The 112521-nt window shown below is 68.1% G+C and carries 108 protein-coding genes (2 of these 108 running past the window's edge); 62 read left to right on the forward strand and 46 right to left on the reverse strand.

Going from position 1 to position 112521, the window contains the following annotated elements; all coding sequences use genetic code 11:
* A protein-coding gene (glnE, locus tag M5C98_RS00845) for a bifunctional [glutamate--ammonia ligase]-adenylyl-L-tyrosine phosphorylase/[glutamate--ammonia-ligase] adenylyltransferase (protein WP_272550412.1) crosses the window boundary here: on the reverse strand, window positions 1-110 show its 5' end (the start). The gene continues 2713 nt to the left of window position 1, outside the view; only the first 110 of its 2823 coding nucleotides appear in the window; its start codon is at window positions 108-110; the stop codon falls past the left edge of the window.
* A 102-nt stretch (window positions 111-212) separates the two neighbouring features.
* Here glnE and M5C98_RS00850 point away from each other — a divergent pair, with 102 nt between their 5' ends.
* The 4 genes from M5C98_RS00850 to M5C98_RS00865 are packed head-to-tail and all read left to right on the forward strand — an operon-like array spanning window position 213 to window position 7916.
* Entirely contained in the window at window positions 213-4433 is a 4221-nt protein-coding gene (locus M5C98_RS00850) for a YhdP family protein (RefSeq protein ID WP_272550413.1), read from the forward strand.
* Window positions 4433-5248 carry a carbon-nitrogen hydrolase family protein gene (locus M5C98_RS00855; protein ID WP_272553405.1) on the forward strand — a complete coding sequence of 272 codons (816 nt, stop codon included), beginning with the start codon at window positions 4433-4435 and terminating at the stop codon, window positions 5246-5248. Before M5C98_RS00850 ends, M5C98_RS00855 begins: the two co-directional genes overlap by 1 nt.
* A complete protein-coding gene (locus tag M5C98_RS00860) occupies window positions 5245-7287 on the forward strand; it encodes a two-component system sensor histidine kinase NtrB (RefSeq protein ID WP_272550415.1) in 2043 nt (680 codons plus the stop codon). The genes M5C98_RS00855 and M5C98_RS00860 overlap by 4 nt, the downstream gene beginning before the upstream one ends.
* Entirely contained in the window at window positions 7287-7916 is a 630-nt protein-coding gene (locus tag M5C98_RS00865; RefSeq protein WP_272550416.1) for a response regulator transcription factor, read from the forward strand. The genes M5C98_RS00860 and M5C98_RS00865 overlap by 1 nt, the downstream gene beginning before the upstream one ends.
* Before the next feature lie 81 nt (window positions 7917-7997).
* Here M5C98_RS00865 and M5C98_RS00870 read toward each other — a convergent pair whose 3' ends face one another.
* From M5C98_RS00870 to M5C98_RS00885, 4 genes are all read right to left on the reverse strand, one after another.
* A complete protein-coding gene (locus tag M5C98_RS00870; RefSeq protein WP_272550418.1) occupies window positions 7998-8645 on the reverse strand; it encodes an OmpA family protein in 648 nt (215 codons plus the stop codon).
* Between the two features lie 132 nt (window positions 8646-8777).
* Complete coding sequence (locus M5C98_RS00875; protein ID WP_272550419.1) at window positions 8778-9323, reverse strand: hypothetical protein; 546 nt, start codon at window positions 9321-9323, stop codon at window positions 8778-8780.
* A 9-nt stretch (window positions 9324-9332) separates the two neighbouring features.
* Entirely contained in the window at window positions 9333-10277 is a 945-nt protein-coding gene (locus M5C98_RS00880) for a glycoside hydrolase family 19 protein (RefSeq protein ID WP_272550421.1), read from the reverse strand.
* A gap of 126 nt (window positions 10278-10403) precedes the next feature.
* On the reverse strand, window positions 10404-10556 hold the full coding sequence (locus M5C98_RS00885) for a hypothetical protein (RefSeq protein WP_272550423.1): 153 nt from the start codon (window positions 10554-10556) through the stop codon (window positions 10404-10406).
* Here M5C98_RS00885 and mltA point away from each other — a divergent pair.
* The 3 genes from mltA to M5C98_RS00900 all read left to right on the forward strand — a co-directional run bounded on the left by mltA (window position 10555) and on the right by M5C98_RS00900 (window position 14422).
* Entirely contained in the window at window positions 10555-11715 is a 1161-nt protein-coding gene (mltA, locus tag M5C98_RS00890; RefSeq protein WP_442867216.1) for a murein transglycosylase A, read from the forward strand. The two genes, M5C98_RS00885 and mltA, sit on opposite strands and share 2 nt — an antisense overlap.
* A gap of 144 nt (window positions 11716-11859) precedes the next feature.
* Window positions 11860-13062: a hypothetical protein gene (locus M5C98_RS00895; RefSeq protein ID WP_272550424.1), complete on the forward strand. Its 1203-nt coding sequence runs from the start codon at window positions 11860-11862 to the stop codon at window positions 13060-13062.
* Window positions 13063-13189: 127 nt separating this feature from the next.
* On the forward strand, window positions 13190-14422 hold the full coding sequence (locus M5C98_RS00900) for a hypothetical protein (protein WP_272550425.1): 1233 nt from the start codon (window positions 13190-13192) through the stop codon (window positions 14420-14422).
* A 30-nt stretch (window positions 14423-14452) separates the two neighbouring features.
* Here M5C98_RS00900 and M5C98_RS00905 read toward each other — a convergent pair whose 3' ends face one another.
* Both M5C98_RS00905 and M5C98_RS00910 read right to left on the reverse strand, forming a co-directional pair.
* Complete coding sequence (locus M5C98_RS00905; protein WP_272550426.1) at window positions 14453-16174, reverse strand: MFS transporter; 1722 nt, start codon at window positions 16172-16174, stop codon at window positions 14453-14455.
* 152 nt (window positions 16175-16326) lie between these two features.
* Complete coding sequence (locus M5C98_RS00910) at window positions 16327-16830, reverse strand: Lrp/AsnC family transcriptional regulator (protein WP_272550427.1); 504 nt, start codon at window positions 16828-16830, stop codon at window positions 16327-16329.
* A gap of 182 nt (window positions 16831-17012) precedes the next feature.
* Here M5C98_RS00910 and M5C98_RS00915 point away from each other — a divergent pair, with 182 nt between their 5' ends.
* From M5C98_RS00915 to M5C98_RS00955, 9 genes are all read left to right on the forward strand, one after another.
* Window positions 17013-17171 (forward strand): hypothetical protein, encoded by a 159-nt coding sequence (locus M5C98_RS00915; protein WP_272550429.1) that lies wholly within the window; start codon window positions 17013-17015, stop codon window positions 17169-17171.
* Complete coding sequence (locus M5C98_RS00920; protein ID WP_272550431.1) at window positions 17168-20740, forward strand: indolepyruvate ferredoxin oxidoreductase family protein; 3573 nt, start codon at window positions 17168-17170, stop codon at window positions 20738-20740. The genes M5C98_RS00915 and M5C98_RS00920 overlap by 4 nt, the downstream gene beginning before the upstream one ends.
* A gap of 329 nt (window positions 20741-21069) precedes the next feature.
* Complete coding sequence (locus M5C98_RS00925) at window positions 21070-21663, forward strand: hypothetical protein (RefSeq protein WP_272550432.1); 594 nt, start codon at window positions 21070-21072, stop codon at window positions 21661-21663.
* Window positions 21664-21786: 123 nt separating this feature from the next.
* Window positions 21787-22368: a hypothetical protein gene (locus tag M5C98_RS00930; protein ID WP_272550433.1), complete on the forward strand. Its 582-nt coding sequence runs from the start codon at window positions 21787-21789 to the stop codon at window positions 22366-22368.
* 41 nt (window positions 22369-22409) lie between these two features.
* Entirely contained in the window at window positions 22410-23261 is an 852-nt protein-coding gene (locus tag M5C98_RS00935) for a hypothetical protein (protein ID WP_272550435.1), read from the forward strand.
* Between the two features lie 245 nt (window positions 23262-23506).
* A complete protein-coding gene (gene yajC / locus M5C98_RS00940) occupies window positions 23507-23842 on the forward strand; it encodes a preprotein translocase subunit YajC (RefSeq protein ID WP_272550436.1) in 336 nt (111 codons plus the stop codon).
* Between the two features lie 83 nt (window positions 23843-23925).
* The gene (gene secD, locus M5C98_RS00945; protein WP_272550437.1) at window positions 23926-25818 is read left to right on the forward strand and encodes a protein translocase subunit SecD; all 1893 of its coding nucleotides are present in this window, start codon (window positions 23926-23928) and stop codon (window positions 25816-25818) included.
* A gap of 12 nt (window positions 25819-25830) precedes the next feature.
* On the forward strand, window positions 25831-26784 hold the full coding sequence (gene secF, locus M5C98_RS00950) for a protein translocase subunit SecF (protein WP_272550438.1): 954 nt from the start codon (window positions 25831-25833) through the stop codon (window positions 26782-26784).
* A 36-nt stretch (window positions 26785-26820) separates the two neighbouring features.
* Window positions 26821-29133 carry a DUF1631 family protein gene (locus M5C98_RS00955; protein ID WP_272550439.1) on the forward strand — a complete coding sequence of 771 codons (2313 nt, stop codon included), beginning with the start codon at window positions 26821-26823 and terminating at the stop codon, window positions 29131-29133.
* Window positions 29134-29158: 25 nt separating this feature from the next.
* On the opposite strand, the gene recX is transcribed toward M5C98_RS00955, so the two are convergent.
* Both recX and recA read right to left on the reverse strand, forming a co-directional pair.
* Window positions 29159-29626, reverse strand: a complete 468-nt coding sequence (recX, locus tag M5C98_RS00960) for a recombination regulator RecX (RefSeq protein ID WP_272550440.1) — start codon at window positions 29624-29626, stop codon at window positions 29159-29161.
* 78 nt (window positions 29627-29704) lie between these two features.
* The gene (gene recA, locus M5C98_RS00965) at window positions 29705-30814 is read right to left on the reverse strand and encodes a recombinase RecA (protein WP_272550441.1); all 1110 of its coding nucleotides are present in this window, start codon (window positions 30812-30814) and stop codon (window positions 29705-29707) included.
* Between the two features lie 141 nt (window positions 30815-30955).
* Here recA and M5C98_RS00970 point away from each other — a divergent pair, with 141 nt between their 5' ends.
* From M5C98_RS00970 to M5C98_RS00985, 4 genes are all read left to right on the forward strand, one after another.
* Entirely contained in the window at window positions 30956-31459 is a 504-nt protein-coding gene (locus M5C98_RS00970) for a MarR family winged helix-turn-helix transcriptional regulator (protein ID WP_272550442.1), read from the forward strand.
* A 122-nt stretch (window positions 31460-31581) separates the two neighbouring features.
* Window positions 31582-33228 (forward strand): methyl-accepting chemotaxis protein, encoded by a 1647-nt coding sequence (locus M5C98_RS00975; protein WP_272550443.1) that lies wholly within the window; start codon window positions 31582-31584, stop codon window positions 33226-33228.
* Between the two features lie 180 nt (window positions 33229-33408).
* Window positions 33409-34083: a response regulator gene (locus tag M5C98_RS00980; protein ID WP_272550445.1), complete on the forward strand. Its 675-nt coding sequence runs from the start codon at window positions 33409-33411 to the stop codon at window positions 34081-34083.
* Between the two features lie 82 nt (window positions 34084-34165).
* On the forward strand, window positions 34166-35623 hold the full coding sequence (locus M5C98_RS00985) for a sensor histidine kinase (protein ID WP_272550446.1): 1458 nt from the start codon (window positions 34166-34168) through the stop codon (window positions 35621-35623).
* Between the two features lie 40 nt (window positions 35624-35663).
* Here the strand turns inward: M5C98_RS00985 and M5C98_RS00990 are convergent, their stop codons facing one another.
* From M5C98_RS00990 to M5C98_RS01005, 4 genes are all read right to left on the reverse strand, one after another.
* Entirely contained in the window at window positions 35664-36020 is a 357-nt protein-coding gene (locus M5C98_RS00990; RefSeq protein ID WP_272550448.1) for a DUF4148 domain-containing protein, read from the reverse strand.
* A 225-nt stretch (window positions 36021-36245) separates the two neighbouring features.
* Complete coding sequence (locus M5C98_RS00995; protein ID WP_272550449.1) at window positions 36246-36584, reverse strand: DUF4148 domain-containing protein; 339 nt, start codon at window positions 36582-36584, stop codon at window positions 36246-36248.
* 809 nt (window positions 36585-37393) lie between these two features.
* On the reverse strand, window positions 37394-38569 hold the full coding sequence (locus M5C98_RS01000) for an IS5 family transposase (RefSeq protein WP_272548362.1): 1176 nt from the start codon (window positions 38567-38569) through the stop codon (window positions 37394-37396).
* Between the two features lie 231 nt (window positions 38570-38800).
* Window positions 38801-40465, reverse strand: coding sequence for an adenylate/guanylate cyclase domain-containing protein (locus M5C98_RS01005; protein ID WP_272550450.1), 1665 nt, complete (start codon window positions 40463-40465; stop codon window positions 38801-38803).
* 163 nt (window positions 40466-40628) lie between these two features.
* Here M5C98_RS01005 and M5C98_RS01010 point away from each other — a divergent pair, with 163 nt between their 5' ends.
* On the forward strand, window positions 40629-41336 hold the full coding sequence (locus tag M5C98_RS01010; protein WP_272550451.1) for a Crp/Fnr family transcriptional regulator: 708 nt from the start codon (window positions 40629-40631) through the stop codon (window positions 41334-41336).
* Window positions 41337-41375: 39 nt separating this feature from the next.
* Here M5C98_RS01010 and M5C98_RS01015 read toward each other — a convergent pair whose 3' ends face one another.
* From M5C98_RS01015 to M5C98_RS01035, 5 genes are all read right to left on the reverse strand, one after another.
* Window positions 41376-42728 (reverse strand): ATP-grasp domain-containing protein, encoded by a 1353-nt coding sequence (locus tag M5C98_RS01015; RefSeq protein ID WP_272550452.1) that lies wholly within the window; start codon window positions 42726-42728, stop codon window positions 41376-41378.
* On the reverse strand, window positions 42725-43939 hold the full coding sequence (locus M5C98_RS01020) for an MFS transporter (RefSeq protein ID WP_272550453.1): 1215 nt from the start codon (window positions 43937-43939) through the stop codon (window positions 42725-42727). Before M5C98_RS01020 ends, M5C98_RS01015 begins: the two co-directional genes overlap by 4 nt.
* A gap of 16 nt (window positions 43940-43955) precedes the next feature.
* Window positions 43956-44660 (reverse strand): 2OG-Fe dioxygenase family protein, encoded by a 705-nt coding sequence (locus M5C98_RS01025; protein WP_272550454.1) that lies wholly within the window; start codon window positions 44658-44660, stop codon window positions 43956-43958.
* A 42-nt stretch (window positions 44661-44702) separates the two neighbouring features.
* Window positions 44703-46070, reverse strand: coding sequence for a diaminobutyrate--2-oxoglutarate transaminase family protein (locus M5C98_RS01030; RefSeq protein WP_272550455.1), 1368 nt, complete (start codon window positions 46068-46070; stop codon window positions 44703-44705).
* A gap of 215 nt (window positions 46071-46285) precedes the next feature.
* Window positions 46286-47206 carry a LysR substrate-binding domain-containing protein gene (locus M5C98_RS01035; RefSeq protein WP_272550456.1) on the reverse strand — a complete coding sequence of 307 codons (921 nt, stop codon included), beginning with the start codon at window positions 47204-47206 and terminating at the stop codon, window positions 46286-46288.
* Window positions 47207-47317: 111 nt separating this feature from the next.
* Between M5C98_RS01035 and M5C98_RS01040 the strand changes: the two genes are divergently transcribed.
* The 4 genes from M5C98_RS01040 to xopAC (M5C98_RS01055) all read left to right on the forward strand — a co-directional run bounded on the left by M5C98_RS01040 (window position 47318) and on the right by xopAC (M5C98_RS01055) (window position 52886).
* Entirely contained in the window at window positions 47318-48280 is a 963-nt protein-coding gene (locus M5C98_RS01040) for a tripartite tricarboxylate transporter substrate binding protein BugE (RefSeq protein WP_272550457.1), read from the forward strand.
* Window positions 48281-48298: 18 nt separating this feature from the next.
* Window positions 48299-49243: an N-formylglutamate amidohydrolase gene (locus M5C98_RS01045; RefSeq protein ID WP_272550459.1), complete on the forward strand. Its 945-nt coding sequence runs from the start codon at window positions 48299-48301 to the stop codon at window positions 49241-49243.
* A gap of 223 nt (window positions 49244-49466) precedes the next feature.
* Window positions 49467-51095 (forward strand): XopAC/AvrAC family type III secretion system effector, encoded by a 1629-nt coding sequence (gene xopAC, locus M5C98_RS01050; RefSeq protein WP_272550460.1) that lies wholly within the window; start codon window positions 49467-49469, stop codon window positions 51093-51095.
* A gap of 144 nt (window positions 51096-51239) precedes the next feature.
* Window positions 51240-52886 (forward strand): XopAC/AvrAC family type III secretion system effector, encoded by a 1647-nt coding sequence (gene xopAC, locus M5C98_RS01055; RefSeq protein ID WP_272550461.1) that lies wholly within the window; start codon window positions 51240-51242, stop codon window positions 52884-52886.
* 27 nt (window positions 52887-52913) lie between these two features.
* Here xopAC (M5C98_RS01055) and M5C98_RS01060 read toward each other — a convergent pair whose 3' ends face one another.
* Genes M5C98_RS01060 through M5C98_RS01070 form a run of 3 tightly spaced genes read right to left on the reverse strand, consistent with a single transcriptional unit; the run spans window position 52914 to window position 55193 of the window.
* A complete protein-coding gene (locus M5C98_RS01060) occupies window positions 52914-53684 on the reverse strand; it encodes an SPOR domain-containing protein (RefSeq protein ID WP_272550462.1) in 771 nt (256 codons plus the stop codon).
* 16 nt (window positions 53685-53700) lie between these two features.
* Window positions 53701-54549 carry a biotin--[acetyl-CoA-carboxylase] ligase gene (locus M5C98_RS01065; RefSeq protein WP_272550463.1) on the reverse strand — a complete coding sequence of 283 codons (849 nt, stop codon included), beginning with the start codon at window positions 54547-54549 and terminating at the stop codon, window positions 53701-53703.
* Window positions 54546-55193, reverse strand: coding sequence for an SET domain-containing protein (locus tag M5C98_RS01070; RefSeq protein ID WP_272550465.1), 648 nt, complete (start codon window positions 55191-55193; stop codon window positions 54546-54548). Before M5C98_RS01070 ends, M5C98_RS01065 begins: the two co-directional genes overlap by 4 nt.
* Before the next feature lie 100 nt (window positions 55194-55293).
* On the opposite strand from M5C98_RS01070, the gene M5C98_RS01075 reads away from it, so the two are divergent.
* The 8 genes from M5C98_RS01075 to M5C98_RS01110 all read left to right on the forward strand — a co-directional run bounded on the left by M5C98_RS01075 (window position 55294) and on the right by M5C98_RS01110 (window position 67042).
* Window positions 55294-58257: a DNA topoisomerase III gene (locus M5C98_RS01075; protein ID WP_272550467.1), complete on the forward strand. Its 2964-nt coding sequence runs from the start codon at window positions 55294-55296 to the stop codon at window positions 58255-58257.
* Window positions 58254-58430, forward strand: a complete 177-nt coding sequence (locus M5C98_RS01080) for a hypothetical protein (protein ID WP_272550469.1) — start codon at window positions 58254-58256, stop codon at window positions 58428-58430. The genes M5C98_RS01075 and M5C98_RS01080 overlap by 4 nt, the downstream gene beginning before the upstream one ends.
* 48 nt (window positions 58431-58478) lie before the next feature.
* Window positions 58479-60461: a UvrD-helicase domain-containing protein gene (locus tag M5C98_RS01085; protein ID WP_272550470.1), complete on the forward strand. Its 1983-nt coding sequence runs from the start codon at window positions 58479-58481 to the stop codon at window positions 60459-60461.
* 49 nt (window positions 60462-60510) lie between these two features.
* Window positions 60511-61272: a 3-oxoacyl-ACP reductase gene (locus tag M5C98_RS01090; RefSeq protein WP_272550471.1), complete on the forward strand. Its 762-nt coding sequence runs from the start codon at window positions 60511-60513 to the stop codon at window positions 61270-61272.
* Between the two features lie 126 nt (window positions 61273-61398).
* Window positions 61399-62139: a glutathione S-transferase N-terminal domain-containing protein gene (locus tag M5C98_RS01095; protein WP_272550473.1), complete on the forward strand. Its 741-nt coding sequence runs from the start codon at window positions 61399-61401 to the stop codon at window positions 62137-62139.
* A gap of 167 nt (window positions 62140-62306) precedes the next feature.
* A complete protein-coding gene (locus M5C98_RS01100) occupies window positions 62307-63290 on the forward strand; it encodes a glycerophosphodiester phosphodiesterase family protein (protein WP_272550474.1) in 984 nt (327 codons plus the stop codon).
* Between the two features lie 430 nt (window positions 63291-63720).
* The gene (locus M5C98_RS01105) at window positions 63721-65568 is read left to right on the forward strand and encodes a DEAD/DEAH box helicase (protein WP_442867217.1); all 1848 of its coding nucleotides are present in this window, start codon (window positions 63721-63723) and stop codon (window positions 65566-65568) included.
* Window positions 65558-67042, forward strand: coding sequence for a hypothetical protein (locus M5C98_RS01110; protein WP_272550475.1), 1485 nt, complete (start codon window positions 65558-65560; stop codon window positions 67040-67042). Before M5C98_RS01105 ends, M5C98_RS01110 begins: the two co-directional genes overlap by 11 nt.
* A 21-nt stretch (window positions 67043-67063) precedes the next feature.
* Here the strand turns inward: M5C98_RS01110 and M5C98_RS01115 are convergent, their stop codons facing one another.
* Window positions 67064-67639 carry a flavin reductase family protein gene (locus tag M5C98_RS01115; protein ID WP_272550476.1) on the reverse strand — a complete coding sequence of 192 codons (576 nt, stop codon included), beginning with the start codon at window positions 67637-67639 and terminating at the stop codon, window positions 67064-67066.
* A gap of 330 nt (window positions 67640-67969) precedes the next feature.
* Between M5C98_RS01115 and M5C98_RS01120 the strand changes: the two genes are divergently transcribed.
* Window positions 67970-68353, forward strand: coding sequence for a VOC family protein (locus M5C98_RS01120; RefSeq protein ID WP_272550477.1), 384 nt, complete (start codon window positions 67970-67972; stop codon window positions 68351-68353).
* A gap of 70 nt (window positions 68354-68423) precedes the next feature.
* Here M5C98_RS01120 and M5C98_RS01125 read toward each other — a convergent pair whose 3' ends face one another.
* On the reverse strand, window positions 68424-69350 hold the full coding sequence (locus M5C98_RS01125; RefSeq protein WP_272550478.1) for an alpha/beta fold hydrolase: 927 nt from the start codon (window positions 69348-69350) through the stop codon (window positions 68424-68426).
* A 190-nt stretch (window positions 69351-69540) separates the two neighbouring features.
* Between M5C98_RS01125 and M5C98_RS01130 the strand changes: the two genes are divergently transcribed.
* From M5C98_RS01130 to M5C98_RS01150, 5 genes are all read left to right on the forward strand, one after another.
* Window positions 69541-70146 carry a class I SAM-dependent methyltransferase gene (locus tag M5C98_RS01130; RefSeq protein ID WP_272550479.1) on the forward strand — a complete coding sequence of 202 codons (606 nt, stop codon included), beginning with the start codon at window positions 69541-69543 and terminating at the stop codon, window positions 70144-70146.
* Window positions 70147-70230: 84 nt separating this feature from the next.
* Window positions 70231-71085 (forward strand): DUF6216 family protein, encoded by an 855-nt coding sequence (locus tag M5C98_RS01135; RefSeq protein WP_272550480.1) that lies wholly within the window; start codon window positions 70231-70233, stop codon window positions 71083-71085.
* Between the two features lie 123 nt (window positions 71086-71208).
* On the forward strand, window positions 71209-71520 hold the full coding sequence (locus M5C98_RS01140; RefSeq protein ID WP_272550481.1) for a nucleotidyltransferase family protein: 312 nt from the start codon (window positions 71209-71211) through the stop codon (window positions 71518-71520).
* The gene (locus tag M5C98_RS01145) at window positions 71507-71854 is read left to right on the forward strand and encodes a HepT-like ribonuclease domain-containing protein (protein WP_272550483.1); all 348 of its coding nucleotides are present in this window, start codon (window positions 71507-71509) and stop codon (window positions 71852-71854) included. Before M5C98_RS01140 ends, M5C98_RS01145 begins: the two co-directional genes overlap by 14 nt.
* Window positions 71851-72690: a tRNA-uridine aminocarboxypropyltransferase gene (locus tag M5C98_RS01150; RefSeq protein WP_272550485.1), complete on the forward strand. Its 840-nt coding sequence runs from the start codon at window positions 71851-71853 to the stop codon at window positions 72688-72690. The genes M5C98_RS01145 and M5C98_RS01150 overlap by 4 nt, the downstream gene beginning before the upstream one ends.
* Before the next feature lie 71 nt (window positions 72691-72761).
* On the opposite strand, the gene M5C98_RS01155 is transcribed toward M5C98_RS01150, so the two are convergent.
* Window positions 72762-73301 (reverse strand): hypothetical protein, encoded by a 540-nt coding sequence (locus M5C98_RS01155; RefSeq protein WP_272550486.1) that lies wholly within the window; start codon window positions 73299-73301, stop codon window positions 72762-72764.
* Between the two features lie 90 nt (window positions 73302-73391).
* Window positions 73392-74003, reverse strand: coding sequence for a DNA-3-methyladenine glycosylase (locus tag M5C98_RS01160; RefSeq protein WP_272550488.1), 612 nt, complete (start codon window positions 74001-74003; stop codon window positions 73392-73394).
* A gap of 241 nt (window positions 74004-74244) precedes the next feature.
* Here M5C98_RS01160 and M5C98_RS01165 point away from each other — a divergent pair, with 241 nt between their 5' ends.
* Window positions 74245-74817 (forward strand): hypothetical protein, encoded by a 573-nt coding sequence (locus M5C98_RS01165; protein WP_272550490.1) that lies wholly within the window; start codon window positions 74245-74247, stop codon window positions 74815-74817.
* Window positions 74818-74862: 45 nt separating this feature from the next.
* Here the strand turns inward: M5C98_RS01165 and M5C98_RS01170 are convergent, their stop codons facing one another.
* Window positions 74863-75303: a hypothetical protein gene (locus M5C98_RS01170; RefSeq protein WP_272550491.1), complete on the reverse strand. Its 441-nt coding sequence runs from the start codon at window positions 75301-75303 to the stop codon at window positions 74863-74865.
* 155 nt (window positions 75304-75458) lie between these two features.
* Between M5C98_RS01170 and M5C98_RS01175 the strand changes: the two genes are divergently transcribed.
* The 7 genes from M5C98_RS01175 (at window position 75459) to M5C98_RS01205 (ending at window position 80533) form a co-directional block, all read left to right on the forward strand.
* On the forward strand, window positions 75459-76334 hold the full coding sequence (locus M5C98_RS01175; RefSeq protein ID WP_272550492.1) for a PA4780 family RIO1-like protein kinase: 876 nt from the start codon (window positions 75459-75461) through the stop codon (window positions 76332-76334).
* Window positions 76335-76627: 293 nt separating this feature from the next.
* On the forward strand, window positions 76628-76957 hold the full coding sequence (locus M5C98_RS01180) for a hypothetical protein (protein ID WP_272550494.1): 330 nt from the start codon (window positions 76628-76630) through the stop codon (window positions 76955-76957).
* A gap of 252 nt (window positions 76958-77209) precedes the next feature.
* Window positions 77210-77713 carry a DUF1439 domain-containing protein gene (locus tag M5C98_RS01185; RefSeq protein ID WP_272550495.1) on the forward strand — a complete coding sequence of 168 codons (504 nt, stop codon included), beginning with the start codon at window positions 77210-77212 and terminating at the stop codon, window positions 77711-77713.
* Between the two features lie 268 nt (window positions 77714-77981).
* Window positions 77982-78233: a hypothetical protein gene (locus M5C98_RS01190; RefSeq protein ID WP_272550496.1), complete on the forward strand. Its 252-nt coding sequence runs from the start codon at window positions 77982-77984 to the stop codon at window positions 78231-78233.
* A gap of 278 nt (window positions 78234-78511) precedes the next feature.
* A complete protein-coding gene (locus tag M5C98_RS01195; protein ID WP_272550498.1) occupies window positions 78512-79561 on the forward strand; it encodes an SDR family oxidoreductase in 1050 nt (349 codons plus the stop codon).
* Window positions 79562-79674: 113 nt separating this feature from the next.
* Window positions 79675-80046, forward strand: a complete 372-nt coding sequence (locus M5C98_RS01200) for a hypothetical protein (protein WP_272550499.1) — start codon at window positions 79675-79677, stop codon at window positions 80044-80046.
* Window positions 80047-80344: 298 nt separating this feature from the next.
* Window positions 80345-80533, forward strand: coding sequence for a hypothetical protein (locus M5C98_RS01205; RefSeq protein ID WP_272550500.1), 189 nt, complete (start codon window positions 80345-80347; stop codon window positions 80531-80533).
* A 49-nt stretch (window positions 80534-80582) separates the two neighbouring features.
* Here M5C98_RS01205 and M5C98_RS01210 read toward each other — a convergent pair whose 3' ends face one another.
* Window positions 80583-80873 carry a hypothetical protein gene (locus tag M5C98_RS01210; protein WP_272550501.1) on the reverse strand — a complete coding sequence of 97 codons (291 nt, stop codon included), beginning with the start codon at window positions 80871-80873 and terminating at the stop codon, window positions 80583-80585.
* Between M5C98_RS01210 and M5C98_RS01215 the strand changes: the two genes are divergently transcribed.
* The gene (locus M5C98_RS01215) at window positions 80872-81939 is read left to right on the forward strand and encodes a pirin family protein (protein ID WP_272550503.1); all 1068 of its coding nucleotides are present in this window, start codon (window positions 80872-80874) and stop codon (window positions 81937-81939) included. The genes M5C98_RS01210 and M5C98_RS01215 overlap by 2 nt on opposite strands.
* A 92-nt stretch (window positions 81940-82031) precedes the next feature.
* Window positions 82032-82496 (forward strand): hypothetical protein, encoded by a 465-nt coding sequence (locus M5C98_RS01220; RefSeq protein ID WP_272550504.1) that lies wholly within the window; start codon window positions 82032-82034, stop codon window positions 82494-82496.
* Window positions 82497-82572: 76 nt separating this feature from the next.
* Here M5C98_RS01220 and M5C98_RS01225 read toward each other — a convergent pair whose 3' ends face one another.
* Window positions 82573-82815 carry a hypothetical protein gene (locus M5C98_RS01225; protein WP_272550506.1) on the reverse strand — a complete coding sequence of 81 codons (243 nt, stop codon included), beginning with the start codon at window positions 82813-82815 and terminating at the stop codon, window positions 82573-82575.
* Here M5C98_RS01225 and M5C98_RS01230 point away from each other — a divergent pair.
* Window positions 82814-83284: an FKBP-type peptidyl-prolyl cis-trans isomerase gene (locus M5C98_RS01230; RefSeq protein ID WP_272550507.1), complete on the forward strand. Its 471-nt coding sequence runs from the start codon at window positions 82814-82816 to the stop codon at window positions 83282-83284. The genes M5C98_RS01225 and M5C98_RS01230 overlap by 2 nt on opposite strands.
* Window positions 83285-83387: 103 nt before the next feature.
* On the opposite strand, the gene M5C98_RS01235 is transcribed toward M5C98_RS01230, so the two are convergent.
* From M5C98_RS01235 to M5C98_RS01260, 6 genes are all read right to left on the reverse strand, one after another.
* Entirely contained in the window at window positions 83388-84392 is a 1005-nt protein-coding gene (locus M5C98_RS01235) for a Csu type fimbrial protein (RefSeq protein WP_272550508.1), read from the reverse strand.
* Entirely contained in the window at window positions 84389-86767 is a 2379-nt protein-coding gene (locus tag M5C98_RS01240) for a fimbria/pilus outer membrane usher protein (protein WP_272550509.1), read from the reverse strand. The genes M5C98_RS01235 and M5C98_RS01240 overlap by 4 nt, the downstream gene beginning before the upstream one ends.
* Window positions 86754-87620, reverse strand: a complete 867-nt coding sequence (locus M5C98_RS01245) for a fimbrial biogenesis chaperone (RefSeq protein WP_272550510.1) — start codon at window positions 87618-87620, stop codon at window positions 86754-86756. Before M5C98_RS01245 ends, M5C98_RS01240 begins: the two co-directional genes overlap by 14 nt.
* Window positions 87614-88237 (reverse strand): spore coat protein U domain-containing protein, encoded by a 624-nt coding sequence (locus M5C98_RS01250; RefSeq protein ID WP_272550511.1) that lies wholly within the window; start codon window positions 88235-88237, stop codon window positions 87614-87616. The genes M5C98_RS01245 and M5C98_RS01250 overlap by 7 nt, the downstream gene beginning before the upstream one ends.
* 51 nt (window positions 88238-88288) lie before the next feature.
* A complete protein-coding gene (locus M5C98_RS01255) occupies window positions 88289-88930 on the reverse strand; it encodes a Csu type fimbrial protein (RefSeq protein ID WP_272550512.1) in 642 nt (213 codons plus the stop codon).
* 259 nt (window positions 88931-89189) lie between these two features.
* The gene (locus M5C98_RS01260) at window positions 89190-90065 is read right to left on the reverse strand and encodes a gamma-glutamyl-gamma-aminobutyrate hydrolase family protein (protein ID WP_272550513.1); all 876 of its coding nucleotides are present in this window, start codon (window positions 90063-90065) and stop codon (window positions 89190-89192) included.
* A 290-nt stretch (window positions 90066-90355) separates the two neighbouring features.
* On the opposite strand from M5C98_RS01260, the gene M5C98_RS01265 reads away from it, so the two are divergent.
* Window positions 90356-90703 (forward strand): HPF/RaiA family ribosome-associated protein, encoded by a 348-nt coding sequence (locus M5C98_RS01265; protein ID WP_272550514.1) that lies wholly within the window; start codon window positions 90356-90358, stop codon window positions 90701-90703.
* Between the two features lie 92 nt (window positions 90704-90795).
* Here M5C98_RS01265 and M5C98_RS01270 read toward each other — a convergent pair whose 3' ends face one another.
* Together M5C98_RS01270 and M5C98_RS01275 are read right to left on the reverse strand one after the other, a co-directional pair.
* The gene (locus M5C98_RS01270) at window positions 90796-91842 is read right to left on the reverse strand and encodes a TIGR03915 family putative DNA repair protein (RefSeq protein WP_272550515.1); all 1047 of its coding nucleotides are present in this window, start codon (window positions 91840-91842) and stop codon (window positions 90796-90798) included.
* A gap of 6 nt (window positions 91843-91848) precedes the next feature.
* Window positions 91849-93171: a putative DNA modification/repair radical SAM protein gene (locus tag M5C98_RS01275; protein WP_272550516.1), complete on the reverse strand. Its 1323-nt coding sequence runs from the start codon at window positions 93169-93171 to the stop codon at window positions 91849-91851.
* 350 nt (window positions 93172-93521) lie between these two features.
* On the opposite strand from M5C98_RS01275, the gene M5C98_RS01280 reads away from it, so the two are divergent.
* Entirely contained in the window at window positions 93522-93935 is a 414-nt protein-coding gene (locus M5C98_RS01280) for a VOC family protein (RefSeq protein WP_272550517.1), read from the forward strand.
* An 18-nt stretch (window positions 93936-93953) separates the two neighbouring features.
* Here the strand turns inward: M5C98_RS01280 and M5C98_RS01285 are convergent, their stop codons facing one another.
* From M5C98_RS01285 to tkt, 7 genes are all read right to left on the reverse strand, one after another.
* The gene (locus M5C98_RS01285) at window positions 93954-94511 is read right to left on the reverse strand and encodes a DUF924 family protein (protein WP_272550518.1); all 558 of its coding nucleotides are present in this window, start codon (window positions 94509-94511) and stop codon (window positions 93954-93956) included.
* Window positions 94512-94645: 134 nt separating this feature from the next.
* Window positions 94646-95548 (reverse strand): OmpA family protein, encoded by a 903-nt coding sequence (locus M5C98_RS01290; protein ID WP_272550519.1) that lies wholly within the window; start codon window positions 95546-95548, stop codon window positions 94646-94648.
* A 105-nt stretch (window positions 95549-95653) separates the two neighbouring features.
* Window positions 95654-96118, reverse strand: coding sequence for a DUF4398 domain-containing protein (locus tag M5C98_RS01295; RefSeq protein ID WP_272550520.1), 465 nt, complete (start codon window positions 96116-96118; stop codon window positions 95654-95656).
* A gap of 318 nt (window positions 96119-96436) precedes the next feature.
* Window positions 96437-97438 carry a type I glyceraldehyde-3-phosphate dehydrogenase gene (gene gap / locus M5C98_RS01300; RefSeq protein ID WP_272550521.1) on the reverse strand — a complete coding sequence of 334 codons (1002 nt, stop codon included), beginning with the start codon at window positions 97436-97438 and terminating at the stop codon, window positions 96437-96439.
* Window positions 97439-97489: 51 nt separating this feature from the next.
* A complete protein-coding gene (locus M5C98_RS01305; protein WP_272550522.1) occupies window positions 97490-98185 on the reverse strand; it encodes a hypothetical protein in 696 nt (231 codons plus the stop codon).
* A 113-nt stretch (window positions 98186-98298) separates the two neighbouring features.
* Window positions 98299-98763: a hypothetical protein gene (locus M5C98_RS01310; protein ID WP_272550523.1), complete on the reverse strand. Its 465-nt coding sequence runs from the start codon at window positions 98761-98763 to the stop codon at window positions 98299-98301.
* A gap of 97 nt (window positions 98764-98860) precedes the next feature.
* Window positions 98861-100915, reverse strand: a complete 2055-nt coding sequence (gene tkt, locus M5C98_RS01315; RefSeq protein ID WP_272550524.1) for a transketolase — start codon at window positions 100913-100915, stop codon at window positions 98861-98863.
* Between the two features lie 103 nt (window positions 100916-101018).
* Between tkt and speD the strand changes: the two genes are divergently transcribed.
* Entirely contained in the window at window positions 101019-101411 is a 393-nt protein-coding gene (speD, locus tag M5C98_RS01320; protein WP_272550526.1) for an adenosylmethionine decarboxylase, read from the forward strand.
* Window positions 101408-102193, forward strand: coding sequence for a nucleotidyltransferase family protein (locus tag M5C98_RS01325; RefSeq protein WP_272550528.1), 786 nt, complete (start codon window positions 101408-101410; stop codon window positions 102191-102193). Before speD ends, M5C98_RS01325 begins: the two co-directional genes overlap by 4 nt.
* Window positions 102194-102229: 36 nt before the next feature.
* On the opposite strand, the gene M5C98_RS01330 is transcribed toward M5C98_RS01325, so the two are convergent.
* Window positions 102230-102979 (reverse strand): hypothetical protein, encoded by a 750-nt coding sequence (locus tag M5C98_RS01330; protein ID WP_272550529.1) that lies wholly within the window; start codon window positions 102977-102979, stop codon window positions 102230-102232.
* Between the two features lie 142 nt (window positions 102980-103121).
* On the opposite strand from M5C98_RS01330, the gene M5C98_RS01335 reads away from it, so the two are divergent.
* From M5C98_RS01335 to pyk, 6 genes are all read left to right on the forward strand, one after another.
* Entirely contained in the window at window positions 103122-104513 is a 1392-nt protein-coding gene (locus tag M5C98_RS01335) for an aminopeptidase P N-terminal domain-containing protein (protein ID WP_272550530.1), read from the forward strand.
* A gap of 67 nt (window positions 104514-104580) precedes the next feature.
* Window positions 104581-104829: a hypothetical protein gene (locus tag M5C98_RS01340; protein ID WP_272550532.1), complete on the forward strand. Its 249-nt coding sequence runs from the start codon at window positions 104581-104583 to the stop codon at window positions 104827-104829.
* 387 nt (window positions 104830-105216) lie between these two features.
* Window positions 105217-105606, forward strand: a complete 390-nt coding sequence (locus M5C98_RS01345; protein ID WP_272550533.1) for a hypothetical protein — start codon at window positions 105217-105219, stop codon at window positions 105604-105606.
* The gene (locus M5C98_RS01350; protein WP_272550534.1) at window positions 105603-106094 is read left to right on the forward strand and encodes a hypothetical protein; all 492 of its coding nucleotides are present in this window, start codon (window positions 105603-105605) and stop codon (window positions 106092-106094) included. Before M5C98_RS01345 ends, M5C98_RS01350 begins: the two co-directional genes overlap by 4 nt.
* Window positions 106084-107850 (forward strand): hypothetical protein, encoded by a 1767-nt coding sequence (locus M5C98_RS01355; protein WP_272550536.1) that lies wholly within the window; start codon window positions 106084-106086, stop codon window positions 107848-107850. Before M5C98_RS01350 ends, M5C98_RS01355 begins: the two co-directional genes overlap by 11 nt.
* A 209-nt stretch (window positions 107851-108059) precedes the next feature.
* A complete protein-coding gene (gene pyk, locus M5C98_RS01360) occupies window positions 108060-109496 on the forward strand; it encodes a pyruvate kinase (protein WP_272550537.1) in 1437 nt (478 codons plus the stop codon).
* Here pyk and M5C98_RS01365 read toward each other — a convergent pair.
* Both M5C98_RS01365 and M5C98_RS01370 read right to left on the reverse strand, forming a co-directional pair.
* On the reverse strand, window positions 109429-110016 hold the full coding sequence (locus M5C98_RS01365) for a phosphatase PAP2 family protein (RefSeq protein WP_272550539.1): 588 nt from the start codon (window positions 110014-110016) through the stop codon (window positions 109429-109431). The two genes, pyk and M5C98_RS01365, sit on opposite strands and share 68 nt — an antisense overlap.
* Window positions 110003-110764: a phosphatase PAP2 family protein gene (locus M5C98_RS01370; RefSeq protein ID WP_272550540.1), complete on the reverse strand. Its 762-nt coding sequence runs from the start codon at window positions 110762-110764 to the stop codon at window positions 110003-110005. The genes M5C98_RS01365 and M5C98_RS01370 overlap by 14 nt, the downstream gene beginning before the upstream one ends.
* Before the next feature lie 117 nt (window positions 110765-110881).
* On the opposite strand from M5C98_RS01370, the gene M5C98_RS01375 reads away from it, so the two are divergent.
* Window positions 110882-111583, forward strand: a complete 702-nt coding sequence (locus tag M5C98_RS01375; RefSeq protein WP_272550541.1) for a response regulator — start codon at window positions 110882-110884, stop codon at window positions 111581-111583.
* Between the two features lie 89 nt (window positions 111584-111672).
* Window positions 111673-112521, forward strand: partial view of a histidine kinase dimerization/phospho-acceptor domain-containing protein gene (locus M5C98_RS01380; RefSeq protein ID WP_272553409.1) — the 5' portion only. It continues 480 nt past the right edge of the window; 849 of the gene's 1329 nt are visible here — the first part of the coding sequence; the start codon lies at window positions 111673-111675; the stop codon falls past the right edge of the window.

A 112521-nucleotide genomic window follows, 5' to 3' on the forward strand; every position in this document is an offset into this window, starting at 1 on the left:
TCGGCATAGCGCCGCTGCAGCCGCTGGTGGAAGCGGGAGTGGGATGCCAGCGGGCCGTCGCCGATGGCGTCGGGGGGAATCTCTGGAACGTCAGTGCAAGACAGCGGCATAGCAAGGGCCCAGGGCCTGAAAACCGTACATAACGACACCGTTTGATGCTGAACCCGCACAGCGGGCGCGGGTCATAATTCCCTTCGCATCCCAACCCACCAATGATTGAACAGCCACCGAACCCCTCACGCCTGCTCCGATGCCTGGCAGGTCTTGCGCGGTGGTCCCTGGGCTTGCTCATCGCCTTCTGGCTGCTGGTAGCGGCCGCCTGGGGGGTGCTTCACGGCTGGATTGTGCCGCGTATCGGCGATTTTCGTCCGCAGCTGGAGGCCCATGCCACACGCGCGCTGGGGGTACCGGTGCGCATCGGCTCGCTGTCGGCCCGCTCCGAGGGGCTGGTGCCCACCATCGAGCTGAACGACGTCGCCCTGCTCGACCCCCAGGGCCGCGAGGCCCTGAAGCTGCCGCGCGTGGTGGGATCGCTGTCGCCGCGCTCGGTGCTGCGCATGGGGTTCGAGCAGCTGTACATCGAACGGCCCGAGCTCGATGTGCGCCGCATGGCGGACGGGCGCATCTTCATCGCGGGGCTGGCCTTCCGCCAGAGCGCGGGGGGCGACAGCGCCGGGGCCGACTGGCTGTTCTCGCAAGCCGAAGTGGTGCTGCGCGGCGGCACCGTGCGGCTGACCGACGAAACGGGCCAGGCGCCTGCATTGGCGCTGGGGCAGGTGGACCTGCTGCTGCGCAACCGGGGCTGGCGCCACGGCATGCGGATCGAGGCCACGCCGCCGCCGGAGTGGGGCGACCGGTTCAAGCTCACCGGGCAGTTCCGCCAGCCGTTCCTCACGACGCACGGGGGCTCGTGGCAGCAATGGACTGGGCAGCTGTTCGCCGATTTTTCGCGCGTGGACGTGGCCCGGCTGCGCCACCATGTCCACATCGATGGCGTGCAGGTGGCCGAGGGCCGTGGTGCGCTGCGCGCGTGGATCGACTTCCAGCGCGGGCAGTTCGTCGGCGGCACCGCCGACCTCGCCCTGGCCGGGGTGAACGCCCGCCTGGGCGAGGGCCTGGAGCCGCTGGCGCTGCAGTCCGTCGCGGGCCGGGTGGGCGGTCGGCGCCTGTCCGACGGGTTCGAGTTTTCCACCGAGGGCCTGCAGTTCACCACGCAGGATGCGTTGCGCTGGCCGGGCGGCAATCTCATGGTGCGGCACACCGGCATGCAAAGCGGCCGCGAGCAGGGCGAGCTGCGTGCCGACCGCCTCGACCTGGCCGCGCTGGCGCAGATCGCCAGCCGCCTGCCGCTGGATGCCGCCGTGCATTCCGCCCTGGCCGACTACACGCCGCGCGGGCTGGTGGAGGAGGTCAAGGCCACCTGGCGCGGCCCGCTGCGCCAACTGCAGCAGTACCAGGCGCGCGGCAAGGTGACCGGGCTGGCGGTGGCCGACCAGCCGCGGCCGGAGGGTCTGCCCTCCCATTCGCCGGGTCTGCGCGGTGCGAGTGTGGAGTTCGACGTGTCGCAGTCCGGCGGCAAGGCCACGCTGGCCATGGTGGATGGCGCTTTGGTGCTGCCCAAGGTGTTCGAGGAGGGCACGGTGCCGGTGGACCGCCTGTCCGGCAATGTGCGCTGGCAGATCGATGGCGAGCGCATCGCGGTGCAGGCCAGCGAACTGCAATTTGCCAACACCGATGCACAGGGCGAGGCCCGGCTGAACTGGCATACCGGCGATGCCGAGCGTGCCGGTGCGCGGCCGCGGTTCCCGGGCGTGCTGGACCTGTCCGGCACCCTGAGCCGCGCGGACGGCACGCGCGTGCATCGCTACCTGCCGCTGTCCATTCCGCAGGAAACACGCCATTACGTGCGCGACGCGGTCACCACCGGCACGGCCAGCAACGTGCAGTTCCGCGTGAAGGGCGACCTGCACGACATTCCTTTCAACACCTCTGGGCAGGGCGACTTCCACATCGCCGCGCGCGTGAAGGACGTGACCTATGCCTATGTGCCGCCGCGCCTGCAGCACGCCAACGAGGCGCCCTGGCCCGCGCTCACCGAACTCACCGGCGACTTGATCTTCGACCGCTCCACCATGGCCGTGAAGGGCGCCAGCGGCAGTTTCGCCGGCACGCCGAAGCTGCGCGTGAACAAGGTGGAGGCGCGCATTCCGGACCTGGCGCACACGGTGGTCGCGGTGAACGCCGATGCGCGCGGCCCGCTGGCGGACATGCTGTCGTTCGTCACCACCTCGCCGCTGGCCCGAATCACCGGCAATGCGCTGGACAAGACCACCGCCAACGGCACCGCCGACCTGCAACTGGCGCTGTCGCTGCCCATCAGCCACATCGACCAGTCCAAGGTGCAAGGCAGCGTGACGTTGGCGGGCAACGACGTGCGCATCGCACCCGACGCGCCGGCCATCACCCGCGCCCGCGGGGCCGTGCAGTTCACCGACACGGGCTTTACCTTGGCGGGCATGCAAGGCCGCGCGCTGGGCGGCGACATGCGCCTGGAGGGCGGCATGCGCGCGCTGCCCGCCGGGGCGTTGCCGGTGGAGTCCGCCGTGCAGGTGCGGGCGCAGGGCGTGGCCACGGCCGACGGGCTGCGCCAGGCCTCGCAATGGCCGGGCCTGGCGCAACTGGCACAGCGTGCGAGCGGCAGCACGCCCTACACCCTGGCGCTGGGCGTGCGCCGCGGCACGCCGGAGGTGCAGGTCACCACCACCTTGCAGGGCCTGGCGCTGGACCTGCCGGCCCCCTTGGGCAAGACCGCCGAGGCCTTGATGCCCGTGCGGTTCGAGACGCAACTCACGCGCGAGTCGCTGGCGGCTGCGGCGGGCAACGGCAGCGCCAATGGCCCCGGCACGCCGCCCTTGCATGAGCACATGGCGCTGGACCTGGGCGCGCTGGGTTCGGTGACCTATGTGCGCGATATTTCCTCGGCCACCCAGCCGCGGGTGCTGCGCGGCGCCATCGCGCTGGGCCTGGCGCCCGGCGAGGCCGCGCCCCTGCCCGAACGCGGCGTGGTGGCCAATGTGCAGATCGCCGATCTCGACGCCGATGCCTGGCACGCGGTGCTGCATGGCAGCGGCCCTGTGCCGCCTTCCGCTCTCGTGGCGCCGCCCGCCTCGGCACCGGCTTCGGCGGCACCATCCGGCAGCGCGGCGGGCAATGGGGCCGTCGCGGCCCCTTCTGCCATGCAGGACTACCTGCCAACGCAACTGGCCCTGCGCGCCCGCCAGGTGGACTTCCAGGGCCGCACGCTGCACGGCGTGGTGATGGGCGGCTCGCGCGATGGCAACAACTGGCGCGCCAATGTGGACGCGCAAGAGCTGAACGGCTACGTGGAGTTTCGCCAGGGCGCCGGCAGCGGGGCCGATGCCGCTGCGGGCCGGCTGTTCGCGCGCCTGTCCCGCCTGGCGGTTCCGCAGAGCGACCCCAAGGAAGTGGACGAACTGCTGGCCGAGGAACCAGCGGCCGGCGCCGGCACGCTGCCGTCGCTGGACATCGTGGTGGACGATTTCGAGCTGCGCGGGCGGCGCCTGGGCCGCATCGAGATCGAGGCGCAGAACCGCGGTGGCGATGGCGCGCCGCGCGAGTGGCGGCTGTCCAAGTTCAACATCGTCACGCCCGAAGCCACGCTCACGGCCAACGGCAACTGGGCGCTTTTGGGCGGCGAGGCCGCGGCCGATGCGCGCCGGCGCACGGTGATGAACTTCAAGCTCGACATCCGCGACTCGGGCGATCTGCTCACGCGCTTCGGCATGGCCGACGTGGTGCGCCGCGGCAAGGGCCGCATGGAGGGGCAGGTCGCCTGGATGGGTCCGCCGCTCACCCCGGACTACCGCACCATGTCGGGCCAGATGAACGTCAACGTCGAATCGGGCCAGTTCCTCAAGGCCGACCCGGGCCTTGCCAAGCTGCTGGGCGTGCTCAGCCTGCAGTCGCTGCCGCGCCGGCTCACGCTCGATTTCCGCGATGTGTTCAGCGAGGGCTTCGCGTTCGACTTCGTGCGCGGCGACGTGCGCATGGAGCAGGGCGTGGCCACCACCAACAACCTGCAGATGAAGGGCGTGAACGCTGCCGTGCTGATGGAGGGCAGCGCCGACCTGGACCGCGAAACGCAGGACCTGCACGTGGTCGTGGTGCCCGAGATCAACGCCATGACGGCCTCCCTCGTGGCCACGGCCATCAACCCGGTGGTCGGCCTGGGCAGCTTCCTCGCGCAGGTCTTTCTGCGCGGGCCGCTCATCCAGGCGGCGACGCAGGAGTTCCGCATCGACGGCACCTGGACCGATCCGCGCATCGAGCGCGTGCCCCGGCGCAAGCTGGGCAGCGCCGACCCCGCCGTCCGGCCGCCCACGGCCGAGTCCCCCACCGGAGACAAATCATGATGAAAGCCGCCGCATTGCAAATGGTGTCGGGCCTGCACGTGCCCGGCAATCTCGAACAGGCCCGCCACCTGCTGGAGCAGGCCGCCGCCGAGGGGGCCGAGCTGGCCGTGCTGCCCGAATATTTTTGCGCCATGGGCGCGCGCGACACCGACAAGCTCGCACTGCGCGAGCCCTACGGCGAAGGCCCCATCCAGCGCTTTCTGGCCCAGGCGGCCCGGGAGCTGGGCCTGTGGGTGGTGGGCGGCACGCTGCCGCTGCAGTGCGAGAGCGCACACCACGTGCGCAACACCTCGCTGGTGTTCTCGCCCCAGGGGGAATGCGTGGCCCGCTACGACAAGATCCACCTGTTTCGCTTCGACAACGGGCGCGAGCGCTTCGACGAAGCGGCGGTGATCGAGGCGGGCAACACGCCCGTGCGCTTTGACCTGACCGCGCGCGACGGCACCCGCTGGCGCGTGGGCCTGTCGGTCTGCTACGACCTGCGCTTTCCCGAGCTGTACCGCCAGCATGCGCGGGCCGGGGCCGACCTGCTGCTGGTGCCCAGCGCCTTCACGCACACCACGGGCGAGGCCCATTGGGAACTGCTGCTGCGCGCCCGTGCGGTGGAGAACCTCGCCTATGTGCTGGCCCCGGCGCAGGGCGGCCTGCACGAGAACGGCCGCCGCACCTGGGGCCACAGCATGGTGGTCGATCCGTGGGGCGGGGTGCAGGCGCAGGTGGTCGAAGGCCCGGGTATCGCCCTGGGCGTGCTCGACGCGGCGCGGCTGCAGCAGGTGCGCCAGCAATTGCCCGCGCTGGACCACTGCGTTTTGTGACCGACGGCGCGCCGTTCCTGTGGCCGTGGCACCGCTGGCGCAGCGCGTGGAAGCGCTGGTCGCTGTGGGCCCTGCTCGTGCTGCTGGTGGCCGGCATGCTGGTCACCCAGGTGTGGCTGGCCGGCCGCTACGAGGCCAGCGAGGTGCAGAACCGCCTGGACCGCGATGCCGCCGACGCCGTGGCCGACATCCGCCAGGGCTTCGCCCACAACCTGCAGAACCTGCAGGCGCTGCACGGTGGCACGCCGGACCTGGCGAGCTGGGAGTCGCGCGCGGCCGCCTTGCTGAGCGTGCGCCGCGAACTCGTGCGGCTGGAATGGCGCAGCCCCGCGCTGGAGGTGCGGGCCCACGTCGAGACCCCCTACCGCCCCGTGCAGTGGGACGCCGAGATGCGCAGCGGCATGCATTCCAACATCGCGCTGGCATGCGCCAACGCGCGCCGCGTGTCGGGGCCGTCGTACTCCGGCAGCTATTTCCAGCCCCAGGGCGACGGCCGTGGCTCCGAGATGATGGAGCTGTGCCTGCCCCTCATGCAGGATGGCCGCAACGAAGGCTTCGTGGTGGCCACCTACTCGCTGCACAACGTGCTGATCGACCTGGTGGTGCCCAGCCTCAAGCGCGGGCAGGAGGTGTCGTTCACCGAGGCCGATGGCACCCGCCTGGCCATGGTGGGCGCCAGCCGGCGCGGCACGCGCCTGTTCAGCTCGCAGCAGCTGTTCGACCTGCCGGGCGCCACGCTCGTCCTGCGCATGGACAGCTGGCACAGCGCGCCCAGCGTGTTCCCCAATGTGCTCACCGCGCTGGTGACGGCCATGTCGATCGCCCTGGTCACCGTGCTGGTGGTGCTGGTGCGCGACAACCGGCGCCGGCTGCGCGCCGAGCGCGACCTGGGCGACGCACTGGCGTTCCGCAAGGCCATGGAGGACTCCCTGGTGACCGGGCTGCGCGCGCGCGACCTGCAGGGTCGCATCACCTATGTGAACCCGGCCTTCTGCGAGATGGTGGGTTTCACCGCGCAGGAGCTGCTCGGCCAGAGCGCCCCGGTGCCCTACTGGCCGCCCGAGTTCGCCGACGAGTACCGCCAGCGCCAGGCGATCCGCCTGTCCAGCCTGCACCCGCCGCCGCGCGAAGGCTACGAATCCACCTTCATGCGCAAGGACGGCGTGCGGTTTCCGGTGCTCATCTTCGAGGCGCCGCTCATCAACGCGCAGGGCCTGCACACCGGCTGGATGAGCGCGTTCCTGGACGTGAGCGAGCAGCGCCGCGTCGAGGAAATGTCGCGCGCCTCGCAGGAGCGCCTGCAGGCCACCGCGCGGCTGGCCACCGTGGGCGAGATGGCATCGCTGCTGAGCCATGAGCTGAACCAGCCGCTGGCCGCCATCTCCAGCTATGCCTCGGGCTCGCTCAACCTGCTGCCGCCGGGCGGCGGGCCGCCGCAGGAGCCGCTGCACGACGTGCACGTGGCGCTGCAGCGCATCGCGCAGCAGGCCGAGCGCGCGGGCCGCGTGATCCGCAGCGTGCACGACTTCGTGCGGCGGCGCGACCAGTCGCGCGAGGTGGTCTCGGTGCACGACCTGCTGGAGGCCGTGATGCCGCTGATCCGCCTGCAGGCGCGCAAGCTCGAAGTCTTCGTGAAGATATCGGTGGACGCCGACCTGCCCCCGGTGCTGTGCGACCGCACCATGGTCGAGCAGGTGCTGCTGAACCTGGCGCGCAACTCCATGCAGGCCATGGACGACCCCGCCACGCCCCAGCGCATCCTGGAGCTGCGCGTGCGCCGCGCCGCGTCGAATGCGCGCAATGCCTGGCTGGAATTCATGGTCATCGACCGGGGCTGCGGCATCGCGCAGGACGTGGGCGAGAAACTCTTCACCCCCTTCTTCACCACGCGGCCCGAGGGCATGGGCCTCGGCCTGAGCCTGTGCCGCACCGTGGTCGAGCAGCACGGCGGTTTCCTGGGCCACGCGCCCAACGAGCCGCGTGGTACGGTATTCACTTTCACCCTGCCTGCTGCCAGCGCGGACAGCAGCCACCCCTGATGGAACCCGTCTCCAACGCCACCGTTTACATCGTCGATGACGACTCGGGCGTGCGCGAAGCGCTCGCCTGGCTGCTGCGATCGCGCCGCCTGCCCAGCGAGTCCTTCGACAGCGCCGAAGCCTTCGAAGCCATGCTCGACGAGCGGCCGCCTGCGCGCCAGCCCTGCTGCCTGCTGCTGGACGTGCGCATGCCGGGCATGAGCGGCCTGGCGCTGTTCGACCGGCTGGCCGAGCGCCGCCTGATCGACGCGATGCCGGTGATCTTCCTCACCGGCCATGCCGACGTGCCCACCGCCGTGGCCACCGTCAAGCGCGGGGCCTTCGACTTCTGCGAAAAGCCGTTCTCCGATAACCTGCTGGTGGACCGCATCGAGCAGGCCCTGGCCCAGTCCGCACAGCACATGGAACAGGTGCGCCAGCACAGCGACCTGCAGGTGCGGCTGTTGGAGTTGACGGAGCGCGAGCGCGACGTGATGCGCCTCGTGGTTGAGGGACTGCCCAACAAGCTGATCGCCGACCAGCTGGACATCAGCGTGCGCACGGTGGAGGTGCACCGCGCGCGCGTGTTCGACAAGATGCAGGTCAAGTCGGCCGTGGAGCTGGCCAACCTGCTGCGCGCCGCGATCTGATCTGAAAGCCCAAGGGCGCCGAAGCGCCCTTGGATGGGAAGTGTCGATCCTGTTCGCAGAATCGACGGTAAAAAGCGCGGATCAACCCGGCTGGCGCTCGCCCACGAAGATTTCCACCCGGCGATTGCGCGCGCGGCCGTCGTTCGTGTCGTTGGTGGCGATCGGCTGGTGCGAGCCGCGGCCCTCGACCTGGATGCGCCCGCCGTTCACGCCCCGCGTCGTCAGGAAGTTGCGGGCGCTGGCCGCACGGTCCATCGACAGCGGGTTGTTGATGGCATCGGTGCCGGTGGAGTCCGTGTGGCCCACGATGCGCACTTCGGTATTGGGGTTGTTGCGCAATCCTTCGGCAAAGCGCTCCAGCACGGGGGCGAAGTTGGGCTGGATGTCCGAGCGGTTCGTGGCGAACGAGATGTCGCTCGGAATATCGAGCTTGAGCTGGTTGTCGGCGGTCTGCGTCACCACCACGCCCGTGCCCTGGGTGACCTGCTGCATCTCGCGCTTTTGCCGCTCCATGTGCTGCGACCAGATGTAGGTGCCCAGGGCCCCCACACCCGCCCCGACGACGGCCCCGGTGCCCGCCCGGCCGCCGGTGGCGGAGCCGATGACCGCCCCAGCCACCGCGCCCACGCCGGCGCCTGTCGCGGTGCGCCGCTGGGTATCGTCCATGTTGGCACAGCCGCTCACGAGCAGGACGGCGGCGGTGGCGCCGATGAGAATCTTGTTGCGCATGGGATTTTCCTTTTCCAGGTAATGGACTGCCAGCCAGCCTTGCTTGAAGGGGAGACCCCTTGGGCTCAGGCACCGGCCGGCGGCTCCGAACGAAATTGAGAGGCCCTCATTCTTGGCACGGATGGCGCAGGATCAGGGTAGGACCACTTCGTCAGGGTCTTCGCCCAGGCCTGCCCGGCTTTGAAACGCAGGCCCCATCTGGGAGAAAGGCGCTCCGGTGCAGGGGTGCTGGCCGACCATCTCGCCGTTCTTCCACACCATGACCCCGGCTTTTTCCCCCCAGCGCGCGCCAAAGGCGCGGTACACCACATAGGAAAAAGGCGGTTGATTGAACCGCAGGTAATTGCCACCGCCTGCAGAGTACCAAAGCCTTTTGGCCACGACGGTCTGCCGCCATGCGGGATCGTCCTTGGCGCGTGGTAGCGTCATTTCCACTTTTCCTGGCTTGCCGAAGCGGTATTGCAGATGGCCCTGGCTGGCATCCAGCGATGGGGAGGCGCAGGCGGAAACCACGCGCCTGGACTGAAGCCTGCAGGCGAAGATGACGTCTTCCTCCGGCAGGCACAGGCCCCGGTCTTTGGGCGGTGCCGGTACGGGCACCTGGGACATCGAGCTGGTGCACAGCAGCAGGCCCAGCAGGGGCAGCCACCGTGGAGTCCCTGAAGGAAACGATTGCATGGGGATTCCTTAAGGCTTGGCTTTGGCGGCCGTTTTGGCCTTCTTTGGAATGGCCATTCCCAAATATTGACGGCCAGCGGCGAACGCGTCCGTGAATTCCTTGAGACCGTGGCTGCCACCGTTCACCAGCTTGCGGGCATGGACCAGGTTGTTGGTCTTCAGCGCTGCCCGAATGCCGCCTTCCTTGTTCTTGATGAATTGGGCCAGGATGGCTGCTGCTGCGGGGCCTTCGTTGGCCTGGTCAGGGTTGTCCAGCAGGTTCAATCCCAATTGCTTGCCCATCTGCTCGTAGTTGGCGCGGCCGGTCAGTTGGACAAATCCACGGCCCTTGTACAGCGCACCATCGCCCAACTGGTTGTTTCCCAGGCTGTCCGGCCGGAAATCGTATTGATCGAAAGGGTGCCGGCCCTTGGTTCCCACGGGGCTGGTGTTGTATCGGGATATCCCTTCGTCGACCGGCTGAAAGCTCGCGCTCTCCGCACGGATGGTGGCCAGTGCCATCATCAGCATTTCCGTGTCGTTCAGCGAACGCTTCGTCATGGCGCCGAGAATCTCGGGCAGGTAGTTCCGGATGTTCCCGATGATTTTTGTTTCCTGGATGGTCTTTTTGACGACGGGCTTGCCGTTGACCATTTCCCGGGTCTTGAGGGTGGTGCGCTTGATCCGATCGACCCCTCCCGGCACCATGGTGGACGCCAGCACGTATACCTCGTTCGACAGCGACGCTGCCAGTTTCTTTTCTTCCAACTGGGCCTGAACCAGGAACTGGAACAGGGTATCTGCATTGTTCAGTTGGTTATCCGGGTCCGCTTCGCCGTAGAAGAAGGTGTTTTCGATGCTCTGCAAGGCGGTGGCGAAAGGCTGGTCCCATCCGCCTTCTTCCGGCAATTCGGTCTTCTGGGGCAGATACCCCTTCCGGATGAACGCATTCAGATGCCGGCGCAGCAGACGCATGTCTTGCGGGTGGTTTTGCTGGCCAGGTCCCACGGTGGATCGAAGAACCGCTGGTTCACTCATTTTCTGACTCCCTTTTGAATATTCTTGTTTTGCGTTCCTGCCGCGCACTGAGACGGGCGGATGCTATTTTTTGGTGTCCGCGTCCTCTGGTTCCGAGGCCGGCGGTAGCGGCGCGGGCGGCGGCTCCCCGCCCTTGCGCCCCGAGAACATCGTCCACCACACAATGGCGACGAGAACGATCAGCGCCAGCAATGCTTCAAGCAAAATCAGCCCCATGAAATTCCGTCTCCTGCGCCTTGTGACAACGGCGCTGATTGTAGGAACCCTGGTGGCCTGCTCCACCACGCCCCTGCCGCCTTCCACGCCTTTGCCACCCGGTGCCTCGCTGCCGGGTGTGCCGGGCGCCCCGCTGCCGCCCGAGCCGTCAGGGCCCTTGCCTTCGCCCATGTCGCAGCCCAAAAGCCGCTGGATACCGGTGCATTGGGCGGAATTGCCCGGTTTTACCGAAGATTCCCTGCACGAAGCCTGGAACGCGTGGATCAAGAACTGCGAGCGCCCCGCGCCCTCGTTCGCGCCTCTGTGTGGCGAGGTGCGCCGACTGTCCATCGCCAGCCCCGAGGAGCAGCGTGCGTGGATGGTGGCGCGGCTGCAGCCCTATCGCATCGAGGCGTTCGATGGCTCGGTGGACGGCATGCTCACCGGCTACTACGAGCCTTATCTGGACGCGGCGCGACAGCCCGGCAATGGCTTCAACGTGCCGCTCTACCGGCTGCCTGCGGGCTATGGCGCGCGCAAGCCCTGGTACACGCGCCAGCAGATCGACACGCTGCCCGAGGCGCAGGCGGCGCTGGCCGGCCGGGTCATCGCCTGGGTGCGCGATCCGGTCGAGGCGCTGGTGGTGCACATCCAGGGGTCGGGACGGCTGCGGGTGCAGGAGGCCGATGGCTCGGTGACGCTGCTGCGCGTGGCGTTCGCCGGCACCAACGACCAGCCCTACCAGAGCGTGGGCCGGTGGCTGCTGGACCAGGGCCTGGTGCGCGACGCCACCTGGCCCGGCATCCGCGCCTGGACACTGCAGAACCCGCAACGCGTGCAGGAGATGCTGTGGGCCAATCCGCGCTATGTGTTCTTCCGCGAGGAGCCGCTCAATGCCATGGATGCCGGCTTCGGGCCCAAGGGCGCGCAGGGCGTGGCCCTCACCCCGGGCCGCTCGATCGCGGTGGACCGCCAGAGCATTCCCTACGGCACGCCGGTGTGGCTGACCTCCACCGGGCCGCAGGTGCAGTTGCAGCGCCTGGTGATGGCGCAGGACACGGGCTCGGCCATCGTGGGCGCGGTGCGGGCCGATTACTTCGCGGGCTGGGGCCCGGAGGCGGGCGAGCTGGCAGGGCGGCTCAAGCAGGGCCTGCGGCTTTGGGCGCTCTGGCCGCGTTGAGCGGGCTTGGCGCCGACGCGGGTTTTTGGGCCCTGCCGCCAGAACGTTCACGACGTTTCAGCACGTTTCAGCCAGCGGTTGGCAGCCGTCCAGGAACGGCCGCCACAATGGCTTTTCCCGAGCACCAACCCAAAGGAGAACCGCATGACGACTTCTGACCGATGGCATCCTGCCAGCGCGCGTGGCACCCTTCCTTTGCTGGCCGCCTTGCTGGGCGCCTGCGTTCCTCTGGGCGCGGCGCACGCCCAGGCGCCCGCGGGTCCGGATCTGCGCGCCGACACCGCGGCCCGCTTCCTGGCCTTCGCCCCGGCAAAGAACCCGGAGCCCCCGATGACCGACGCCCCCGCGCTGGCCTTCGGCGTGCGGGCGCCCGGCACGTCCGCCGCGGCGCCGTTCACCATGACGATGGACACCGGCTCGACCGGCGTCGTCGTCTCGGCCACCGATCTGCCCGGTTTCTCCGCACAGGAGGCCGAGGCGGGCGTGAAGGGCTGGGAGTTCCTGTCCAGCAGCAAGCGGCTGTGGATCGGCCGCTGGGTGCCGCGCGAACTGGTCTTTCGCGATCCCGCCGGGGGCGAGGTGGTGGCGCGCGTGCCCGTGCTGGCGGTCCAGGAAGAGATCATCTGCCCCGGCTGGAGCGAAAAGGCCAACGTGCCCACCTGCGAAAAGCCCGAGAAGACCACCGCCCAGCCACGCGGCATCGCGTACATGGGCGTGGGCTTCGGGCGCGAGCACGACGGCCAGCCGCAAGGCACGCCGGACAAGAACCCGCTGCTGAACATCGTCTCCATCGACGGCCAGCCCGTGGCCGCCGGCAGCATGCGCAGCGGTTTCATTGTGACGGCCAAGGGCGTGCACGTGGGCCTCACGCGCGCCAACACCGCGGGCTTTTCGTACGTGAAGCTCCAGGGCCGCAGCCTGAACGCCGCGGGCCAGCCGGCCTCCAGCGACCCGCGCGACTGGCCCCAGGCGACCATGGCCGTGTCGGTGAACGGCGCGGCCTCGCAGACGGGCCCGGTGCTGGTCGATACCGGCATCGCGCAGATGTACCTCACCGTGTCCAACCCGTCGGCGCTGCCGACCACGGCCATTCCCAATCCGAGCCGCAAGGGCGCGACCGCCACGGGGCTGGTGAACAGCACGGAGGTGAAGGTGTCATTCCCCGACGATGCGGCGCCGGTGGCGCAATACCGCTTCCAGGTGGGAACGCCCCAGGTACCCACGGCGGTGATCGTCACCCGTCCCTCGGCGCAGGCGTTCGTCAACACCGGCCGGCACCTGCTGCGCCAGCATGACGTGCTGTTCGATGCCGATGGCGGCTGGTTCGGGCTGCGGGTGGTCCGTTAACGGCGGCGGCGTTCCTGGCGGTGGAGGTCCAAGCAGGCGCGCACGGCGCTCACGCCGGGTGCGGCACGGCCCGGAGGATCGTGTAGCCTGCTCTTCCCATCAAACACTCGCCAGGCAAGGAGATCCCATGCCCATTCCGCTTCGCGCAGCGATCGCCTGCGCTGCCGCGCTGCTCGCCTGCGGTGCCGTACCCGCGCAGGCGCCATTGCCCGCCGCCGCAGCGGCCACCGCTGGCCCTTTGCTGCGCCCAGGCACCGACTCGCGCTTCATCCGCCTCCATTCCCCGCCGGGAGAGGGCTGGTCTTCGCCCATGACGGATGCGCCGCGGCTGCGGTTCGAAGTCCGCATGCCGCCGGACACCGGCGTGCTCGCGCCCCCCCGGCCCTTCATCGTCACCCTGGACACGGGCTCCACCGGCGTCGTGATTTCCGCGGTCGATCTGCCCGGTTATTCGCGCAACGAGGAAGCTCGCCAGGCCAACGAAGGCTGGGAATACCGCTCCAGCAGCCGGCAGCTGTTGATCGGCCACTGGGTGGTGCGCGATGTGGTGCTCAACAGCGGCTGGAACGAAGTGATTTCCCGGGTGCCCGTGCTCGCGGTCGAAAAGGAAATCATCTGCCCGCGCTGGGACGAGAAGGCCAACCGGCCCGACTGCGAAAATCCCACGTACACCACGGAAAGCCCGGGCGGCATCGCCTACATGGGCGTGGGCTTCGGGCGCGAGCACGATGGCCAGCCGCAGGGCACGCCCGACAAGAATCCGCTGCTCAACATCGCCGAGATCGACGGGGGCCCCGTCGCCCGGGGCGCGGTGCACGGGGGCTACATCGTGACCAGGCACGCGATTTACGTAGGCCTCACGCCCGACCAGGCCAAGGGCTTTCGGTTCGTGAAGCTGCAGCCCGGCAGCCTGCTTGCGAATGGCCAGCCGGCCTCCAGCGATCCCCGTGACTGGCAGCAGGCCACCGTGGCCGTGTCGGTGGACGGCGGCGCGCCCGAAACCGGTCCCGTGCTGGTGGACACCGGCATCGCGCAGATGTACCTCACGGCCGCCGATCCGTCGGCCCTGCCCACGGCGCAGATCGCCGATCCCACCCGCCGGGGCCGGCCGGTGACGGGCTTGAAGGACGGCACGCGGGTGCAGGTGATGTTCCCCGGCGCGCAGGCGCCCGTGGCGCAGTACGACTTCCGCGTGGGGGATGCGGACGCGCCCCAGTCCGTGCTCGTGAGCGCGCCGGGCCGCTTCACCTTCGTGGGCCGTCCCGCCTTCATGAACACCGGGCGCTACCTGTTGAAGCAGTTCGACCTGCTCTACGACGCCGAGGGCGGATGGTTCGGCCTGCGGCCTTCGCGGCGGTGAGCGCCTTGAGGGGGCGCGAACCGATGCGCTTCAGCGCTCCAGCTCGACCAGATAGCGCGACACCACTGGCGGCGCCTCGCTCACATGAAAGGCCAGCTTGCGGTCGCGCAGCGCCACGTCGGAGGCGGTGACGCGGTCGAAGCGGCGCAGGTGTTCGGTCCACGATTCGTCCACGATACGCTCCACGTAGCGCGAGGGATCGGCGATGTCGTGCTGCAGTTGCCAGTCGAGCGCGCCCTGGCGCAGGCGGCTGCGGCGGCTTTCCTGCATCAGGGCACGGAATTCGGCGGCGCGCGTGGGGTCGATGTGGTATTCGATCGTGACCACCACGTGGCCGCGCTCGGGCGTGGTGGGCGCCACCGGCAGCTTGAACGCGGTGGAGGGGCTCAGGTCTTCTTCCATGGTGCGGTCCACCACCCAGCGCTGCACCAGGGCCATGGCGACGGTGCCGGTGAGCGCGGCCAGCGCCAGGCTCATGTGCACGGTGGTGAGCGAGGCGACCTGGCCCCACAGGGCTGCGCCGGCCGCCGTGGCGCCCATGATGGCCATCTGGTAGATCGACATGCCGCGGGCGCGCACCCAGTTGGGCAGTGCGAGCTGGGCCGACACGCTGAGCGAGTTGGCCGTGGTGATCCACGCCATGCCGCCCAGCACCATCGCGGGCACGGCCACGTACACGTTGGGCGAGACGGCGATCACGGCCGTGGAGGCGGCCTGCAGCAGCGCCCCGCGCGAGACCAGCGTGTCGCGCGACATGGCCTGGCGCAGGCGCGGCAAAAACAGGGCCGCGGCGATGGCGCCGGCGCCCATCGAAGCCAGCAGCAGCGTGAAGGTGCCCGCACCGCCGCCCTCCAGGTCACGGGCCACCAAAGGCAGCAGCGCCAGCAGCGCCGTGGCGTGCAGGAAGAAGACCGAGATGCGCCACAGCACGGCGCGCATGCGCGGCGATTCGCGAACGAACTGCACACCGACGCGCATGGCGCTGGTGAGCCGCTCGCGCCCCAGCGGGCTGGGCACGTGCGTGCGGCGCCAGCGCATGATGGTGAAGCCCGCCACCACCGACAGCAGTGCGTTCAGCACGAACACCCAGGCGCTGCCCACGCTCGCGATGATGGCACCGGCCAGTAGCGGCCCGATGATGCGCGAGGCGTTCATGGCCACGCCGTTGAGCGCCAGGGCCGCCGGCAGCTGCTGGCGGCTGACCAGCTCCGGCACGATGGCCGCGAACACCGGCCAGCGCATGGCCAGGCCGATGCCGTTGGCGAAGGTCAGGGCGAGCAGCAGCGGCGCCGTCATGCCGCCCATCAGGATGGCCACGCACAGCACCAGCGCCACCACGGCCACCCAGAACTGCGTGGCGATGAAGTAGCGCCGCCGGTCCAGGATGTCGGCCAGCGCGCCGCTGGGCAGGCCCAGCAGGAACACGGGCAGGGTGGAGGCCGTCTGCACCAGCGCCACCAGCACGGGCGAGGTGGTAAGCGTGGTCATGAGCCACGCGGCCGCCACGTCGTTCATCCACATGCAGGTATTGGCGGCCAGCCAGGTGAGCCAGAGCATGCGGAACACGGGCACCTGCAGCGGCGCGAACGGCGAGAGGCTGGCGCGCCGGGCGGCGTCCTGGTCCAGCTGCGCGGCGGCAGCGGCCTCGGCGGTTTGCGCTTGGCCTGCGGCGTCGGTGGCCGGAGGGCTGTCGTCCAGGGGCGGCTGCGGGGTGGGGCGGGGCGGTCTCTCGTGGGGCGGCAAAGGGGGCATAGATGGTCTCGATTGTGCGCAGTGCGGGCGTTGTGTGCCCGGCGAGGCGCCGACGTCCCGGATGGCGGCGCGGAAAAGCGAGCAGACGGGCTTGAAGCCAAAAAGGCCTCCAGCGCAATAACCACTAAGGTATGTTGCTATTAAATTTGTAGCTACTTGCTGTTCTTGCCCAGGGGCCCCAGGGGCCCCAGGTGCGCCAGCGGCAGGGCGCCGCTGGCCTTGACCTCGCCCAGCGAGAAGCTGGTGTGCATGTCCTTCACGTTCGGCAGGTTCAGCAGCACGTTGCGGGCGAAGTGCGAGAAGCTGTCCAGGTCGCGCGCCACCACCTGCAGCTCGAACGTGCCGGTGCCGCTGATGTAGTGGCAGGCCACCACCTCCGGAATCTGGGCGATGGCGGCTTCCATCTCGCGGGTGAGGCCCCCGGTGCTGCGGTCGGCATCCAGCCGCACGAAGGCCAGCACGCCCAGCCCGATCTTGTGGCGGTCGATCTCGGCGTGGTAGCCCTTGATGAAGCCCGACTCCTCCAGCGCGCGCACGCGGCGCCAGCACGGCGCGGCCGACAGGCCCACCCGCTGGGCCAGCTCGGCATTGGTCAGCCGGGCGTCGGCCTGCAGCTCGCCGAGGATCGCCAGGTCGAATTTGTCCAAAGTATTCATTGCATGATTATTTTGCGAAAGATCCTTTCTAAAACGAGGGTAAACACGGCATGAAAACGAAAGGACATATCCGGCCGTCCTGCCTACACTGCCCTGACAAGGCGGTGCGTCCCAGCCCAGGGCACCCCGCTGAAACCGCGCTCACGAGGCGACGGCCAACGACCCCACTGGAGATTCCCCCGATGAACGCCCCCCTGCCTGAGCCCATTCGCCGCGCGATTGAAACGGTCACGCTTGATGACAACCCGCACTGCTGGTTGCGCCACAGAGGCGCCACGGGCGGCGCAGCCGAACGTTGCGTATTTGGCGTCGAGCGTGCTGGCAAAGGAGACGTGCTGTGAACGCCCCCCTGCCCGAGCACATCCGCCGCGCCATTGAAACGGTCACGCTCGAAGACAAATACGCCCTCGACCACGGACGTGCCTTCATGAGCGGCGTGCAGGCCCTGGTGCGCCTGCCCATGCTCCAGCGCCAGCGCGATGCGATCGCGGGCCTGAACACCGCCGGCTTCATCAGCGGCTACCGCGGCAGCCCGCTGGGCACCTACGACCAGGCGCTGTGGGCGGCCAAGAAGCATCTGGCCAAGAACCACATCGTGTTCCAGCCCGGCGTGAACGAAGAGCTGGGCGCCACGGCCGTGTGGGGCACGCAGCAGCTCGACCTGTACCCCACGACGAAGAAATACGACGGCGTGTTCGGCATCTGGTACGGCAAGGGCCCGGGCGTGGACCGCTGCTCCGACGTGTTCAAGCACGCCAACATGGCCGGCACATCGAAGCACGGCGGCGTGATCGCCATCGCAGGCGACGACCACATCAGCAAGAGCAGCACCGCACCCCACCAGAGCGACCACATCTTCAAGGCCTGCGGCCTGCCGGTGTTCTTCCCCAGCAGCGTGCAGGACATCCTGGACATGGGCCTGCATGCCTTCGCCATGAGCCGCTTCTCGGGCGTGTGGTCGGGCATGAAGACCATCCAGGAGGTGGTGGAGTCCTCCAGCAGCATCTCGGTGGACCCGGACCGGGTGAAGATCGTCATGCCCGAGGACTTCGCCATGCCGCCCGGCGGCCTGCACATCCGCTGGCCCGACGCGCCGCTGGAGCAGGAGGCGCGCCTCATGGACTACAAGTGGTATGCGGCGCTGGCGTACATCCGCGCCAACAAGCTCAATTACAACGTGATCCAGGGCCCGCAGGACCGCTTCGGCATCATCGCGAGCGGCAAGGCGTACAACGACACGCGCCAGGCGCTCATCGACCTGGGGCTGGAGGACGACGTCTGCCGCCAGCTGGGCATCCGCCTGCACAAGGTGAACGTGGTGTGGCCGCTGGAGGCCACCATCACCCGCGACTTCGCGCAAGGCCTGCAGGAGATCCTGGTGGTGGAGGAAAAGCGCCAGGTCATCGAATACCAGATCAAGGAAGAGCTCTACAACTGGCGCGCCGACGTGCGCCCCAACGTGCTGGGCAAGTTCGACGAGGTGGAGGGCGACAACTCCGGCGGCGAGTGGAGCATGCCCAACCCGAGCCAGAACTGGCTGCTGCGCCCGAAGGCCGACCTGACGCCCGCCATCATCGCGCGCGCCATCGCCAAGCGCCTCAAAAAGCTGGGCGTGCCGGCCGACATCGTGGCCCGCATGGACGCGCGCCTGTCGGTGATCGATGCGCGCGAGCGCGGCCTGGCCGAATCCAAGGTGGACACGGGCGACCGCACGCCGTGGTTCTGCAGCGGCTGCCCGCACAACACCAGCACCCGCGTGCCCGAGGGATCGCGCGCGGTGGCCGGCATCGGCTGCCACTACATGGTCAACTGGATGCCCGACCGCAACACGTCCACCTTCACGCAGATGGGCGGCGAGGGCGTGACCTGGGTGGGCCAGCAGCCCTTCACCACGGAAAAGCACGTGTTCGCCAATCTGGGCGACGGCACCTACTTCCACAGCGGGCTGCTGGCCATCCGCCAGAGCATCGCGGCAGGCACCAACATCACCTACAAGGTGCTCTACAACGACGCCGTCGCCATGACCGGCGGCCAGCAGGTGGGCGAGCGGCCCGAGGGGCACTCGGTGCTGCAGATCATGGCCAGCCTGAAGGCCGAGGGCATCGCCAAGCTGGTGATCGTGACCGACGAGCCGGCAAAGTACGACGGCGTGGCGCTGGCCGACGGCGTGACGGTGCACCACCGCGACGAACTGGACAAGATCCAGCGCGAGTTCCGCGAGATCGCCGGCTGCACGGCCATCATCTACGACCAGACCTGCGCGACCGAAAAGCGCCGCCGCAGAAAGCGCGGCACGATGGCCGCGCCCACGAAAACCGTGGTCATCAACGAGCTGGTGTGCGAGGGCTGCGGCGACTGCTCGGTGCAGTCCAACTGCCTGTCGGTGGAGCCGCTGGAGACCGAGTTCGGCCGCAAGCGCCGCATCAACCAGAGCACCTGCAACAAGGACTACTCGTGCGTGAAGGGCTTTTGCCCGAGCTTCGTCACCGTCGAGGGCGGCACGCTGAAAAAACCCAAGAAGGAAAAGAAGGGCGACCTCTCCGCGCTGCCCCCCATTCCCGAGCCGGTGCTGCCCGTGGCCGAGAGCGCCTGGGGCATCGTCGTGGCCGGCGTGGGCGGCACGGGCGTGATCACCATCGGCTCGCTGCTGGGCATGGCCGCGCACCTGGAAGGCAAGGGCGTCATCACGCAGGACGCGGCGGGGCTGGCGCAAAAGGGCGGCGCCACCTGGAGCCACATCCAGATCGCCAACCGGCCGGACGCCATCTACACCACGAAGGTGGACACGGCCAAGGCCGACCTCATCATCGGCTGCGATTCCATCGTCGCCTCGCACAAGACCACCATGGCCGCGATGCAGCCGGGCCGCACCTTCGTGGCGCTCAACACCCACGGCTCGCCCACCGCGTCGTTCGTGCACAACCCGGACTGGCAGTTTCCGGGCACCGATTGCGACACGGCCATCGCCTCCGCCGTGGGCGAGGACCTGCTGGCCAGCTTCGATGCCGAGGAAGTCGCCATGCAGATGCTGGGCGACAGCATCTACACCAACCCGCTGATGCTGGGCTACACCTGGCAAAAGGGCCGCGTGCCGCTGTCGCATGCCGCGCTCATGCGCGCCATGGAGCTGAACGGCGTGCAGGTGGACAACAACAAGGCCGCCTTCGAATGGGGCCGCCGCTGCGCGCATGACCTGGCCGCCGTGCAGGCCCTGTTCAAGGCCGCGCAGGTGATCCAGTTCGTCAAGAAGCCGGGCCTGGCGGAACTGGTCGCCAAGCGCGAGCAGTTCCTCACGGGCTACCAGAACGCGGCCTACGCGGCCGAGTACAAGGCCTTCGTGGAGAAGGTGCAGGCCGCCGAGGCGCGCACGGGCGGCAAGGGCACCCGCCTGTCCGAGGCCGTGGCCCGCTACCTGTTCAAGCTGATGGCGTACAAGGACGAGTACGAAGTCGCGCGCCTGCACACCGACGCGGCGTTCACCGCCAAGATCGAGGGCATGTTCGAAGGCGACTACAAGCTGGTGCACCACCTGGCGCCCCCGCTGACCGCGCGCAAGAACGACAAGGGCGAGTTGCTCAAGCAGCCGTTCGGCCCCTGGATGCGCAAGGCCTTCGGCGTGCTCGCCAAGCTGAAAGGCCTGCGCGGCACCGCGCTCGATCCGTTCGGCCGCACCGAGGAGCGCCGCACCGAGCGCGCCCTGATCGCCGAGTACCGCGCCTGCATCGACGAACTGCTGGCCGGCCTGACCGCCGACAACCTGCCGCTGGCCGCCGACATTGCCCGCATCCCCGAGGACATCCGCGGCTACGGCCACGTGAAGGAGCGCCACCTGAAGGCCGCCCGTGCCAAGTGGACGGTGCTGATGAACCAGTGGCGCCATCCGCAGGAGGCGCTGCGCCAGACGGCCTGAGGGGAACAAGACGACCTTTCCATCGCCCGGGGTGATGGAAAGGTTTGCTGCTAAATATGTAGCTATGTGCCCTAGTATTTATTGCGCTGGGCGGCTTTTTTATACCCCATCCAAGGCGGGACCATGTGGCAGCCTCGCCGCGCCAAGACCCCCGCGGGCGCGGGTTTGGCATGGGCGTGGCAACGCACGCTCGATCCCGTGATCGAACCTGCGTCCTCCCGGCCCGATGCCCGGAGGTGACGATGCGCTGGGATGGATGTGGTGGTTGAGGGGCGGCTCCCTTTGCGGTCTGCCTTATAGTGCCGTCCCCATCAAAGAAGCGTCGGACCATGCCCACCATTGCACGCCGCATCCCTGCCAGCCTTGCGCTGGCATTCGCCTTGACTGCTGCATTGCCTACGACTGCGGCCGTGCCCCCTGCGCAAGGGGTATCTGCTCCGCAGCGCGTGCCCTATCCCGCGATCGACCCTGCGTTCTCCCGGCCCGATGGCCGGCGGATGCCCAGCCGGGCCACGCTGCGGGCGTTTCTGGTCGAGTTGGAGCAAACCAAGCAGGTGAATGCTTTCTGCTTCGTTCAACAGTCAGTCAAGCAGCGTCCTGATGAAAAAGGTGAGAGCGTGGTATGGATGATCTGGCATGAATGGGCGACCATCCAGGATGTCAATACCGTGCGACACGGGCAACGCTATGAACCAGACCCTGCTCTGGATGACGCTACGAGAGGGCGTTCGATGGCGTCTGCCAGCGGCATCGTGAACATCAAGACCGATGTCGTCCCGACCGAAGAAGACATACGCGGCAGCACTTCTCTTGTCAGCCGTCCCTGGGCTGATCGCTTGCTCATGCAGTGCAAGCGCGTAGGCACCCAGGTGCGGATTGCGGCGTTCAAGCCGCCTGTGCCTCGCCATAGCGGAAGCTCCTGAAACATAGCAAGCTCCCCAAAGAAATCCACGGCATGCCAGCCAAAAGGCTGGGAAGGCCAATGCCCCATGGCTCCCTTTGCGGTCTGTCTTATAGTGCCGTTCCCATCAAGAAGCGTCGGACCAATGCCCACCATTGAACGCATCATCCCTGCCAGCCTTGCGCTGGCATTCGCCCTGGCTGCCGCATTGCCTGCGACTGCGGCCGCGCCCCCTGTTCAAACGGTATCCGCTCCGCAACGCGCGCCCTATCCCGCGATCGACCCTGCGTTCTCCCGACCCGATGCCCGGAGGATGCCAAGCCGGGCCACGCTGCGGGCGTTCCTGACCGAAATGAAGAGCTATCGGCAGGCGAACACATTCTGTTTTGTGCAGCGGAAGCTGGATCGGCCCGATACCGCAGAGCCAGGTACGAGCGTGCTGTCCATGATCTGGTACGAAGGCGAGTCCATCCATCGAATCAATCGTTTGAGGGTTGGGCAAAGCTATGTGCTTGGCACTATGGATCCGGAGACTGAAGGGCGGATGCTGGCCCACGCCACCGGCACCGTGGATATCAAGACCGATGTCGTTCCGACCGATGCGGATATCGGTACCAGCACCTTTCTCGTAAGCCGACCCTGGGTTGATCACATGTTCGCGCAATGCAAGCGCGTAGGCGCCCAAGTGCGGATTCCTGTGTTCAAGCCGCCCGCGCCATCGCAATAGTTCCTAAAACACACAACCTGTCTCCAAGGGGGAGGACTGACATGGCAAACGCCATCCTGAAATACACCCACGGCAATCCCGTGCCCGCGATGGTTGCCCTCGTAGAGGGCAACGTATTACGTGTCAAACTCGAAGCCATCGACAAGCGCTACACGCTGGTTGCTGTGAGTGATTACCCGAATGTGCTGGAAGTCACCAGTAACACGCACAACAGCCGGGCGGACTCCTGGGCTTTCGCTGTCACGGCGCGCAGCGCGGGCAATGCCAAGCTGATGCTGAGATCGGAGCGTGGCGCGGGCATGTCGGCGCTGACGGTAACGCCTGCATTGGTGAGCATCACGGTCCGGAAGCCAGTGAGCCTGCCTGATCCGGAATCCGATGCGGGGCTGCTGGTGAGGCTTTTTCTCGTGGAGATGCCTGCGCCGCAAGAATGGGCGGGTGCTGGAATCAGTGGTCCTGATGCCGCCATAGAGGGCATGCGCATGATGCGCCGCGTTATTGCCAATCGGCTTGATTCTGGTAGTGCAAAAGAGTTCATGGCGGCGGGCGCGCGGAACATCCGGGGTATCGTGACCGCGAGCGACCGGGGCAACGTGCAGTTTGCCGGTTTCGCAAATTACCCCCGCATTGCCAATAAGAAGCAGGATTTAATTGAAGCCCGGATGGCCATCGTCAACGATGCTACCAATACATGGCATGCGAAATATCTGGCGTTCTACGAAGCTGCACTCACTGCTGCCACCGAACCGCTACCGTCCGATCCCAGTCCTACTGGACTTTTTGCATGGCGGACCGATGATTCCGGAGCACCGTCTCCCGAATTCGTGGAGTTCAAAACCCTGGGCGGTAACACCTTTTATACCCACAAGCGCCTGCGCCTTCCTGGCCGCTGAGGCAACCCTGCCGCGTGCTGGCGAAGGCCATCCCTCCGGCCACTGTCCGTACAACGCGAATACCGACATTGAAGCGTTCTCCTTGTGGAGCCCGCTCCCAGGCCAAGACCTGAGCCCACACGGGTCTTGGCCTGGAGGCGCAGAAAGGCGCCGCATACAATCGCCCGTTGCCCTCCCGGCTGGCGCCGCGTCGCGCCGTGGGCGGGTGTCTGAAACGACCATCCATTTGAATGGAGCCTGTTGCCGTGTTTATTTCTTCCGCTTTCGCCCAGACCGCCCCTGCCGCCGCTACCGGTGGCACGGACATCATGTCCTCCCTGACGGGCATGCTCCCGCTGGTGCTGATGTTCGTGGTCCTGTACTTCGTCATGATCCGCCCCCAGATGAAGCGCCAGAAAGAGCATCGCAGCATGATCGAAGCCATCGCCAAGGGCGATGAGGTGGCCACCGCCGGCGGCATCGTCGGCAAGGTCACGCGCCTGTCCGAAGGGTTCCTGCACATCGAGATCGCCTCCGGCGTGGAAGTGCAGATCCAGCGCAGCGCCGTGGCGCAGGTCCTGCCCAAGGGCACGGTCAAGTAAGTCAACGCAATGGCGCGAGCCGTTCCGATCTGGCGGCCGGCCCTGCGGGCCTGCGCCGCGACCTGAGAGTTAAGAGCGCGATCATGAACCGTTACCCGGTCTGGAAGTACGCGATCCTCGTGATCGCGCTGCTGGTGGGGGCCCTGTACACCCTGCCCAATTTCTTTGGCGAGGCCCCTGCCGTGCAGGTGTCGTCCGCCAAGGCGACGCTGAAGGTCGATGCCGCCGTGCAGCGCCGCGTCGAAGAGGCCCTGAAGGCCGCGGGCGTCGTGCCCGATGCCGTGAGCTTCGATGGCAATTCGGTGCGTGCGCGCTTCGACTCGCCCGACAACCAGCTCAAGGCCAAGGATGCGATCCAGAAGGCCCTGGTGCCCGATCCGGCCGACCCGCCGTACATCGTCGCGCTGAACCTCGTCTCGCGCTCCCCCGAGTGGCTCAGCGCGCTGCATGCGCGCCCCATGTACCTGGGGCTGGACCTGCGCGGCGGCGTGCACTTCATGCTGCAGGTGGACATGCAGGCGGCCCTCACCAAGAAGGCCGAATCGCTCGCCGGCGACCTGCGCACCACGCTGCGCGACAAGAACATCCGCCACGGCGGCATCAGCCGCGACGGCCAGGCGGTGGACATCCGCCTGCGCGACGAGGCGACCGCCACGGCCGCGCGCAACGTGATCACCGACCAGTTTCCCGACCTGGTGGCCACCAGCAGCCCCGACGGCCAGGGCGTGCGCGTGCGCGCCACCATCAAGCCCGAGGCGCTGCGCAAGGTGCAGGACCAGGCGCTCAAGCAGAACATGACCACGCTGCACAACCGGATCAACGAACTCGGCGTGGCCGAGCCCGTGATCCAGCAGCAGGGCCTGGACCGCATCGTGGTGCAGCTGCCCGGCGTGCAGGACACCGCCAAGGCCAAGGACATCCTGGGCCGCACCGCCACGCTGGAAGTGCGCATGGTCGATGAAAGCGCCGAGGCGCGCTCGGCCGAACTGGGCTCCGGCCCCGTGCCCTTCGGCGACGAGAAATACCTGGACCGCAACGGCCAGTCCGTCATCGTCAAGAAGCAGGTCATCCTCACGGGCGAGAACCTCACCGACGCGCAGCCCGGCTTCGACGGCCAGACGCAGGAGCCCACGGTCAACCTCACGCTTGACGCCAAGGGCGCCCGCATCTTCAAGGACATCACCCGCGAGAACGTGGGCAAGCGCATGGCCATCGTCCTGTTCGAAAAGGGCAAGGGCGAAGTGGTCACGGCCCCCGTGATCCGCAGCGAGATCAGCGGCGGCCGGGTGCAGATCTCCGGCCGCATGACCACGGCCGAGGCCAACGACACCTCGCTGCTGCTGCGCGCCGGCTCGCTGGCCGCGCCCATGGACATCATCGAGGAATACACCATCGGCCCGAGCCTGGGCGCCGACAACATCGAGCGCGGCATCCACAGCGTGGTGTGGGGCTTCGTGGCGATCTCGGTCTTCATGTGCATCTACTACGCGCTGTTCGGCGTGATCTCCTCGATCGCGCTGTCGGTGAACGTGCTGATGCTGCTGGCCATCCTGTCGATGCTGCAGGCCACCCTGACCTTGCCCGGCATCGCCGCCATGGCGCTGGCCCTGGGCGTGGCCATCGACTCCAACGTGCTGATCAACGAGCGCATCCGCGAGGAACTGCGCGCCGGCGTGTCGCCGCAGGCGGCCATCCATGCGGGCTACGAGCGCGCCTGGGCGACGATTCTCGACTCCAACGTGACCACGCTGATCGCAGGTCTCGCGCTGCTGGCCTTCGGCTCCGGCCCGGTGCGCGGCTTCGCCGTGGTGCACTGCATCGGCATCCTGACCAGCATGTTCTCGGCCGTGTTCTTCTCGCGCGGCCTGGTCAACCTCTGGTACGGCCGCAAGAAAAAGCTCAAGAGCGTGTCCATCGGACAGGTGTGGAAGCCCGAACCCGACAGCACCGCATCCGCCGTGGTCAAGTCCAACTGAAGGAGAGGGACCATGGAGTTCTTCCGCATCCGAAAAGATATCCCGTTCATGAAGTACGCGTTGGTTCTCAACGCGATCTCCTTCATCACCTTCGCGCTGGCCGTGTTCTTCCTGATCACGCGGGGCCTGCACCTGTCGGTGGAGTTCACCGGCGGCACGGTCATGGAGGTGGCCTATACGCAAAGCGCCGACATCGGCAAGGTGCGCAGCACCGTGTCCGGCCTGGGCTATTCCGACGTGACGGTGCAGAACTTCGGCACGGCGCGCGACGTGATGATCCGCCTGCCGGTGCAAAAGGGCGTGACCTCCGCGCAGCAAAGCGAGCAGGTCCTGGGCGCCCTCAAGGCGGCCGACCCGGACGTCACGCTGCGCCGCACCGAGTTCGTGGGCCCGCAGGTGGGCGAGGAACTGGTGCACGGCGGCCTCATGGCCCTGGGCATGGTGGTGATCGGCATCGTGATCTACCTGGCGTTCCGCTTCGAGTGGAAGTTCGGCGTGGCGGCGGTGATCGCCAACCTGCACGACGTGGTGATCATCCTGGGCTTCTTCGCGTTCTTCCAGTGGGAGTTCTCTCTGGCGGTGCTGGCGGGCGTGCTGGCCGTGCTGGGCTATTCGGTGAACGAGTCGGTGGTGATCTTCGACCGGATCCGCGAGGCTTTCCGCAAGTACCGCAAGATGACCACGCACGAGGTCATCGACCACGCGATCACGAGCACCATGAGCCGCACGATCATCACCCACGCCTCCACCGAGGCCGTGGTGCTGTCGATGTTCTTCTTCGGCGGCCCCAGCCTGCATTACTTCGCGCTGGCGCTGACCATCGGCATCTTGTTCGGCATCTATTCGTCGGTGTTCGTGGCCGCCGCCATCGCCATGTGGCTGGGCGTCAAGCGCGAAGACCTGGTGAAGGCGCCGCCCAAGAAGGACGGCGACCCGAACGATCCGAACGCGGGCGCTGCGGTCTGACCGCGACGCCCCGGGGCGCCCCATAATCAACGGCGTATGGAAGAACTCCGCCCTCCCACCGCGCCCCGGCGCCTGGCCCGACTGGCCCGGCAGCGGTTCGTGGAGGGCCTGGTGGCGGGACTGCCCGGCATCGACGCGGAGCTGCTGGATTTCCTGACCCAGCTCATGGGCCTGACCGCCACGCAGCGCGAAATGCAGACGCGCCGCGACCTGTGGATGCGCTACCAGCAGCGCCACCAGGCCTGGATCGGCGGTTGCGCCCGCGCCCTTTCCGAGTCGATGTCGCCGCTGGCCAGCACCACGCGCGGCGCCCTGCCGCCCGGCGGTGGGTTCGAGCTGGTGAGCGACGACATCGTCGAAAACCAGATCATCGCCTCGCGCATGGCGCTCACGGTGATGGAACACACCGGCAATGCCTTCGACACCCTGCGGCAGTTCACCCAGCACCTGGAAGGCCAGGAACTGGACAGCCGCGACATCCTGCGGCCCGACACGGTGTGCCTGCTGTTGGTCGATCAATGGGTCGAGGCGGGCATGGAGCGCGGGGACCTGCAGACCGCCATCGACCCGCTGCAGCGCCAGGTGGGCGAACTGATCCTGCGGCAGTACCAGGCCGTCAACGCGTTCTGCACGGAGCAGGGCGTGACGCCCGACAACGACCTGCGATCCAAGGTGCGCCGCACGGCGGGCGGGTTGTCATCGCCTGCGGGACTGGCCTCGCAGGCCTTGCAGCAATCGGCCCAATCCTTCGCCCAGGAGTCTGCCCAGGCGAGCATGCGAGGCATGCCTGCACCCGGGCGCATGGGGGCCCCGGGAACGGCCTTCGGCGCGGGCATGCAGGCCTTCATGACGCCGCTGGCCCGGGCGCGCCAGCGGGCCCAGGGCGTGATGGGCCAGTTGCGCCGCCTGCTGGTGCAGCCGGCGACCGGCTTCGACATGGTGAACGCGCCGCCGGCCTCCGCCGCGCTGGCGCAGGCCCTGTCGGCCCACCGGGCGCAGGCGCAGACGTACTACAGCGGCGTGGCCACGCTGGTCGAGGACTACAGCCCGGCCGCCGTGGTGCAGTTGGTGGGCGCGGTGCGCGAGCGCTCGACCGAACTCAAGGCCAAGGCCTCCACGCCCGGCGAGAAAGCGATCATCGAGGTGGTGGCGCTCATGTTCCAGAGCATCCTGAGCGAAGACCGCATTCCCCCGGCCGTGCGCGTGTGGTTCGCCCGGCTGCAGGTGCCGGTGCTGCGTGTGGCGCTGGCCGAGCCGGAATTCTTCAGCGACATCGCCCACCCCGCGCGCCGCCTGATCGACCGGCTGGGCGGCGTGGTGATGGGGTTCGATGCCACCGCCATCAACGGCAGCGCGCTGGAGGGCGAGATCCGCCGCGTGGTGCAGGTGATCGAGCAGTATCCCGAAACCGGGCAGCGCGTGTTCCAGCTCGTCTATGACGAATTCGAGAAATTCCTGGCCAAGTTCCTCACGGCCAAGCAGGCGACCTCCAAGCTCGTCAGCGTGGCGCAGCAGGTCGAGCAGCGCGAGACGCTGGCCATCCAATACACGATCGAGTTGCGCACCATGCTCCGGGACATGCCGGTGCGCGAGGAGATCCGAGAGTTTCTTTTCAAGACCTGGGCCGAGGTGCTGGCCATGTCGGCGGTGCGCGACGGTGCCCAGCATCCGGACACCATCGCCTTCAAGCGCACCGCGGCCGATCTGGTCTGGGCCGCCAGCGCCAAGCCCCACCGCGCCGACCGTGCCAAGGTCATCCAGAGCCTGCCGCCGCTGCTGCAGCACCTGCGCCAGGGCCTGTCGCTGCTCGGCGTGAACGGGCCGGAGCAGGACGCGCAGGTGAAGGTGCTGACCGACACGCTGGCCGATGCCTTCCTGTCCAAGACGGCCTCCATCCCGCAGGCGCACATCGATGCGATGGCGCGCCGCCTGGCCAATCTGGAGGACTACATCAGCGATGCGACGCTGGGCGAAATGCCGCTCAACGCCGACAACATCGAGCTGATGCTGGGCATCGACGCTTCGTCCATCCATGTGATCGCCGACAACGGCGCGCCCGTGGAGCCCGGCATGGTGGCCTGGGCGCAGGAGCTGCAACCCGGCGCCTGGTTCACGCTGGACCACAATGGCGCCTCGGCGCAGGTGCAGTACGTGTGGCAAAGCCAGCGCAAGCAGCTGCATCTGTTCGCCGCGCCCGATGGCAGCAGTTACCTGCTGCAGCTCAAGCGCCTGGGCGCCTATCTGCAGTCCGGCCTGCTGGTGGCGCAGGAAGAAGAAGCGCTCACGATGCGCGCCACGCGCGACGCGCTGGCCAAGATCGATGCCAATCCGGAACGCCTGCTGGACTGAAGCCGGCTGACCCAAGGGAGCCGGGTCAGCCGCCGCCATCCCCGCTGTCGTCTCTGTCTCCCCGCACAACGCGGCGAACGACGTCGCCTGCAAAGCCCCGCGCGGCCATGAAGCGCATCTGGCGGGCGCGCTCCTGCGGCGTCTCGCCCGGGGCGCCGAAGCGCTGGCGCCACACGGCTTGCGCGCGCTCCAGTTCGGTGGCGCGAAGGCGCTCCGCGGTGGCGCGCACCAGCGCGTCGTCCAGCCCCTTGCCGCGCAGCTCCTGCACCACGCGTTGCGTGCCCAGGCGGGCGGCGCGGCGGTTGACCACCGAATCGGCCACGCGCTGGGCGCTGATGAAGTCCTTGGCCTGCAGATCGTCGAGCACGGCGTTCAGGTCGTCGCCCTCCTGCACGTGGCGGGCCAACCTGGTGGCCAGTTCGGCGCGGGAGTGTTCGCGCTGTGCCAGCAGGCGCAGCGCCCGGCCCTTGAGCGAAAGCGTCGCAAATCCCATGTCGCTATAAAAATAAAAGCATCCAGCGCTTGCCAATCAAGCGCTGGAGCCTTGTATCACCTGCAATCGGGGCCGTGCTTACTTTTCAGACTTCTCGGCCTTTTCGGGCACATCCTTGGCGGGTGCGGCGGCCGGAGCTTCCAGGCTGGGCGGCAGCAGGGCGATGCCCAGGCTCTCGCGCACCTTGTTCTCGATCTCGCGGGCGAGGTCGGCGTTCTCGCGCAGGAACTCACGCGAGTTGTCGCGGCCCTGGCCGATCTTCTCGCCGTTGTAGGCGTACCAGGCACCGCTCTTTTCGATGATCTTCGCGTTCACGCCCATGTCGATGATCTCGCCCTCGCGGCTGATGCCCTCGCCGAACAGGATGTCGAACTCGGCGGTCTTGAACGGCGGGCTGACCTTGTTCTTCACGACCTTGACCTTGGTCTCGTTGCCCACGGCCTCGTCGCCCTTCTTGATCGTGCCGGTGCGGCGGATGTCCAGGCGCACCGAGGCGTAGAACTTGAGCGCGTTGCCGCCCGTGGTGGTTTCGGGGCTGCCGAACATCACGCCGATCTTCATGCGGATCTGGTTGATGAAGATCACCATGCAGTTGGTCTTCTTGATCGTGGCGGTGAGCTTGCGCAGCGCCTGGCTCATCAGGCGGGCCTGCAGGCCGGGCAGGGCATCGCCCATTTCGCCTTCGATTTCGGCCTTGGGGGTGAGCGCGGCGACCGAGTCGATCACGATCAGGTCCACGGCGCCCGAGCGCACGAGGCTGTCCACGATTTCCAGGGCCTGCTCGCCGGTGTCGGGCTGGCTGATCAGCAGATCGGACAGCTGCACGCCGAGCTTTTGGGCGTATTGCACGTCGAGTGCGTGTTCGGCATCGACGAAGGCGCACTGGCCGCCCTGCTTTTGCATCTCGGCGATCACCTGCAGCGTGAGCGTGGTCTTGCCGGACGATTCCGGGCCGTAGATCTCGACCACGCGGCCGCGGGGCAGGCCGCCCACGCCCAGCGCGATATCCAGGCCCAGCGAGCCGGTGGAGACGACCTGGATGTCTTCGATCACCTCGCCTTCGCCCAGGCGCATGATCGTGCCCTTGCCGAACTGCTTCTCGATCTGGGCCAGCGCGGCCTGGAGGGCCTTGGCCTTTTCGGTGTTGACGGGTTGGGCGGGATGGGTACCCTTGACGGCGAAGTCCATGGAAATGTCCTTGAAAAACAATGGGTTGGGATATCTCTGCCAAGCTGTTGGTAGTCACAGGCTGGATGCTTGAACAGTAGTTTATGCGAGCTGTCCCGTTGCGTAAACGGTGTTTTAAGTCAGTTTCCCTGACAATGTGGCATGGCCGAAATCCTGCCCTCTCCTCCCCTCGACGACGGCTGGCGCCAGACGCACCTGGGCCGTCTCCTCGGGCATGCCATGCGCCGGTTCGATGCGCGGGTGCTCGAACTCATGGCCCACAACGTGGAGGTGCCGCTGGCGCTTTCCAACCTTGCCGCGCGCGATCAGGTCACCGCGGCGCACATCCACATCACGCGCCACCTCTCGCTGGGTGGCGACCGGCTGACCGATCTGGCCCAGCGGGCCGGCATGACCAAGCAGTCCATGGCCGATCTGGTGAACCAGTGCGCCGCCTGGGGCCTGGTGGTGCGCGAGCCCGACCCGCGCGATGCCCGGGCACGCCGGGTGTGCTTCACCGCCGCCGGACTGGCGTGGCTGCAGGCGTTCCGCGATGCGGTGGCACAGGCGGAGGCAGAGTTCCGGATGGAGGTGGGCAACGAGGTCGCCACGGTGGTGGCGATCGGGCTGGAGGCGTATGCGGGGGGCGACGGATTGGCGAACTGAGGGCGCTGAAAGTCACGCAGGTGACATCGCCATCGTCCCATTCCGCAGGGGTCGGCCGTCATTAAGTTTGCTCTAAGGTATCTAAATGTTAATCGAGATACCAAACGCAATAGGTACTTATCATGAACCTGCACAACCTCCGCATCGGCGCCAAACTGGCGCTCGCCTTCAGCGTTACCACGCTGATCACCGTCGCCCTGGCCTGGATGGCCTGGGCCCAGATGCTGCGCATCAACGCCAGCGCCGAAGACCTGGCCACGAACTGGCTGCCCAGCATCGAGGCCATCGCCAACGTGCGCATCGCCGCCAACCGCCTGCGGCGCACCGAGAGCGAGACGTTCCTTCCGGCCAACCAGGGTGGCCAGGACAAACTCAAGGAAGAGCTGAAAGTGCGGCGCCAGCAGCTCGCCGAAGCCGAAGCCGCGTATGCCCCGCTGATCAACCCCGGCGAAGAGCGCAAAGGCTATGAGGCCTATCAGACCCAGCGCGACCAGTACCTCGCGGTGCAGCGCCGGATGCTGGACCAGCCGCTGCAGGCGCATGACGAGACTCTGCGGATCTTCTTCACCGATTCCGAAAAAAGCTTCGACGCCATGGCGGCCACGCTGGGCGAGCTGGCCCGCGTGAACCGCCGCGGGGGCGACGCCGCGCACGACGATGCGGTGGCCACGTTCCAGCGCGCACAGGGCACGCTGCTGGCGATGCTGCTGGCCGCGGTGGCGATCGCCTCGGCGCTGGCCTGGTGGATCACGCGGCACATCACGCGCCCGCTGGCCTCGGCCGTCGCAGTGGCCCGGGGCGTGGCTGCCGGCGACCTGACGATGGACATCGCCGTGCACGGCAAGGACGAGTCCGCGCAGCTGATGCAGTCCTTGAGCGACATGCGTGCCAGCCTGGCGAGCGTGGTCGGCGCCGTGCATGGCGGCGCCGAGGGCGTGGCCGCGGCCAGCTCGCAGATCGAGCAGGGCAACCAGGACCTGTCGGCCCGCACCGAACAGCAGGCCTCGGCCCTGGAAGAGACGGCGGCGTCCATGGAAGAGCTGAGTTCCACCGTGCGCCAGAACGCCGACGGCGCCCAGAAGGCCAGCCAGCTGGCGACGGACGCGTCCACGGTGGCGCAGCGCAGCGGCGACGCGGTGGAGGTGATGGTGGAGACGATGAAGAGCATCGACGCCGCCTCCCAGCGCATCGCCGACATCATCGGCGTGGTGGACGGCATCGCGTTCCAGACCAACATCCTCGCGCTGAACGCGGCGGTGGAAGCCGCCCGCGCCGGCGAACAGGGCCGGGGCTTCGCGGTGGTGGCGTCCGAGGTGCGCACGCTGGCCCAGCGCAGCGCCGACGCCGCCAAGGAAATCAAGGGCCTGATCGCCACGAGCGTGGAGCGCGTCGGCGAGGGATCGGCCCAGGCCAACCGCGCAGGCGACACGATGAAGGAAGTGGTGCAGTCCATCCAGCGGGTGGCCACCATCGTGGCGGAGATGAGCATCGCCACGCGCGAGCAGAGCGAAGGCATCGGCCAGGTGGGCGAGGCCGTGGCGCAGATGGACCAGGTCACGCAGCAGAACGCCGCGCTGGTCGAGGAAAGCGCCGCGGCGGCATCGAGCCTGAAGTCGCAGGCCGAGCAACTGGTCGATGCGGTATCGGTCTTCAAGATCCACGCCGCGCCCACGGCGGTGGTCGCCCCTTCGGCGCCGGCCCGCGGCAGGCCCGCGCCACGGTCATCGGGGCGCATCGCGTCGCGCGGCCACGCGCCCCTGCCGGCCTAGCGCATCCCCTGGCGGCGCTGTCCGCCTCACAAACAGCGGGTGGAAGGCACGGCGGGGCGGGGAGGGCGCGGCGCGGGATTTCCCCCACGCGCTCCCCTGCCGCCTGAAGGAGCGGGCCTCTAGAATGGGTCTTCACAGCGGCGGTCGCTCCAGCGGCCGCGCCCCAGGAGACAACCCCCCATGCGCATCCTCATTGCCGAAGACGACCAGGTGCTGGCCGACGGGCTGCTGCGCACCTTGCGCGGCTCTGGCGCAGCGGTCGATCACGTGTCCAGCGGCAGCGAAGCCGATGCGGCCCTGATGACCAACCACGCGTTCGATCTGCTGATCCTGGACCTGGGCCTGCCGCGCGTGCATGGGCTGGAGGTGCTCAAGCGGCTGCGCGGACGGGGCTCGGCCCTGCCGGTGCTGATCCTCACCGCCGCCGACAGCGTGGAAGAGCGTGTGAAGGGCCTGGATTTCGGGGCCGACGACTACATGGCCAAGCCCTTCAGCCTGCAGGAACTCGAAGCGCGCGTTCGCGCCCTCACGCGGCGCGGCATGGGTGGCACCACCAGCGCCATCCGCCACGGCCCGCTGGTGTACGACCAGGCCGGGCGCATGGCCACCATCGACGGCAAGCTGGTGGAGCTGTCGGCGCGCGAGCTGGGCCTGCTGGAGGTGCTGCTGCAGCGCGCCGGCCGCCTGGTGTCCAAGGAGCAACTGGTCGAGCGCCTGTGCGAATGGGGCGAAGAGGTGAGCAACAACGCCATCGAGGTGTACATCCACCGCCTGCGCAAGAAGATCGAGCGCGGCCCGATTCGCATCGCCACCGTGCGCGGCCTGGGCTATTGCCTCGAAAAGATCGCTGCCTGATTGCTATTAATTTAATAGCAATACGCCCTAGAGATGATTGCGCTGAAGCCCTTTTTGGCTTGAACCCTACCGGCGGCTGGCCTTGAAGATCTTCCAGCGCGAGCAGCGCTCCCTCTTCGGCGAGATCCTGGACTGGATGCTCACGCCGCTCCTGCTGCTGTGGCCCGTGAGCCTGGCGCTCACCTGGCTGGTGGCGCAGGGCCTGGCCAACAAGCCGTTCGACCGCGCGCTGGAGTACAACGCCCACGCCCTGGCCCAGCTGGTGACGGTGCAGGGCGGCAAGGCGCAGTTCAACCTGCCGCAGCCGGCCAGCGAAATCCTGCGCGCCGACGAATCCGACATCGTGTACTACCAGGTGGTCTCGCCCACGGGCGAGTTCCTCTCGGGCGAGCGCGACCTGCCGCGACCGCCGCCGCCCGAGGACGAGCGCCCCCTGTCCGGCGAAGTGCGCCTGCGCGATGCCGAGCTGCGCGGCATCGAGATCCGCGTGGCGTCCATCTGGGTGCGGGTGCCGCTGCCGGGCGCGCCGGCCGCGCTGGTGCAGGTGGCCGAAACGCGCGAAAAGCGCAGCGTGCTCGCCACGGAAATCATCAAGGGCGTGATGCTGCCGCAGTTCGTGATCCTGCCGCTGGCCGTGCTGCTGGTGTGGCTGGCGCTGGCGCGCGGCATCCAGCCCTTGAGCCTGCTGGAGGAACGCATCCGCGCCCGCAAGCCCGATGACCTTTCGCCGCTCGACCACAAGGCGGTGCCGCTGGAGGTCGCGCCGCTGGTGGATTCGGTGAACGACCTGCTCGGGCGGCTCAGCGATTCGCTGGCCACGCAAAAGCGCTTTCTGGCCGATGCGGCCCACCAGCTCAAGACGCCGCTGGCCGGGCTGCGCATGCAGGCCGACCTGGCGCAGCGCGAAGGCACCAGCACCGAGGAGTTGAAGCGCTCGCTGCAACAGATCGGCCGCTCCAGCATCCGCGCCACGCACACGGTCAACCAGTTGCTGGCCCTGGCACGCGCCGAGGGCAGCGGGACGGCCCTGGCGCGCCAGCCGATGGATCTGGCGCGCCTGGTGATCGAGGTGGTGCGCGATTCGGTGCCGCGCGCCCTGGAAAAGCACATCGACCTAGGGTACGAAGGCGCCGAGCCCGGCGCCCCTGGCGTGTGGATGGAGGGCAACCCCACGCTGCTCAAGGAACTGGCCCGCAACCTGCTGGACAACGCGATCAACTACACGCCCTCGCGGCCCGGGGCGCCCGGCGTCATCACCGCGCGCGTGCTGGCCGATACCTTCGGGCACGTGCTGCTGCTGCAGGTCGAAGATTCCGGCCCCGGCGTGCCTCTGGCCGAGCGCGAGCTGGTGTTCCGCCCGTTCTACCGCGTGCTGGGCAACGACGCGGACGGCTCGGGCCTGGGCCTGCCCATCGTGCTGGAGATCGCGCGCCAGCACAGCGCCACCGTGCAGCTGGAAGACGCGCACCCCGGCCACGTGCCGCCGGGTGCCCGGTTCAGCGTGCGGTTTCCGGCCCATCCGCCGCTGCCGCCGGCCTGACCGGCCGCGCGCCGAGGCGTGCTGGTGGCGCAACGCCCGTTCAGTGGCTGGTTTCGCTGGCTGCGGCGCCGGCCACCGGCTGGGCGCCCTCGGCGCGGCGCAGTTCGGCCTGGAAGGCGCTGCCGCTGCGCAGGCGCTGGTATTCGGCCAGGCGCTGCGGGCGGGCTTCGTCCACCGCCTCGGAGCGGTCGCCTTCGTTGGCCTGGCCCAGCCCGGCGCGCTGCCACAGGCGGGTGTCGGCCTCCACGGCGGCGCGCGTGAGCGTGCTGCGGGTGGCCACGGGCTCGTCGCCGAAACGGTCTTCCTGCGAGGGGGCGGCATGGGCGGCGGACACGGTGGCGCCGGCGAAAGCGAGGGTGGCGATGGCGATCAGGTACTGGGTGTTCAGGGTTTTCATGGCGTTTGTTCCTGGTTGGACGGGGCTGTCAAAAGGCAGAGCGGGGTGCCTGCTTGACTCCCAGTTTCGGCGTTTCACGGAATGGGGTATGTGCGTAAACGCACAGCCCAAACATGGTTCCTTTGTCCCGGCGTGAAAAGCGTCGCCCATGAAAAAAGCCCCGGTGCTCGGCGCACAGGGGCTCGGTGTGTGGCGCGCGGTCGGCGCGCCAGGATGCGGGGGGCATCAGTTCAGCGTGGTGCTGGAGGCCATGCCGGCCACGTTGTGGCCGCCGCCCACGCGCTGGACTTCCGCCATGTATTCGGGGCCGCTGCGCAGGCGTTGGTACTCGGCCAGGCGCATCTGGTAGGCGGGATCGGCATCGGGCGTGCGGTCGGCGGCTTCGAACTGGTTCAGGCCGGCGCGGTTCCACAGGTTCAGGTCGGCCACGACTTCAGCGCGGGTCAGCGGCTGGCCTTGTTCGACGGGCTGGGCTCCGAACTGGTCTTCTTGCGACACGGGGGCGGCAGAGGCGGCACCGGCGAAGGCAATGGCGGCGATGGCGATGAGGTGTTTGCGGTTCATGGTGTGGATCCTTCCTTTGATCGATTCAACTGGACTGCAGCGCCGAATTGCGTCTGCATAGAAGCCAGTTTGCGCCGCTGGACCCGCCAGGTCTGTGCGAAAACGCACAGTTTTGTGTAGGTCTGTCGCCTACCGGCCCGTGCGCCCAGGGCCGCCGCGGCGTCCGACAGGGCCGCGCTTCCGAGGGAAAAATGCCGCACTGCAACATCGCGTTACGCGGATGGCCGGATCGTGCGCTGTGCGCCGAAAAACGTCTTGAAACGCCTGTAAGTGTGCGACGAGGCGGCACGAGCGGAGAGAGCGCGCGCGAAGGCGGTTCGCAAAGAGACTCGGTGCTCCCAGGCGCACATCCATCCAGCACGCCCGCTGCTGTTCCGTGAGACAAAATGTCCAGTTCTATATGCCACTGGTTTGCGATGCCAAATGCAATAATCGAATTGGAATTCGGCCATGGTTTCAAAAATCAAACTGCTGATTCGGTATTTTGAGGTAATGCACCTCTCGATAAATATCTTCAAATAACAGCCAGGAAATAATCAGAGATGGATTGGTTCCCTATCGTCTTCATTGTGTTCAAGGTGGTCGTGCTCGGCACGGGCATGTTTTTAGCCATCAAGTGGCATTACGATCAAGGGAAGAAGAAATAACGAAAGCCAACGGCTTTAGCAGGCTGAAGAAATACTCCCCAGATTCCAAGCCAGTCCTGGCCTGCGGTCGTCGGCGGGCTCGCTGGCTTTCACATCCCGGGATCCGAGCGGCCAATCAGGCGTTCTTGCGCATGTTGGGGCCACCTTTGCACCCGTTTTCCCTCAATGCACTGCCTGCGCACGCACCTGTCCCCATTGCCCCAGCGTGCGCATGCGCACCAGGTTGTAGCCCGCCATCGTCAGCACGAACATCTGGTCCACGCGCTTGATTCCTCGCACCATCACCTGCCTCATGCCGCCCACGGTCTTGGCCCAGCCAAAGCCTTGCTCGATGAGCTTTCTCTTTTGTTGCGATACCGCGTAGCCTTCGCTTTGCGCAATGGCTTCGGGCACGGCCGAGTTTCTGCCTGACTTGTTCTGGGCCACGTGGGGCGTGACGTTCATGGCCTGGCACGCTTCAATGAATTCGCATGCGTCATAGCCTTTGTCTGCCCCCAGCGTGATGGTTCGCATGGGATCGGCCTGCGCCTGCCTGGCGTCGTTGATCATGGCCTTGGCTGCTTCCCGTTCTGCGTAGCCATCGGCCAGCGTGACTACCGCATTGGCCACCAGCCCGTGGCGGTTGTCGCTCAGGGTGTGCCCCATGTAGCGCAGTTCGCTGGCGGTATTGCCTTTGCGGTACAGCCGGGCATCGGCATCGGTTGTGGATTCGTGGGTGTCGTTGCTGCGCCGCTGGCCCTTGAAGTTGCCGCCATCGCTGTTGGCTTTGGCATCTGCACCATGGCCATCATCTGTGTTGTCACTATTGCCATCACGACCATCACCGCTCGCGTCATCGTCGCCTTTGCGCGCGAAGCTCTTGTGGCCCGCCCAGGCCTGGATGAGCGTGCCGTCCACACTGAAGTGCTCGCCCGAGAGCCAGTGCTTCTTGTCGGCGATCTTGAGCACTTCGTTGAAGAACTCGATCACGGCGTCGTGCTCGATCAGGCGCTCACGATTCTTGGTGAACACGCTGGGTACCCAGACCTCGTCGTCCATGGACAGGCCTATGAACCAGCGAAACAAGAGGTTGTACTGCACCTGCTCCATCAACTGGCGCTCCGAGCGCACGCTGTACAGCACTTGCAGCAGCATGGCGCGCAGCAGCTTCTCGGGGGCGATGCTGGGGCGCCCGCCTTTGATGTCTGCTTCGTACATGCGCGAGAACAGGGCATCCATCTTGGCCAAGGCTGCGTTGACCATCTTGCGGATGGGACGCAGGGGATGCGAGGCTGGGACAAAGTCGTCGAGCTTGCGAACGGAAAACAGGCTCTCGGTGAAGGTGTCGGCGCCGCGCATGGGGTCAGGCAATGGAGATGGGAGGGACTGGTGAGCTTACCGGGGTTGGGTTGCCGGGCTGGCTGAGCGGGGGTATTTCTTCAGCCTGTTAGGCGTCATAAATCACACCCTGGACGCCTCCGATCAGTCGGCCCGTGGATGACTCGCGACTGCGTGCCTTGTTTCGATTGATCGCCCATCCAAGAGCGTTCACGTTCACAGCGGATCGGGCCCAATGCCTGCCGTTGCAGGCTATGGCGCACCGCCGCCGAAGCGCGGCTCTCCCCACTGCTGCGCGGGATGGGCCACGTACAGCACCTGCAGCGGCGCGGACCGGCCGCGCACCGTGACGGGCTCGGGCGGGCCCAGCGCATCGGCCACGCCCGCCAGGCGCGCGGCCTCCAGCGACAGCACGAGGCGGGCGGCCACCACCTTCGAATGGTCCTGCAGGCGGCTGGCGGTGTTGACGACCTCGCCCACGGCCGTGAACGTGGTCGTGTCCTGAAAGCCCACCTCGCCCACCGCCACCGTGCCGGCGTGCAGGCCCATGCCGAAGTCCAGCGGCTGCCCGAACTGGTCGGTGAACGAGGCGCTCCAGGCGTCCATGCGCTGCTCGATGAGGGCGGCCGCGCGCACCGCCTGGGCGCAGGCGGTGGGCAGGTCGGTGTCCAGCCCGAAGATGGCCATCACGCTGTCGCCGATGAACTGGTTGGCCAGGCCGCCGCTGTCGCGCACCGCGGCGCCCACCCGGTCGAAATACTGGTCCAGCACCCAGGCCAGGTCGAAGGGCCACTGCCGCTCGGCCAGGCCCGACCAGCGGCGCAGGTCCACGAACAGCACGGCCACCTGGCGCTCGCGCCCCAGGGGCCGGGCCGCGGCCGACGCGCCGGGCTGGAACAGCGGCGTCACCGCGATGTCGCCGCGCGGGCGCAACTGGCAGGCCAGCCGCACGCCGGGCGGGGCGTTCACGCGCTGCAGGGTGCGCCGCTCGTCGCGCCGGGGGGCGGGCAGGTGCTCGGCCGGGCCTTGCACGCGCACGCGGCAGGTGGAGCAGCGCGCTCGGCCGCCGCACACCGAGAGGTGGCCGATGCCATGCTCCCGGCTGGCCTCCAGCACGCTGAAGCCGCGCGGCACCTGCACCGTGCGGTCGGGGTAGCGCAGGGTGATGCGCCCGCGGCCCCCGCGCTCGCGCAGGGCGCCGAAGGCCCAGCGCGCCAGCAGCAGCCCGGCCACCAGCGCGACCCAGCCGGTGCGCAGGCCCTCGGTCAGCGCCCGCGATGCCTGGGCGGTCTGCGCGGACGGCGAGGGGGCACTCAGCGCCGCCCAGGCGATCTCGCGGCCCATCGACACCACGCCGAGCGCCGCCAGCACCGGCAGCAGCACCGCCGCGGCCAGCAGCCCCGGCTGCAGGCGCTGCCACCGGGGCCGGATGCGCAGCGCCAGGTGCAGGCCCAGGCAGCCGTGCACCCACGCGGCCAGGAGCAGCGCCAACTGCTGCCAGAGGCCCTCCGGGCTCCAGATGGCGCGCACGATGCGCACATAGGACGGCTCCAGCCCATGCACCTCGCCCACGTAGCGCGTGCCCGCGAAATGCGCCGCCAGCAGCAGCGGCAGCAGCAGCCCGATCAGCAGGCGCAGCGCCTCCACGGCCGGCATGCGCAGGCGGCGGCGCTGCCACACGGCAGCGCCCGCCAGCCCCAGGTGCACGGCCACCGCGCCATACAGCAGCGCGGTGCCCGGCAGCGTGGCCCAGGCGCCATGCACGGCGCGCCGCGTGGCTTCGGCCGCGGCCAGCGACAGCAGCCCGGTGGCGTGGGTGGCCAGGTGCAACGCCACGTAGAACCACAGCACCACGCCGCTGGCCCATCGCAGGTTGCGCGGGGACGGCAGGGTCAGGTGGGGCAAAGAGGCTGGCACGGAGCAGTCGTGGGGTCGGTGGGGGAATATCGCTCATCGCTCCGGCCGATCACCGCAGCGGCGCTGAGCATAATGCGGCACCCGGCGCGGCCTGCCGCTCCTCCCGCATGCCCTGGCGCTGCCGGGGCCACCTTCCTTTCCTGGCCCGCCACGGCCCTCCCGCATGAACGCTCCCCCCGCCCGGTCCAGCCTCGCCCTGCGCCGCATTCCCTTGTTCGAAGGCCTGGGCGATGCGTGCCTGGACCGGCTGGCGCAGCAGTGCGACTGGCACCAGCTGCCGGCGCGCAAGCCGCTGCTGTCGCGCGCAGCCGAAGGGGGCGACGTGTTTTTCCTGGTGGCGGGCCGCCTGCGCATCACCACCTATTCGACCAGCGGCCGGCAGGTCACCTTCCGCGACTGCGAGCCGGGCGAGCACATCGGCGTGATCGCGGCCATCGACGGCGGCCCGCGCTCGGCCGATGTCGTGACGCTGGACGCCACGCTGGTCGCCAGCCTCTCGCGCGAAGCCTTCCTGGCCCTGCTGCGCGACGAGCCCTTGGTCGGGCAGCGGGTGATGCATTACCTCGCCTCGCTGGTGCGCCAGTTGTCCGACCGCGTGATCGACCTGAGCACCCTGGGCGTGCACAACCGCCTGCATGCCGAACTGCTGCGCCTGGCGCGCGCGGCCGGCGTGCAGGGCAACCAGGCCCGCATCGAGCCCGCGCCCGCGCATGCCGAACTGGCCAGCCAGATCAGCACCAACCGCGAACAGGTCACGCGCGAACTGGGCGTGCTGGTCAAATCCGGCGTGCTGCAAAAGGACGGCCGCGCGCTCGTGGTGATCGATGCGGCGCGGCTCGAACGCATGGTGGCCGAGGTGCGCGGGGAGTGACGACGGGCGGCGCGGCGGCCGTGGGGCGCCGCCGCTGATTCAAAGGGTGGCGAGCAGCAGGTCGGGGTTCAGCGCCCCGATGCGGCCGGGGGCTTCGAGGTACTTCGCCAGCTCCACGCCCAGCAGGGCATCGAGATCGCGCAGGAACGCATCGCCTCGCAGTGCCGAGGACTGCGGATCGGGGCCGTGCACGATCACATGCCCGAGCACCGAGACATTGCCGTCGAAACGCCGCAGGGGCATGCCGGCTGCCAGGCGCAGCGTGCAAAACGAAATGCCGTGGCGTTGCAGCAGCGCATCCAGCTGGACCTGCGTGAAGGCAGGGGACACCACGCCTTCGTTCTTCGCCCCGATGAGCACCACGGTGGCCGCCCCGTTCATGGCCTGCGGGTCCGTCTCGACCGCTTCGCCCAGGTAGGTGCGCACGAGCAGGTCGAAGGCATCGCGCCCGGACAGGGCCTGGTACACCTGCGGGCCGACGCCGCCCATCATGCGGCCGTTGACTTCCACCAGGCACGGACCGTCCTCCGCGTACAGCGTCTCCACGTGAAAGAGACCGAAGGCGAGGCCCAGGCATTCGCACACGTCGCTCACGTATTGCTCCAGCCGCCGGGCCTGGTGCGGCGCGAGCCCGGAAGGCATCGAATACCCCATCTCCAGCAGGTCGTTGTGCTTGGAGCGGTAGCGGGTGGTGGTGGCAAAGCACTGCATGCGGCCATTCTTCAGGATGACCTCGGTCGAATGCAGTGAGCCCGTCACGTACTCCTCGACGATGTAGTGGTGGTTGACGATGCGGTTGACCATGGGGTCCGACGCGGCGCGCTCGGTCGCCAGGGCCGCGACGAACGCATTCCACTGCGCCTCGGTTTGGCAGACCGCCGAGAACTGCTTGCCGAAGCCCCGCGTCGGCTTGACCACCAGCGGCGCCCGAATGGTGCGGCCCTGGCCGGCCAGTAGCTGCGCCTCGGTCAACACCTCGTAGCGCGGCACGCGCAGCCCCGCGCGGGCCAGCGCATGGCGGCAGCGGTCTTTGAACACCGCGTTCTGCAGGGCCTCGGGGGCCGGGGTCGGCAGGCCCAGCGCATGCGCCGCCTCGGCCACCGGCACGATGGCGGCCTCCGAGGTGGTGATGAGCGCGTGGATGGGGTGACGGGCGGCGATCTGCCGCAGTTCGGCCAGCAGCGCGTCCAGCGCGATCGTGGGCACGGTGAGGTGTTCGTCGAGGTGCACCAAATGGGGGTCGATGCGGCTGCGGTCACGGGTCGATATGGCCAGGAACGACGAGTCGAGCGGCTCGATCAAGGTGACGCGGCAGCCGAGTTTCTTGGCGGTCTCGAAGGCCAGCAATCCGGACAGCGTGCTGTCCACGAAGACGACATGTCGTTCGGTCATCGGTTTCTTTCAAGGGAAGGGCGCGGCGGCACGCGGTCTGCGGCCAGCCGGCGGAGAAGGTGAGCCAGGCCGAAGCCTGCCGCGAAGAGCATTGCCGTGATCGCCATGCCGAACCATTGCACCGAGAAGGCCCCGAGAAAGATGGCCAGCATCATGCCGGCGTACACCAGGGCGTACTGCAGGGTGGCGACCACCGGCATCTGGTCCCGGGGCGTGGCGGCCATGATGTCCGCCTGCAGCCGGAAAAATGCCAGCTCGAACAGGAAGAAGTAGGCGAAGTAGAGCGGATAGCTCACGGCCGGCGAATGCCACAGGCAGGCCCCCACCATTGCCGCCGCGCAGGCCGGGTAGATGTAGCGCAGGTGGAACGCCCGGCCCCGCCGGCTCTGCACGTAGAAGTACAGCGCGCCCGCCACGGCTGCCAGGCTGGCGACGATCTGCAGCAGCCCGACGTATTGCTGCGACAGGCCCAGGTGGTGCGCTGGCAGGGCCACCCGCGAGATGTTGTAGAAGCCCTGGAAGAACGCGCCCAGCAGCACGAAGCTGACCATGGCCTGGCGCAGTGCCGCGATGTCCCGCAACATGCGAAGCCCCTGCCACAGGCTGGCCGGTGCGGCCGGACCACCGGGTGCATCCGTGGTGGTGGTTGCGGGCGGGATCAGCCAGGTGCACAGTGCCGCGCAGGCGAACAGCGCCGTGGTGGCGATGGCCGCGGCCACCGCCGAAATCTGGGTGGGAAAGAAAGCCAGGATGGCGCCTGCCACCGCGCCGGCGATGAACTGCGCGGTCAGTGTCAGGGGAACGGTGTACCGCACTTCCTCGGGCGAAAAATACCGTTTGATGACGACGATGCGGGCCACCCGCTGCACGGCATCCAGCGCTCCGATCACCGTGGCGCCCAGCAGCACCATGGCCGGTCCCAGGTCGGTCGCCAGGAACAGCGTCAGGCAGGCCACCGCAGCGGCGACGTTGGCCAGGCGCAGGAGCCGGCGCACTTCCATGCGCCCGGTCAACTGGTTGAGCTGGAACGCCAGCAGCACCGGCACCACCATGGGCGCGAACAGCACGAACTCCGAAACCAGCAGGCTGTCGAGGTCACGCAGCGCGTGGTGCGCCAGGTAGATGTACACCAGCACGCTGGCGGAGATCGACGACAGGTTGATCGCCCACAGCAGGGCCGTGAGCGGCCGCTTGCCGGTGACGGGCGTCATGGGGTCGGACCCGGCATCAGGCGGGCACGGCCTCGTCGATGGCGATGGCCCCGTGCCGGCGCTCGAACTCTTCGCCGTAGCGGCGGCGCTCCCAGGCGTTGAACGAGATGATCAGGATGTCCCGGTGGCCCCCCGCCTCGGTCTTGGGCAGGATGTGCGTCGCGTTGTGCCACATTTGGTCGTCGGCCACGATGATGGCTTCGTTCTCTTGCAGGATGTCTTCGAAGAAGCACGGCCCGCCGCCCGTGGGCATGAGCTGGCTGACCCCGCCGGTGATGTTGTGCCGCGCGAAGATGGCGTTCATCACGAAGTCATGGCCATCGCGGTGCGGGCCTTCGGGAACGGTCACGCCCGGAATGTCCGCGTTGGCGACCACGCGCACCTGGTGCACGTTGATCTGGAAGACCTGCCGGGTATCGAGCTGCGCCGCGAGCGCGCCCGCCGCCACCTGCGGCGTGGGGTCGAAGCGGATGGGCTCGAACTGGCGCTGCACGCCGCCGACCACGCCGTTGTAGTTCTTCGACTGGATGAACGGGCGGTGGGGCAGCAGCTCGGTGCGCCATTCGCCGCCTTCGAACCCGACCTTGAATTGCGAGAAGCGGCGATACCGCTGCTTGCCGCCGGTGTAGGGGTCGAACGCCAGCGTGTCGAACTCGCGCATGGCTTGCTCGGAGAGCGGGGGCACGGTGAACCGTGCGTAGTTTTGCTTCTTGAAATCCAAGGTCTTGGCTCCTGGCTGGGATGGTGGGAAAGGCGTGGGGCGTCAGGCCGCCACGGCGTCGCGTTCGAGGCAGCGTTCGATGGCGTGGCGGATGCGGCCCATGGCCTCGTCGATCTCCGGCTCGGTGATGGTGAGCGCGGGCAGGAACCGCATCACGGCCCCGTGGCGCCCGCCGGTCTCGACGATCACGCCTTGCAGGAAGCACTCGCGCTTGATCGCCTTGGCGAGCGCGCCGTCCAGCACGCCGGGGGTGCCGGCTTCCGGTGCCGAGACGATCTCGGCCCCCACCATGAGGCCGCGGCCACGGATGTCGCCGATGCAGGGCAGGTCCTCGGCCAGTTCCTGCAGCTTGCGTTGCAGGTAGGCGCCGCGCGAGGCAGCGCGCTGCGGAAGGTCCTGGTCGCGCAGGATCTGCATGGTGGCCGCGCCCGCCACCAGCCCGATCTGGTTGCCGCGGAACGTGCCGGCGTGGGCGCCCGGCAGCCACTGGTCGTAGCGGCGGTGGTAGGCCAGCACGGCCAGCGGGAAACCGCCGCCCAGGGCCTTGGACAGCACCACCGCATCGGGAACGATGTTCGCCGCCTCGTAGGCGAACATGGTCCCCGTGCGGCCGAAGCCGGTCTGCACCTCGTCGATGACGAGGGGGATGCCGTGACGGTGCGTGATCTCGCGGAGCTTCCTGAGCCACCGGGGCGACGCGGGAATGCAGCCGCCCTCGCCCTGGACCGCTTCGAGGATGACCAGCGCCGGCTGGGTGATCCCGCTTTCCGGGTCGCGCAGCACGTTGTCCAGGTACTGCAGCGACAGGTCTTCTCCCTGGGTGCCGCCCACGCCGAACGGGCAGCGGCGGTCCGAGGGGTACGGAAAGAAATGCGTGTGGCCCGGCAGGCCCGGCAAGGCGTTCTTGGGGCCGAGATTGCCCATGAGCGCCAGCGAGCCGGAGGTCATGCCGTGGTAGCCGCCATGGAAGGCGATGACGTTCTGACGCCCGGTGGCGATGCGAAAGAGCTTCAGGGCCGCTTCCACGGCGTCCGACCCCGTGGGGCCGCAGAACTGGATGCGGGCCTCGTCCGCGAAGGACGCGGGCAGCGTCTGGAAGAGCTGCTCCAGGAATTCCAGCTTGGCCGGGGTCGCGATGTCCAGCCCCTGGAGGATGTGGCCCGACTGCAGGAAGGCCTGGACCTTCTCCATCACCTGCGGGTGGTTGTGCCCCAGGGGCAGCGCGCCGGCGCAGGCCAGCAGATCGATGTATTCGCGCCCCTCCACATCCCACACCTTGGAGAGGCTGCCGCGCGCCATCATGCGGTCGAAAGTGCGCGCGTAGGTTCTGGCGTTGGATTCCCGCTGCGCAATGAACCGGATGCCATCGTCGTGCGTGGCTCTGCTTGCCGGTGTTCCCGTTGTTTTCATCGTTCCTCCCGCCCGGTGTGAGCCCGGGTCAAGGCGGGATTGCAACATGCGGTCGGCATGGCTGGCTACTACCCGATTGGGTAGGTTTCGTGGCGATGCGGGGCAGCGGCCTGTGGCGGCGGCGCCGTCAATTGCTATGTTTTATATAGCAATAAAGGCAATGATTACTAGGGCGCTCTGCAGTTTTTTGCATGAATCCCCGGCGTGAAGCGGATTCACTCCGTCCCCGAGACCTGCGGGCGGGCCGCCGAGCCCAGCAGCCATTGGCGGAACCGGTCCAGCGTGGCCAGCTGCGCCCGGGCTTCGGGGTAGCAGAACCAGTAGCCCAGCTCGCTGGTGTAGCCGCCCTGGGCCAGGGGCTCGGCCACCACGCCCGCGGCGATCTCGTCGTGCACCAGGCAGCGCGGCACCAGGGCGACGCCCATGCCCACCGAGACGGCGCGGATCATGCTCTCGAACTGGTCGAATTGCGGGCCGGCCAGCGCATCCAGCCCGGGCACGCCATGGACCTCGCTCCAGCGCTCCCACGCGTCGGGCACCGACACATGGCGCAGCAGTGCGCTGCGCACCACGTCGCGCGGCGCCCGAAGGGGCGCGGCGTCGCCCGCGCCGGCGGGCGGGGCGATCAGCGCGACGTCGTTGCCGGCCAGGTAGTGCGCCCGGGCGCCGGGCCAGTGGCCGTCGCCGAAGAGAATGGAGCAGTCCAGCTCGGGATTGGCGAAATCGTAGCCGTGCACGAAGGGCACGAAATGCAGCGTGATCTGCGGGTGCTGCTGCTGGAACTGCGGCAGCCGCGGGATCAGCCACTTGGCGGCGAAGGTGGGCAGGGCGGACAGGTGCAGCGCCCCGCCGCCGTCGCTGCTGGTGATCAACTCCAGCGTGGCCGCCTCCAGCCGGGCGAGCAGCGAGCGCACCGCTTTTTCGTAGCGTTCGCCGGCGGGGGTGAGGGTCAGGCGCTTGCGGCTGCGCTCGAACAGGGCGATGCCCACCCAGCGCTCCAGTTCCTGCACCTGCTTGCTGACCGCGCTCTGGGTCAGGTGCAGGGCCTCGGCCGCGCGCGAGACGCCGCCGAAACGCGCGACCGTGCAGAAGGCCCGCAGCAGGTGCAGCGGGGGATTGAGGCGGCGCAAGGACATGGCGGTTAGATACTTAGAACATTCTCAAATGGAATATTAACAGGCACATCAATTGCTTTTCAATGGGAGCCGACTTCGGTAATCTCTGCCCATCTTCCAAGGAAAATCTCCATGCAACGCCGTCAATGGATCGCAGCCGTGGCTGCTACAACTGTCCTTCCTGGAATATCTTTCGCGCAAGACAAACCCCTGCGCATCATCGTCCCGTTCCCACCCGGCGGCGCCACCGACATCGCCGGCCGCGCCTTGCAGGAGCCCTTGCAGCGCCTGCTGGGCCAGCCGGTCGTCATTGAAAACCGCGCCGGCGCGGGTGGCTCCATCGGCATGGCCGAGGTGGCGCGCGCTGCGGGTGACGGTCTCACCCTGGGCGTGGCCACGCTGTCCACCCACGGCGTGAACCCGGCCGTGTTCTCCAAGCTGCCCTACGACCCCCTCAAGGACTTCGCCGGCGTGACCGAGATCGTCAAGGCGCCCGGGGTGATCGTGGTCAACCCCAAGGTCCTGCCAGTGAAGGACTTCGCCGACCTGGTGAAGTACCTCAAGGCCAACCCCGGCAAGGTGTCTTACGCCACGCCGGGCAACGGCACCATCGGCCACATGTGGGGCGAGCTGTTCAAGATCAGCACGGGCACCTCCATGGTGCACATTCCCTACCGCGGTGCCGGCCCGGCCATCAACGATGTGGTGGGCGGGCAGGTGCCGGTGTATTTCGACCAGGTGGCTTCGTCGCTGCCGCACGTCAAATCCGGCAAGCTCAAGGCCCTGGCCGTGTCCTGGCCTGAGCGGCTGGACGTGTTGCCCGAGGTGCCCACCTACGCCCAGCTGGGGTTTGCGCAGGCCAACGAGCCTTCGTGGTTCGGCCTGGTGGCGCCGGTGGCCACCCCCGCCGCCGCCGTGCTGCGCGTGCAGCAGGCCGTGGCTGCCGCCCTCAAGGAGCCCGCGGTGCGCGAACGGCTCGCTGGCCAGGGGCTCTATGCTTCGGGCACCTCGCCAGCGGACTTCTCGCAGCAGATCGTGCGGGAGATGGACAAGATGAAGAAAGTGGCCGCCTATGCCAAGATCCAGCTCGATTGACACCGCAGGAGTGCGCCGATGCATGCAGCGCTGCAACTGATCCAACGCCGGCACCGGCTGCAGGCCGCCCAGCCCGGGGCGGCGGGCGCGCCCGCCACAGCGCCGGCCGCCATGTTCTCCGCCGTGCCGGGCCGCACGGCCCTGGTGCTCGACTCGCCGCACAGCGGCACCACCTACCCCGGCGACTTCCGCGCCGCCATCGACCTGCCCACGCTGCGCCGCGCCGAGGACACGCACGTCGAGAAGCTCTACGCCTTCGCCCCCGCGCTCGGCGTGGCCTGGGTGGAAGCCCACTTTCCCCGCATCTACCTGGACGCCAACCGCGACACCGCCGAGGTCGATGCGAGCATGTTCGAGGCAGGGTTCGACACCGCTTGGACCGAGCCCGTCACCACCGATCCGGTCGTGCTGCAGAAGGTGCGGCTGGGCAAGGGGCTGATCTGGAAGTTCACCGACGAGGGCGTGCCCATCTACGACCGGCTGCTCTCCGTGGCCGAGGCGCGCGCGCGCATCGACCGCTGCTGGCGCCCCTACCACGCCGCCGTGGCCCGGGCGATCGACGCGGCCCATGCGCGCCACGGCTACAGCATCCACATCAACTGCCACTCCATGCCCGCCGTGGCCGCCAGCCACGCCACGCTGCACCCGGGCCTGCACCATGCGGACTTCGTGATCGGCGACCGCGACGGCAGCACCGCCAGCCCGGCCCTGTCGCAGGCGATCTGCGCTTTCTTGCGCGAGCGCGGCTACAGCGTGGACTACAACCACCCCTACAAGGGCGTGGAGCTGGTGCGCCGCTACGGCCACCCGGCGGCGCACCGCCACAGCATCCAGGTGGAGATCAACCGCAAGCTCTACATGGACGAGCGCACGCTGGCCATCGAGCCGGCCGGGTTCGCGCGGCTGCAGGGCGATCTGCGGGCGATGGTGGAGTGGCTGCTGGCGACCGATCCCCGGCAGTAAAGCGGCATTGACGCGGCATTGACGCGGCAGGGGCGCGCTGCGCTTTTTTGCAAAAGGGCGGGTGGTGCGGCTTGCGCGCGGGGCGCTTCGCATGGCGGTCATTGCGTTCGCATTCCGGGCGGAGCGGGTCTGGCCGACTTCGTAGATTGCGGGTCCCCTGGCCCGTCCTGCGGGCCTGCCCACCCCCCTGCCTGCGACGCGCTTGCCGCGCGTCCGCCCTGCCATGACATCGCTTTTCACCCTGTTCAAACAAGAGCCGCTCACGCACCGCTCCGAAGCCCCGCCTCCCGCTGCGGTGCCATCGCCACCCTTGCGCTCCACGCCTGTCTCTGCCGACACCCACGCGCAGGCGCTGCGATCGCGCGTGGCGGCCGCTGCACCGGGGGCGATACCGCCCCGCGCAGCGTCCTTCGACGCGGTTCGGTGGAAGCAGGAGCTGCAGCGCTGGTGCGACGCCGATCCGCACCGGGCCGTCTCGGGCCACCACGGGCTGTTCGGGCGCCTGCGGGCGCTGGGGCGCAAGGCCGGCGCCGGGAAGGGCGATCACGGCCTGCCGCTTTTAGCGGAACACCGCGAGACGGCGATGCAGCGGTTGCTCGAATGCCATGCGCAAGGCGCCGATGGCCGCACGCTCGACCTGAGCGGGCTGGGACTCTCCAGCCTGCCGCCGGGCCTGGAGCGGCTGGCGCATCTGCAGGCGCTGGACCTGTCGAACAACACCGGCCTGCAATCCCTGCCCGAAGGGCTGGCCGGGTGCCGGAACCTGCGCAGCCTCACGGCCTGCAACGGCTTTGTCAGCCACGTGCCGCCCTCCCTGTTCCAGTTGCCGAACCTCGAAAAACTCGACCTGTCGGCCAACCCTTTTCTCAAGACACTGCCGCAGGCCATGACGCAAGCCCCTCGCCTGCGGGAGCTGCGCGTGCCGCATTGCGACGTGAGCCAACTGCCGCCGGGCATGGCGGACATGCCGGCGCTGCAGACCGTGGATGTGTCGCACAACCGCGGCCTGCACACGCTGCCGCCCGGCCTGCGCGAGAGCCACGTTACTCTTGCACTGCAGGGCACGCCGGCCGCCCTCGTGGACCGTTTGCTGCAGCCCGTGCCATGGACCTCCGAGCAGCGCGCTGCGCTGGAAACCCGTGCGGGACAACTCTCGAGCGACTGGCATGCCTGTCAGCCCTCGCTGCGGGACGGCAGCGCGCCGCGTGCGGCGATGGACAAGGCGCGCAGTGCGCTTTCTCTGGCGTTGCGCATCGACGGCGCGGGCACCGAGGCCGCCTGGGCCGATGCGGACGCGGCCGTGCAGCGTTGGCTGAGCCAAGGACTGCCGATCACGACCGAGCGCCTCCAGGAGATCGGCTGGCGCCTGAACGGCCGCCCCGCCGGCGGGGCCCAGCTGCGGGCGATGGAGTTCCAGCGCATCCCGGCCGATGCGCAGGGCCTCACCGCCAGTCACCTCGACTATCCCCCGGTCCGCGCACTGCCCGGCCATCTCGCGGCGCTGGAAAACTGGCTGGCCCAGGGCGACGCGCCGGCTTCTCCGCTGGCGGCCACGGAGCGGGCCACGCTGCTGTACCGGGCGGTGGAGAGCCTGCGCCCCTTCGAAGAGGGCAATGGCCCGGCCGCGCTGATGGCGATGGACTGGGCCCTGCAGCAGCATGGGTTGCCGCCCGTCGCGCTGGACGCCCAAGCCATGACCGAACAGGTGGCGAAGGACGAGACGGTGGCCGACGGCGCGTTGACCGATGCGGCGGTCTTCGCCTCGGCCCCAGCCGGCGGCGTGCCGCACGCGCTTTTCGACGCCGTGATGCAGGGGATGGACGAGACCCTTCGCATCCTGCTGCCGCGTTGAAATTTCGCATGCGCGGCCAAGGCATCGCATCCGCACCCTGGCACCAGGGGCGGGGTCCGTAGATTGGATACATCCCGTCGCAGTTGGACGGGTTTTGTTCCATCACCAACCCTTTCACCACGCGTTTGCCCGCGTGCCCATGCCATGAACGCGACCACCGACGTCCTTGCCCGCGTACCCCACAGCCCCGGTGCCGAGGGCAGCGCCGCGACCAGCGAGGGCGCATCGGCCTTCCGCTTCCTGCGCCGCCATTACGCAGGCCAGGGTCACGGCGCTGCCCGGGCCGCCGGCCGGGGCGCCGGCGCCGAAACCCCTGAAATGGAGCGCTGGATGCGGGAGCTGCAGGACTGGTGCGATGCCGACCCCAACCTGCCGCCCCCCCGCCAGCAGGGCCTGTGGGCCCGCATGCTGGGCCGCCTGCGCACCTCCGATGCGGACCTGGACGATGACGGCGACAAGGCCGCCACCTTCGCCGAACGCCGCAAGGAGGCCGTCAAGCGCGTGTTGGCCTGCCATGCCCTGGGCGAGGAAGGCTGGCAGCTCGACCTGCGCGTGCTGCGCCTGTCCTCCCTGCCGCCGGGGCTGGACCGGCTGCGGTATCTCAAGCACCTGGACGTCTCCGACAACACCGGCTTTCACCGCCTGCCCGAAACCCTGGCGCTGTGCCGGGGGCTGCGCACCCTCACGGCCCGCAACTGCTTCGTCACCGAAGTGCCGCAGGCGCTGGCCTGGCTGCAGCACCTCGAAATGCTGGACCTGTCGGCCAACTTCAGCCTGCGCGAGCTGCCCGATTCGCTGGCGCAGGCGCCGCGGCTGGCGACCGTGATCCTCACGCATTGCGGCCTGCAGAACGTGCCCGAGGCCATGGCCCGCATGCCCGTGCTGCAACTGCTGGACCTGTCGCACAACCTGCAGCTGCACAACGTGCCCGCCGCCGTGCGCGACCATCCCGCCGTGGATCTGACGGGCACGCCCGTGGCGCTGCTGTCCAACCTGCTGCAGGCGCCCCGCTGGAACCCGCCGCAACAGGCGCGCCTGGCCGCGCGGCTGGACGGTGTGGCCGTCGGCTGGCAGGAATGCCTGGGCGTGCTGCGCAAGAACGAGGGCCTGCGGGCCGAGGTGAACGCCTGGCGCAGCGGCCTGTCGCTCGTGCTGCGCACCGATGGCGTGGGCACGGAAGACGCCTGGGCCGATGCCGCTCAGGCCGTGGGCACCTGGCTGCACGCGGGCCAGTCCATCACGCCCGAACGCCTGCTGGAGATCGGCTGGCGCCTGAACGGCTGCCCAGGTGGCGGTCCCCGGGCGCGCACCCGCGAATTCCAGCGGCTGGCCGCCGGCACTTCGGGCTCCACCGTCTTCGGCGACCCGGGCGTGCTCGCGCCCAGCTTCCTCACGCCGGGTGCGGGCGATCAGCGTGCCTACCCCATGGCGGCGTCGCTGACGCGCCACCTGGAAACGCTGGCCGCGTGGATTTCACCGGCCGATGCGGTCTATCCCGCGCTGACCCGCCTGGAGGCGGTGGAGCGGGCCGCGCGCCTGTACCAGGCCCTGGTCAGCTTGCGCCCCTTCGATGAAGGCAACGGCCCGGCCGCGCTCATGGCCATGGACTGGGCGCTGCAGCAGCATGGCCTGCCGCCCGTGGTGCTGGAGGAATCGGTGCTGAGCCAGGCCATCGTGTTCGCCGAAGACCTGCCCGCCGAAGGCCCGAATGCCCTGGTGAGCGCCCTGGTCGAGGGCATGGAAGAGCTGGTGCAGACGCTGTGCCCGGGCAGTCTGCGGCTGCTGGCCTGATCCTGCAGGAGGGCGGCGCGCCTCTGGTCAGCCGCAGGCGCGAAACGCCCGGCTGGCCAGCAGGCCGCGCAGTTGCCCTTCCACCTGCGTGCGCAGGGCCGCAGTGGCAGCCGGCAGTCGCAGCACGTAGCCCGTGGCGTCGGTGCGCTCCTGCACCACGCGGGCGGTGCGCACGCCCTGCGTGCCCAGCGTCGCCAATGCGCGCTCGGCGGCTTCTTCGGTGGAAAAGCGGCCCAACGACAGGCCCGGCTCCAGCGCGGCACCCGGCCGGTCGTACGGCACCTTGCGGGCGCGTAGCTCGGCGCGTTTTTTCTCCAGCGTGTCTTCGTCCGTGAAGCGGCCCATATAGACCATCCAGCGCCCGGTGAGCGAGATCGGCTCCAGCGTCCAGCTGCCTGCCGGCAGGCTGGCCGTGGCCGCGCGCAGCGCATCGAGCTGCCCTTTTTCGAATGTGCCTGCCTGCAGGCAGGGCGCGGGCTCGGCGGCCGCCACGGCCACGGCCGGCGCGGCTTCGCTTGTGTTGGCGGCGGGGGCCGATGCCGATGCCGGCGCCGGCGGGGTGGCCGGGGCGGCGGGCGCATCGCCAGCGCTTGCGTTGCCGGGCGCTGCGTTGTTGCCGTTGTTGCTCCCGCCATTGGCGCGGCCGACGCGCAGGTTCTCGGGCTGGATCTGCTGCTCCAGGCGTTGCGGCTCCGATTGTTCGGGCGGCGCCCACCCCCACGAGCGCAGCAGCCCCTGCGCCCACGCGTAGTAGCCGGCATTGGCCAGCAGCAAAACCAGAACGGCGGCGCGCAGCATGGGGTGGCCTTCTCGGTCAGTTCTGCGCCGAGGGGCCAGCGGCGGGCCGCACGCTGATCTCGGAGCTGGTCACGGCCTGCATGCCCTGCGCGGTGTGCACCAGCAGCGCGCCATCCTCGCCCACGCCATGGGCCGTGCCCGTGGTGCCATCGCTCAGCGTCACGGCGCGGCCGCTCAGCACGTCGCGCTGGTGGAACCGGGCCTGCACCGGCGCAAAGCCGTAGGCCTCGAACGATTGCAGCATGGCGACCAGCGGCGCGGCGATGCGCTGCAGCGCCGTGGGCGCATCCAGGCCGGGCTCCACGTCCTGCAGGCTGCCGGGCGGGGTGTTCATGCCGTCGGCCTGCGGCGGCTGGACGTTGATGCCGATGCCGGCCACCACGTAGCGCGTGGCGGGGGCTGCGCGCTCTTCCCAGCCGGGCGCGACGATGCTCGCCGTCTCCACCAGGATGCCGGCCAGCTTGCGGTCGCCGTCCAGCCACAGGTCGTTGGGCCATTTGAGGCCGATGCGCGCGGCACCCGCCAGCGGCGTGGGCTGCAGGCTCTCGGCCACGCTCACCCCCACGGCGAGCGACAGGCCCGACCAGTCGGCCGGCGCCAGCGGCATGCCCAGCGAGAACATGAGCGCATCGCCCACCGCGCCACGCCAGGGCCGGCCCAGCCGCCCGCGGCCGGCGGTCTGCAGCTCGGCCACGAGCAGGGTGGGCTCGGCCAGGCCCGCGCGGGCGCGGCGCATGAGTTCGGTGTTGGTGGAGTCGATGCTCGGCAGCACCTCGACGGTGAAGCCCGGCAGCAGGGGGGCTACGGCTTCCCAGATGGCCTCGGCGGGCCAGCGGATCGGGGGGGCGAGGGAGCGGCCGGTCACCGGCGGGGGCTCCGCGCCTTGCGGGCCGGCGGGGGCGGCGCAGCGGTTTCGGTGGCGGGCGATGCCTTGGCCTTGCGGGCGGCCTGGCCGCGCTTCGCTTCTTTGGGAGCCTTGCCCGCCTTGGCCGGTTTTTCAGGCGCCATGCCCGGCGGCGCCCAGCCGCGCTTGGGCGCCAGCAGCGTGCCGCGGCAGTTGGCGCTGCCGCACCAGCAGGGGTATTCGGCCTTGAGTTGGGGGGTGTAGCGCTCTTCGATGATCAGGCCGTAGTCGTAGTTCAGCTCGTCGCCCGCGGCGATGTTGCGCAAGGCGGTGATGAAGATGCGGCCGCCGCGCTCGTCGGCGAAGCAGTTGGGGTCGCAGCTGTGGTTGATCCACCGCGACGAATTGCCGCCGAACTTTGCGTCGATCACGTGGTCTTCATCCACATGGAAGTAAAAGGTATGGTTGGGCTGCGCGGGATCGTGCGGGTGCCGGTCCTGGGCCTCCTGCCAGCTGATGACCTCGCCCGTGTACTCGATGAGCACCTCGCCTTCGGCGATATCCTGCACGGCGAAGACGCCCTTGCCATGCACGCCCGAGCGCCGGGTCTGGAGGCGCCGCCCCGGTGCGGACGGGGGGGCGGCGGGCGATGCGGTGCGGGGCATGGCAAAACTCTGTTAGTTTGAATAGGCACACAGGCGCGTGCGCGTGTACGCGTGTGAGAAGCGGATTGTAGAAGCGCCTTTCAACGGCGAAACCCACAACATGACCAAGACACTGGTAATTGCAGAAAAACCCTCGGTGGCCCAGGACATCGTGCGCGCGCTCACCCCCGTGGCGGGCAAGTTCGACAAGCACGAGGACCACTTCGAGAACGACCGCTACGTGGTCACCAGCGCGGTGGGCCACCTGGTGGAGATCCAGGCGCCCGAGGAATTCGACGTCAAGCGCGGCAAGTGGAGCTTCGCCCACCTGCCCGTGATCCCGCCGTATTTCGACCTCAAGCCGGTGGACAAGACCAAGAGCCGCCTGTCGGCCGTGGTGCGCCAGGCCAAGCGCAAGGACGTCACCCAGCTCATCAACGCCTGCGACGCGGGCCGCGAGGGCGAGCTGATCTTTCGGCTGATCGAGCAATACGCCGGCGGCTCCAAGCCCGACGGCAAGGGCCTGGGCAAGCCGGTCAAGCGGCTGTGGCTGCAGTCCATGACCCCGCAGGCCATCCGCGACGGCTTCGAATCGCTGCGCTCCGAGCAGCAGATGCAGGGCCTGGCCCATGCGGCGCGCAGCCGCTCCGAGGCCGACTGGCTGGTGGGCATCAACGGCACGCGGGCCATGACGGCCTTCAACTCGCGCGACGGCGGGTTCTTCCTCACCACCGTCGGCCGGGTGCAGACGCCCACGCTGTCGCTGGTGGTCGAGCGCGAGGAAAAGATCCGCAAGTTCGTGAGCCGCGACTATTGGGAAGTGCACGCGGGCTTCCATGCCGAGGCGGGCGAGTACCTGGGCAAGTGGTTCAACCCCCAGTGGAAGAAGAGCGAAGACCCCGAGGCCAAGGCCGACCGGCTCTGGAACCATGCCGACGCCGTGGCCATCGCCGATGCCGTGCGCGGCAAGGCGGCCACCGTCACCGAGGAATCCAAGCCCACCTCGCAGTCATCGCCCCTGCTGTTCGACCTGACCAGCCTGCAGCGCGAGGCCAACGGCAAGTTCGGCTTCAGCGCCAAGACCACGCTGGCCCTGGCGCAAAGCCTGTACGAGCGCCACAAGGCCCTGACCTACCCGCGGACCGACTCGCGCGCGCTGCCCGAGGACTACCTGCCCGTGGCGCGAGACACCTTCGGCATGCTGGCCACGAGCGGCATGCGCCACCTGGCGCCCTTCGCCAGCCAAGCGCTGGACGGCAACTATGTGAAGCCGACCAAGCGCATCTTCGACAACAGCAAGGTCAGCGATCACTTTGCCATCATCCCCACGCTGCAGGCCCCGAGCGGCCTGTCCGAGGCCGAGCAGAAGCTGTACGACCTGGTGGTGCGCCGCTTCATGGCCGTGTTCTTCCCGAGCGCGGAATACATGGTCACCACGCGGGTGAGCCAGGTGGTCAACCACAGCTTCAAGACCGAAGGCAAAGTGCTGGTGCGGCCCGGCTGGCTGGCCATCTACGGCAAGGAGGCGGCCGACGAAGTGGAGGGCGCCAAGGAAGGCGACAAGGGCCAGAACCTCGTGCCGGTCAAGCCCGGCGAGATGGTGCGCACCGACTTCGTGGAGCCCAAGGGCCTCAAGACCAAGCCGCCCGCGCGCTACTCCGAAGCCACGCTGCTGGGCGCCATGGAAAGCGCCGGCAAGCAGATCGACGACGAAGAGCTGCGCTCGGCCATGCAGGAAAAGGGCCTGGGCACCCCCGCCACGCGCGCGGCCATCATCGAAGGGCTGCTGACCGAAAAGTACATGCTGCGCGAAGGCCGCGAGCTGATCCCCACCGCCAAGGCCTTCCAGCTCATGACCTTGCTGCGCGGGCTGGAGGTCGAGGAACTGTGCCGCGCCGACCTCACGGGCGACTGGGAGTTCAAGCTCTCGCAGATGGAAAAGGGCCTGCTCAGCCGCGAGGCCTTCATGGCCGACATCGCCCGGATGACCGAGCGCATGGTCAAGAAGGCCAAGGAATACGACCGCGACACCATTCCCGGCGACTACGCCACGCTCTCGGCGCCGTGCCCCAACTGCGGCGGCGTGGTGAAAGAGAACTACCGCCGCTACGCCTGCGTGGGCAAGGCCGGCGACGGCTCGGACGCCTGCGGCTTCTCGTTCGGCAAGTCGCCGGCGGGCCGCACCTTCGAGACCGCCGAGGCCGACCAGCTGCTGCGCGACAAGAAGATCGGCCCGCTGGAGGGCTTTCGCTCCAAGGCCGGCTGGCCCTTCACGGCCGAGGTGGGCATCGTCTATGACGATGATGCCCACAACTACAAGCTGGAGTTCGACTTCGGCGACGACAAGAACGCCGAGGAATCGGGCGAGCTGGTCGATTTCTCGGAGCAGGAAAGCCTGGGCGCCTGCCCGGTGTGCGGCGCGCCCGTGTACGAGCATGGCAGCAACTACGTGTGCAGCAAGGCCTTGCCCACGGCGGCGCAGCCCACGCCCAGTTGCACCTTCAAGAGCGGCAAGATCATCCTGCAGCAACCCGTGGAGCGCGCGCAGATGAGCAAGCTGCTGGCCACCGGCAAGACCGACCTGCTCGACAAGTTCGTGAGCATGCGCACGCGCCGCGCATTCAAGGCGTTCCTGGCCTGGGACAAGGAGGCCGGCAAGGTCAACTTCGAGTTCGAGCAGCGCGAAAGCAAGTTTCCGCCACGCAAGACGTTTGCTGCAAAAACAGGAGCAGGCGCGGCAACCAAGACGGCGGCAGCGGCCAAGAAGGCTGCAAAGCCTGCCGCCAAGACCGCTGCCAAAGCCGCCGCCAAGAAGGCCCCGGCCGCCCCCAAGGCGCCGCGCAAGCCCGCGGCCGGCAAGGCCCCCAGCGCCGCACTGGCCGCGGTGATCGGGCCGGAGCCGGTCGCCCGGCCCGAGGCCGTGAAGAAGATGTGGGACTACATCAAGGCCAACGGCCTGCAGGACGCCACCAACAAGCGCGCCATCAACGCCGACGCCAAGCTGCGCCCCGTGTTCGGCAAGGACCAGGTCACCATGTTCGAGCTGGCTGGCATCCTGGGCAAGCACCTGGGGGGCGAGGCATGAACGCGCTCTCACGCTGCCTGGCGGCCCTGGCCTTCGTGGGCCTGTTGGCCGGCTGCGCGGGCGGCGCGCCGTCCGAGGCGCCCGCGCGCGGCACGCACGGCATCGGCGGGCAGGGCTCGAACGGTGTCACCGTCTTCGGCGAAATCGACGTGAGCGCCGAGCGCCGGCGTTGAGGCCTTCGCGCCCTGCGCCCGCGCCGGGCCCTGCCTGAAAAGAATCCCTTGGCGACCACGCACACTACCGTTCCCCTTTTCCAGGCCAAGCAGATCGACCCCACGGCCGAGCAGCTGGCGATCCAGCAGTCCGCCGAGCGCACGCTGGTCATCGAGGCCAATGCCGGCGCGGCCAAAACCACCACGCTCGCCCTGCGCATGGGGCAGGCCTGGGCGCGCGGCGTGGCGCCCGAGCGCTGCCTGGCCCTCACGCACACCGCCACCGCCTGCCAGGCGCTGCACGCCGCGCTGCGCAAGGTCGGCGTGCCCGCGCCCGTGGCGCAGCGCTTTCGCATCGCCACGTTCGACGCCTTCTGCGCCGAAATGCTGGCCGACCAGTACGAAGCCCCCGTGGCGCACCACCGCCACCTGGAGGAGCTGCGCCCCTTCGTCTGGCAGGCCGTGCAGCGCGTGGAAGACAACGAGCACGAGCGCTGGCGCGACGAGCTGCTGCTGCCCACGCTGGGCGATGCCGGCTTCGTGGAGGAGTTCCTGGCGACCAGCGTGTGGCTCAAGGGCACGATGAAGGACGAGCTGGAGCGCGAGGGCGGCCCGGCCTCGCCCGATCACGCAGCCGCCATCGGCGTGGGCTACACGCAGCTCAAGGTGTTCCTGGCCTACGAGCGCATCCGCCGGCGCGAGCTGGCCGACGAGCCGCTGTTCCGTGGCCCGTTCGATGCCACCTACGACCTGGCCCGGCGCCTGCACGGCGGCGACACCGCGGCCAGCCTGCCACGCTGGCCGCGCGGCGTGCAGGCCGTGCTGGTCGATGAAATGCACGACATGAACGAGGCCGCATTCCGCGTGCTGCGCGAGCTGCTGGACACCACGCAGTGCACCTTCTGCGGCGTGGGCGACCGCGACCAGGTCATCTACGGCGCCCACGGGGCCGATGCCGCCTTCATGGGCGATGCCATCACCGAGCACACCGGCCGCCCCGTGGCGCGCCTGCGGCTCACGCCCAGCCACCGCTTCGGCAAGAAGCTCGCGGCCAAGGCCGGGCGGCTGGCGGCCAAGCCCTACGACTCGCTCGCCGGGCACGACACCGCGGTGGAACTGCGGCCCTACGACGATGCCGCCCACTGCGTGGACTTGGTCGCGCAGGCGGCCCAGCAGTGGCGCGCCCGGCCCCGCGCCCGCATGGCGGGCTTTGCCGTGCTGCTGCGCCACTCCAACCAGTCGGTGGGCATCGAGAACCGGCTGCTGGCCGACAACGTGCCCTACACCGTGAGCGGCTTCGACAGCTACCTGCTGCGGCCCGAGGTGCTGCTGGTGCGCGGCCTGCTGGCCGTGGCCACCGACAACTTCGACAGCGTGTCCGAGCCGCGCACGCGCGACAAGCTCATGCGGGCGCTGGTGTTCTTCTGCGGCGCGCGCATCGTCGTGGCCGGGCGCGAGCACGAGTCGCAGCAGGCCCTGCTGGAAGACGCCATCCGCAGCGTGACCGACAACCCGCTGTTTTTGCAGAACTTCTTCACCCACCAGATCGTGGCCAACGTCGAGCCCGCCATGCAGCGGCGCCTGCGCAAGGCCCTGGAGGTGGCGCGCGAGGCGGGCGGCCAGGACACCCTGCCGCGCCTGCTGCAGGCCCTGCAGATCGACGCCGTGATCCGCGAGGTGTTCGTCTCGCGCCAGCGGCGCGATGACGCTCTCGCCAATCTGGCCGGCCTGTGCGAGGCGGCCAAAGGGTTCGCCAGCGCGCGCGAGTATTTCCTGCACCTGAACCGCGCCGAGCAGCGCCAGCGCGAGCTGCGCAGCACCGCCAGCCTGGTCCTTGCCAACATCGAGGACGTGAAGGGCCTGGAGTTCGACCACGTGGTGATCCCGTTCCTGGAGCAGGGCGTGTTCCCCGTGCCGCAGGCGCCCTACGCGCAGGAGAAGAACACCCTCTACGTCGGCATGACCCGGGCGCGCCAGCAGCTGACGCTGCTGTGCCACCGCATGCGGCCCGGCGCCTTTCTGGAGCCGCTGGGATATGCCGCGTCGGCCTGACGACCGCACCCCGGCCTCTTTCTTTTCAAACCACGCGAGCGACACCACCATGCAACTGTCCGAACAATGGGTCCTGGTCACCGGCGGCGCCCGGGGCCTGGGCGAATCGATCACCCGGGCGCTGGCGCGCGAAGGCGCCGGCGTGGTCATCAACTACCTCGCCAGCGACACGGCCGCCCGCGCCCTGGCCGAAGAACTGGGCCCGCGCGCCATCGCCCTGCAGGCCGACGTGACCGATGCCGCCGCCGTGCAGCGCCTGTTCGCCCAGGCGCAGGAGCGCACCGGCCAGCCCGTCAGCGCGGTGGTCAACAACGCGCTCGCGCAGTTCCGCTTCGACGGCGACGCGCGCCCGCAGATCGGCGACATCGCCTGGGAGCGCTTTCAGCAGCAGATCGACGGTGCCGTGAAGGGCGCGCTGAACACCCTGCAGGCCGCGCTGCCCGCCATGCGCGCGCAGGGCTTCGGGCGCATCGTGAACGTGGGCACCAACCTGTTCCAGAACCCCGTGGTGCCCTACCACGACTACACCGCCGCCAAGGCCGCGCTGCTGTCGCTCACCCGCACGGCGGCCAACGACCTGGGGCCGCACGGCATCACGGTGAACATGGTGTCGGGCGGGCTGCTGCGCACCACCGACGCCAGCCGCGCCACACCCGAAGCGGTGTTCGACCTCATCGCCGGCATGACCCCGCTGCGCCGCGTGACCACGCCGGCCGAGTTCGCCGACGCGGTGCTGTTCTTCCTCTCGCCCTGGTCGCGCGCCGTGACCGGGCAGAACCTCATCGTGGACAGCGGTCTGGTGAAGGGCTGAACGGCGCAGGGGTTACTGCGCGCGGCGCCTGCGCCGCGGCCGGCCCCGGGGGTCTAATGAACCGGAACGCTCATCGCTCCATCCCCGTTCGGCCACCCCTGCCGCTCCCCGGCGGCCCGCAAAACCATGACGACGCAACCCCCTGCTTCATCCGCTTCCTCCGCCGCTCCGGCCATCACCCACCCCATCGCCGCCAAGTGGCCGGCGAGCCACCCCGAGCGGCTGCAGCTGTATTCGCTGCCCACGCCCAACGGCGTGAAGGTCTCCATCCTGCTGGAAGAATTGGGCCTGCCGTACGAGCCGCACCTGGTGCGCTTCGACACCAACGACCAGCTCTCGCCCGAGTTCCTTGCGCTCAACCCCAACAACAAGATCCCCGCCATCCTCGACCCCGATGGGCCGGGCGGGCGGCCGCTGGCGCTGTTCGAGTCGGGCGCCATCCTGGTCTATCTGGCCGATAAGACCGGCCGCTTCCTGCCGCAGGACCCGGCCGCGCGCTACGAGGCCCTGCAGTGGGTCATGTGGCAGATGGGCGGTGTCGGCCCCATGTTCGGCCAGCTCGGGTTCTTCCATAAATTTGCCGGCAAGGACTACGAGGACAAGCGCCCGCGCGACCGCTACGTGGCCGAGTCCAAGCGCCTGCTGGGCGTGCTGGAGCAGCGCCTGGCCGGGCGCGACTGGATCATGGGCGACGACTACTCCATCGCCGACATCGCCGTCTTTCCGTGGGTGCGCAACCTCGTCGGCTTCTACGAGGCGCGCGAGCTGGTGGGCTTTGGCGACTTCCCGCAGGTGCAGCGCGTGCTGGATGCCTTCGTGGCCCGGCCCGCCGTGGCGCGCGGACTGGAGATTCCGCAGCGCGGGTAACCTGCGCGGGGCAAGGCGCGGCGGCCCGCCGGCAGGGTGGCCGCACGCGCTTGCCGCCCCGGCGTCGCCCGCCTGTCACGGACATGCCACGGGTTTGCCATGCGGCACTTCTAGAGTGCGGCCTTCGCTCCATCGACCCTGTCGAAACAAGAAAGAAAGACGCTCCCATGAAACGCACCTCCCTGCTGGCCGCCGCGCTGTGCCTGTCCGCGCTCTCCCTCACCGCCTGCGGCGGCAACGACGACGCGCCGCCCGCCCAGCCCCAGGTCATCGCCCACCGCGGCGCCAGCGGCTACCTGCCCGAGCACACCCTGGCCGGCTATGAGCTGGCCATTCGCATGGGTGCCGATTACATCGAGCCCGACCTGCAGATCACCAAGGACGGCGCCCTCGTCGCCATCCACGACGACACGCTCAACCGCACCACCAACGTGGCCACGCTGTTCGCCCAGCGCAACGGCGGCTACAAGGTGGCCGACTTCACCCTGGCCGAAATCCGCACCCTGACCGTGGTGCCCACCGGCACCGGCAAGACCAGCTACCCCGGCTTCACACCCAGCGCCACCACCTTCCAGGTGCCTACCTTCCAGGAAGTGGTGGACTTCGCCAAGAAGCAATCCACCGCCCTGGGCCGCGAAGTGGGCCTGTACCCCGAGGCCAAGCAGGCCGACCCGGTAATGGAAGACGGCATCCTCAAAACCCTGAAAGACAACGGCTACAACGCCGACAGCAAGGTCTATATCCAGTCGTTCAGCGACGCCACGCTGCGCAGCCTGCGCACCAAGCAGACCGCGCAGAACAACAAGATGCCGCTCATCCTGCTGGGCGTGGCCGCCAAGGCCGCCGACGGCACGCCGCGCATGGGCGTCATTTCCGGCAGCACCGTCACGCAGCTCACCTTCAAGGAAGTGGCCGGCTTCACCGAAGGCATCGGCGTGGTCATCAACACCGCCGCGTACCCCATCACCAAGGACTACATCGACCAGGCCCACGCCGCCGGCCTCAAGGTGCACGGCTGGACCTTCGCCCAGGCCAACGCCGCCACGGCCGCCACCGAGTTCCGCAGCTATCTGGACATGGGCATGGACGGCATGTTCGCCAACTACCCGGACCTGGCGGTGGCGGCGCGCAATGCGTTCGTGAACAAGTAAGCCAGTCCGTTCCCTAGGCAGGCGACCGCCGGCAGCGCTGCCTGTCGGTGGCCTGCCGAGCCGGTGGGCACCCGCCTTGGCTGCCGATGGTGGCCTGACCGTGTGCGGCGGAACCCGCACAGCCTGCAGCCTTGCTTCTGACTCACCAGCAAGCCGGGCGCTGCGGGTGCGATCAGCGCGCCATGCCGGACGAAATGGCGCACCTTTGCGCCCATCTTCTTTTGCCGGATGCCCAGTCGTGATGCTATTAATTTAATAGCTATACGCCCTAGATATATATGCGCGGAAGGCCTTTTTAACCCATACTCCAAGACAGGTCGCCTCCACAGTACCCGACCGCCATCCCCGGGTTTCCGTCAGATAGAAACCAGCCCATCCCCTATAAGCTGCAACAGATAGATACATAAATCGGGAGAGCTGGAGGGATGGAATGGCAACCTTGATTCCGGCGCTGGGCGCCTGCACAGGCCGCATGACCTCGGGCGAGCGCCGCCTGGCCGAGCGGCTGGAGCAAAAGCTGGAGGACGACTACCTGCTGTGGTGGGACGTGCCCATCGGCCCCAAGCAGACGCGCCCCGACTTCGTGGTGCTGCACCCCCGCCGCGGCGCGCTCATCCTGGAAGTGAAGGACTGGCGCCTGGACACCATCCGCAACGCCACGCGCGAACGCTTCGAGATCGCGCCCGAGGGCCAGCTCAAGGTCGTCATGAGCCCGCTGCAGCAGGCGCGCCACTGCGCGATCCAGGTCGTCAATGCGCTGGAGCGCGACCCGCAACTGGTGGAGGGCGAGGGCCCCTACCAGGGCAAGCTCGCCTTCCCCTGGGGCCATGGCGTGGTCTTCACCCATATCACCCGCAAGCAATTCGAGGGCGCGGGCCTGGGCGAGGCGATTCCGTCCCACCTGGCCATCTGCAAGGACGAGATGTTCGAAGACGTGGACGCCGAAGCCTTTCAGCAGCGCCTGTGGGCCATGTACCCGCACACCTTCGGCCGCAAGAGCGCCATCACCCTGCCGCAGCTCGACCGCGTGCGGTGGATCCTGTTCCCCGAAGTGCGCGTGCCCCAGCAGCAAAGCCTGTTCGGGCAGGGAGCTGGCGGAGAGGGGGGTGACAGCGACGACGATGAAGACGCCCGCCTGCCCGGCATCATGCGGGTGATGGACCTGCAGCAGGAGCAGCTCGCCCGCAGCCTGGGCGACGGCCACCGCGTCATCCACGGCGTGGCCGGCTCGGGCAAGACCATGATCCTCGGCTACCGCGCCGAGCACCTGGCGCAGACGCAAACGGCGGGCGCCAAGCCCATCCTCATCCTTTGCTACAACGAGCCGCTGGGCGTGAAGCTGGCGGCCACCTTCCAGGCCAAAGGGCTGCAAGACCGCGTGCACGTGCGCCACTTCCACAAGTGGTGCCGCGACCAGTTGGTGGCCTACCACCTGCTGCCCGAGGGCACGCAGCGCTGGCCCGTGGACCAGCTCATGGCCGAGTACGTGCGGCGCGTCATCCACGGCGTGGACGCGGGCCACATTCCCGCCGGCCAGTACCACGCCATCCTCATCGACGAAGGCCATGACTTCGCGCCCGAATGGCTCAAGCTCGTCACCCAGATGGTGGACCCGGCCACCAACAGCCTGCTGCTGCTGTACGACGACGCGCAGAGCATCTATGACCGGGCCGACAAGAAGAACTTCAGCCTGAAAAGCGTCGGCATCCAGGCCCAGGGCCGCACCACCATCCTGAAGATCAACTACCGCAACACGCGGCAGATCCTGCAACTGGCCCACCGCATGGCCGGCGGCCTGCTCCAGCCCGAAGGCGCTGTGGGCGGGGAGGACGGCATTCCGCTGCTGCAACCCATGAGTTGCGGGCGAGAGGGGCCAGAGCCCATCGTGATCGACCTGCCCACGCTGCCGGAGCGCGCGGCACGGGTGGCCGAGTTGCTGGCGGACCAGCATGCGCAGGGGCATGCGTGGGGCGATATGGCGGTGTTGTGCCGGCATTACAGCGAGATGGAGGAATGCTCGGCGGCGTTGGTGCGAAAAGGGCTGCCGCACCGGATGCGCAAGAGGTCAGGGGATTACCGGCCGCAGGAGGACACGATCAAGGTGATGACCATGCATGCGAGCAAGGGGTTGGAGTGGGCGGTGGTGGCGGTGCTCATGGCGGTGAAAGACAAAGTAGATGGCGATGATCAAAGCACTACAAAAAAAGAATCTCGTCTCGTCTCGTCTCGTCTCGTCTCGTCTATGTCGCTGCCACACGAGCTACGAATTGGCTGTTGATTTAATCAATGAAGGGGGGGTTATGTTTCGTTTTTTTTGTCTGTATGCCGCAATTTTTTTGTTGACTTTGACAGGTTGCGCGAAAACTCAATATCACGAGGCAGAAGAATTTCTCAAAACGGACGGTGGAGATGAAAGGCAGTTCCATGCACTTGTTTATTATCCTAGAGAACATTCATTGCGCTATCCCGGTCTCATTATTGGAATAGAAAAATCTGACTCCGAAGCCATTAGAAATGGTGCGACAAATCAAAGCTTTTTAAAGAGTGACGATGATGTGATTGCGCAAAAAACCAATGGGTGGTTGCAGGATTTGCTGAGCAATGGGCGCAAGTCGATGTTTATTTCGCATGTCATTGAGAGCGACCGGCCTCAAGATCCATGTTTGATTTTCAATGCATACGATAAAAAGACAAAGCAAGGAAATATTGATTGCGATAAAAAGGAAGAAAGCTCAGAAAAGAGAGAGTCGGACTTGGGAAAAAATGGTGCCGATTACGAAAATGGCTGGGTTGCCATATTCGAGGTTAGAAAGAAAATCGAGGCCGCGTTGAAAAATTCGGGTCGATATACGCATGTGGTATTTTTGACCATGGGATGGAATACCAATCAAGTGGAGGCAGTGCAGAATTTCAATTCCTTGGTAATGCAGTTGAAAAGCGAGGCAACTGAACCATTCAACCCCTATGTCATAGGAGTAACGTGGCCCAGCCAATGGGATAGTAGCTGGTTTGAACCCATTATTAGAGCTGGAAGCCTTATCAATAAAGCCAATGATGCCGATGAGATTGGTGCAGGTTGGTTAGGAGCGATACTAAGATATGGAGTTGTACCTGCAGCAAGGAATAAAAACGTAAAACTCCTCGTAATCGGACATAGCTTCGGCGCGCGCGCGACTTCACATGCAGTGTGCAGAGGAACATTGCTTAAACTACCTGAAGATAAAGCTCTGCTAAGTGCTCCTGCACTGCAAAAGAATGACGTGTGGTGGTTGGTGGGATTACAGGCTGCCTATTCGCTCAACCGGTTTTCTAAAGAAGGCGCGGGCGTCATGCAGAAAATTAGTTATGCACCCCAATGTGAAACTGCAAGCCATCTTCTTTTCACAGCTTCGTCTAATGACTCTGCGGGTAAATGGAGCTATACCATATTGGGGGCTCCATTCGCAGGATCGATTGGAAATTGGAATTCCATGCGATTAGGGAAGAAGGAATCTAGAGGAAGTGCCCCTAGGTACGATTTTTATTCAACACAAAAGTCAGCAGGCAACCCTAATTATTCGGCGTGTCTGGATTACTCGGAAAATAACATCGACGCCCGATTTAAATATATTGATGCCAGCAATATTATAAAATTCAATGCTTATGGGACAGGCGCGGGAGCGCATAGCGATATCTATCGTTCCGAGACCGCAAGAATGATTTGGCAGTTCATAGGTGAACAGAAAATCAGCACATGCACGGCGTCAAACTAGCGGGGACCCCTTCCCCCGCGCTCACACCCGCACCGACGCCCCCGTCGCATAAAACTGCCCGCCCGCCACGTAATGCAGCGTGCGCAGTGCCTCCGGCGCTTCCCCGAAGTGCCAGTGCCCTTCCCGGAACACCCGCTCGTCCGCCCAGGCGGCCACCACCTCGGCGATGAACAGGTCGTACGCCTGCTGGTTGTGCGGCTCGGGCACCACGCGGCACATCAGCCAGGCCGCGCAGCCCTGCACCAGGGGCGTGGCTTCATGGCCGGGCGCGTGGAACAGTTCCACGCCGTAGTGCTGCAGCTTGTCGGCCCGTGCCTTGGCGCTGTCGGTGCCCACGCCCACGGTGAGCGCGGCCATGGCCTGGGTCGGCAGCTGCAGCGCGAACTGGCCGCTGGCTTCCACCAGCTCGCGCGTGCGCGTGGCCTTGTCGATCACCACGGTGACCTTGGGCGGGCTGAAGTCCAGCGCGCAGGCCCAGGCGGCGGCCATCACGTTGTCGGTGCCCGCGTGGTGTGCCGAGACGAGCACGGTCGGGCCATGGTTGAGCAGGCGGTAGGCCTTGTCGAGCGGGACGGGAGTGAAGTGGGTGGGGAGCATGGCGGGAGCGGATCGAAGAGATCAGGTGGGCGGGTAGGTGGGCGTTGGGTGAGTGATGGTCGGGGTACAGGTGCGGCGTGGCGGCGGCCTCCATTCGGTTGCTCTGCTTTTAATAGCAGACTGCCCTAGTGTTATTTGCGCTGGAGGCCATTTTGATGCTGCGCCTGCCAACACGGTTTGGCAGGATTTTCCTGCGGCGGCCAAAACCCCGCCGGGGTGTCGCCAAGGTGGCGCGCAGCGCCCGCGGGCGACCTGTGCGCGTGCAGGCAGCCGCTACCATCGTCCGATCCCTTTTTTTGCCCGGCGACGGGCGCCACGGAGACAAAAGCCATGTTCAGTCATGTGATGTTGGGTGTGAGCGATCTGGAAGTGTCCAAGCGGTTCTACGACGCGCTGCTCGGCACGCTGGGCATTGCTCCGGGGGCTGCCCACAAGAACCGCTATTTCTACCGCAGCCCCACGGGCACGTTCGCGATCTCCACGCCCATCAACGGCGAGCCGGCCTGCCACGGCAACGGCAGCACCATCGGGTTCACCGTGCAGTCGCCGGAACAGGCCCAGGCGTTTCACGACGCGGGCGTGGCCCACGGCGGCACCACCTGCGAAGACCCGCCGGGCTTTCGCGAGGGCCCGAGCGGCGCGCTGTACCTGGCGTATCTGCGCGACCCGGACGGCAACAAGCTCTGCGCGCTGCACCGGCCGCCCAAGGCGTAAAGCGCAAGGCAGTTGCTTATTTTTTGATAGCTGCTCGCGCTTGCCAGATCAGCGCCGGAGCCCCATTCGACTAAGTATCGATGGCCCTGGCCGCGCAGCCATCCGGCAGGCCGTCCAAACACTGCGCGATGAGCGCCGCCACCGCGGCAGGCTGTTCGCGGTGGGGCACGTGCCCCACACCGGGCAGGATTTCCACACGGGCCGGGCCGGCGGCCCAGCGGGCGATGCGCTCGGGCTGCTCGATGGAGCCGTACTCGTCGCGGTCGCCGTGCAGGGCCAGCACGGGGCAGGTGACGCGCGCCATGGCTTCGGCCAGGGACCAGTCGGCAAAGTCCGGGTGCAGCCAGGTATCCACCCACGCGTTCAGCACCCATCGCGCCTTGCCGGGGCCGTGGTAGCGGGCCAGGCGGTCCATGGCACCACGGCTGCGGAACTGGTCCCGCGCCTCGCGGATGCCCTGCAGCGTGCGCTCTTCCACGCAGGCCTGGGCGGAGATGGTGATGAGGGCGGTGCAGTCGCTGCCTGCATCGTCGCCAAGGCCGCCATGGCTGTCAGCAAGGCCACCACGCGCTGCGGCACAGTGCGCCGCCATGCCGCCGCCCACGCTGTGTCCCAGCGCCACGAAGCGCTGCACGCCGAAGTGCGCGCGCAGCGCAGGCAGGCTGGTGCGCGCTTCTTCTGCCACAAAGTCCCGCGGCAGCAGACCCGTGCGCGCGTCGGAGCGGCCGAAGCCCAGGCGGTCATAGGCGATCACTTCGCGGCCGGTGGCATGGCACAGCACGGCAGGAAAATCGCGCCACAGGTCCACGCAGCCCAGCGAGTCGTGGAAGAGAACGATGGGAGGCAGCGCGGCTCCATCGGGTGATGGCGATGGCGATGGGGACAGGGCGCTCCAGCGCCGGGCGAACAGGCGGCCTTGCGCGGTGGCGATGACATGGTCGGCGGGCTCGGCGACGGAGGTCTGTGCAGAGGGTGGGGAAGAAGCGGGGGCGCTCATGCCAAGCATTGTGTCGTCGCCGTCCGCTGGCGCCGGTCGCCGATGCGGCTGCTGCCGTTGGCTGCAGGCCGGGTGCACGGACGGGCGGGCGCGCGGGCGCGCGGGCGCGCTGTGGCGATACGGGATACTCGCTGCCACTGTTTTTTCTTCTCCCCATCCGCCTTTCCACCGCCCTGCAAGGACCGCCTCTTTGAAATCAGCCAGCCCAAGCACCTTCGACGAGGCGTACTACCAGCGCTTCTACTACGACAAGAAGACCAGCGTGGTGGACCCGCAGCACATGGAGCGCCTGGGCACCTTCGTGTGCAGCTACCTCAAGTACCTGCGGGTGCCGGTGCGGCGTGTGCTGGATGTGGGCTGCGGCATCGGCCTGTGGAAGGGCATCGTGGCGCAGCACTTTCCAGCGGCCAGCTACCAGGGCGTGGAGTTCAGCCCCTACCTGTGCGAGCGCTATGGTTGGCAGCAGGGCTCGGTGGTGGACTACCAGGCGAGCGAGCCGTTCGACCTGGTCATCTGCCAGGGCGTGCTGCCCTATCTCAGCCCGCCCGATCTGAAGGCCGCGCTGCGCAACCTGGGCCAGCTGAGCCGTGGCGCGATCTATGTCGAGGCCGTCTCCCGCGAGGACTACGAGCGCGACATCATCGATGAAGACCTGACCGATGCGCGCATCTTCCGGCACTCCGCCACGCTGTACCGGCGCGGGCTGCAGGAAGGGGCGCTGGAGTTGGGCGGCGGCCTGTGGCTGAGCCGCCAGGCCGAGGTGCCGCTGTTCGAGTTGGAGCACGTGGGTGGGTGATCGGGGCCGGTGAGGATGGGTTGACGGAGGGCGCCTACCGCCGACGCTACGGCAGATTTCAATAAAACGACGACGGGAGAGGTGATGGAAAACGCAGGGATCGGCGAGTTATCCAAGAGCATCGTGGCGTGGCTACCGTTGGCCTTGCCGCTCATCCTCGTGGTGATGTTTGGCTGGGTGATTTTGCGCACCGAGTCGTGGCATCTGCTGCGGCGGCGCACCTGGCAACTGGTGCACGGCAAGGGCGGCATCACCGATCCGGCATTGCAGAGCTATGTGGAAGAGCAGACCAACCTGACGGCCTTCCGTGTGTTCGTTGGCGTGCCGGTGGCCACCCTGGCAGAGGCGCACACGCTGATGGAATGGTGTCGTGCGCACAGCGTCCGGCTGGAGGCGCTGCGGCTTTGCGGGCAGTACTTCGATCTGGAAACGCGCACGATCAAGGGGAGCGTGCGGTTTCTGACGATCAAGGGCAATGCGTGGGGCTTGGCCGCGATGGCGTTGCTCCTGGCCTCTTTGGTCTCTTCCCTGCTGGTGACCGTGCCTTATGCAGGGCTGAGCTTGAAGGAAAGCGGCCAGCACTTTCTGGCGTCGGAGTCTCAGATCCGGCCCATGTGGCCGCTGTTGAATGCGCCCACTTTGAAAGCAAAAGATTGCGCCAAAGAGCAGGACGCAGCGGCGATGCGCCTGGGCTTTTTACCGAGCGATGTCGCGCTGCTCTGCGAAATGCTTCCAAAGCAGGAGTTTCGCGACTTTGTCCGCAAAGCACTGCTTGAACAGCGGATCGGACTCTTCGTTTTGATTGCTTTCATCTTGGTGGTCGCTTATTTCGCGGCCATGGTTGCGCTGGGTTGTCTATGCGCTCGCAAGTTGCTCAAGCGCCAGCTTCCGCCCTGGTTGCCGGGAGAGCAGATGCCACTGGATTTCGATGCTCGTTGAACAACATAAGGTGGGGCGGTCTGCGCCTGTTCCTCAATGGCTCGCCGCACACCGTAAGTTGCCGTGCCGGTCGGCATTGATCTCGAAGGCCATGCTGAAAGTGGCACCCCTAGAATGGCCCGAATGCATCCCGCCATCGCCCAACACCTGCCGCGCATCGCGACCATCTGCCAACGCTTTGGCGTGCGCCGGCTGGAGGTGTTCGGCTCCGCCGCCCGGGCGCATGACTTCGATCCGGGTACCAGCGATGTGGATTTTCTGGTGGAGTTCGCTGACCACGTGCCTGTCGGGCTGCACTCGTTTTTCGGCACCAAAGCCGCGCTGGAGCAATTGCTAGGCCGCCCGGTGGACTTGATCGAGCCGGGTGCGGTGCGCAATCCCTACGTGCTGGCCAGCATCAACCGCCATCGGGAGCCTGTGTATGTTGCCGCGTGATCCGCGCGCCTTTTTGTGGGATGTGCAGGCGGCGGCAAAGGCCATTCAGAATTTTCTTCAGGGCATGGACGCCGAGGCATACGCCGCCAACGAAATGGCGCAGGCGGCCGTGGAGCGCAAGTTCGAAATCATCGGCGAGGCGCTCGGCCAGTTGGCCAGGGCAGACGCCGCACTGGCCGCGCGCGTGCCCGATCTGGCGCAGATCGTGGCGTTTCGCAACCAGCTGATCCATGGTTACGCCACCATCCGTGTGCACACGGTCTGGACCGTGGCACAGGAGTCGTTGCCAGCACTGATCACCACGGTTGCCGCGCTGCTGGAAGAGTTGGCTTGACCGATCTTTCAGTGCTGTCTGCTGGCGACGCGCTCGTTCCCCACGCCGTCTCCCGCCTGCGCACCGAGCGCCTGGCGCGCAGCTCCAAGCCGTTCCTTGCCCGTGGCGGCCCGCGCGGCGAGCGCTGCCCTGGCTGCCGGCTGGTGCCCAGCCATTGCCTGTGCGCCGTGCGGCCGCCAGTCCCCACGCAGGCCGGCGTGTGCCTGCTGATGGCCGACATCGAGCCGCTCAAACCCACCAACACGGGCTGGCTGATCGCCGATGTCGTGCCCGACACCTTCGCCTTCGGCTGGGCGCGCACCGTGGTGGACCCGGACTTGCTGGCACTGCTGCGCGATCCGCGGTGGCAGCCGTATGTGGTGTTCCCAGGCGAGTTCGCAGAGCCCGGGCGCGTGGTGACGCAGGTGGAAACGCGGGCGGAGAAAGTGGCTCCAGGGCCGGGCGTGCCGCCGCTGCAGGGCCGGCGCCCGCTGTTCATTCTGCTGGACGCCACCTGGACCGAGGCGCGCAAGATGTTCCGCAAAAGCCCCTATCTGGACCACCTGCCGGTGCTCAGCTTGCAGCCCGACCAGCTATCGCGATACCGGCTGCGCCGCTCCCAGCGCGAGGACCATTTCTGCACCTCTGAAGTGGCGGCGATTTGCCTGGAACTGGCGGGCGAGTCGCACGCAGCGCAGACGCTGGAGGCGTATCTCGACGTGTTCACCCACCATTACCTGCAAGCCAAGCACCAGTTGCCAGTGGACAAGAACGGCGAGGCGCACAGCCGGTTGCGTGCCTTGCGGGCGCAGGTGCCGGGCGCTGCCGCAGCAGGTGTTGCGCGGCAGGGCGGATAAGGGCGTGGCGGCTGTAGTGCTTTCTTTCGCCCTAAAGACCCAGGCCCGGATACAAGTCAGATCCCTTCCCTTCAACGCTTGCAAGCCTCGCAGTAGTAGAAGTAAACGTCTTCTTCCTTGCCCTTGACCACGGGCGATAGATAGCCCACGCCACTGTCCGCCGCGAACGAGAGGCGCACCTGCCGGCCATCCGTGAATCGCACGTCCACGTTGTCGCTCGTGCATTCCCCGAACGAGCCGTAGTCGTTCATCACCGCCACCTGTGAAACGGGAATGGCTTGCCGCAGAAAGTTGCGCACGTACCGCTCCGTGACCCGGGCCGGCGCCGGATCGGCCGCGCAAGGCTTTCCCTCGGCGTCGAAGAACCGGGGGCTTGAAAGGGTGATGCGGCGAACCGGGCCGATGGCATAGTCGCGGGCTGCCATCCGGCGCTGGTCTTCGTCCAACTCGGGTGCGGCTGCGGGCGCCGCGGCTGCAGACTCCATCGTTGGCGGCGCAACGGGTGGTGCGGGTTGCCCTGCGAGTGCGGAATGGGCCAGCGTTGCCATGGCTGCCCACGCGAGCCATCGCATTGGGGCCGGGCGCCCCGTCATCGTGTTTCTCGTTGCCATAGGCCGTCTCTTTTGAAGTTGATTTTGGCTCCGGTTCGCGTTGGGGCGCGATGCTTGGGTTGACCAAGACGAGCACGGGCCCTTCGGTGGTTAACCTGGGCCTTTCGCCGCCAAGTCGAACGGCCGGCTCAAAAACCGCGAGCCCTTTTCGCCGAACCGCCAGGGCACATCCGCCGCCTTGGAAATGCCGATGCGTGGGCCGGCCGCCACTTGGGGCGCCGGCTGGCCTGCCGCCGCAATCTGCAGCAGCGCAAACGGCGGCAGATGCAGCGGCTTGCCATTGAGGCGCGCGTCGATGCCCAGCGCCTGCGCCAGGCGGCCAGGGCCCGCGCACAGCAGGCGCACGTCTTGCAGGCCGCGGCGCTCGCGCATGGTGTCCAGCCCGTGGGTGGGTTCGATGGCGCGCAGTAGCACGCCGGCGCCATGGCCCGCTTCGCGGCACACGGTGTTGACGCACCAGTGAAGGCCGTACGAGCGGTACACATACGCGCAACCCGGCGGGCCGAACATGGCCGCGTTGCGGGCCGTGGGGCCGCCGAAGGTGTGCGATGCAGGGTCGAGCTGGTCGTAGGCCTCGGTTTCCACAATGCGGCCGCCCACGCCGTCGATCAGCAGCGTCACGCCGATGAGCCGGCGCGCTACTTCATGCGCCGCCGCGGTGAAATCGATGTCGGCGGGGATCAGGGGCAGGGCATGGGGCATGGGCGCGATGCTAAGACAGGAGCGGCGGGTGCCGGTGGTGCCCTTTGGCAAGGCGCGGATGGGGCATGCTGTCGGCGTCGGCGGGTCCATGGCGGACTGCGGTGCGGGTCATCATCCACGTGCCGCCAACGGCGCGGAAGCCACGGCGATACTGGCGGGTCGATCGTACTGCCCGATTGGCGTTTCGCCATGCCAGGCAGCAACTTCCTCTATCCAACGAACTGAAAACGAAGGCATGCCCATGAATCTCCCGTCCCACCGATGGCTTCGCACCTGCTTTGCGCTGGTCCTTTCCTGCCTGCTGGCGAGCGCCCCGTGGGCGGCGGAACTGAGCGCCAAGCGGCAGGCCTTGCTGATGTCCATGTTCAAGGAGGATGCCGTGCTGACCGAGCAGGTGCACCGCGATTTCTGGGCAGGCGTGGACGTCTCCGATGCCGCCGCCACCGAGGCCGCGCAAGACCGTTTGGCTGCGGCGATGCGCAATTCGATCGAGTTCGAGCGGGCAACGGCGCTGAGCTACCAGGCCAGCATGAAACAGCGCAAGCCCGTGGTGAATCCGCGCTACGAATCGGCCCTGAAAGACCGTCTGGCAATGCTGAAAGCGCGCAACCTGTCGCCCGATGACGTGCTGGCCAAGGACAAGGCGTTTCGCGCCTCGCTGGTGCCGATCTCGCGCGGCAAGCCGTTCGACGCAGACGGCAAGCGCATCGTCATGACGCCTGCGTTGGCCGATGCCACGCTGCAGCGTGTAGAGGCCTCGCACCAGCGGCTGGAACGGTTGCTCAATCCGGTGTGGGCCGGCGCCGGGGGCTGATGACTCATCTGCCTCGCTGTGAGACAGATGCAGGCAGGCTGTGTGCTACTTGGCAGTAGGAAACGTGAATTCCGGGCCCATGAGGTCTTCACACGAGTCGCAGTAAAGGTAGTACGTGGTCTGTTGAATTTGCAGAACCCCCCAGCCTGTCGCGTTGTCCAGCGACAAACGGCCTTTTTTCCGGTTCTGGAATTGAATTTGCGCTTCGGCTTGGCAGTCGCCTTGGTCCAGGCTCTGGCGATAGTTGTACCGGGCACTGCGCACGGCATGCTGCCAAAAATATTCCACGCGGCGGGAGTCGATGGCGAGGTTCGTGCAATTTGAATTTCCGCCTTCCACGCTTTTGGCCGCGCCATTGGCAATGCGGATGAAGGAAAGGTGGCCGATGGCCTGGGGCGCACCGGCAGAGTGCTGAACGCCGGCGCTGGCGCCTGCCGCGTTCAGCCCGCTCAGCGCCAATGCCAACCCCCAGATGACGCGGTTCATTGCCATGCCATGGTCGGAACTTCGGTGGGCCCGGGGCTGACCGCCCACGGAAAGCCGGGGTTTCTTTGCGCTGAAGATCATGTGCGGCTGGGTTGCTTCATGGATGAGGCCAGGGCAGGAGGATAGGCGGTCTTTTCCGGGCGCAAAATATCCCGATGAAAGCTCCCCCCAGACTCCAGTCCCTCATCGAGGAAGGCCTCATCGACACCGTGGTGCGTCAGCTCATGAGCGGCAAGGAAGCCATGGTGTACGTGGTGCGCTGCGGCGACGAAACGCGCTGCGCCAAGATCTACAAAGAGGCCACGCACCGCAGTTTTCGGCAGGCAGTGGATTACACCGAGAACCGCCGGGTGAAGAATTCGCGCTCGGCCCGGGCCATGGCCAAGGGCAGCAAGTTCGGCCGGCAGGAGCAAGAGGCGGCGTGGCAGAGCGCCGAGGTCGATGCGCTCTACCGGCTGGCGGCTGCGGGCGTGCGGGTGCCGCAGCCGTTCAATTTCCACGAAGGCGTGCTGCTGATGGAACTGGTGACCGATGCCCATGGCGATGCGGCGCCGCGCCTGAACGACGTGGCGTTCACGCCCGAGCAGGCGCGGGCGCACCATGCCACGCTGATCGCCGAAGTGGTGCGCATGCTGTGCGCGGGCGTGGTGCACGGGGATTTGTCCGAGTTCAACATCCTGCTGGCGCACATCCCTGGCGCTGATGCGGATGAAGGCGCCGAGGGCCCGGTCATCATCGACCTGCCACAGGCCGTGGACGCGGCGGGCAACAACCATGCGCCGCGCATGCTGCTGCGCGACGTGGCCAATCTGCGCGATTTTTTCGGCCAGTTCGCCCCCGAGTTGCGCGCCACCGAGTATGGCCCCGAGATCTGGACCCTGTACCAGAGCGGCCAACTCACGAACGAGACCCCGCTCACGGGCCGCTACGAGCGGCGCCACGCGGATGTGGACCTGCATGCGGTGATGCGCGAGATCGACGACGCGCGGGCCGAGGACGCGGCGCGCCGGCTGCGCATGGCGGGCGGGTAGGTCGTGGACAGAGGGGGGCGGGGGGTGGGGCCGTGATGGTTGAGCGGCTTTGCTCGCCCCCGGGGCGGCTCAGGACGGTGGCCTGACGGATGCGAGGCCCGACGCGCGGCGGTGGGCGCGCCGGGCTCACAAACCTTCACAAAACAGGCCCCCAGGCATGCGGTTTGCCCCGCAAAATCGCCAGCCGGGCAAGGTCGCCGGACACCACAGGAGCACACAGCCATGGGGAAAGCCACCAAACCCGCGCACGGCCCTGCCGTGCCTTTGGCGATGACACTGCCGGATCCGCACCGATGACGCCCGCCGCCTGCGCGATCTGCGGCCAGCGCACGGCCGATGCGGCCGAAGGCGCTTACGGCGACTGGGTCGCCTTTGCCGACCACGACAACCACGCGCTGCCCGACCCCGGCGGGCCACCGCAAGGGCTGGCCTATTTCTGCGTCGGCCACCTGGCCCTCGCCCGCGAGCGCGCCGCATGGCGGTGCCTCGATGCCCTGGATGCCCTTCGCGCGCAGGCGGATGTGCAGGCGGCGGCCGCCCTGTCTGCCCCGGTGCCGCTGGGCGATGCGGCCGAAGCCGCGGAAGGCCACCAGCGGCCCTGGTGGCCACGCTGGTGGGGCTGAGGGGCCCGCGGCTTCCTCGGGCTGCCTTGGCCGATGCCGTGCCTGGCAGCGCCTGCCCGCACGGGCAGGGAATCGGCAGGGAACCGGGCGGCTCTTGCGGGGTCATTCACTGCCGTTGCCGGTCTTTTCTTTTCCGCACATAGGGTGTCAGCCACGATGGTTTCTTCTTGTTCGATTGCGCACCCTGTGCGCGCCGTGCCCCGCGGCGCTTTCCTTGCGCTCTGCGCGGCTCTCGCGCTCGCGGCCTGCGCCATGGCGCCCCGGGCCTGGGCGCAGAGCTACACGATTTCCGCCGAGCAGATGCAGGGCGCCGTGGCCGAGAAGTTTCCGCGCCGCTATGCGCTGGGCGGCCTGATGAATCTGGATGTGCAGGCCCCGAGGCTGCGGCTGCTGCCGCAGCAAAACCGCCTGAACGCAGACATGGACGTGACCGCTTCCGGCCCGCTGCTGCAGCGCCGCTACGCCGGTGCGTTCGATGTGGACTTTGCGCTGCGCTACGAGCCGTCGGACCGCACGATCCGCGCGCACCAGTTGCACGTGAACGCGCTGCGCCTGGAGGGCCTGCAGCCCCAGGCCGCCGACATGCTCGACATCTATGGTCCGCAACTGGCGCAGCAGACGCTGAGCGAGGTGGTGCTGCACCAGTTGCGCCCGCAGGACCTGGCCGTGCCGGATGGCCTGGGCATGCAGCCCAGCAGCATCACGGTGACGGACAGGGGGCTGGTCGTTCGGTTTGCGCCCAAGGCGGCGCCATAGCGCATGTGAGGTGCCCGCGCATGCCGCACATGCCGTCTTTCGCTTCGGCTGCAATGCATTCGTTTCCGCCCCTGCTGGCGCGGTGCCCCGCGCGGGATCGACCTCCCACCCCGCGACGCAATCCCCATCGGCCCGTGCCCGGGCGCCATGGTGCGTTGGCCCATGGCGGCCCCGTTGGTTAAAGTAGCGGCCCTCGCCCCCATGGCGCCCTTCGGCCCCGGCCTTTGCGCGCCCGCGGCCCCTCGATCCCCAACGCGGCAGAAAACCCATGACCCAGGACCCGGCTCGACAGAGCGAATTGAAGAAGATGGAGCTGTGCGACGCCTGCGCCGGCATCCAGCGCAACTGGCGCCGCGCGCCCGGCCATGCCGAGCTGGTGCAGCGCGGCAACCGCAAGGAAGAGCGCGACCACGGCCTGGTCACCATCACCCGCTACCAGTGCGACCGCTGCGGCACGGCGTGGGAATACGAGAACGACAAGACCGACCAGCGCGCCGGCTGGTCGGTGGTGGGGCGCTGAAGGCCGGCCACCGAGCAGGCAATTCATTGGCTCAGAATTGCTATCAATTGAATAGCTATATGCCCTAGTGGATATTGCGCTGCAAGCCCCTGGGGCTGGTAATTCGGGGCGAGCTGGATGGCGCGCACAGCCGGCTTTCCGGCACCGTCCTACGCCCGGACCTGCGAACGGCGGCTAAAACCGGCTCTGGAAGGCGGCGCCTTCGCGCCTGGGGTCATCGTTGCATTCAGGCGCCCGCGCCGTTCGCAGCAACGACGATCCCAAGGAATCCCGGCCCCATGCTCTTTGCCCGCTCCCCGACCCCCGATCCCGAACCGTCTGCCAACGAGGCCACGGCCGCGCCGTTGCCCGAGCGCACCGTCGTCGTCATCACGGGCGCCTCCAGCGGCATCGGGCACGCCACGGCGCTGGCCTTCGCCCGGCGCGGCGCGTGCATCGTGCTGGCCTCGCGCGATGCCGGCACCCTGTCGGCGGTGGCGCTGGCCTGCCGGGCCGAAGGCGGCACCGCCATCGGCGTTCCCACCGACGTGACCGATCCCCAGGCCGTGCAGGCCCTGCGGGCCAAGGCGCTGCGCCACTTCGGCCACATCGACGTGTGGGTGAACAGCGTGGGCGTGGGCGCCGTGGGCCGCTTCGAAGACGTGCCCGTGGCCGCGCACCGCCGCGTGCTGGAGGCCAACCTGCTGGGCCACCTGCACGGCGCGCACGTCGTGCTGCCGCATTTTCGCGAACGCGGCCGCGGCACGCTGGTCAACCTGATCTCGATGGGCGGCTGGGTGCCTGCGCCGTATGCCGCCGCGTACACCGCCAGCAAATTCGGCCTGCGCGGGCTGTCGGAAAGCCTGCGCGCCGAGGTGTCCGACCTGCCCCACGTGCATGTGTGCGACGTGGCACCCACCTTCGTCGATTCGCCGGGCCTCTCGCACGGCGCCAACTACACGGGCCGCAGCATCCGCCCGCCGCTGCCCATGGTGGACCCGCGCCGCGTGGCCGACGCCATCGTGGGCCTGTCCACCCGCCCGCGCGATGTGACCTGGCTCGGCGCGCCCGCGCTGCCCGGCCGCATCGCCCACGCGCTGGCGCCGGCCAGCGTGGGCCGCGCGATGCGCTGGCTGACCGACGCGGCGCTGCGGCGCGCGCGTGAAGTGCCCCCGTCCGAAGGCAACCTGTTCAAGCCCTCGCGCGGCGCCGCCATCGACGGCGGCCACCGCGATCACCGCGACAGCCGGCTGGCCGCCGTGGCGGCGCTCGGCGTGGCGGGCCTGGTCTGCGGCTGGTGGCTGGCCACGCGCGAGACCGAAGGCGACGGCACCCGTCCGAAGCCCTAGGCATGGGGCACCACTGCGCGGCGTCTGCGGGCGCGCGAGCGGCATGGCCGGCCCTGCTGCGCAGGGGGCCCATGGGCCGCAGCCTGTTTCGTTTGAACTGAAAGGATGAGTCCATGACCGCTTCCTCGCTCTCCCAGGCCGCGCGCGCCGCGCAGACCTTCACGCTCTATGCGGCCGGTGGCCGCGTGTACGCCAGCAACGTGCGCGACAAGCTCATCGACCTGGGCGAGCTGAAAGAAGCCCAGGGCCACTACGGCTATGCGCTGGACGGCGGCGACCAGGTGTCGCGCGACGGTTTTCCCAGCCCCGAGGACGCGCTGGCGGACATCGCCGGTACTGTCACCTTCCTGTATCTGGACGGCCAGTTCACCGCGCTCGAGGATCTGTCCGAGGGCCGCAGCCCGGACCTCAGCGACATGCCGCAGATCCAGGTCAGCCTGGACGCGCTGGGCCACGGCGAGCCGGCCATTTCCGCGGACATTTAGCCGTTCGCCATCCACTGCCCAACGACCACGGCGGACCCATGATCGACACGCCCCACATCGCTGAACTTCCCGCCCGCCCCACGGCGTTCATCCACGTCACCTGCACCCGCGAGGAAATCCAGCAGGTCATGGGCCAGGGCGTGCGCGACCTGATGGATGCCATCGCCGCCCAGGGCGCCGCGCCTGCGGGCCCGTGGTTCACCCACCACCGGCGCCGGCCCACGGACACCTTCGACTTCGAGATCAGCGTCCCCCTGGCTTCGTCCATCGGCCCGCACGGCCGCATGCAGCCCGGCGAGTGGCCCGCACGGTGCACCGCGGCCGCTACGAAGACCTGGCCGGCGCCTGGGGCGATTTCCTGCAATGGATCGAGGGCGAGGGCCTCACGCCCACGAACGAGCTGTGGGAGTGCTACCTGACGGGGCCCGAGACCGGCTCGGACCCGGCCGCCTGGCGCACGGAGCTGAACCAGCCGCTGCAGGATTGAGTGGCTTGCCGGCCGCGCCGGGGTGATTTGCTATTGAATTAATAGCACTTCAGGCATGCAATGCGCCGGCATGGGCCGGTTTTGCCTTGAAATGCCGGATCGGGATGGCACGGCAGTGCGGCTGGTCCCTCCCTGCTGCGCGGCCTGCGCGGCCTGCGCGCAGGCCACTGTTCCATCCCTGCACCAGTCCGTCCTGCCGCGCCCGCGTTGCAGCGCCGCCGGTCGCCCCCATGTGCAGTGACAGACCATGCCGCCGCATGGCCCGCGCCACGCTGGCCGCACCCCGGTGCCGCACGCCGGCCGCAGGGGCCACGCGCGGCGCCACCCAGGAGCTTTCCATGCCAGCCGTTGCCGACACCCCGATCCTGAACACCCAGCCCCTGGGCGCGCTTTGGCCCACGCTGGACCCGTTCCTGTTCTGCGCCCACCACGACGACGCCTACCCGCCCGGCAATGCCGAGCTGGGGCCTGATGCCCCCCTGAACGGCCGGCAGATCGGCCAGGATTTTTCGGGCCGGGACGGCTGGAGCATGTACCACGGCGACGTGGTGCCCGGGTTTCCGCCGCACCCCCATCGCGGGTTCGAGACCGTGACCATCGTGCGCAAGGGCCTCATCGACCATGCCGATTCGCTGGGAGCGGCCGCCCGCTTCGGCCAGGGCGACGTGCAGTGGCTCACCGCCGGTGACGGCGTGGTGCATTCCGAGATGTTCCCGCTGCTGGACCGCACGGCGCCCAACCCGCTGGAGCTGTTCCAGATCTGGCTCAACCTGCCCGCGCGCTCCAAGCGGGTCGATCCGCACTTCACCATGTTCTGGGCCGGCGACATTCCGCGCGTGGTGGAGCCGGGAACGGACGGCGGCGGCGCCACCCACGTGGCCGTGGTGGCCGGCCGGCTGGGCAAGGCCGCGCCGCTGGCGCCCCCGCCGGGATCGTGGGCCGCGCAGGCCGAGGCCGACGTGGCCATCTGGACGCTGCGCCTGGAGACTGGCGCGCGCTTTGCGCTGCCCGCCGCCACGGGCCAGGGCACGCGGCGCATGCTGTACTTTTTTGCCGGCAGCGGCGTCACGCTGGCCGGCCAGCCGGTGGACCACGCCGCGCTGGAGCTGCGTGCGGGCGAGGCAGTGGAACTGCACAACGGCGGCACGGCCGATGCCGAATTCCTGCTGCTGCAGGGCCGGCCCCTGGCCGAGCCGGTGGTGCAGTACGGCCCCTTCGTGATGAACACGCAGCAGGAAATCGCCGAGGCCCTGGCCGACTACCGCCGCACCGGCTTCGGCGGCTGGCCGTGGGGCGATGCGGCGCCGGTGCACGGGCCGGACGCGGGCCGGTTCGCGCAGCGGCCCGGCGGGGCGCCGCCGGAGGTGCCGGCGCCGGTGGCCGTGGGATTGCCATCGGCCGGGTAATCGGACTGTCATTTTTTGTGTGCAAATGGTTATTGCCGTGGGGTGGAGAGGCCCGACTAGTATTTGCGCTCCCTCAGTACTGGAGTCAATCAATGGGGCAGTGCTACACCTCGGGCGATTTCAAAAAATACTTCAACGAGAACATGCAAGACTTGGGATTGCCCGTGCCTTCAACGCTGTTCGATACGTACAACACAGCCCTCAGCACGGCCTCGACGATGGTGGGGACTTTGGCTACTTTGGGCAAAGGTGCCACGATGGCTGAACTGGTCGGCGCCACTGTGGGTCTGGAAAAGCTGGCGGTGGCTGCCTCCATCGGGGCCTCCGCGTACACCGGAGCGGCCATCGGCAGCATCGCGGTGGCCGCGGGGCGCTCTCTCGGCTGTGGATCGCGCATGTCCGATCTGTTCGTGATGGCTCGCCAGAACAAGCTGGAGTTCGATGGGCTGGCCGCTTTCTATGCGAACAACCCCCAGGTCATTCAGAAAAACCATCCGGGCCGGGCACGCTTTGGAATGCAAGCCAGAATCGCTCCGGCCAATTTCAGTTATGCGTGATGAATAGCCTTCTATTCCTGCTGCTTTGCATCGTGTTGGCGGTGCTCGCCTGGGGCGCTTTCCAGTTTCTGGGCCACTACGCATTTTTGCTCATGGTCGTCGTCGTCGTGGCATTGCTTGTCAGCAAGGCGGGAAAACCGAAGTTCAGGCAGAAAAAGTAGCCGTTCGTGCAATCGGGGAACTGCTGCGAGGCCGCTTTCCGAGCGATGTGGCTGCGGGCACCCATGGCGCGCGTTGTTCGACAATGCAGGCCTGCACCGCCGGGCGCGCGCCGTCCGGCTTCGACCGATCCACCGACCTGTCCGAACCCTCTCTCCATGAACATCTCCAAAGACACCGCCGTCACCTTGAGCTACAAGGTCACCACGCCGCAGGGCAAGCCGCTCGATTCCGGCCACATGGCTTATCTGCATGGCGGCTACGAAGGCATTTTTCCTAAAGTGGAGGCCGCGCTGGACGGCCAGGCCACGGGCTTTGCCGCCACGCTGGACCTGACCGCCGCCGAGGCCTTCGGCGAGCGCGACGAGAGCCTGGTGCGCACCATCCCCAAGAGCGAGTTCCCACCCGGCGTGAAGGTGGGCGGCCAGCTGCGCGGCGCAGGCAACGACGGGCGCGAGCACGTGTTCAACGTTGTCAAGATCAAGGGCCCCGAGGTGCACCTGGATGGCAACCACCCGCTGGCCGGTCAGGCGCTGCGCTTTTCCTGCAAGGTGACCGAGGTGCGGCCCGCGTCGTCCGAAGAAGTGGTGCACCGCCACGTGCACGGCGGGCACGGCCACCACCATTGAACGGCATGGCCATGGGCGTATTGCTATAAAAAATATAGCGACATGCCCTAGTGTTGATTGCGCTGGAAGCCTTTTTTGCTCCAGGCGCTGAATGCGCGCCCGGTCAGAACTGCACGTCCACCACGACGTTGTCCAGGTAGGTGCCCTCCACCGGCGCCACCTGGTCGGGGTACACCCGGGCGCGGTACGGAAAGACGTGCGATGCCGTGCCGTTGGCGATGCCGCCGGCCGGCCCGGACGTGGCCTGGCTGCTGGACACGCGCGAGCCTGCAGCCGTGCCCCAGGGCGTGGTGCCCGCGCCGAAGAAGATGTCGTAGGCCAGCCGGTTGCTGCCGTTGGCCATCTGGCGCCGCCCGCCGCTCGGGTTGCTGCCGGGCCCCAGGCCCACGGTATAGACCATGCCGGTGGTGCACACCATCGCCACCTGCGATGCGGCCTCGCCGAAGCCCGTGGGCAGCGCGGCGCTGCCGAAGTTGATGGCCCCGGGCGTGATGAGGCAGTCGTTGCTCACCTGCAGCTCCACCGTCACGGTGCGCGTGGCGGTGCCTGCGTACACCGTGCCCAGGCAGGTGCTGATCAGGCCGAGCCCGTCGCACAGGTTGTAGGTCCAGGCCAACCGCAGCGTGTCGCGGTAGGTGCCGGCCGGGACGTTGGCGTTCAGCGTGGCGATCTGCAGCGGCACGGTGGCCTTGCGGTTGGGCAGCAGGGTGAGGATGTTGGCCCCGGTGGCGTTGATCACCAGCAGGCCCGACGAATAGGTGAGCCCGCTGCCGTTGCCCGCCTGGTAGCCGATGGTCTTGGTGCTGTCGCTGATGTTGCGCAGCAAGAAGCCGTTGTCGCTGGTGAGCGTGGCGCGCAGCAGGCTGTCGGTGGACAGCAGCGACAGCAGCCCGGAGCCGCAGGTGATGGAAAAGCTGCCCGGCGTGGTCAGGCTGCTGTCGCGCACGGCGAACGAGGACGCCGTGCCCAGCGAGGCGCCGGTTTCCGCGTAGCTGCAGACGGCGGCGAATGCCGGCGCGCCCGCTCCCAGGGCCGCCAGGGCGAGCAGGGTGCGCACGGCCCCGGCCACCCAGGCGATGGGAGAGGGCCGGCAGCTGGCCGAGGTCACGATTGCATCTCCGGGGCGGCGTCGGCCGGCGCGTCGCCCGTGCGGCACACCACGCGCAGGTCGCGGGTGCCGGCATAGGCCTGCTCGCTGAACGCGCCGCGGCACACCTCTCCGTCCGGCAGGCGCGCCACCAGCGTGTTGCGGGCCTGCAGCGCGGTGAGGTACACCACGCCGTCCCAGCCGACCACCGTGGGCACGTTGCCCTGCTCGTGGACCACGGCGGTGCCGGCCGGCAGCGGTGCGCCCCGGCTGTCCACCAGCGTGATGGTGGCGGTGCGCATGCGCATCACCGGCAGCCGCACCAGGGTGCCGGTGCCGCGGGCCACCGCCACGCGCTTTTCCAGGCTGGGCGTGTGCACGTCCGCCGGCAGCGACAGCGGGTCGATCTCGTAGCGGCCTTCGTAGTAGGCCGGCACCTCGGGCACCAGCAAATAGCCGCGGGCGTTGGTGCGGCCCACCCGCTGGTGGTTGAACAGCACGGGCACGTCCGCCATGCCGTCCGTGGACACCAGCGCGAAGCCGTCGCTGATGCGGTTGGAGGCGAACGCGTAGCCGTCCATCAGTCCGATCGAGCCGGCCGCGCCCGCAAAGCGCGTGCCGTGGCCGGCCATGCCGTAGGCGCCGCCCTGCACCGTCATGGTGTCGCCGCGGTAGAGCGCCGAGGCCTGGCTGTAGCGGTTCGCCTGGCCGCCCACCGTGTGCCCCACGTTCCAGCCGAAGCCGCCGTCCGATGGCACGGTGCGCTGCACGCTGGCCTGCGCCTGGAGCGTGCCGTCGCCGTAGCGGGCCACGGCGGTCTGCGCGCTCGATTGCGGCCCGAGGATGTAGGTGAGCTGCAGGCGCATCTGCGTCTGGCCCGTCTCCAGCGTGCGCCCGGCGGTGAACGACAGGTAGCTGCGGTCCCCGAGCGGCGTGCTGTAGCCGGCGTAGGCCAGCCGACTGCGCTGGCCCTCGCGGCTTTGCAGGTCCACCCAGCCCACGCTGAACGAGCCGCGCGCCACGTTCAGGCTGGCATCGAGCTGCCGCGTGCGGCGCGGCAGTTGAAAGCCGTCGTCGGCATAGGTGCTGGCATCGCCGTAGCCGGGCGTGCGCTGCAGCTGCTGCATCGAGATGCCGCCGCGCGTACTCTGGAACTGGTAGCCCAGGCCGAGTTGCCAGCCGCTGCGGTCGCGCTGCGCCTGCCCGCGCGTGACGGAGGCATTGGCCACCCCCAGCAGCCCCAGCCGCAGCAGCCCGCCTGCGCCCACCACGCTCAGCCCGCGGCCCGCCTGCGCCTGGGTTTCGACGGTGAACGCTTCGGTGACGCCCTGGCGGTACACGCCCGAGGCCAGCGGCCGGCCATACGACAGGCTGCGAAAACCATAGGCGCGGCGCAGGGCCCCGAGCGACACCGAATAGTCGGTCCAGCCCGGGCGCAGCAACTGCGTGTTGACGTAGAACGGCACCGAGGTCAGCACCTGCCGCCCGAGCGCATCGGTGGTCACCACCGAGGCCGTGCCCGATCCGTTCACCGTGGGCAGCTCGCCCAGCGTGAACGGGCCCGGCGCCACGGCCCGGTTGGCCGCACGGAAGCCGTTGATGAACACGTCCACCGCCGAAGGCACGGCCGCCTGGCCCGAGAAGGCGGGCAGCGGATAGGTCACCAGGTCGGGCCGGATGGTGAAGTTGCGGGACCATTGCACGCCGCCCATCCGCACCGGCGTGCTCCACTGCAGCGAGCCGGTGATGAGGTCGCCGTACACGGTCTGCGTGGCCTCTTGCGTTTCGGGGCGGGTCCACTGCGTGTCGTAGCGCACGTAGCCGGTGGACATGCCGGTGGAGCCGTGCCGGAAGATGCCGGTGCTGGACACCACGCCGGGCGTGCCGAAGTACCGGGCCTCGGACCAGACCGACGACGTGGTGCGTCCCTGCGTGGTCATGGCGTAGGCATCGTAGTTGAACAGCAGGCCGCTGCCCCCGCCCAGCGGCAGCTGCGTGCGGCTGTGGTCGGCCAGGTCCTGCATCGGCAGCCACTCGGGCGGCACCTGCAGGAGCAGGCGCTGGCCCAGGCTGTCGTACTGGGCCGAGACGCCGGGCAGGCTGTCCACGGCCACGGGGGCGCCGTCCGGCTCCGGGGTCTGCACGTGGAATTCGCGCAGGGTCTGCGCGTCGATCTCGTAGCGGGTGCCGCTTTGCAGCACCTTGACGACTTCGCCGGTGGTCTTGCCGTTGACGACCAGTTCCAGGAACAGCGTGAGGGTCGAGTAGGCGTTGGCGCTCGCGTCCGGCACCGGGTAGTCGCTGGCGCTGAGCAGCCGCGGCAGGCACGCCACCAGCACCCCCCACCGGGCGATGCGGGCGCGCAGCGGAGAAGGGCGCGGTTCATTGCGATGCACGGGGCAATTGGGCTTCGCGCCCGTTGACCGTCACCGTCAGGCTGTGGTCGGGTGAGGGCGGCGCCACCAGGTCCAGCGGCATCTGGCCATGGGGCAGCACGTAGTTCAGCACGTCCTTGGGCGGCGCTGCGGGGCTGCCGCTGCGCGTCCAGGCGACGGAGGTGATGCGCGCGTGCGACGTGCCCTGGTTGTGCACCACGACCTGGCTGGCGCTGCCCGCGCGCGCGATGCCCCAGGACAGGTCGGGGGCGAGAACGGCCGTGCCATCGACCAGCGACCGGGCGTCGGCCAGGCGCTGCGGCAGCGTGTCCGGGCCATAGACGAAGAGCGGGATCGCATAGCGGATCTGCAGGCGCACGGCCACCGCCGCGTCGCTGGGAAGCGCCTGCGGCGTGCGGGAGGCGCCGGCCGAGGGGGCGGTGGGCGCGGCAGGCGCTGGCGGCGCCGGGGCGTCCGAGGGCGCGGCGGCGGGCAGTTCGTCCACCAGCACGCGGTAGGCCTGCTCCACCCGCGCCGGCACCGGCTGCGTGGACAGCAGACGCACCATCTGGCGCTGGCCCGGCGGAATGTGGCTGATGGGCGGGCTGGCCACCACCTCGCGCTGCGCCTCGAACTTGTCCTGCCCTTCGGCCTGGCGCCACTGGAACACCCGCACCTGCATCGACACGGGCTCGGCGCCCCGGTTCTCCAGCCACAGCGCCACCGCGCGCTGGGGGCCGGCGATGACCGGGTCCACGGGCCAGATCATGATCGGCGTGGCCGCGTGCGCCGGCGCGGTTCCCGGGCCGATGCCGCACAGGCAGGCCAGGGCCAGCGCCCGGGCCAGTGCGTGGAGGGGGTTGAGTATCACCACGACAGGGTCACCTGCACGGTGTCGGTGTAGGTGCCGGCACCGAGCCCGGTGCCCGGGAACGTCGCCGTGGCCTGGATGGGCAGGGCCGTGGGCGTGGCCCCCAGCGCCATGTTCGCCGCCACGTTGGGCAGCAGGGCGGGCGAGCCGGTCGCCATCAGCGTGAGCGCATAGGGAATGAACTGCGAGCCGTTGGAGAGCCGGCGCTGCGCGCCGCTGGCATGCAGGCCGCTGCCGACCGTCACCTGCAGCGTGGTGCCTGGTGTGCACAGCACCTGGGCCTGCATGCCCGGGCCGCCCGTGGCCATCACGCTGTGCGTGCCGGTGCGCACGGGCGAATGCACGCCGAAATCGATCAGGCCGAACGACAGCCCGGTGGTCTGCGCGCTGCCCGAGATCTGGCAGCCGCGCGTCACCGTGGCGCTCACGGGGATCGTGGCCGTGGTGGCGATGGGCGTGGCGGCATGGGCGGGGTCGGGCAGGCAAAGCGACAGCGCCGCGATCGCGGCCGCTGGCAAGGCGGCCCATGCAGGCGCCGCATCGGCACGGGGCAGGCTGAAAAGGGGGGCAGGGTCTTTCAGGACGAGCGGGGGCCCGTGCCGTCCGATGGCTTGCATCATGGATTTCCTCCGGGCGCGGGCGGGCCGGGCACGTGGCCGGCCGCCGAGCGGTCAGAACGTCAGCGTGACGCCGAGCGTGTCGGTGTAAGCCCCGAAAGGCAGCGACTGGCTACCCGTCTTGTTGACCTGTCCGTAGATGGGCAAGTTGAACGCCGCGCCCGCCGTGGGAATCGCCACGTTGGCCACCGGCGTATTGAGCGGGTAGGGCGTGGTGTGGCTCGCGTCCTGATAGACCTCGTAGGGGATGTAGGCCGCGGCGGAATTCATCGCCCGCGTGCCCACGCCCACCCCGGCGCCCTGGCCGGCATGCAGCCCGCCGCCCACCGTCACGCTGATGACGGTGATCTCGGGCGAGCACAGGATCTGCGTGGTGCCCGCCCCGCCGGCGCCGCCCGTGGGGGCCGCGCTCACGGTGCCCGAGAACGTCGCGGGCTGGGTGCCGAAGTCCAGCGTGCCGAAGCTCACCCCCGACTGTCCACCCGAGCTGCCCGAGATGACGCAGCCCGTGCTGATGCGCATGGTGGCCTGCAGGTTGCCGGTGAGGGTGTCTGCTGCCGCAGGGCCGAACCCGCAAAGGAAGGCCAGGCCCGAGAACGCCGCGGCAGCGGGCACAGCGCGCAAGCGCTGTCTGGTGGGCGTGGTGGTGTGGTGTGCGCACGGCGTTGCGCCTGCGGTGGACGGTCTCGTTTGCATCGCTTTCCCCTATTCGTTGCAGGAAGAAAAATTCGATGGGACAGTGGGTCGTCGCCCTGTGCAGCTCTCCAAGCTGCACTGTCTCCAGACACATTTATTACACACTTACATGCATTGGCTTCGTATCGTTAACAACTGGAAACAATTCTCCGGAAAACCGCTCCTTGATTGTTGCAATGCGAAAAAGCCTGTGTGCCGTCGTACCGCTTGGTTGGGCTGCTATGAGTTTGGGAGGCTGGAGCGCAGCTGCCGCACTGGCTTACCGGCGCAGCAAAAGGGCCTGGCGCAGCAGCCGGGCGGCGCGATCGCGGATCTGAAAGGGGCTGTGGCCCGGCAGCGGGCGCACTTTGGAGCGCGAGCAGGCGGCCAGAAAGTCGTCCAGGATGGGCGCATCGTCCATGGTCTGCGATGAGCCGGGCTTGAAGAATTCCGGGTGCCACTGCGTGGCGGCGATGTAGCCGCGCCCACGCTGCGGCCGCCGGCGGATCGCCTCGGGCACGCCGTCCGGGTGGCTCCAGGCCTCGATCTCGAAGCCCGGCGCGAGGTTCTTGATGCCCTGGTGGTGGATGCTGTTGACCACCACGCGCTCCTGGTTCGGGTACATCTGCGACAGGCGGGTGCCGGGCACCAGCTCCACCTCGTGGAAATGCTGGTCGTAGGTGACGGCGTTGCGGTGCTGCTGGGCGCCGGGGTGCTGGGTTTCGATGTCCTGGTAGAGCGTGCCGCCGAAGGCCACGTTGATCAGTTGCAGCCCCCGGCACACGCCGAAGATGGGCTTGCCGGCCTGCTCGAACGCCTCGACCACGGCCAGGTCGTACAGGTCGCGGATGCGGTCGCCCAGCCAGGCGTCCTTGAGCGGCACCTCGCCATACGTGCCGGGCCAGACGTCCGAGCCGCCGTGCATCACTACGCCATCGAGCCAGTCCGCGTAGTGCGCCAGCGTGACGTCGCCGCGCGCGGTCTCGCCCGTGGGGCAGGGCACCATCACCACCATCGCGCCGGCGGACATGATCCAGTGCGCGATGGACTGCTCCACGTACTGCAGCGTCTTGTTGGTGAACAGCGAGCGGGCCGGGTCCGCGTGGGAAAAACAGGCGGACAGGCCGATCTTGAGGCGCTTGGAGGTAGAGGACATGCTCAGCGGTCCTCGAAGGAGAGGCGACGGCGGTGCGGCGCGCCGGAAGTCAGGGCAAAGGGCATCCAAAGGTTGTATCACCCGCCCCCGGTGCTCGCTGTAGGAACCGGCCGCTCCCGCCATGGGCGCCTGCCCGACAGCATGCGGCGCTCAGGCATTGCTGGGCCCCGGCGCCACACTGTGCGACGATGCCTCCGGGTGGTAGCCGGATGCGGCATTCCACGCACCGGACCCCGCCTTCTCTCTTGCCCGGCCCCTGCCGGGCGCCATTGGAAAAAAGGAGCAACGTTATGCAAGTACAGGTGCACACCGACGACTACATCCAGGGCGGCGAATCGCTGGCCCAGTGGGTCCATGACGAAACCAACAGCCGGCTTGCACGCTTTCGCGACCACCTGACCCGGGTGGAGGTCTTCCTGTCCGACGTGGACGCCGGCAAGTCCGGCGCTGCCGACAAGCGCTGCGTGGTCGAAGCCCGCGCTGCGGGCCGCCCACCCATCGCCGCCAGCGCCGACGCCGACAAGCTGGCCGATGCCTTCACCAGCGCGGTGGAAAAAGCGGCCCGTGCCCTCGACACCGACCTGGGTCGCCTCAAGGACCGCCACGGCCGCGAGACCATCCGCACCGCGACCGAGTAACCATCGCCGGGCCTTGGCGCGCAGGGCTGTCCAGGCCCCTGCATGCGCGCCCCGAGGCCGCAGGCCGCCGCCCCGCTTTCGCGGGGCTTTTTTCATTCTGGCGGCTCTGTGGCCGCGCGGCCCGCGCCTGCGATGCGCCGGCGCGGCAGGGTGCCGGGCGCCTCCACCATGCGCGTGCTGCGTGCGTGGGCCGTTTGGGCGAGTTCGCCGATCAGCGTGGCCTCGGGCAGGTTCTTCCAGTAGCGCGTGGGCATCTCCTTACGCATCATGTCCAGCTTGAGGCGCGCGGGGTTGAAGATGTTCCGGTAGTAGGTGAGCCACAGCGCCTCGCCCGCATCCGGCGGCGGCGCATCGCTGCGCTGCGCCGCCGGTCCCCTGTGCAGGGCTTTGCCGTCCCAGTGCACGCTGGCGTCCGGCGTGAGGATGGCCCACCGCATCTGGGTGAAGCGGCGCGCGAAGAACGGCGCATTGGCCTCGGTGATCCAGTGGTCCGGCTCGAACCAGGCGATGTGCAGCGTGCCCCCGTCGGGCTCGGTCACGGGCCGGAACCGCACGAAGGCGCGCATCTTGTGCATGTCGCGCTTCACGGCCCGCTCCAGGTGTTGCAGCCGCAGCCGGTCGGGGTCCAGCGGGTCGTGGCGCAGGCCCGGTTCGTGCGCGAGCCGCCACAGCAGCCGGTACATCAGCGCAAAGCGCCCCGGGTCGCGGTGCAGCACCACGCGCTCGCACTGCTGCAGGAATTCGCGGGGCACGCGGGCCGTGGGCGGATGGGCCGGCGTGTCGGGTGTCTCCGGCGGACCGGGCGCCTCAGGCGGTGGCGTGGCGCCATCCGCTGCGGGCCGCTCGCTCGCCGGCGGGCTGGAGCCATCGGGCGCATCGGCGAAGAGGTCTTGCGCCGCATCCGCCTTTGTGAACCATTGCACCTGCTGCGGTGCGCAGCCGCTGTGCAGCAGCGTGCGCGCCGCCGCGCGAAAGCCTGCCCAGTCGGTGGCGTGGCCCAGGGTGATGGTGGTGACTGCGACCGCATCGGGGCCTGGTGCAGACGTTGCCGTTGCCGATGCCGATGCCGTTGGAATGGCGGCATTCCTTCCTGCCCAGTCACCGGGCGCGGCGTGCGCAGTCGCGGGGTGAAGCGGCATCGCCCGTCAGCCAAAAAGCGAGGCCTGCACGGGCTGTGCCAGGGGCGCCCTCGAGCCCGTGTCGGATGCGGCCGGCCGCGCCGGCGTGGCAAAGAACGCCTGCAGGTGCGCCGAATCGAGGATGCGTCCCGGCCGGTGGTCCACCGTCTCGACGAAGGGCAGCACTTTCTTGAGCGGCACGCGCAGCCGCGACAGGTCGGCATGCCGCACGCGACGCACGCGCCGCGAGGCGAGCAGCCGGTCCACCGAGCCCACGCCCAGCCCCGGCACGCGCAGCAGCATCTCGCGCGGGGCGGTGTTGAGGTTGACCGGAAAGCGCTCCGGGTGCGCGATGGCCCAGGCGAGCTTGGGGTCCATGTCCAGCGACAGCATGCCCCCCTGGCGCGCGGGCACGATCTCTTCATGCGCGAAACCGTAAAAGCGCATGAGCCAGTCGGCCTGGTACAGCCGATGTTCGCGCACCATGGGCGGGGCGGCCAGCGGCAGCGCGCGCGAGGCGTCCGGAATGGGGCTGAATGCCGAGTAGTACACGCGCCGCAGGCGAAAGCCGCCATACAGCTGCGCGCTGGTGGCCAGGATGGTGCGGTCGTCCGTGGCGTCCGCGCCCACGATCATCTGGGTGCTCTGGCCACCGGGCGCGAATGCCGGTGCAGCGGCCCGCCGCGTGCGGCCCGGCAGCGAGACGACCTGCGCGGCGCCCTTCTGTTCGCGCCGGGCCTGCTTCGCATCGGCGATGTGCCCGGCCATGCGCGCCATCGAGCGGCGGATGGCGGCACCGTCCTTCTCGGGCGCCAGCGCCGCCAGGCCCTCTGGCGTGGGCAGCTCCACGTTGATGCTCAGGCGGTCGGCATAGCGGCCGGCGCGCTGCATCAGTTCGGGCGAGGCATCGGGAATGGTCTTCAAGTGGATGTAGCCGCGAAAGTCGTGGTCCTCGCGCAGCACCCGGGCCACCTCCACCACCAGCTCCATGGTGTAGTCGGGGTTCTGGATGATGCCGCTGGACAGGAACAGCCCCTCGATGCAGTTGCGCCGGTAGAAGTCGAGCGTCAGGTCCACGACCTCCTGCACCGTGAAGCGCGCGCGCTGCACGTTGCTGCTCACCCGGTTCACGCAATAAAGGCAGTCGTACAGGCAGAAGTTGGTGAGCAGGATCTTGAGCAGCGAGATGCAGCGCCCATCCGGCGCGTAGCTGTGGCAGATGCCCGAGCCTTCGGTGGAGCCGATGCCGCGCCCGCCCACCGAGTTGCGCGGCGCCGCGCCGCTCGATGCGCACGAGGCGTCGTACTTGGCGGCGTCGGCCAGGATGGCGAGTTTGGAGTGGATAAGCACTGTATGAATTTACAGTGACTGGCGGCGATGGGCAATGCAAATTCCAGTTTGCTATTAAAAATATAGCGAATTGCCCTAGAAGAATATGCGCTGGAGGCCAATTTCACTCTGGTGGCTGCAAGCGCGAAAGGCCTGCGGCTCGCAGGCCTTTTTCCACCGGCCAGCCACCGTGGCCTCGCGATCCGGTGTGGCGTCGGCAAAGGAGCAGGCCATGCGGGTTTGTCGGATGTGGACGCTGTCTCCCGTCTCGGCTATGGTCTGCGAGCGGCGTACCCCCATCGCCACGGGTCCGTTTCGATCGGCCTTATCTGCGTGCCTCCGCCTTCGGGGGCGCCTTGCTGGAGACTTGCATGCCCACCCAGATGTTCGTGAACCTGCCCATCCAGGACCTGTCCCGGTCCGTCGCGTTCTTCACCGCGCTGGGGTTTCGCTTCGATCCGCGCTTCACCGACGACAAGGCCACTTGCATGATCGTGGGCGAGCACAGCTTCGTCATGCTGCTCACCCAGCCGTTCTTCCAGACCTTCACCGACAAGCCCGTGAGCGATGCGCATGGGTCCACCGAAGTGCTGATCTGCCTGTCGCGCGACAGCCGGGCGGACGTGGACGATATCGTGCGCCAGGCAGTGGCCGCCGGCGGCAAGGCGCCGCGCGCGGCGCAGGACCACGGCTTCATGTACCAGCACGGCTTCGAGGACCCGGACGGCCACCTGTGGGAGGTCATGTTCATGGAGCCTGGCGCCATCCCGCCGAGCGAGTCCTGACCCCACCCCGCCGAAAGGTCAGAACGCGCTGCCGGGTTCTCGCAAAAAGGCGGTTTCCTCGGGCGTCGAAGTGCGCCCCAGCACGGCGTTGCGGTGCGGAAAACGGCTGAAGCGCGCCACGATGTCGCGGTGGCGCACCGCGAAGTCCAGGTTGTTGGCATGACCCAATTGCGTGAACAGCGCGACCGATTGCGCCTGCACGGCGGCGGACTCGCTGTGCATGTAAGGCATGTAGAGAAAAGCGCGCCATGCCTCTGGCAAGACCGCGTCTGCCCGTGCGGCGATGGCTTCCTGCGCCAGCACCAAGGCCATGCCGTCCTGCGCGAACGCCTGCGCGCTGGCGCGGTGCAGGTTGCGCGAGAACTGGTCCAGCACGATCACCTCTGCCAGCCGGCCCTGGGGCGTGGCGCGCCATGCCCACAGCGCTGCCTGGGCCGCTTCGTGGTGCAGATCGGCGAAGCGCTTGCGGATGGCGGCGTCGAACGTGTCGTCCTTGGCGAACCATTGCTGGGGCGTGCTTTCTTCGAACCAGAAGGTCAGCACGTGGCGTGCGGCATCGGGCAGGGCAGAGGTCATGAGGGATCGATCCAGACGGGGTTGAGCGACAGCCAAGACGAAAGAAAGCCGCCGTGCCCGGCAGATGCAGGCGCGGCGGCGGTCGGTGCGAGAGGTGGCCGGTTCAACGGCCGCCCCCGCAGATCGAACGGACTTTAACGGCCCTTGAGGTTGCCCTGTGCGTCGGCGATCACGATCTCGACGCGGCGGTTCATGGCGCGGCCTTCGGGCGAGCCGTTCTCGGCCACGGGGTACGACTTGCCGTAGCCGCGTGCCGTGATGCGGCTGGTGTCCACGCCGCGCTGCACCAGCGCGTCACGCACGGCCTGGGCGCGGCGTTCCGACAGTTCCTGGTTGTAGCTGTCCGAGCCCACGCTGTCCGTGTAGCCCTCGATCAGCAGCTTGCGCTCGGGGAATTGCTTGAGGAAGTTGGCCAGCTTGTCCAGGCGCGGGGCGGCCTGCGCCGACAGGTCGGCCTTGTTGAACGCGAACAGCACATCGCCCAGCGTGACCAGCAGGCCACGCTCGGTTTGCTGGCCTTCGATGTCGCGCAGCTGCGCTTCCAGCTGGCGCACGCGGTCTTGCGCAGCGCGGGCTTGGGCCTGCTGCTGCGCCGCCAGTTGCTCGGCCGTCATGGCGCGGGCTTGGGCGACTTGTGCATTGCGGGCCGAGGCATCAGCTTCGCGGGTACGCGCTTCCAGGCGCAGGCGGTCGGTCTCGCTGCCGGCCTGCTTGATCTCGTTGTCCAGGCGGCGGGCCTGGGCGGTGTTGGTGGCGATGGCGGCGCGCTGCGTGGCCAGGTAGGCCAGGTGATTGGCTTCGGACTCGTCCTTTTCATCGCGCAGCACGTGGTCGGCACGGGCCAGCGTGTCGGTGGCGGCCTTCAGTTCGAGCTGGGCGTATTGGTTCACGGCCGGATCGGTGGCGGCGCGGTTCACGGCAGAGCGGGCCTGCTCGACGGCAGGCAGCGGGCCCGGCGATGCGCAGGCGGCCAGCAGGCCGGCGGCGAGCAGCGCGGCTGCCAGGGTGGAGGTTCGGCGGAGGTTGGATGACTGCATGGTGGGGTCCTTCAAATCGGGTTCAGGGCGGCCGCCCCGCGGTGGAACGTCGGTGTCAGCGGCCGGTCATGGAGGCGGTGGTGCGGGCCCGAAGGCCCGGGGGCCTCAGCGGGCTGGAGGCATGGCACCGGGCATGGGTGCGGGGGCCGACATGGGCGCTGGCATGGGAGGGGGCGGTGGCATGGCGCCTGGGGCCGCAGGCGCGCGGCGCGTGATTTCTTCCTGCAGCGACTGGATGCTGGTCTTGACCTGCTGCAGCGTGGCGGCGTTGTCCGTGGCTTCGGCCTTCGTCTCGGCCACGCGGGCATCGGCTTCCGCTTCGGCGGCCAGACGACGGGCGCGCGTGTAGTCCTTGCTGTCCAGGGCCTGCTGGGCCTGGGTCCACTTGTCACGGGCGCTCTGCAGTTCCACAGGGGCGTTGGCGGCCACCTTGGGCGCGGTGGTCGCGCGGTCCACGGCAGTGCGGCTCACGGCCATCTGCTCGGTGGGTTTGGGGGTGGAGGAGCAGGCGGCAAGCGCGCCCAGCGCCAGCACGGCAGTGGCAGTTCGGATCAAGGTGAAGGTCGGCATGGTGTTTTTCTCCGGACAGGGATGGAATGGCGCTTCGGGGCGGGTCCCGGTGATGGGAGCCCCTGGCGACAGGGTTCCGATTGTTCGGGCTGGGCCTGCCGCCCGGCGTAGGCCCATCGCAGCAGGCTGCGTGGGGAATGTCCGACGAAACGTGAGCAATGCATCCGAAAGCAACGGATGCGAGGGCGTTCCTGGCGATGCCATCCAGGTCCATGCCGACAGGAGGTGGCGAAGCGGCAGGTGGCGGCGCAAACCGCTCGCCCAAAGAAAAACGCGCCCGAAGGCGCGTTCCGAATGATCCGGCGAGCGGGCGCTGTCTCAGCGGGAAGACACCACGCGCACCATGTCCAGGCACTTGTTGGAGTAGCCCCATTCGTTGTCGTACCAGGACACGATCTTCACGAAGGTGTCGTCGAGGGCGATGCCGGCATCGGCGTCGAACACGCTGGTGCAGCTCTCGCCGCGGAAGTCGGTCGCCACCACCTTGTCTTCGGTGTAGCCCAGGATGCCCTTGAGCGCGCCTTCCGACTGCGACTTCATTTCAGCGCAGATCTCGGCGTACGTGGCGGGCTTTTCCAGCTCGACGGTCAGGTCCACCACCGACACGTCGGAGGTGGGCACGCGGAACGACATGCCGGTCAGCTTCTTGTTGAGCGCCGGGATCACCACGCCCACGGCCTTGGCGGCGCCGGTGGAGCTGGGGATGATGTTTTCCAGGATGCCGCGGCCGCCGCGCCAGTCCTTGTTGGACGGGCCGTCCACGGTCTTTTGCGTTGCGGTGGCGGCGTGCACGGTGGTCATCAGGCCGCGCTTGATGCCCCACTTGTCGTTCAGTACCTTGGCCACGGGGGCCAGGCAGTTGGTGGTGCACGAAGCGTTGGAGATGATGGGCTGGCCGGCGTAGGAGTTGCAGTTCACGCCATGCACGAACATCGGCGTGTCGTCCTTGGACGGTGCCGACAGGATGACCTTCTTCGCGCCCGCGTCGATGTGCTTTTGCGCCGTTTCCTTGGTCAGGAACAGGCCCGTGGCCTCGATCACGACGTCCGCGCCGACCTCGTTCCACTTGAGCTGCGCCGGGTCGCGTTCCTGCGTGAGGCGGATCTTCTTGCCGTTGACGACCAGGGTGTTGCCCTCCACCGCGATGGTGCCCTTGAATCGGCCATGGACCGAGTCGTACTGGAGCATGTACGCCAGGTAATCGGGCTCCAGCAGGTCGTTGATGCCGACGACTTCGATGTCGGAGAAGTTCTGCACGGCGGCGCGGAACACCATGCGGCCGATGCGGCCGAAGCCATTGATGCCAATCTTGATCGTCATGGAACTATCCTCAGTAAAAAGAAAAGATTGATAAAAGGCCTTGAATGCACATCAAGAGCCACCCAGTACGTTGTTCATGAAAAGCTCGCCCTTTCTCGCCGGGAGAATGCTTTTCAGAAAATCCGGTGCCCGGGGCGTCAGGCCCCCGCACTCGTTGATGCACGCCGTGTCGGTCATCGCCGAGGTATCCGGGCTGAGCATGGGCTTGAAGCCCCTGTTCTTGTTGGCGCCCACGGCCCCGTTGCGGTCCCAGATGGCCAAAGCCGTGGCTTTGGAAACCGGTTTGGCCATGGCAATCACCTGCGACTTGGTCACGGTGCCGACCGCGATGTGAAAGCCGATCAGGTTGGATACCAGGTCCTCCTGACTGAACCCGCTGTCCGTGATGAACTTGGGAAAGTACTCCTGGTAATTTTCGAATTCCAGGCTGACTTCCATGAAGATCGCCAACGCCACGGATTTCTTTTCGTCAGTGGACAGGTTGTGGCGCACGATGTACTCCCGCGACACGCCTGTAGACAGGTTGGCGCCGAACACGCGCTTACCCATGTCCTGCTTGTACGTTAACTTGAAGCCGGTGGAAGACTTGTCGGGAAATTTCGCAGCAGGATAGACATTCGACAACGCCGGCAGCGTGCAGATCTGCCGATGGGCGCCCAGGCAGTGCCGCACATCCGGGCCTCCCGCATTGATTTCTTTCCAAAGCGCGGAAGCTCCCGTGTGCGCACGGGTGGATTTGGGGTCCATGTGGCCCAGGTCCAGCCAGCCCAGATGGCATGTGTATACGAGACCATACGCTTTCGCAGCGGCTTCGCTCCCATCCACAATATCTTCGCGCTTACTCATTCTTCTCCAGCGGTTTAATCGTTTTCCAGAAAATCGAGGGTGACCTCTTTGCAGGTGCCCGCGTCTGCAATGAATATGTCGATCGACACAAAATCCTGCTGCGCACAAACGAGCATCAGGTGTTTCTTGTTGCCGCTGCTCTGGATCCCATCCTTCATCTCGCACGATTGCTTATCGAATGTGCTTTGATAAGAACGGAACAATTCAGCGGCGCTTTTCAAGCTACCGTAGGTGACCGACGAATAGGGATGGCTCTCGCCGTCGCGGCCCTTCCAACGGTATTTGGGCTTTTCGCATTCATCCAGAATTTCCACTGACCGAAGATGCCCAGGCGCGCCAAGGCGGTAAACAAGAGAGCCTCGATCCACTCCGCTGGATTCGAACAATGCACCCGCCATGAAAAGCGCTGCAGCGCCGCAAAGCAGAAAGCCGCCTGCAATGGCAGCCATGATTTTGATGGCTCGGGAGGCTCGCTTCATTCCGGCAGATGGTTCCTGAGTTCAAGCGCGAGAGGAGCTCCCTGCCAACTTGCGGAACAGGTTGGCAGGCTCGCTCCATCGCGCCGGGTGGGATCGATCAACGCTTGCGCAGCACCGCCTGCACCGTATCGGCCACGTTCTCTTCCGTGAAGCCGAAGTGCTTGAACAGCACCGGCGCCGGGGCCGATTCGCCGAAGGTGTCGATGCCGACCACGGCGGCGCAGCCGTATTTCCACCAGCCGTCGGTCACGCCCATCTCCACCGCGATGCGGGGGATGCCGGCGGGCAGCACGGATTGCTTGTACTTCGTGTCTTCGCGGTCGAAGGTGGTCGTGCTGGGCATGGACACCACGCGCACGGCGATCTTGCGCGTGGCCAGCAGTTGCTGCGCCTTGAGCGCCAGCTGCACTTCCGACCCCGTGGCGATGATGACGGCCTGGGCCTTTTTCTTGATGCCCGCATCGGCCGGCTCGGACAGCACATACGCGCCGCGGCTGATGTCGCCCAGGTCGCGCTTGGGTGCGTAGGCCAGGTTCTGGCGCGACAGCAGCAAGGCGGTGGGCTGGGTGCGGTTGGACAGCGCCACGCTCCAGGCGACGGCGGTTTCGGTCGTATCGCCCGGGCGCCACACGTCCAGGTTCGGAATGAGGCGCAGGCTGGCGGCGTGCTCGATCGACTGGTGGGTCGGGCCGTCTTCGCCCAGGCCGATGGAGTCGTGGGTGAACACGTGCACCACGCGCAGCTTCATCAGCGCGGCCATGCGGATGGCGTTGCGGCTGTAGTCGCTGAACGTGAGGAAGGTGCCGCCGTAGGGGATGAAGCCGCCGTGCAGGGCGATGCCGTTCATGATGGCGGCCATGCCGAACTCGCGCACGCCGTAGTTGATGTGGCGCCCGCCGACGCGCACCGTCTCGGCGCCCACGTTCACTTCCACCTGCATCACGTCGCCGTGTTCGTCGAAGCGCAGGGCCGGCGTGCTCTTGGTGTTGGTGAGGTTGGAGCCGGTCAGGTCGGCGCTGCCGCCCAGCAGCTCGGGCAGTTGCGCGGTGAAGGCTTCCAGGGCCAGCTGGCTGGCCTTGCGGCTGGCCACGGTCTCGCCCTTGGTGTGCATGCCGACCACGGTGTCCACGGCGGTCTGCGCGAAGTGCTTGGGCAGGTCGCCGGCCATGCGGCGGGTGAACTCGGCGGCCAGTTCGGGGAAGGCGGCGGCATAGGCGTCGAAGCGCTGCTGCCATTCGGCTTCGGCCTGGGCGCCGGTGTCCTTGGCGCTCCAGTCGGCATAGACCTCGGCCGGGATCTCGAAGGGCGCGTGGCTCCAGCCGATGGCGTTGCGCGTGAGCGTGATCTCGTCGGCGCCCAGGGGCTCGCCGTGGGCCTTGGAGGTGTTCGCGCGGTTGGGCGAGCCCTTGCCGATGGCGGTCTTGCAGACGATGAACGTGGGCTGGTCGGTGGAGGTCTTGGCGCTTTGCACCGCGGCCGCCACGGCTTCGACGTCATGGCCGTCCACGGGGCCGATGACGTTCCAGCCGCAGGCGCGCAGGCGGGCAGGGGTGTCGTCCACGAACCAGGGGGCGACCTGGCCGTCGATGCTGATGCCATTGTCGTCGTACAGCGCGATGAGCTTGTTGAGCTTCCAGGCGCCGGCCAGCGACAGCGCTTCCTGGCTGATGCCTTCCATCAGGCAGCCATCGCCCAGGAAGACGTAGGTGTGGTGGTCCACCACGGCATGGCCGTCGCGGTTGAATTCCTTGGCGAGCAGCTTCTCGGCCAGCGCGAAGCCCACGGCATTGGTGATGCCCTGGCCCAGGGGGCCGGTGGTGGTCTCGACGCCGGGCGTGATGCCGTATTCGGGGTGGCCGGCCGTCTTGCTGTGCAGCTGGCGGAAGTTCTTCAGCTCCTGGATGGGCAATTCGTAGCCCGTGAGGTGCAGCAGCGCGTACAGCAGCATGGAGCCGTGGCCGTTGGACAGCACGAAGCGGTCGCGGTCCAGCCAGTGCGGGTTGGCCGGGTTGTGCCGCAGATGGCGGCCCCACAGCGCGACGGCCATGTCGGCCATGCCCATGGGGGCGCCGGGGTGGCCGGAATTGGCCTGTTGAACTGCGTCCATTGCGAGTGCGCGGATCGCATTCGCCATTTGTTGAGAATTGGCCATCAGGGGCGGCTCCGGAAGGGGCTGTGGGGGGAAAACCCGGCATTTTACCGGGGCGGCTCCCGGGGCTCCGTCCCCGGGGCCCGATGCACTACAGTGCAGCCCCATGCAAGGCCTGCACCTCACCGCCGATCTTCACGGATGCCGCTGCGCGCCGCACTGGCTGACCGACGCTGCCGCGCTGGGCCACGCCTGTGCCGGCGCCGTGCAGGCGGCCGGGCTGCAGGCCGTGGGCCAGTTGTTCCACGCCTTCCCCGCCACCGCGCAGGGGCCGGGCGGCGTGACGGCCACGCTGCTGCTGGCCGAGTCGCACCTGTGCGTGCACACCTGGCCCGAACTGGGCGCGGTCACGCTCGATGTGTACGTGTGCAATGTCGGCGCGGACCATTCGGCGAAGGCCGAATCGCTGATGGCTGCGCTGCTGGCGTTGTTCGCGCCAGAGCGGGCGCAGCGGCATGCGCTGCAGCGCGGCGCCGTGGCGCAAGGCGTTGCGGCATGACGCGGCCCGTCCACTCTCCATCGCCGGCCCAGGTTGCCGCACAGGTGCCCGCCATGGTGCTGGCGGCGGGCCGTGGCGAGCGCATGCGTCCGCTGACCGACACGACCCCGAAGCCCCTGCTGCCGGTGCAGGGCGTGCCGCTGCTGGAGTGGCACCTGCGTGCGCTGGCGAAGGCCGGCGTTCCACGGGCCGTCATCAACACGGCTTGGCTGGGCGAGCAGATTGGCGAACGGTTTGGAAGCCAATTTGCCCTCCAGCGCAATGAATACGCCGGCGGTGTGCTATCAATTTCATACTCCCATGAAGGGGCGGATTTCGGCCATGCGCTGGAAACCGCAGGCGGTATCGCGCGGGCGCTGCCGCAGTTGGGGCCGGTGTTCTGGCTGGCGGCGGGCGATGTGTTCGCGCCCGACTTCGTTTTCGACGCCGATGCCGCACAGCGCTTTGCCGCCAGCACCGCGCTGGCCCACCTGTGGCTGGTGCCCAACCCGGCGCACAACCCGCGCGGGGACTTCGGCCTGTCGGATGCCGGCCTGGCGCTGAACCTGCCTGCGGACAGCGCCGCGCCGCGCTACACCTACAGCACCTTGGCGCTGCTGCGGGCGGAGCTGTTCGAGCCGCTCTGGTGCGATGTACCTGCCGGAAACCCATCGGGAATGAGCGCCGCGCTGGTGTCGCTGCTGCGCCGGGCGATGGACGCGGGCCGCGTCACCGCATCGCTCTACACCGGCCGCTGGACCGACGTGGGCACGCCCGAGCGGCTGGCGCAGCTCAATCGCTGAGGGGCCACGCCGGCCCCCACCAGGGCTTCGCCGCGATCACCGGGCCGGCACGGCGCTGCCGTGCGCCGGCTGCACGGCGATCGGTGGCGCCACCTCGCAATTGCGGAACATCCACTGGCTGGGCAGAAAACGCGCCTCGGGGCCGTCCGGTGGCGGCTTGCCCACCTCGGCCTGCACGTCGTAGGGAATGTGCGGCACCTGGAACACGGCCATCTGGCCCTTCCTGCAGGCCAGCGCAGGCACCACCTTGTTGGCCACCCAGGTCTGGCGGGCGCCGTCGTAGCGATACAGCGGGCCGATGCGCTGGTCCTGCGCCAGTTCCACGCGCAGCGGGTTGATCTGCAACGCGTTGGCCCACACCCCTGCCACCAGCACCGGCTGCGGGAACCGCACGGCCTCCAGCCCGTGCAGCGCCACCGGGCGCGAAGGCTCGCCCTTGTCGAAGGGGTCTTGCCGGTTGATCAGGCTGCCTGCGGGAATCAGCAACTCGCCGTATTGGAAGTCTTGCGGCAGCGCGAAGCGCTCGCGGCTGGCGCGGTGCACGGCGCCGTCCTTCCAATCCTGCCTGTCACTATGCGAGAGGTACAGGCGCAGGCCCAGCGACGCGTCGCACAGCAGCGCCACGCCGCACAGCGCCAGCAGGGCGCGCCGCGACAGCACCCATTTTTGCGGCACATCGACCCACAGGGCATACGCACCGTAGCCGAGCAACGCCACTGTCAAGACCAAGCCCAGCAGCGGCAGGAAGGTCGTCAAAATGAACTGCAGCGGGGCAAAACCGGACATGCGCGATCCAGGAGGAGGGGAGGCCACATTCTCAAGCCCCTTGTTTGCGCGGCTGAGGCAGGGTTAGCCGCCAATGATTCGAAATGTAATTTGCCCCGTGGAATTGCAAATACGCTCCGGCCGATGCCCTGAGAATGCCTGCATGAGCCCACAGAACTCCCTCTACGCCCAGCGCCGTGCCCGCCTTGCTTCGATGCTCGGCGAAGGCGGCATCGCCATCGTGCCCACCGCCCCGGAGCGCCCGCGCAACCGCGACAGCGACTTCCTGTACCGGCACGACAGCTATTTCTACTACCTCACCGGCTTCACCGAGCCCGGTGCCTGCCTGGTGATCACCGCGCAGGGCCACAGCACGCTGTTTTGCCAGCCCAAGGACCTGGAGCGCGAGATCTGGGACGGCTACCGCCTGGGCCCCGAGGCCGCCGTGGGCACGCTGGGCGTGGACGCCGCGCATTCGGCTGCCGTGCTGGAATCGCAACTGCCCCGCCTGCTGGAAAACCGCACCCGGGTCTGGTATCCGTTCGCCATCCACGCCGGCCTGGCCGCGCGCGTTGAGGGCTGGTTGAACCAGGTGCGCGCACGGGTGCGCTACGGCGCGCTGTGCCCCGCGCAGCAGGACGACCTGTGCACCCTGCTCGACGAAATGCGGTTGGTCAAGGACGCGCACGAGCAGGACACCATGCGCCGCGCCTCGGCCATCAGCGCCCGGGCCCACATCCGCGCCATGCAGCGCAGCGCGCGCATGCTGCGTGCCGGCGAGGACGTGCGGGAATACCACCTCGACGCCGAGCTGCTGCACGCCTTCCGCGAGGCCGGCTCGCAGTGCCCGGCCTACAACTCCATCGTCGCCGCTGGCGCCAATGCCTGCGTGCTGCACTACCGCGCCGACGCCGCGCCCGTGCGCGACGGCGAACTGGTGCTGATCGATGCGGGCTGCGAGCTCGACGGCTATGCCAGCGACATCACGCGCACGTTTCCGGCCAACGGCCGCTTCACCGGGCCGCAGCGCGCGCTGTACGACCTGGTGCTGGCCAGCCAGGACGCGGCCATCGCGGCGACGAAGGCCGGCGCCCGCTTCAACGATCCGCACGACGCCACGGTGGCGGTGCTGGCGCAGGGCATGCTGGACCTGGGCCTGCTCGACAGGAACACCGTGGGTACGGCGCAGGACGTGATCGACAGCCGTGCCTACTTCCAGTTCTACATGCACCGCACCGGCCACTGGCTGGGCATGGATGTGCACGACTGCGGCAGCTACGTGGAGCCGTCCGAGATCGGCCAGGTCAGCGAACGCAAGGACCCGCTCTCGGGCGAGACCATCGCCAACCGCCCCAGCCGCATCCTGCGGCCCGGCATGGTGCTGACGATCGAGCCGGGCCTGTACGTGCGCCCGGCCCCGGGCGTGCCCGAGGCCTTCCATCACCTGGGCATCCGCATCGAGGACGACGCCATCGTGACCGACGGCGGCTGCGAGCTGATCACGCGCGGCGTGCCGGTGAAGGCGGATGAGATCGAAGCGCTGATGCGGGATTGACGCGCGCCATGGGCCAGGCGCAACCCATGGCCGGGCAAGCCCTCCGCCCGGTAAAGGCCCCGGTTCCATGCGGCTGATGGCCTGCGTGATCGGTGCGTGCGCCATCGCGTGCATCGGCGCGGCACTGTGGTTGTTGATCGTCACCGCGAAGTATGCCGGGAGCGAGGGCTACGCGCCCCATTCCGCCGCCATGCCCGGCTATGCGGCGGGTGGCCTGGAAGCCGACGGCGATGGCATTTTCTTTCCCGGCCTGCTGCTTTTGGCCGTCGGCGTGTTCCTCGGAAAGTGGGCCTGGAATCTCTGGCGCCAGCCGTAGCGCTGCGGGCGGGCCTTTTCAGGCGGCGCACTGCGTGGAAAAAAAAGATGGCGGGTGTCGCCCAGGCCCAGGGCGCGACCCGGCGAAGCCGCGGGCCAGAAGTTCCCCGCCAGGCCTTCCTGTCAAGTTTCTCTTTCGCAAACTGTCAATTCGCTTCGGTTGCCGCTGCATGTGCGGGGTTCGCACACTCAACCATGCAGTGGCCGGCACATTTCAGAGACGAGTGCCGGCTGGTGTAAAGGGCACCAAATCCGCATGTCGCGCGGAAATACATAAGCGATAACGGTTGAAAGAAAGACGATGAAAAACGCAAAACCGAAGCCACCCGTGCGTGGTCCTGGGCTACCGTCACGGCGCAAAGCCTGTGTCAGGCAGGCCGCTCTGCAATTGGGGGCCGACGAGGCCACTGCCCGTATTTTTGGAGAAACGGGCGAAGCGAAGGTGGGGCCGTTCACGCTGCGCGTGGCGCCCCTGAGCCATCAGGAGAATGGCCCATGGGCCGCCATTGCCACGATGGCCCGACCCGAGCATGTTCCGGCGGAAATCTGGACCGACGCGCTGCTGGTCGCCAACGGGCAGTCGATGCTCAGCTCCGACTGGGGCTATGGCATGGAAGACAACGGCGATGCCGTGCTGGTGCGCCGCCTGGAGACGCAGCAGGAAAACGAGCAGCTTCTTGCCGCGCAGCTCGGCGGTTTGCTGGCCATGTGCCAAGCCACCCGGGAGGGGGTGCTGGCACTGGGCGCAGCCTCGCCGCGCAAAGGAGGTGTGCAATGAGCGCCGTTCTCGCACCCCGCCCGCAGCCACCCGCCCCTGTGCAGGAGTTCGAAGCGTCATCCCGCGTCCTGGCGCTGGTCAGGGACACGGCCTTGTTCCTGGGCGCATCGCAGGAGCAGGCAAAGGATGCCTCGCGCACCGGAACCATCGCCCTGGAAAGCCGCACCATTGCCTTGGTGCCCGACGTGGACGAGGAGGCGCTGATCATGGCAGCGCCCTTGCTCGCAGACTGCCTGGACGATCCGGCCCGGCGCGTGGCCGCGCTGCAGGCATCCACGCAGCTGATGCTCAGCCTTGGAGCCGTTTTTGCCCGCGGTTTCGCGGGGCCGCAACTGCTGTGCCGGTGTCCACTGGGCAACGCCTCGGCGGAGGTCGTCGCTCGGCACATTCTGCAACTGGCTGCGCTGGCCAATGCCGTGCAGGCGGGCGTTCCCTGCGCGGCACCCGAAGCCTCCGGCGGCCACAAGGAGCGTACCCATGCTCAATAAAACGAACGCGTCCGGTTCGACCACACCGATCCGCCCGACACTTTCCCCTGAACCTCAGACGCCCCAGGCCCGCTCCTCGGGCGCCAGCATTTCCGGACGCCTTCAGCACGAGACGCTGACCGGCCGGCGAGGCCTGTCCCATGCGCATCCGCAGACGATGCCGCCGCGCCAGGCGCTTCAAGAAGGGGATTCCTTCTCCCTGCTGTCCAGTCCTACGCGTTCCGAATCCTTCCATACCCCTCTATCCGGAGGCAGCCGTCGCTGGGGTAGCAGCGAACCCGTTACTCCGAACGCCGGTGGTTTCGGTGAGGGAGTGGAGATGACCGAGGTTTCAAACGCCAATGCGTCGTTCTGGGCCATGGGCGAGATGCCGGCGCTGGAAGAGCTCGTTGATATCCCGCTGGACCGGTTCCTGCGCGCCAGTCGCCGGGTCGATATGCCAGAGCTGCAGGAACACGAGGAGCCGGCGGTGCCTGAGCCGCAGAGCTGGAACGCGATGCTGCGGCAATTGGGCATCGGCGCGATGGAAACCGGAGGGGCGGCCTTGCACCGGCTCGGGGAGGCGGCCACTGCGGCCCGCACCGCGGCCTCGGAGTCCACCACGGTACAGGCCGTGGGTTCGATGCTGCCCAGCCAGCGCATCATGGGCGCGGCATTCGGCCATGGCGTTCACCAGTTCGCCTCGGTCTTCGTGCCCACCTTTCTGCGCGAGATGATGGCGGAGTCCATGAAGGTCGCGTTTCGCGCCACACCGCCCAACATGGTCCTGGGCATGCAGGTGGGCGTTGGGCTGCTCAACATCGGCATGGCCGTGATGCGGGAACGGCGCGAGGCACGCGATCCGGACACGGCCGCGCGGGGTTTTCATGCGATGACCGCGGCGCAATGGGCCGAATGCTCGGACGATCAGCGCGCGTCAATGCGCCAGACGCAGCAGCGCATGTCGCGCATCGTGACGCTGGAGCAGATCGGTGCGTCCATGGCCTCAATCGGGCTGTCGCTGCATGGCACGCTCACCGGCAACGTGGGCATGGCCACCGATGTGCTTGCAGGGGACATCAAGACCGTTGCGTATTCCTTCGCACGCGACTTCATTCAGGCGTCCTTCAGCATGGTCGGCACGCAGGAGGAAACGTCCGGCGGCGTGAGCGGCAGCCACCTCAACTCGGCCAGCCTGTTCTATGGACTGGCCAACGTCGTGGGCAACAACGCGTGGTCCCAGCTTCCGATTCTGGGAGGGGATACTGCCGCCGCCCGCGCCGTGCTGTTGGATGGGGCCAGCAGCAGTGGCGCCCGAAGCGATGCGTGGGGCGACATTGCAGGGGTGTCCGCCATCAAGGCCGCCATCAACTGGGCGGTGGAGACTGCGGACTGGATATCCGTCACCCAGCAGGAGGCGCTGCAGTCCGGTACGGTGCAGCAATGGAATCCTCGCGTCACGGGAACGGACTATGGCCGGTTGCTGGACCAGACGCCTGCGCGCATCACCGCCATCTCGGCAGGGAATGCCGTCTTCAACATCCTCGGGAATGTGAACCGCGGGGGGACGCTAAGTCAGCAGGACTTGTTGAGCAATTCCCTCGCCGGCATGTTGGCGGGGTTGGGGTACGCGGCCATCGGAGGAAGCTGGCAGGCAGAGGGCGCGGTGCGTGCGGTCCGCCGGGAAGCCGAGGCCGAGGCTCGCAATGCCGGCGTTGCTCCCCAGGTCGGGTTGCGGCAGCGCCGGCCCCATCCGGAAGGCGACGCACAGGTCTGAGGTTTCGATGCCCGGGCGGATGGACCGCCCGGGCATCGAGGGCGGCCCAAGGTCTGCCGCAGCGGGGAGTGGCCCTCTGCAACCCTGCCAGTGCAGACCTGGTCCCGCCACGGCGCGCAGCCCGGGGTCTGCCCGGAAGTGATGTCACCTCTTTTCAATTCATGCAAAATTGAAATCCGATGACATCCATGCAGAGAGACCGAACCGCCATGCAGATCCGCCGCGCCACCAAGATCGTTGCCACCCTCGGGCCCGCTTCCAGCGACCCGCAACTGCTGGAGCAGATGATCCGTGCGGGGGTCAATGTGGTGCGGCTGAACTTCAGCCACGGCAAGGCGCAGGACCACATCGACCGTGCCATCTCCGTGCGCGAGGCCGCGCAGCGTGCCGGCCGCGAAGTGGCCATCATGGCCGACCTGCAGGGCCCCAAGATCCGCGTGGGCAAGTTCGCCGAAGGCCGTGTGCAGTTGCAGCAGGGCCAGTCCTTCATCCTGGACGCATCGCGCACCGCGCTGGGCGACGACAACGGCGTGGGCCTGGACTACAAGGAACTGCCGCGCGATGTGAAGGCGGGCGACGTGCTGCTGCTCAACGACGGGCTCATCGTGATGGTGGTGAACGCCGTGCGCGGCGAAGAAGTGCATACCACCGTCAAGATCGGCGGCGAGCTGTCCAACAACAAGGGCATCAACAAGCAAGGCGGCGGACTCACCGCGCCGGCCCTCACCGCCAAGGACATGGAAGACATCCGCACCGCGATGAGCTTCCAGGCCGACTACGTGGCCGTGAGCTTTCCCAAGAACGCCACCGACATGGAAATGGCGCGCCAGCTGTGCAACGTGGCGGCGGCCGAGTACCGGCACAAGCCGGGCCTGATCGCCAAGATCGAGCGGGCCGAGGCCGTGCCCCGCCTGGAGGAGATCCTGCGCGTGTCCGACGGCATCATGGTGGCGCGGGGCGACCTCGCCGTGGAGGTGGGCAACGCGGCCGTTCCGGCGCTGCAAAAGAAGATGATCCGCATGGCGCGCGACATGGACAAGGTCGTCATCACCGCCACGCAGATGATGGAAAGCATGATCACCAACCCCGTGCCCACGCGCGCCGAGGTGAGCGACGTGGCCAACGCCGTGCTGGACGGCACCGACGCCGTGATGCTGAGCGCCGAGACCGCCGCAGGCAAGTACCCGCTCGAGACGGTCGAAGAAATGGCCAAGATCTGCGCCGCCGCCGAGGCCGCGGAAGACCCCGAGCGCGATTCCGACTTCACGGGCCAGACGCTGGGCCGCATCGACCAGTCCATCGCCATGGGCGCGCTTTTTACCGCCCACCACCTGGGTGCCAAGGCCATCGTGGCCATGACGGAGAGCGGCTCCACCGCGCTGTGGATGAGCCGCCACCGCATCCACATTCCCATCTACGCGCTCACCCCCAAGGTGGCCACGCAGCGCAAGATGGCGATGTACCGCAACGTGCGCCCGCTGCTCATGGACACCAGCGCCGACCGCGACACCGCGCTGGAGCAGGCCGAGGGCCACCTCAAGAGCCGCAACATCGTGCAGCAGGGTGACCTGTACGCGATCACGTGCGGCGAGCCGATGGGCGCGCCGGGCGGAACCAATATGCTGAAGATCTGCCGCGCCAGCTGAGCGCGTGCCGCAGCAGGGCCTTGGCGGCCAGGGCACTCGCGCAGCCGGTCAGGGCCCCCGCCAGCACGTCCGCGGGAAAGTGCACGCCCAGGCAGACACGGCTCCACGCCACGGCCGCCGCCAGTCCGAAGGCCAGCCATTTCCAGGGCGCGCGGCGCCGATGCAGCCCCAGCGCCAGTCCCTGGGCCAGCGCGAACGCGCCGGTGGCATGCATGCTGGGAAAGCCCGCGCGAACACCGTGCTCGATCCATTGAACGCCGAGGCCCAGTTGAGCGGGGCGGGGCCTCGGAACCCATGCGCGTATGCCGCGCGCGGCGCACCAGGCGATCACCAGTGCCGCCAGGCCCAGCATGAGGGCCTGGCGCAGCCGGGGGCTGCCGCAGCCCAGTCCTGCGGCCACCAGCAGCCCCGCGAGGATGGGGAAACCCTGCGACAGCCAGCGCGCGGCGGTCACGATGCCCGCCGGGGTCGCAGCCGTGGCGTTCATGGCCGTGAAAAGGGCGAGGTCAACGGACAGCATGGGTGTCGGCCTCGGCGGTCAGGTGGCTGTCCATTTCCGGGAAGTGCCGGTGCATCCACTGTCCCCCGAGGTCGCACAGCCAGCCCGTCATCCAGCAGAACCAGCCGGTCCACAGCGTGTGGCTGGTGAAGTGGGCGCCCCGTGCCTGCTGCGCCAGTCCCAGGACCACGCCGGCGACCAGCGCGCCGGCCAGCCACCAGCGCGCGGCGCGTGGCGCTTTGTGGCGCAATGCGAAATAGCCGCCGAGGAACGCGAAGCCGGCCGAGGCATGCCCTGCGGGAAAGCAGTGGCCGCCGCCGCCGTCCATCACGCCCAGGGCCCAATGCGAGGCGTAGCGTGCCACGCCGCCGAATTCCACCAGGTCCCATGGGCAACTGGTGGTGCTGCTCTGCTTGAGCAGGGCAATCACCCCCAGCGACAGCAGGGCGCTGATCGCCATTTGCACCCGCTCGCCGTGGGCCAGGCGGCGCAGCACGCCCACCGGCCACCACACGCCGACAGCGAGCACCAGCACCAGCACCCAGCCCAGCCGCCGCGCGCCTTCATGCAGCACGTGCACGAAGAGCCAATGGTCGCGCAGTGGAAAGCCCTGGGCCGAGCCGAACACCCGGGCCAGATCGAGGTCCAGGCCCCAGGCGTCCCAGGCGATGAGCGCCGCCAGGACGACCAGTGCCCAGGCCAGCGGTGGAAGCGAAGGGGAGGATCGGGACGCGGCAGGCGCGGCGCCAGGGGAGTAGGAAGTCGGCATGGGGGCGGACGATAGGCAGCCGCTCTTAACGCCGTCTTAACGTTTGTGCCTGCCATCTTGTCGGTCCGCCGGACGGGCGGGCTCTGGCGACTCCGCATCGCGGTGACAATCGCCCCCATGCGAATCCTCGTGGTCGAAGACGATGCCGGCATTGCCGATGGCCTGCGCACCAACCTGCAGCAGCGCGGCTATGCAGTGGACGTGTGTTCCAGCGTGGCGACTGCCTGGAGCGCGCTGCGCATGGAGCGTTTCGATGCCGTGCTGCTGGATCTGGGCCTGCCCGATGGCGATGGCGCCCAGTTGCTGCGCCGGCTGCGCCATAGTCCTGCCGGGGCCCCCGCCGTGGCTGCGTTGCCCGACCCCGCCACGCCGGTGCTGATCCTCACCGCCCGGGACCAGGTCCACCAGCGCATCGCGGGGCTGGACGAAGGGGCCGACGACTACCTGGCCAAGCCGTTCGATGTGGACGAGCTGGAGGCCCGCCTGCGGGCTTTGCTGCGACGGGCCGCGGGCCGGGCATCGCCCACCATCCGCCATGGCGACCTGGAGGTGGACCCCGCCGCGCGCACCGTGCGCCAGGCCGGCCAGCAGGTGGACATGTCCCCGCGCGAGTTCTCGGTGCTGCTGGTGCTGCTGGAGTCGCGCGGCCGGGTGCTGTCGCGCCAGCAGATCGAGGAAAGCCTCTACAACTGGCAAAGCGCCGTGGAGAGCAATGCGGTGGAAGTGCACATCCACCACCTGCGCCGCAAGCTCGGCAGCGGGCGCATCCAGACCATGCGCGGCGTGGGCTACTTCATGCCCCTGGAGGATGCGCCATGAGCCGCGTGCTGCCGACCCATTCGCCGACCCATCAGCCGGACCCCACGCCCGCACCCGCTGCAGCGCCATTGGCGCGGCGCAGCTCGCTCATGCGGCGCCTGCTGCTGTGGACGCTGGGCGCGCTGGTGGTCGTGTGGGGCACCTTCGTCGGGCTGGGCTACCAGACCGGGGTGCACGAGGCCGACGAACTCACCGACGGGCACCTGGCCAGCGTCGCCGCGCTGCTGCTCAATCTGCGCGCCTCCGACGGGGTCGAGCCGTCCCTGGCCACGCAGCGCGCGCCCACCCCCTGGCTCAAGGCGCACGACTACCAGCAATCGCTCAGCGTGGTGCTTTGGGGTGCGAACGGCCAGTTGCTGTCGCGCACGGGCAGCGCGCCGCTGCCGGCCTTTGACCTGCCGGACGGCTTCGCCGACCTGGAGCTGGGCGAGCCGCCCGTGTCCTGGCGCGGGTTCTCGCAATGGGATGCGGCCCACGACCGCAAGATCATGGTGCTGCTCAACCTGGACGAGCGCGACGACCTGGCCGACGACATCGCGGGCCAGATCATCGAGCCCGGGCTGTGGCTGCTGCCGGTGGTGGCGCTGGCGCTGGGCCTGGCGGTGCGGCGCGGGCTGCGGCCGCTGTATTCGCTGTCGGACGCGGTGGCCCGGCTGGACGTGGTGCGCGCCGAGCGGCTGGACGCCGGCAACGCCCCGCGCGAGCTCGATCCGATGGTGGTGTCGATCAATACCCTGCTGGACCGCCAGCAGGCGGCGCTGGCGCGCGAGCGGCGGCTGGCCAACGAGGTGGCGCACGAATTGCGCACGCCGCTGTCGTCCATCGTGCTGCAGGCGCGCGCGCTGGACGGCGGGCTGCCCGAGCAGGAGCAGGCCCAGGCGCTGGCCCGCATCGGGCAGGATGCGCTGCGCGCCGGGCATGTGCTCAACCAGTTGCTG

This window comes from Acidovorax sp. NCPPB 3576 (assembly GCF_028473605.1).
Classification (GTDB): Bacteria; Pseudomonadota; Gammaproteobacteria; order Burkholderiales; family Burkholderiaceae_C; genus Paracidovorax.

Bases quoted from the DNA above. Each gene is read 5' to 3' on its own strand.
- M5C98_RS00975 (WP_272550443.1), top strand. From the start codon at position 31,582: ATGAACCTGCACAACCTCCGCATCGGCGCCAAACTGGCGCTCGCCTTC.
- M5C98_RS00935 (WP_272550435.1), top strand. From the start codon at position 22,410: ATGGCAAACGCCATCCTGAAATACACCCACGGCAATCCCGTGCCCGCG.
- M5C98_RS00885 (WP_272550423.1), bottom strand. From the start codon at position 10,556: ATGGGGCTGATTTTGCTTGAAGCATTGCTGGCGCTGATCGTTCTCGTC.
- M5C98_RS01060 (WP_272550462.1), bottom strand. From the start codon at position 53,684: ATGCTGCGCGCCGCCGTTCTGGTTTTGCTGCTGGCCAATGCCGGCTAC.
- M5C98_RS01310 (WP_272550523.1), bottom strand. From the start codon at position 98,763: ATGAAGCGAGCCTCCCGAGCCATCAAAATCATGGCTGCCATTGCAGGC.
- M5C98_RS01180 (WP_272550494.1), top strand. From the start codon at position 76,628: ATGACGCCCGCCGCCTGCGCGATCTGCGGCCAGCGCACGGCCGATGCG.
- M5C98_RS01195 (WP_272550498.1), top strand. From the start codon at position 78,512: ATGCTCTTTGCCCGCTCCCCGACCCCCGATCCCGAACCGTCTGCCAAC.
- pyk (WP_272550537.1), top strand. From the start codon at position 108,060: ATGCAGATCCGCCGCGCCACCAAGATCGTTGCCACCCTCGGGCCCGCT.
- M5C98_RS01350 (WP_272550534.1), top strand. From the start codon at position 105,603: ATGAGCGCCGTTCTCGCACCCCGCCCGCAGCCACCCGCCCCTGTGCAG.
- M5C98_RS00850 (WP_272550413.1), top strand. From the start codon at position 213: ATGATTGAACAGCCACCGAACCCCTCACGCCTGCTCCGATGCCTGGCA.
- M5C98_RS01175 (WP_272550492.1), top strand. From the start codon at position 75,459: ATGAAAGCTCCCCCCAGACTCCAGTCCCTCATCGAGGAAGGCCTCATC.
- M5C98_RS00930 (WP_272550433.1), top strand. From the start codon at position 21,787: ATGCCCACCATTGAACGCATCATCCCTGCCAGCCTTGCGCTGGCATTC.
- M5C98_RS01220 (WP_272550504.1), top strand. From the start codon at position 82,032: ATGGGGCAGTGCTACACCTCGGGCGATTTCAAAAAATACTTCAACGAG.
- M5C98_RS01010 (WP_272550451.1), top strand. From the start codon at position 40,629: ATGAACGCTCCCCCCGCCCGGTCCAGCCTCGCCCTGCGCCGCATTCCC.
- M5C98_RS01090 (WP_272550471.1), top strand. From the start codon at position 60,511: ATGCAACTGTCCGAACAATGGGTCCTGGTCACCGGCGGCGCCCGGGGC.
- M5C98_RS01145 (WP_272550483.1), top strand. From the start codon at position 71,507: ATGTTGCCGCGTGATCCGCGCGCCTTTTTGTGGGATGTGCAGGCGGCG.
- M5C98_RS01225 (WP_272550506.1), bottom strand. From the start codon at position 82,815: ATGGAGAGAGGGTTCGGACAGGTCGGTGGATCGGTCGAAGCCGGACGG.
- M5C98_RS01020 (WP_272550453.1), bottom strand. From the start codon at position 43,939: ATGACGCCCGTCACCGGCAAGCGGCCGCTCACGGCCCTGCTGTGGGCG.
- M5C98_RS01285 (WP_272550518.1), bottom strand. From the start codon at position 94,511: ATGACCTCTGCCCTGCCCGATGCCGCACGCCACGTGCTGACCTTCTGG.
- M5C98_RS01355 (WP_272550536.1), top strand. From the start codon at position 106,084: ATGCTCAATAAAACGAACGCGTCCGGTTCGACCACACCGATCCGCCCG.
- M5C98_RS01125 (WP_272550478.1), bottom strand. From the start codon at position 69,350: ATGAGCGCCCCCGCTTCTTCCCCACCCTCTGCACAGACCTCCGTCGCC.
- M5C98_RS01080 (WP_272550469.1), top strand. From the start codon at position 58,254: ATGAACGCGCTCTCACGCTGCCTGGCGGCCCTGGCCTTCGTGGGCCTG.
- M5C98_RS01045 (WP_272550459.1), top strand. From the start codon at position 48,299: ATGCATGCAGCGCTGCAACTGATCCAACGCCGGCACCGGCTGCAGGCC.
- M5C98_RS01280 (WP_272550517.1), top strand. From the start codon at position 93,522: ATGCCCACCCAGATGTTCGTGAACCTGCCCATCCAGGACCTGTCCCGG.
- M5C98_RS01305 (WP_272550522.1), bottom strand. From the start codon at position 98,185: ATGGACCCCAAATCCACCCGTGCGCACACGGGAGCTTCCGCGCTTTGG.
- speD (WP_272550526.1), top strand. From the start codon at position 101,019: ATGCAAGGCCTGCACCTCACCGCCGATCTTCACGGATGCCGCTGCGCG.
- mltA (WP_442867216.1), top strand. From the start codon at position 10,555: ATGAAATTCCGTCTCCTGCGCCTTGTGACAACGGCGCTGATTGTAGGA.
- M5C98_RS00925 (WP_272550432.1), top strand. From the start codon at position 21,070: ATGCCCACCATTGCACGCCGCATCCCTGCCAGCCTTGCGCTGGCATTC.
- secD (WP_272550437.1), top strand. From the start codon at position 23,926: ATGAACCGTTACCCGGTCTGGAAGTACGCGATCCTCGTGATCGCGCTG.
- M5C98_RS00990 (WP_272550448.1), bottom strand. From the start codon at position 36,020: ATGAAAACCCTGAACACCCAGTACCTGATCGCCATCGCCACCCTCGCT.
- M5C98_RS01255 (WP_272550512.1), bottom strand. From the start codon at position 88,930: ATGCAAACGAGACCGTCCACCGCAGGCGCAACGCCGTGCGCACACCAC.
- M5C98_RS01095 (WP_272550473.1), top strand. From the start codon at position 61,399: ATGACGACGCAACCCCCTGCTTCATCCGCTTCCTCCGCCGCTCCGGCC.
- xopAC (WP_272550460.1), top strand. From the start codon at position 49,467: ATGACATCGCTTTTCACCCTGTTCAAACAAGAGCCGCTCACGCACCGC.
- M5C98_RS01295 (WP_272550520.1), bottom strand. From the start codon at position 96,118: ATGCCGACCTTCACCTTGATCCGAACTGCCACTGCCGTGCTGGCGCTG.
- M5C98_RS01135 (WP_272550480.1), top strand. From the start codon at position 70,231: ATGGAAAACGCAGGGATCGGCGAGTTATCCAAGAGCATCGTGGCGTGG.
- M5C98_RS01335 (WP_272550530.1), top strand. From the start codon at position 103,122: ATGAGCCCACAGAACTCCCTCTACGCCCAGCGCCGTGCCCGCCTTGCT.
- M5C98_RS00900 (WP_272550425.1), top strand. From the start codon at position 13,190: ATGCCCATTCCGCTTCGCGCAGCGATCGCCTGCGCTGCCGCGCTGCTC.
- M5C98_RS00870 (WP_272550418.1), bottom strand. From the start codon at position 8,645: ATGCGCAACAAGATTCTCATCGGCGCCACCGCCGCCGTCCTGCTCGTG.
- M5C98_RS01165 (WP_272550490.1), top strand. From the start codon at position 74,245: ATGAATCTCCCGTCCCACCGATGGCTTCGCACCTGCTTTGCGCTGGTC.
- M5C98_RS00970 (WP_272550442.1), top strand. From the start codon at position 30,956: ATGGCCGAAATCCTGCCCTCTCCTCCCCTCGACGACGGCTGGCGCCAG.
- M5C98_RS01185 (WP_272550495.1), top strand. From the start codon at position 77,210: ATGGCGCCCCGGGCCTGGGCGCAGAGCTACACGATTTCCGCCGAGCAG.
- gap (WP_272550521.1), bottom strand. From the start codon at position 97,438: ATGACGATCAAGATTGGCATCAATGGCTTCGGCCGCATCGGCCGCATG.
- M5C98_RS00910 (WP_272550427.1), bottom strand. From the start codon at position 16,830: ATGAATACTTTGGACAAATTCGACCTGGCGATCCTCGGCGAGCTGCAG.
- M5C98_RS01250 (WP_272550511.1), bottom strand. From the start codon at position 88,237: ATGATGCAAGCCATCGGACGGCACGGGCCCCCGCTCGTCCTGAAAGAC.
- M5C98_RS01160 (WP_272550488.1), bottom strand. From the start codon at position 74,003: ATGCCCCATGCCCTGCCCCTGATCCCCGCCGACATCGATTTCACCGCG.
- M5C98_RS01270 (WP_272550515.1), bottom strand. From the start codon at position 91,842: ATGCCGCTTCACCCCGCGACTGCGCACGCCGCGCCCGGTGACTGGGCA.
- M5C98_RS00905 (WP_272550426.1), bottom strand. From the start codon at position 16,174: ATGCCCCCTTTGCCGCCCCACGAGAGACCGCCCCGCCCCACCCCGCAG.
- M5C98_RS01290 (WP_272550519.1), bottom strand. From the start codon at position 95,548: ATGCAGTCATCCAACCTCCGCCGAACCTCCACCCTGGCAGCCGCGCTG.
- M5C98_RS01170 (WP_272550491.1), bottom strand. From the start codon at position 75,303: ATGAACCGCGTCATCTGGGGGTTGGCATTGGCGCTGAGCGGGCTGAAC.
- M5C98_RS01190 (WP_272550496.1), top strand. From the start codon at position 77,982: ATGACCCAGGACCCGGCTCGACAGAGCGAATTGAAGAAGATGGAGCTG.
- M5C98_RS01375 (WP_272550541.1), top strand. From the start codon at position 110,882: ATGCGAATCCTCGTGGTCGAAGACGATGCCGGCATTGCCGATGGCCTG.
- M5C98_RS01230 (WP_272550507.1), top strand. From the start codon at position 82,814: ATGAACATCTCCAAAGACACCGCCGTCACCTTGAGCTACAAGGTCACC.
- M5C98_RS01040 (WP_272550457.1), top strand. From the start codon at position 47,318: ATGCAACGCCGTCAATGGATCGCAGCCGTGGCTGCTACAACTGTCCTT.
- M5C98_RS01325 (WP_272550528.1), top strand. From the start codon at position 101,408: ATGACGCGGCCCGTCCACTCTCCATCGCCGGCCCAGGTTGCCGCACAG.
- M5C98_RS01115 (WP_272550476.1), bottom strand. From the start codon at position 67,639: ATGCTCCCCACCCACTTCACTCCCGTCCCGCTCGACAAGGCCTACCGC.
- M5C98_RS01210 (WP_272550501.1), bottom strand. From the start codon at position 80,873: ATGGAAAGCTCCTGGGTGGCGCCGCGCGTGGCCCCTGCGGCCGGCGTG.
- M5C98_RS00995 (WP_272550449.1), bottom strand. From the start codon at position 36,584: ATGAACCGCAAACACCTCATCGCCATCGCCGCCATTGCCTTCGCCGGT.
- M5C98_RS01120 (WP_272550477.1), top strand. From the start codon at position 67,970: ATGTTCAGTCATGTGATGTTGGGTGTGAGCGATCTGGAAGTGTCCAAG.
- M5C98_RS01030 (WP_272550455.1), bottom strand. From the start codon at position 46,070: ATGAAAACAACGGGAACACCGGCAAGCAGAGCCACGCACGACGATGGC.
- M5C98_RS01140 (WP_272550481.1), top strand. From the start codon at position 71,209: ATGCATCCCGCCATCGCCCAACACCTGCCGCGCATCGCGACCATCTGC.
- recX (WP_272550440.1), bottom strand. From the start codon at position 29,626: ATGGGATTTGCGACGCTTTCGCTCAAGGGCCGGGCGCTGCGCCTGCTG.
- M5C98_RS01035 (WP_272550456.1), bottom strand. From the start codon at position 47,206: ATGTCCTTGCGCCGCCTCAATCCCCCGCTGCACCTGCTGCGGGCCTTC.
- M5C98_RS01070 (WP_272550465.1), bottom strand. From the start codon at position 55,193: ATGCCCCGCACCGCATCGCCCGCCGCCCCCCCGTCCGCACCGGGGCGG.
- M5C98_RS00865 (WP_272550416.1), top strand. From the start codon at position 7,287: ATGGAACCCGTCTCCAACGCCACCGTTTACATCGTCGATGACGACTCG.
- M5C98_RS00915 (WP_272550429.1), top strand. From the start codon at position 17,013: ATGAACGCCCCCCTGCCTGAGCCCATTCGCCGCGCGATTGAAACGGTC.
- M5C98_RS01200 (WP_272550499.1), top strand. From the start codon at position 79,675: ATGACCGCTTCCTCGCTCTCCCAGGCCGCGCGCGCCGCGCAGACCTTC.
- M5C98_RS01330 (WP_272550529.1), bottom strand. From the start codon at position 102,979: ATGTCCGGTTTTGCCCCGCTGCAGTTCATTTTGACGACCTTCCTGCCG.
- M5C98_RS00880 (WP_272550421.1), bottom strand. From the start codon at position 10,277: ATGCGTCTGCTGCGCCGGCATCTGAATGCGTTCATCCGGAAGGGGTAT.
- M5C98_RS01105 (WP_442867217.1), top strand. From the start codon at position 63,721: ATGGCAACCTTGATTCCGGCGCTGGGCGCCTGCACAGGCCGCATGACC.
- M5C98_RS00875 (WP_272550419.1), bottom strand. From the start codon at position 9,323: ATGCAATCGTTTCCTTCAGGGACTCCACGGTGGCTGCCCCTGCTGGGC.
- M5C98_RS00895 (WP_272550424.1), top strand. From the start codon at position 11,860: ATGACGACTTCTGACCGATGGCATCCTGCCAGCGCGCGTGGCACCCTT.
- M5C98_RS01365 (WP_272550539.1), bottom strand. From the start codon at position 110,016: ATGCTGTCCGTTGACCTCGCCCTTTTCACGGCCATGAACGCCACGGCT.
- M5C98_RS01215 (WP_272550503.1), top strand. From the start codon at position 80,872: ATGCCAGCCGTTGCCGACACCCCGATCCTGAACACCCAGCCCCTGGGC.
- M5C98_RS01260 (WP_272550513.1), bottom strand. From the start codon at position 90,065: ATGTCCTCTACCTCCAAGCGCCTCAAGATCGGCCTGTCCGCCTGTTTT.
- M5C98_RS01155 (WP_272550486.1), bottom strand. From the start codon at position 73,301: ATGGCAACGAGAAACACGATGACGGGGCGCCCGGCCCCAATGCGATGG.
- M5C98_RS00980 (WP_272550445.1), top strand. From the start codon at position 33,409: ATGCGCATCCTCATTGCCGAAGACGACCAGGTGCTGGCCGACGGGCTG.
- M5C98_RS00855 (WP_272553405.1), top strand. From the start codon at position 4,433: ATGAAAGCCGCCGCATTGCAAATGGTGTCGGGCCTGCACGTGCCCGGC.
- tkt (WP_272550524.1), bottom strand. From the start codon at position 100,915: ATGGCCAATTCTCAACAAATGGCGAATGCGATCCGCGCACTCGCAATG.
- M5C98_RS01265 (WP_272550514.1), top strand. From the start codon at position 90,356: ATGCAAGTACAGGTGCACACCGACGACTACATCCAGGGCGGCGAATCG.
- xopAC (WP_272550461.1), top strand. From the start codon at position 51,240: ATGAACGCGACCACCGACGTCCTTGCCCGCGTACCCCACAGCCCCGGT.
- M5C98_RS01340 (WP_272550532.1), top strand. From the start codon at position 104,581: ATGCGGCTGATGGCCTGCGTGATCGGTGCGTGCGCCATCGCGTGCATC.
- M5C98_RS01015 (WP_272550452.1), bottom strand. From the start codon at position 42,728: ATGACCGAACGACATGTCGTCTTCGTGGACAGCACGCTGTCCGGATTG.
- M5C98_RS01370 (WP_272550540.1), bottom strand. From the start codon at position 110,764: ATGCCGACTTCCTACTCCCCTGGCGCCGCGCCTGCCGCGTCCCGATCC.
- M5C98_RS01075 (WP_272550467.1), top strand. From the start codon at position 55,294: ATGACCAAGACACTGGTAATTGCAGAAAAACCCTCGGTGGCCCAGGAC.
- M5C98_RS01000 (WP_272548362.1), bottom strand. From the start codon at position 38,569: ATGCGCGGCGCCGACACCTTCACCGAGAGCCTGTTTTCCGTTCGCAAG.
- recA (WP_272550441.1), bottom strand. From the start codon at position 30,814: ATGGACTTCGCCGTCAAGGGTACCCATCCCGCCCAACCCGTCAACACC.
- M5C98_RS01100 (WP_272550474.1), top strand. From the start codon at position 62,307: ATGAAACGCACCTCCCTGCTGGCCGCCGCGCTGTGCCTGTCCGCGCTC.
- M5C98_RS00955 (WP_272550439.1), top strand. From the start codon at position 26,821: ATGGAAGAACTCCGCCCTCCCACCGCGCCCCGGCGCCTGGCCCGACTG.
- secF (WP_272550438.1), top strand. From the start codon at position 25,831: ATGGAGTTCTTCCGCATCCGAAAAGATATCCCGTTCATGAAGTACGCG.